We start from the raw sequence: 115,343 nt of genomic DNA on the forward strand, positions 1-115,343 counted from the left end.
CGATGAACCTGCTGCACCCGCCGCGATGGACTGAGACAGCTTCGAAAGGTCCAGCCCAACTTCCCGAGCTAATAGGTGCCCCTCAGCGCATGCCTCGGTGACCGCGGCGACCATCAGTTGGTTGACCAGCTTTGCCGCCTGTCCCGATCCGTTGCCGCCGTGATGGACAACAACGCGTCCGAGGTGCTCAAAGAGTGGGGTGGCGCGCTTGAAGCCGGATACGGAGCCGCCGACCATGATCGACAATGTTCCGGCTTCCGCCCCGTAGGGTCCACCACTCACGGGAGCGTCGAGCATTTCCACACCGCGTTCCGCCGCTGACGCCCCCAAACGTTCGGCAAGGCCGACAGAAGACGTGGTCATGTCGACGAAGAGCTGACCGCTATCCGCCGCCGCAAGCAAGCCCTGCTCAGAGAAATAGAGATCTTGAACGTCCTGAGGACCTCCGACGATCGTGACAATCACATCGCTATCGCGGACGAGCTCGGCAAGGGTCGACGCCACTTCGACCTCCGCTTCGAGCGTTGCAGGGTGCCCTGAACGGGTAAAGAGAGTAACCTCGTGCCCCGCGTTGACTACACGCTCGAGCATCGGATGGCCCATCAGGCCAACCCCGATCCATCCAATCCGCACGCCTGTCTCCTAACCTAGGTCCTAGGACAGAGCATACGGTAAAGTAGCTAGTAATAGGTAGTCGACCCAAGTACAGGAGCAGACATGACTCGAACGAAGACTGCATGGGGCGGCGTGTACCCGGCCGCGCTGACCCACTTCACCGCCACAGGGGAGCTGGACGAGGCAGCGACGATCGACCACATTCAGTGGCTCATCGCGCAAGGTGCTGACGGAGTCATCGTTGGCGGTACAAGCGGCGAGTTCATCGGCATGACGCTCGAAGAGCACGCCAGACTGATCGAGCTCGCTGTTGACGCAGGAGAGAATCGGGTTCCAGTCATCGTGGGATCGGGCCGCTACACCACTGCCGAGTCGATTTTCCTCACCGAACACGCGCAGCTCGCCGGCGCCTCAGGGGGCCTTGTCGTACAGCCCTACTTCCAGCGCCCAAACAGACGCGAGATCCTCACCCACTATCGATCTGTCGGTGCAGTAGGGCTGCCACTGATGGTTTATAACATTCCGGCCAATTCCGCTGCGGAACCGGTAAGCGTCGAGGACCTCGCACAACTTCACGCGGACGGAGTTGTGCATGCCGTGAAAAGCACCCTGCCGACAGTCAATCAGGTCCATGAGCTGCGTTCTGCTACCGACGACTCGTTCCGTATCTTCTATGGAGGGATCTCCAGCCCACTCGAAGCGCTCGCAGGCGGAGCACACGCTTGGGTGAGCGGCCTGTTGAACATCGCCGTACCCCAAGCGCTAGACCTGAAGCGCGCGATACAGGCATCCGACCTTGAATCGGCCCGCATCGCGTGGGAGCCTTTGGCTCAACTCGCACGACTCGTCAACATTTTCCGAGGCCAGGCTGGGGACCTGGCTGTCTACCGGGGCCTGCTTTCAATCTTCGGGCGGCCACCCGGCCACTCCCGCGCACCATTGTTAAGCCTCACCCCAGAACAACTTCGGACTCTCGAAAACGAGTTCGCCGCCACCCAAGACCGAACGATTCCGGTTTCGCCGGACCGATAGGAGAATTCCTGACGTGTCTATCCACTCATTGAAGATCGTCGATGTGCGACGGACCATGATCCATCTCCCGTTCCGGGAGCGCGTAAAGCCCTGGAACGAACTACTCATCTCCAGCTGGGGATTCATCGAGGTCCTCGAACTAGTCACCAATGCCGAAGGCGTCACGGGAGTCGGAGAGACGCTCGTGGACTACACCTGGCAGCGCGTAACAGAAGAGAAAATCCAGTCCATAATTGGGACCAACCCGGCCGAACACATCTTCGACGACTCCCTCGGTGCTGGTTTGCAGATCGCTGTGCTCGATGCAGTCGGTCAAGCTCTCGGCGTTCCCGCTCACCGCCTTCTCGGCCTGCCGTCCGTTCGAGAATGGTGCCCAATCTCCTGGTGGAACACAAAGATGCCTGCTGAACTGCTCGCGGTGGAAGCTCAGCAAGCCATCGCCGAAGGGTATCTGGCGACGAAGTTCAAGGCCCGGCCATGGTTCGACGTACGCGAACAGGTACGTGCAATCGCAGACGTCACGCCCGACGATTATCTGATCGACATCGACTGGAACGGGATGCTTCGAAGCCCAGGCGAAGCCATCCCTGTACTGACAGAGCTTGACGATCTCCCGAAGATCGGTCTCTACGAAAGCCCGATCCGTCAGGACGACGTCATCGGGCATAGAGAGGTTCGTGGTCGCGTCCGCCGGCCCATCGCCGAGCATTACCGCAAGGATCTGTTTCCGATGTGGATGCGTGACGACGCGCTCGACGCGTTCGTCGCGGTATGCACCCCGGGCATGAGCGGGATCCTTGCACAAGGGATAACTGCCGCCGCCTTCAACAAGACCTTTTGGCTGCAGGTGGTAGGAACTGGGATCACAACGGCCTTCACTACCCATCTAGGCGCCGTCCTCACCCACGCCTCCTGGCCTATGGTCACGGGAATGAACACGTTCATCGATGACCTGATTATCGATCCCCTCCGCATCAGCCACGGTCATGTCAAAGTGCCGACGGCTCCGGGCTTGGGAATCACTCTCGACCGCGAGGCCGTCGAGACCTATCGAGTGCCTGACACCTATCGCGTGGAGACGCCCCGCAGTCTTCTCACCTTCCACATGGGCAGCTCAGGAAGCAGGACCTACGCCAGCATGCCTCAGATGTGGGAGGACAGCCGAAGAGATCGAAACACGCCGGTGCAACCGATTGGCGCGTCGCTGGATGTGCGTCGAGACGATGGTTCAGCCGAGTTCAATTCTGTCTGGCAGCGTGCACGAACGGCGCCAATTGTTGGATTTGACTGACTCCCGCGCTCGAAGACGGTGGCTGCCTCGGTGAACATCATCTTCGAGCGCGTCCCGTTGCATGCGCTTTCACAGGCAGAGAACGCGCGGATCTCGCAACCAAGGCTCGCTGTCGTCTCCGCCTCAAGCGCGTCTGGCTATGTCAACTTGAAGTGGCCCAGGGGTGACGGTCTGATCTGGCCCAAGGCGGAGTCTGGTCGGGCGCGGCTCGAGGTCAGATGAGCGGGCGGAGCACGCTGGTGATCTGCTCGGTGGTGGGTGTGCCTTTGAGTCCGTGCGGGGTGGCGTAGACGCGGCAGGCGAGGTCAGTAGTGCGACCGTCGGAGGGGAAGATGTCGACCCCGTTGAGGGTGATCGTCGGGGAGCCGGCGAACGGGGTTTCGGCTGCTTCGTCCGGAGTGCGTAGCAGTCGCGTGGTGACGGGGATGTCGGCCCGCCCGAGCGCGTCCAATGCTTCTCGTGTGTGGGCTTCCGCGGTCTCCCAGCTGGGGCATTCCTCGATGTGCAGGATCTCGATGGTCATCTCCATATTCTCCTCTCGCGCCGACGCTGGAGCGCTGGTGGTGGGGCTGGTCGATCGATCACCTGTCGGTGCTCGGAGATGCGGTGGCGCGGGTGTGGGCGAGCCGGTAGCTGGTGGTGCCGGTCTCGATGATGGTGCCGTTGAACGTGATCCGGTCGATGATCGCGGCGCAGAGGCGCGGGTCGGTGAACGTGTCCGTCCAGCCAGAGAAGGACTGGTTCGACGCGATCGCGACGGAGTTCTTCTCCTCCCGCTCGGTGAGGACCTGGAAGAGGAGTTCGGCTCCGCGGCGGTCGAGTTCCATGTAGCCGAGTTCGTCGATGCAGAGCAGGTCGACGCGGCCGTAGCGGGCGATGGTGCGGGCAAGTTGTTTCTCGTCGGCGGCTTCGACGAGCTCGTTGACGAGTTTCGTCGCGAGGGTGTATTTCACCCGGTAGCCTTTCTCAGCGGCGGCGGTGCCGAGCCCGATGAGGAGGTGGCTCTTCCCGGTGCCGGAGTCCCCGATGAGGCAGAGCGGGTCACCGCGGCGGACCCAGTCGCCGGTCGCGAGGGTGTGGATCGTGGCGGCGTTGATGTTCGGGTTCGCGTCGTAGTCGAAGTCTCCGAGCCATTTCTGTCTGGGGAACCCGGCGGATGTGACGCGGCGAACGGTGGAGCGGCGGTCCCGGTCATCGCATTCCGCAAGCAGCAGTTCGGCGAGGAATCCTTGGTAGGAGAGCTGCTCGTGCTCGGCGACGCGGATAGCTTCATCCATCACGGCCCGGATCGTCGGCAGGCGGAGCCGCCGGCAGGCTTGGTCGACGGCGGCCGCGGCGGCTTCCTCGGTCATTCCGCGCTGGCGGCGCAGGGTCGTGGTCACGGCGGTTCGGGTGCTCATGTGTTCGTGGTTCCTTCTCTTTCATCGGTGGCCTGGACGCGGCGTCGCAGCAGCTCGTCGTATTGCGTAACGGTCGGCAACGGACGCCGATCCGGCGGGAGGTCCGCGATTACCGCGGCCGGGTCACGGAGCCGGCGTTGGGTGAGGCTGACAACGCGTTGCTCGACGTCGTTGTCGTGAGCAACAGGATGTCGGTGCAACGTGGCCCCGCCCGCGTGCAGGCGGGCCTCGACCGCGACAACGTCCGCGGTGACCGCGCCAACCGAGAGCGCGGCCCTGATCCCCGCGATCACATCCGCAGCGCGCATGCTCCGGTGCAGGAGCAACACCTCGATCAGCTCCCTCGTGCCCGCGGCGTCGCCGTTGACTTTCCGCGTCTCCTGCCAGAACGCCTCGTGCGCTGCGGTGAAGACCCCGGCCTGCCGGGCGGCGGCCAGAGCGGTGGATCCGGGCAGTGCGCCGGGCTTGTGGCGCAGGACCTCGAGATAGTGATCCAACTGGATCGATTCCCCGCCGCGGGCGACGACCCGCTCATGCCGGGCCGCCTCCTCACGGCCCTCGAAGATGACGACCTCCGACGCGCGCAGCGAGACTCTCACCTGGCGTCCGATCAGCCGGGCTGGGACGGAGTACTTCGCCATCCGAACAGTGACCAGGCTCGACCGGTCGACCCGCGGGTGCAGCACCAGTCCGGGATCGAACCGTTCGACCGGCAACGGTCGCAGCAGGGGCCTCTCGGCGGCGAAATCGTCGCCGACGGTCGTGCGTCGCTGGTTGATGCGACGATCCTCGTCGCGGGCATCCCAGCGGCGGATCATGTCGTTCAGCTCGGCGAGCGTGTCGACCTCGGGCATCGGGGACAGCCAGGTGCGGCGGAACCGGCCGACCTCACCCTCGACACCGCCCTTCTCGTGCGCACCATCGATGCCGGGCTGGCAGTAGAACGCGTCGAACCCGTAGTGCGAGCGGAACAGCACCCACCGGTCGTTCTCCACCCGCGCCCGGTCACGACCGTGCAGGACGGCGGTGACCGCCGAGGTCAAGTTGTCGTATTTGATGTGCAGGGCCGGGACGCCGCCGATCTCATCGAACGCGTCGATATGCCCCTCCAGGAACGCTTCCTGCGACTGCGTCGAATAGACCCGGTGGATTGCCTTCCCGGAATGAGAGAGACGGAACGTGAACATGTGGCACTTCGTCTTCACCCCGGCCAGGATCACCCAGACCTCGCCGAAATCGACCTCGGCCTCCGCCCCGGGCGCGTGCAGCTGCGGGACGAACACCTCCGGAACCCGGCCCGCCTCGACCAGGATCTCCCGCCGACGTTTCGCAACATAGTCACGGACCGCGGCATACGAGACATCCGCGTCGTGCTCGTCGAGCAGGCGGGCGTGCATCCTGGTCGCCGTCATCCGCTGCTTCTTCGGCGCGGTCAGGTTCTCCCGCAACCACCCATCCAGCAGCGGCTTGAACAACTCGAGCTTCGGCGCCCGCCGCTCCGGGACCTTCCGCTCCGGTGGAACCGGTGACGCCAACGCCTGACGGATCGTTCGACGATGTACCCGGAACCGTTTCGCCAACGCGTTTACCGACAGGCCCTCGACCCGCGCCGCGCGCCGGATCTCCGCAAACAACTCCACCCTGGACCCCAACTGGCCCTCCTCACTCGCAATGACTACGACTGAGGACCACGCTGACGGGGGTGGGCCAAATCAAACCGACATGAACACCCCGGCGCGTCGCAACATGGGCCAGATCAGACCGTCACCCCTGGGCCAAATCAGAGTGACAGAGTCACGCGTCTCCAGCGCCGGCTTTGTCACCTGCCCAGCGGGCCGACCGGCCCGACGAGGCTGGCGCCCTATGCGAGCATCTGCTCGGCCCGCTGTTTCATCGAGATGATCACACTGGTCGCACGATCGATCTCTCGACGGCCTGGCCCATTGTCCGTCCTTCCCGTCAGACCAGTCACAGATGCACCATTCTTTCGAAAGTCCCCCATCTCGCTGAGCCGGCTTTTCCTCAGCGCACAGATAGTCGAGCGGCGGCTGCTGGCATTGTTGCTAGCGGGGGCCGGTATCGGAGTCTTTTCAAGGCCCACTCCGCTTCGAACCAAGCCCCTATCGTGACGACCGAATCATCGAATCTAACGTTCGGCGAGTGATTGTCTGGTTCTTGACCCTCATGGTCGTCGCTTACTCCGGCGCCAAGGAAGGCGAAGACCCCGGGAAACTCATCCAGGATCCACGAAAAGTCGTCGGATGCGGGGCTCGGGAGTGGCAGGAGGGCGACGCGATCCTCGCCGCAAGCGTCGGCCACGATGCGCATCGCGAAAGCTGTCTCCTCATCATCACTGATGACAGGCAGAGTGACGTCCTCGAGATCGACGTCAACTTCGACGCCGTGGGCCCGTGCGACACCGTCCGCGACCCGGTCTATGAGTCTCCGCATCCTCTCTTGCAGTGAGCGATCCACGGAACGGGCTGTGCCGCGGATCGTCGCGGTCGTTGGGATGACATTGCCGACGTCCCCGGCAGCAAGATGCCCGATCGTCACGACTGCTTGATCGTGCATCCCGAACGTTCGGGTGGACGCCGTGTAGGGCGATGTCACGAACGAAGCAGCCGCGGGGATGGGATCAACCGCCTTTTGCGGTGATGATCCGTAACGACCGGCTCCCCTGAATGTGACATCGAACGCCGTAGGTGCGGAGATAACGAGAGCCGGTCGAAATGAAAAGGTCCCGGAAACGAAATCGGCAGCGAAAACGTGAATCCCCAACGCCGCGCAGATTGGAACCCCCGCGGCATCAAGGAGGCCTTCGCTAAGCATGACCTTCGCGCCACCCCAGTTCTCCTCGCCGGGTTGGAATGCGAATACTACATCGCCCTCGAGTTCAGCGACTCGCGCCGAGAGTAGGCGCGCCGCTCCGATCAGCATAGCCATATGCAAGTCATGGCCGCACGCATTCATGGCAGGACTCGTCGAAGCCTACCGCCATCCCGTCGTCTCCGTGATCGGAAGTGCATCCATATCTGCACGCAACAGAACGGCTATTCGTGCCTCATCGTTATGTTGCTTCCTCCCGCGACGTACGGCCGTGACGGAGCTGGAGCCTTGCCCGTCTGGATATCCAGACCGACCCTCGAGGTCTTCTAGGATTGCTGCTTGCGTCGCAGGTAGATCCAGGCCAAACTCGGGAATCTGATGCAAACGCCGACGCAATCGCCTGAGGTCACGTGTAAACACGCGCGTCCTTTTCCAGTCAGTTGGATCTTCGTCTGAAGACCAAAGGCCAGTCTTCGATCTCGCTGCGCGCGTTGCACGTCACCATAATCGGCCCGGTGAGGCGGTCCGCGCGCACCCGCGGCCTCTGGCTGCGGTAATCCGTCTCACCTCCGTGCGAGCGGCACCCACCCGAGGTGGTCGCGCGCCGGAGTAAGGTCGAGCGCTTGATGATCGAAATCGCCCGCGATCACATAAGTCGCCGCTCCGCTATGCGGTTGGCGGAGCGCCGCAGCTTCGAACGCACGCGCTACATCAGAGCCAGCCGTTACGACATGCGAGTGAACCGAATCACGGGCTGCCATCCATTCATCGTCCGCCATGGGACCGACTAGGCGGAGAATGTTGACGGTTAGCCCGGTCCTGACTGCAACCGCCTCAGCAGCCAATTCCCCCAGTCGTTTTGTGAGACCATACACATCTGAGGCGGCGGGCGGAAGCGAAAGCTGTCGAGGGTCCAGGTAGTCATCGAAGACTGACATGGAGCTCGCTAGCACAGCCTTTGAACATCCCACTTCAGCAGCTGCGTTGAGGGATGTGTGGACGCCTTTCACGTTGACATCGAACTGGGAGGCCGCCCACGTCGCGGTCGTATTCCAGCCGGCTTTTGCTCCCATTGCCATATACATCACCACGTCGCAGCCGTCCGCAGCGGCACGCACCGCGTCGAAGTCGGTAACGTCACCGCGACAAAACTCGAGACTGGCGGTGTCGGGGGGCTCTCGGAGATCGAAGACTCTGAGATCGAAACGCCCCGCCAGTCGTGGAAGTATGAGGCGTCCTACGTCACCGCTTCCCCCAATAGCAAGGATCCTCATTAGGGCTCCTCCTTCACTTTGAAAGCGCTCAGCTGAGCAATTCCCCGTCGCGCGGTCCACCGAACCCCTCGGTAGACCGCACGACGCGGCTGCTGAGTTCGTCAGTTCTCGACGCTCACGCCCTTGAGCGTGTACACGGAGCCGTAGTACCAGGGCTCCAGATTCTTGACGGTCGGCTTGACCAGGAGGTTGTAACCGCCCCACAGCACAGGGATCGTGTTGTAGGTCGCGTTCCGAGCCTTCTGAGCTTCAGCGAGCAGCTTGAGCTGGGCTTCTGGGTCGGTTTCCGACAGTGCAGCGTCGGTCAGCGTGATGACCTCTGCATTTTCAGGCAGACGCCCGGAATTGACGATCGCGTCGAGCGCAGCGGCGTCCGCACCGCCTTCCTTCGCCGCGAGATACTCCCTCGCGGCGTCAACCTGGAGCATATTGATCCCGTCGAGTGCCGGCGCCGAGACACGTGCAATCAGTGCGTTCGAGAGGAGGGTGGGGGGGTTGAAAGCGCCGGTCTGGACATAGAAACCCACATAATCCGCTCCATGCAATTCTGCCCGCTTCGTTCCATAGACGCCCACCTCTTGGACGTCGATGACAACGTCTAGTCCAAGATTGTCACGCCACATCTGCGCGACCGCCTCAACCCAAGGGCTTCGCTGATAGTCGAGCAGGGTGATAGTCGGCATACCCTCTCCGCCCTCGTACCCCGCCTCGGCCAACAGCTCTTTCGCACTGTCAACGTCGGACGGAATGGGCGCGAAATCGCTGCTCTGTTTGACAGCGGCGGGTACGAGTGAGGTACCAGCGACCGCTGGCTGGGCGACCGCAGCCACGGCTTCGCGATCAATCGCTTCCGCTAGCGCCTGGCGCACCCTAACGTCTTCGAGAACCGTATTCTCACTCGTCATGGCCACAAGCTGACGGACTTGGTTCGTGGGTGAGCTCACGAGCTCTGACCCCACATCTGACGATGTCACAGCATCAAGGTCGTCCTCAATTCGTCCGGTGATGTCGAGCTCCCCCTGCTGGTATGCCAGGAGGTCAGCTGTCGTCCCGCCATCGTTAAAGGTGACATCGACCTCGCTGATTGGGTATTCGCCAGTGTCCCAATACTCATCGTTACGCACCATGGTCGCACCCTGGTTTACGGTGAAGCTGGACAACGTGTAAGCACCATTGCTTACCCAGTTCTCGGGCTTCGCCCAGTCATTGCCGAACTCTTCAACAGTTCCGGGATGCAGCGGGAGCGCCCAGTACTGCGCGAGCTGAATGAGGAGGTCGGCGTTCGGCTTGTCCAAAGTGATTTCGAACGTGCCCTCGTCAACCGCCTTGGCCCCGACTGTTGAGAAGTCGTCGGTGGCGCCGCTGAGGTACGACGCGGCGCCTGAGATGCCGATGGCCGAGTTATAGGACGGAGCGCCTTCGCCTGCAACTCCTGGAGTGAGGATGCGCTTGAAGTTCCACTCGAAGTCTGCAGCCGTTACGGGGTCACCGTTTGACCACTTCGCCCCCTCGCGGAGATGAAATGTGTAGATCAGGCCGTCGTCGGAGACCTCCCAAGACTCAGCTGCGCCAGCCGCGACCTGAAGCGGATTTTCTTTATCAACGACGACCAGCCCCTCCCAAAGCCCGATCATCATGATCTGTCCGAACGACGAGTTTCCGGCGATCGCTGGATCCAGCGTTGAAACGGGAAGCATCGAAATTCGGATGGAATCGCTGGTGGTGGTTGAATCGTCCGAACTGCCGCCAAAGCTACAACCCGCCAAGGCGCCAATCAGAACTCCCGCGGCTACAACGATTGAAGCTCGTCGCCAGCCCTTTCTGTTCTTGTGATTCACTGCTGATCCTTCCTATTGATGCGCACCCAGTGTCCAGGGGCGACTTCTTCAAGTTGTCCGGAGTCTGTCTCCAAATCAACGGGGTTCTGCGAGGGAAGCGCGTCGGAGCGAAGCGGTAGGACTGCCGCGATGAGCGCTTCTGTGTAGGAGTGAAGAGGATTTCGAAACAGCTCATCGCTCGCAGCCGACTCGAGGATCTGCCCTCTCCGCATCACTGCGATGCGATCACTCATTCGTTGTGCAACCGCGAGGTTGTGTGTAATAAAGAGCATCGACAAATTGAGTCTCGTCTTGAGCTCTTCGAGCAAGTCGAGGACCTGAGCCTGGATCGACACATCCAGGGCTGAAGTGGGCTCGTCACAGATGAGTAGAGCTGGTTCGAGTGCGAGCGCACGTGCGATGGCGATTCTCTGTTGCTGCCCACCCGAGAACTGACGCGGATAGTCACTTGCGCGGCTGGCCGGCAATCCGACCAACTCCAGAAGCTCGAGAGCGCGCAGGTACCGTCCCTGCTTGGAGCCCACACGATGAACACGCATCGGTTCCGCAATGTTGTCAGCCGCGCTGCGATGTGGAAGCAACGACCCGAATGGGTTCTGGAAGACCATCTGTGTCCTGCGCCGGAACCGTCGGGTGTCCGCTCTCGACAGCTTCGCGATGTCGAGTCCATCGACGGTGATGGCCCCCTCGTCGAGGGGAATGAGCCCCATGACCATCCGCGCGAGCGTCGACTTCCCACTGCCGGACTCTCCGACTACAGCGACAGTCTCACCACGCGCAATAGAAAGGTCTACAGACGCTACTGCCTGTATTACGTTCCTACCCCTGCCCTGGAATGTCTTACTCACACCGCCAACGCGCACGATGTCACTTTCGCCGCGCTCGTGCGTAGATCGAGCCGATTCCTGAGCGTTCGTGGTGGTTGTGATCTCCGGCGATGCGTCCAGAAGCGCCCTGGAGTAGTCAGCTCTCGGATTGGTGACGAACCTGAGTACCGGCGCGGCTTCCACGACCCTGCCGTGTCGCATCACGACAACGTCATCACAGAAATAGCGTGCTACCCCGAGATCGTGGGTCACCATCACGATGCCAAGACCGTCGTTTCGAAGTTGCTTGAGCACATCAAGGACTTGTCGCTGCACTGTTACATCGAGGGCCGTCGTGGGCTCGTCAGCGATGAGAACTGTCGGATTCGTGACGATGGCCATCGCAATGGTCGCCCGCTGCCTCATCCCGCCTGACAGTTGGAAGGGGTACATATTGATTCGACGATCAGGCTCCGGAATCCCAACACGTCGAAGGGCCTCAATCGCACGGGCTGTCGCCTCACGAGGACTACAGATCTTGTGCCACGCCAGATGTTCTGTCAGCTGCACTTTCAAAGTGCGGGTCGGGTTCAATGCCGTCAGTGCGTTCTGGAACACCATGCCTACCTCGTTGCCCCGTACGCGACGACGTTCGGTTGGGCTGAGAGATAGGAGCTCTCTACCGGCGAGCCGCGCCGAACCCTCGACACGCGCGTTTCCGGGGAGAAGTCCGAGGATCGATCTCATGGACACGGTCTTGCCGGAACCAGATTCACCGACCAGAGCGACGGCCTTCCCTGGCTCAAGAGTCATCGAGAGTGAATGAACTGCCGTCGTCGTTTCGCCCTCATTCGTGAACCGCACCGAAAGGTCCTCTATTGCGAGCAACGGCGCCTTCTCAGTGGGTAGATCAACCCCCCGTTCCGAGTTTCGCGTACGTGTGCGTGACGTTTCCATTACTGCCCACCCTCCTCATTCGAATCGAACGCGTCCCTGAGCCCGTCGCCAACCCAGGTGAAGGCCAGGGTTGTTAATGCGAGGAGGAATACCGGAGCCGCGATCAGGTAAGGACTTGAGAGAACGTAGGTGTAGCCGTCGAGAATCATCCCACCCCAAGACGGCGTAGGCGGCGCGACGCCCAAACCAAGGAGTGCCAGACCGGACTCCGCGATAATCGCACCTGGGATCCCAAAACTCGTTGCCACAAGCAACGGGCCCACCGCGAGCGGCAGGATGTGGCGCGTGACGATGGCAGGACCGGGCGTGCCGATCGCTTTCGCAGACTCAACGAACTCGAAGTTCTTTATCCTTAGCACCTGGGCACGAACCAGCCTGGCTTGAGTCACCCATGATGCGATGCCGATTGCAATGATGATCGACAGTGGCGACCGACCGAGGACGACCACCAACAGGACAGCAAACAAATAAGTAGGAAAAGCGAACATAATGTCGATGAACGCTCCGAGTATCTGGTCGACGCGGCCACCGCGATATCCAGCCCAGAGACCGATTATGAGCGCTACGATAAGCGCGACCGCCTCGGCGCCAAACCCGATCATTAGAGCCGTCCGGAGGCTGTATAGCAGTCGGGAAAGAACGTCTCTTCCCAGTTCATCCGTCCCAAGAAGATGGCCGGGCGATAGCGGTGGCTGAAGACGCGCGAGCAAGTCCTGTTCGGTATATGAATACGGCGCGAGGAGGGGCGCGAAGAACGCGACTAGGACCAGAATGGCGATGAATACGAGCCCGCCCATCGCGAGCGGTTGCCTCCTGAATCGGAGCCATCCACGGCTGAACTCGCCCCGAGGACGCGATGCGACTTTTGTCCCTGGCCGGATAAGGGTGCCGGTCACGATTCTGCGCCTCTCTTTGAAATTCCATTCGAAGTCACGTCAATCCCCGGTGACCGTCCAGGCGACGGCGAGGGGGCATCAATGCTGCGGCGACCGATGGCACGCTTGCGCGCTGCTACTTCCGCATGCCGGATGCGTGGATCGAGCAACCCATACGCCAGGTCAACGAGGAGGTTAACGATCATGAGGATGGCCGCGAATACAAGAGTTGTGGCCATGAGAAGGGGCATGTCGCGAGTCCGAGCAGCCAAGGTAAACAGCCGCCCGATACCTGGAATGCCCAGGAGCACTTCGACAAAGACAGTACCGACCGTCAGCCCTGCGAAGATCGGACCTACCGCAGTCACAAGAGGAATGAGGGAGTTGCGAAGCACGTGTCGCACCACAACCGTTGCTGGTTTTCCGCCCTTCGCCAATGCGGCCGTGACATACTCCTCGCGCAGGGACTCCAGCATCGAAGATCGTACATATCTGGCGAGGATCGCGGTGGGATACGCAGCTAGCGCGATAACCGGGATCACGAGATTAGCGGGGCTTTCCCACCCTCGAAGGGGTAGCACTTTCAGCCAAACTGAGAAGACGAGAACCAGGAGTAGCGCAAGGAGGTACCCCGGTAGAGCCTGAAGAAGCGTCACGACGAACATTGTGCCGGTGTCGACAATCTTTCCTTTGCGCAGGGCGGCAACGACGCCGATGGGGACCGCGAGGAGAAGTGTCAGAACTATCGCGAGCGTAGCTAGGGTGAGCGAAACCGGGAGGGCATCCGCGATCAAGCTCTCCACCGAGTTCTGCGGGTACTTATATGAAGGCCCCATATCCCATGTCACGAACCCCCTCATGAAGGTGAGGTATTGCAACCAAGCCGGAACTTCGTTCGCCCGGTTCGCGGATGCCTCCGCATCGACCGAATCCGAGCCGAGCGAAGTCGAGCCGAGCTGAGATAGCTGAGCGAACGACCCTGGCACGAGTTGGAGCAGTCCGAAGGTGATCAGAGATACTGCGGCAAGCGACCCGATCAGGCGGGCAGCCCGTGCAAGGGCGTAGCGGATCAATGTTCGCTCCTCTCGACTATGGGTGATTTAGTCACATCTGCCTTCCTGCCAGGCCACCGTCTGGCAGTTTCGCCTCTTGTAGACCGCGCTGCGTATCCTCTTGCGGATCAGGGATGCATCGTCGCACCTCCCTGACTGTCTAGGTGCTGTTCTTTGGCGGCCCGCGGGTATCGGACGCTTTCCCACATCACCAAGCTAGGAGCACATAGGTCCTAGGTCAAGTGTGTCGGGTTACGACGGTGTTACGATTGCCTACGCAGGCTAGAGTCCGATGCTCGCCGGGAAGGCAAGGGTGAGCAGAACCGGGGACGGTCGTTCGCACGAATGACCCAGGGCTTGCGGCTGTGACGTGTTGCTGCTGTCGCGCGGCCTTTGGGCAACAAGGCCGGGGTGCGCAGCTCCTCGGCCACGAGGAACGTGGCGTCCGCGCCGGCACTTCCGGGCTGACTACGGCAGCATCAGTCGACCCCAGCAGGGCAGGGACCCACGACAGGCCGGTCTCACATCGAGCGGACATAGTCAGCGGGGGATCTCGCCGGCAAGGCTAGCTCGCGGTCCGCTCGCCTTATCGAGGACGTTGCGTTGTTCGAGGCCCGAGATGCGGCGAGATCGTCGTTCTACGCACTGTCGCCCTCAGCTGCGCAGATCGCGCCGACGTCGCCCGGGCCAGACACGAGCGCGTGGGCGATCAGCGTGAATCGCCGAGGTGAGTGTCGCCCCGCCCCCCCCCCCCCCCCCCCCCCCCCGAGTTTTGTCCGAACCGGCGTCCCGGGCAGTGTGCTGGACCAATGCGCGGACCGAAGCCTTGCGCGCCTTGGCGTTGGCGCTAGAGCCGTCGGCTTCGCACCGGCTGCCAGTGCCTTGCGAGGGCATCAGTCAGCTCGGCGCGAAGTGCGTCGACGTCGGCGGCCACGGTGTCACGCATCGCTCGGAGACAAGAAGAACGCTGGCAGTGTCAGATGGGATCGCGGAGAGGGGCGCTTCGTCAACTCACGCGTTGCCCGCCTCATCGCTGAAGATCACCTCGCCCGGTTGATCGGAGGATTGGGTGGCTCTGCCGAAGCTGGGGCAGTCCTCAGTGCCGGTTGCGTGCGTCACAGTGAGGTCATCGGTTACGTGGCGAGGACGAATACCGCGATGGGGATCGAATAGGCCACCGATGTCGCGTCGCCGAAGTCACCTAGAGGATGAATCGAGGGCAGTTCGCCGCTTTTCTTGAGGCATCGGGGCATCGCTTCCGACGCGCACCGGTATTGGGTGGATGGGTGCGGCGGCGACACCGTCGATTCGCAGGGTCGCGACGGCGCGCTGGGGGATCTTGGTGCGCAGGGTCGGACCGTGGGTGAAGCGCATCGACGGTCATCGGGATTCGAGGGCGAGTCGGCCGGCGACAAGCACATACGCGGCCGCGAAGGAGCGCCCAGCCACGCCATCACCTTGGGCCGCGTGATGACCTGACTTCGCATGGTCGCGGCGAAGACCCCGTAGAGGGCGAACACTACGAACTTCAGCACCATGAATCGGCCTGACCTTCGTTCCGTTCTTCAAGCAAGGATGGAACATCATGAACAGGAGGTACTCGCCGGAGATGCGTGAGCGCGCGCTGCGGATGCTCACTGAGATGCGACCGTCGCACCCGACGATGATGAGCGCGGTCCGTCACGTGGCCGGGCTGCTCGGGATGAGCCCGGAAATGCTGCGGCTCCGGCAGCGCCGCCATGAGGTCGACGCGGGCGTGAAGCCGGATGTGACCACCGATGCGGCGGCGGAGATCAAGCGGCTGCAGAACGAGAACGCCGAGCTTCGCAAGGCGAACGAGATCCTGAAGGCTGCGAGCGTGTTTTTCGCGAAGGAGCTCGACCGCCCCTGACCGAGATGATCCGGTTCATCAACGAGCACAGGGATCGTTTCGGGGTCGAGCTCATCTGCCGTGTCCTGAGACCGGCAGTTCCAGGGTTCCTCACCGGGCGCGGGTACCGCGCGGCGTCCAGCCGTGTGCCATCGGCACGGCAGTTGAGAGACGAGCTGCTCGTCCCGGAGATCGCGAGATTGCACGCGGAGAACTACGGCGTCTCCGGGCGACGGAAGATGCACGCGCTGATGTGGCGGCAGGGCTGGGGCGTCGGCCGCGACCAGACCGAACGCCTGATGCGACTGGTAGGGGTGCGTGGCGCGAGGAAGTCGAAGCGGGTGTTCACAACGAAGACTGATCGGGCGCAGGCGTGCCGCAGGATCTCGTGAACCGCAGATTCGCCGCTGACGGTCCGCGCCGGCTCTGGGTCTGCGAGGTGACCTACGTCGCGACCTGGTCCGGGTTCGCCTACGTCGCGTTCGTCACAGACGTCTACTCCCGACGCATCGTCGGCTGGAACGTCGCGGGAACCCTGAAGGCCGAGATCCCGCCGATGCCGGCGCTCGACATGGCCGCGTGGGACGCGGGTGGCGACCTCACCGGTCTGACCCATCACTCGGACCACGGGTCGAGCTACATGGCGATGGTCTACACCGACCGGATAACAGAACTCGGGGCGGTTCCGTCCAGCGGAACCGTCGGCGATTCCTTCGACAACGCGATGGCCGAGGCGATCAACAACCTCTACAAGACCGAGCTGATCCGCCAACGCGGACCCTGGCGGACGGTCGAGCAGGTCGAGCTCGCGACTCTCGAGTGGGTGTGGTGGTGGAACAACTCCCGCCTCCATGGCGAGCTCGACATGCGCACCCCCGCCGAGGTCGAAGACGCGTACTACGCTGACCGTGAATCAGCCAATCCGGCACCCGCCAGACAAGGCTCCCGATAGGAACGAAAGTCAGGCCGATTCAGTCGGAGCAATCGGACACGCCTGGCGTCTGTCAGACATCGACTAGCGCAAGAGCAGTCGGACGATCCGCTCGAATCGCAGCAACGGGGCTATCAAGGAGACCCTGATCGGCATCCATGGCAAAGACGTTAACGAGGTTCGACTCGCGGCACGCAACGTACAGAAAAGCCCCGTCGGATGCTAGCGAAGCCGGCCAGGCACCACCGCACGGGATCTCGCGTACGGGCCCCAAACGTTCTAGATCAGCGTCGAACACCGTGATGGTGTTTCTGCCGCGATTCGCCGCGTAGAGATATCGACCGTTCTGGGAGTGAATGAGATCCCCGGGATAGTTCACAGATCGAGACGTAGCATCGCTTGCGGGCCACGTGTGTGTCCATTCCGCGAAGGAACTTCCTGAGCTTCCGGTAGTGTCGGAGTGTCTGATGTGCAGCCGACTGACGGTGGCGGACTTCTCTTCCGTGCACCACAGGTGACCGAACCGGTCTAGCGAGAGCGAGCGGGGGCCGCGGGGTTGGATCGCGGGATCCGCAGCTTTCGTTATCGCACCTAGCGTGCCGTCTGGCTTGAGCTTGATCCGGAGGATTGCGTCGTGTCCGAGATCTGCGACCAGCAAGGCGCCTCCATCGCCCCCCTCAAGTGCGATGTGGTGGGGTTTGGAGAGACTCCCATGCACCCGTCCGGGAAACCGCTGAACTTGAAGTCGTCGGGTGATGTGGCCGCCAGGGTCCAGACGAAATACGGATATGGAGCCTCCTGCATAGTTCGCACTGTAGAGCGTGTTGCGGGTGACGTCGACAGCAAGGTGACACGGGGCCTCTCCCCCGGTGGAGAATACCTGCTCGGAGTCGCCGCTGTGACCGATGACTCTGACCGCACCCCGCGCCTCCGCGAGGTATACAACGGCTCGGGTGGGATGGGCAAGCGCGTACAGAGGCGAATGGGCCCCGGACCAAGATCGAACGCTCGTTACAGTCCCCGCGCGGGTCACGGTGCACGATATATCCGGAAAACCGTACTCACTCGCTGAGGCAACATATAGTCGGTTCATCAGACCTAGGACCGATGCTTGAGGTAGATTGGAAACGTGGTCGTAAATGATGGCTTGACGACGGGACACCTATGAATGCTCTTCGAACGCCTTCGCCATCGAAGGCGCGCGGCGACAAGATTTTGCTTGGCGCCCGAGTTGCGGATGAGATTCGAGGCATGATCCGCTCCGACGGACTCGAGGATGGTGCGGTTCTTCCCTCTGAGACCACTCTGGCGGATAAGTTCCAAGTCAGCCAGCGCGTCGTTCGTGACGCGCTTCGTGCCCTGAGCCAGCAAGGCATCGTGCGTACGCAGCAGGGTAAGCCTGCGATGGTCATCGGGCGACGACCGCTTGCCATCCAGAACTACTTCAAGCTTGCACTCGAGGACGGCTTGGGCTCGTTCGATGAGCTGATCGAGTTGAGACAGGCTCTTGAAGTGCGCGCGACCGGCCGCGCCGCAGCGGCGGCCTCGGCTGAAGAGATCGAGGCCCTTCGCGCGATGCTGACTGCGTCCGAAGAAGCCACGATCTTGGAGAGGCGTGTCGACGCAGACCTGGCGCTGCATTCGGCGATCATCACGCTCGGACGGAATCGCTTTTTCGCTGCGATCTTCGATTCGGTGGCGACATTTCTGGCAGAGGAGCGACGGCGCGGCCAAGAGATGACCGAAGGCACGGGAGGAGACCACGCACGGAGTCACCGGGAGCATCGGGAGATCGTCGACGCGATCGAGAACGGCGATCCCGAGCGAGCGGAACGAGCCATGCGCTCGCATCTGGATCGAGTGCAGCGGGAGTTTGAACGCAACTCGCGGTCGACGTCCGCGGGGGCGTAACGAAGGAATCATCCCTCTTGTACCAGAGCCTGGAGAACGTGCATCGCGGGCAGAATATCTTTGATGGAACTTCGCGGTTGCCGCCCTTCAGAAATTGCGCGCAAGAACTCGGCGTCCTGGGCCCGGATGGCTTGCTTCTTGAGGTCATCCAGCCTCGACGCCGGTGATCCTTCAACGTCTCTCTGTACGCCGGGTGAAATGTGTCTCGAAAACGAATCTCGCTCTGACGCCGACGTACTTCGCAGTTGACCGTTAGAAAAGACGTAGGTCCGCTCGTCACCTATGATGAGCGCGTCCTCGACGTCCCTGGAAGAGTTGTACGAGAGCGAGAGCGAGACGAGCCCGCCATCCTCCACGCCGAGGACCGCTCCCAGATCGAGCGGCTGGCCCGCTATGCTCCGTTGAGATCCGACCGATCCGTGGACTGTGATCTTTGTGAGATCAGCCCGCTCCCCTTGCAACAGCCACAGCGCGAAATCCACCTGGTGTGCACCGTGGTGCCAAACGATGCTGTCGACCCACGCGCGAGGCTGACCGCTCCATCCTGCGTTCGTGCGGCGCATCGTTGTTCGCCGGAGGATCACATGCCGTGGCGTGAAGCGAGACTTCGCGATGTCGTCTCGTAGGCGTTGCATCGGTTCGAGAAACCTGAGTGTATGCGCCACCATCACGGTCACGCCTGAGCGTTCCGCTTCGTCTTTAACAGCCACAGCCTCGTTGAGCGACACTCCTGCGGGTATCTCACAAAGCACGGGGACCCCAGCCCGGACAGACGCGATTGTCTGGCCAGCATGCTCCCCGTTCGGAGTAGCGATGACGACTGCGTCGACGCGTTCGAGGAGAGATTCCGCACCTTCGAAGGCGAGCTCAATGTCGTGCTCCAGCGCGAACGCTTTCGACTCTCGTTCGCTCAGAGCCGAGACCGCGACGACGTTCCCTCCGGCGGCACGAATTGCCCGAACATGCACCCTTGCAATGTCGCCGGCTCCGATGATCCCTACTCGGATGGACATATATATCTCCTTCAAGCAGGACGGTCGGGAGCTGCAGGTCGGCCGCGCGAGGGTTCGCGCAGCCAATGGCGCAAGCCACCCCATCCTACGCCCCAAGCATAGGACCTAGGCCCTATGCTTAGACTATACCGCTGTCTGAGAGAAAGTGGATCAATGAGCAACGACGTAAAGATCGGCCTCGTCGGGTTTGGCATGCGCGCCCGCAGCTTAACGAAGGTCGCACATCGTCCGGGATTGGGAGCGGTTGTCTCGGACGTCTTCGACATCGATCAGGACGCAGCGCGAAACGCTGGCCAAGAGCTTGGCTTCCCAGTCACCGCCCATGCGACCCTTGAAGCACTGTTGGCCGCAGACATAGATGCAGTCCTCATCGTGACTCCAGATCACTTGCACGTGGAGCATTCGATCGCCGCGTTGCGGGCCGGCCTCGCCGTGTACCTCGAGAAGCCCATGGCGATCTCGGCGGAACAGTGCGACCAGATCTTGGACGAGGCCCGCCGCAGCCGCGGGCGTCTCTACCTCGGGCACAACATGCGGCACATGCCTTTTGTGCGAGCAATGAAGGAGATCATTGACAGCGGAGCGATCGGAGAGCCCAAGGTTGCATGGTGTCGGCATTTCGTCGGGCACGGAGGCGACTACTACTTCCGCGACTGGCATGCCGATAGACGATTCTCGTCCGGCCTACTCTTCCAAAAGGGAGCTCATGATATCGATATCCTGCACTGGCTCATGGGCAGCTACAGCTCACGGGTGGCGGCGATGGGGCAACTCATGGTCTACGGCGATAACCCTCGCCGCTCTGTCGAGGATGTCGAGACTCCGTGGCGACTGGACGACAATCCGCTCTCGGCCTGGCCTCCAGCCGCGCTGCGCGAGCTAAACCCCGTAGTCGACGTCGAGGACTCCTCCATGGTCATCATGACTCTGGACAACGGCACAATGGCGTCGTATCAGCAATGCCATTTCTCACCAGACTACTGGCGGAGTTACACCATCATCGGCACCGAGGGCCGTATCGAGAACATTGGTGATGTCGAAGAAGGCACCGTCATCAACGTCTGGAACAAGCGCCACTACGGGTATGAGCCAGCGGACCTTGTCGTCCCCGTGCACCCCGAGCCCGGTGGTCATGGCGGAGCCGATGCGCGGATCATGGACGAGTTCCTTGGGTTCGCTCGATCGGGCGGACCAGTCGAAACGTCCCCGATCGCAGCACGATATGCGGTGGCTGCGGCGGAGGCTGCCACGCAGTCACTCCGATCAGGAGGGGAGCCACGGCAGGTACCGCCAGCGCGCCAAGAAGACGTCAGCTACTTCGCCGACTAGGACGTGTCTGACAATGCCTTGGTCCAGGCGATGATGGCGTTGAGGACGACGGCGGCGCGGTAGTTCACCGCGTGCTTTTCGTACCGCGTGGCGAGGCCGCGCCACTGCTTGATTCGGCAGTATCCGCGCTCGATCACGTTCCGGTTGCGGTTGCGGTAGTCGGCGGCGTCGAGTCCGACCGGCCTGCCGACGCGTGATCCGCGGCGCTTGCGGCGGCCCTTCTGGTCGTCGGGCTCGGGGATCACGGCTTTGATCCCGCGGGCGCGCAGGTGTCCGCGGATCGCGCGGGACGAGTACGCCTTGTCGCCTCGGATCGCATCGGGGCGAGTCCGAGGCCTGCCGGTGTGACGGCCGACCCGCCGTTGTGCCATCAGCGGCAGGAACATCGGTGAGTCACCTGCCTGCCCCGGGCCGATGAGCGTGACCAGCGGGAGCCCGTTGCCGTCAACGAGTTGGTGAATCTTCGTCGACAACCCGCCACGGGAGCGACCGATACCGTGGTCAGGCGGCTCGACGCGCGGATTCGTGTAGTTCGATCCAGCCCCCTGTGAGGCGGGTCGTGTTCGTCGCGTGCTGATGCGCGCGGGCAATCGTGGAGTCCACCGACAGCGACCAGTCGACCATCCCCGCCGCGTCCGCGGCAGCAGTGACCTTGCCGAGCACCCAATCCCAGGTTCCGTCAGACGCCATCCGGTGATGCCAGGTCCACACCGTCTGCCACGGCCCGGACACCTCGGGCAGATGCCGCCATGCGATCCCGGCCCGGGTATCGGTACACCTTGCCCTCGACCATGGTCCGGGCATCAGAGAAGCGCCGGCCCGGCCGACCCGTCGGACGCGGCAACATCCCCTCGATCAACGACCACCAAGCATCCGAGAGCATCTGAAACCGTGACACCCGTCGAGACTCTCACCCCACGCCATCAACCGTTGTCAGACACGGCCAAGCTCCCGAGCGGAGCGCTGTGAACCGCGGAGGTAAGTGGCGCGTTTCTCGCGTCGGATGATGTCCGAAGCCGGTGCCTCGTGTGGGCTGGCCCGGCGAGCAAACCAACCCGGGGTCGGCCTTGGTTCAAGGATCGTTGGTTTCGTTCCGCTTACCAGTGCCTCGCGAGGGCATCCGTCAGCTCGGCGCGGAGGGCGTCAACGTCGGCGGCCGCGGTGTCGTGCATCGCCTCCGAGACGATCAGGACGCTCGCCGTCTCGGAGCGGATCGCGGAGAGGGCGCTTTGCCGGTTCACCCAGCGCCGAGCGTGAGCGTTGCCCGCGTCGTCGCGGAAGATCACCTCGTCCGGTTCGGGTGTTTCGGTGGCTCCACCGAAGCTGAGGTAGTTCTCGGTGCCGGTTGCGTGCGTCACGGTGAGGTCGCCGGTTACGTGGTCGAGGTCGAAGACCGCGATGGGGATCGCATAGGCCACGGATACCGCGTTGCAGAGGTCGACCAGAGGATGGATCGAGGGCAGTTCGCCGTCTTTCTTGAAGCGTCGCAGCAGCGCTTCCGACGCGCACCGGTACTGGGTGGGTTTCAGCCCCATCTGACTGTATGCACGGCGCCAGGCAGCGATCTCGGGTAGCTCGCTCTCGGATCGGTCGACCAGTCGTGCGGATGCGCGTTCGAGGAAGGGGGCGGCCGTGGCGGTGACGTCAGGTGCGGCGGTGACACGGTCGAGTCGCAGGGTCGCGACGGCAAGCTGAGGGAATTCGGCACGGAGGGCCGGATCGTGGGTGAAGTGCATTGACGCTTATCGGGTTTGGAGGGCGAGTCGGCCGGCGAGGAGCACGTACGTGGCGGCGAAGGTGCGGCGCAGCCACGCCATGACCTTGGGGCGGGTGATGACCTGGTTGCGCATCGTCGCGGCGAAGATCCCATAGAGGGCGAACACGACAAACGTCAGCGCCATGAAGACGAGGCTCAGCCAGACCATTTGCCAGGTGCCGTTGGCCTCGCCCGCGGGAACGAATTGAGGGAGGAACGCGAAGAAGAAAATCGTCAGCTTCGGGTTGAGCAGGTTGATGAGGATCGCGGCGCGGATGACGCGCCAGAAGGAGACGGGCGCGGTGTTCGCGTCGACGTCGATCATCGACTTGTCGCGAAGGGTCTGCCATGCGAGGTAAAGCAGATAGGCGACGCCGAGCCACTTGATCGTCTGGAACGCGATGGCGGAGGCGTTGAGGATCGCGGCGAGTCCTGTGATCGCGGCGACCATGTGCGGGATGACACCGAGGGTGCATCCGAAGGCGGCGATGATGCCAGCTTTAGTGCCGCGGGACAGGCCCGCAGCGATCGAGTAGACGGCGCCAGTGCCGGGGGTGGCGACCACCACGAGAGTGGTCAGCAGGAATGCAATGCTCATCGTCGCTCCTTCGAGAGTCGTTGCTTCCGCACAGTACCGTGTTTGCGACGCACCCCGTAACCCGCGCGAGGGCCGGCGACATCGTTCTGCGGCCTCGGCCGCGCCTCTCGCGATCGGTCGTCCATGGAACACCGCAGCGCGTGAATCGCGAAACGGCGTGTCTGTGTTTCACAGGCCGTGTCCGAGACCTATGTACCGCGCGCCTCACCGCGGCACGCGCCCGTGGCCGCAAGGGGGGGCGGGCGGTTCAAGATGACGCCGACGAAGGCGAAGCAGGCACGCGCGATGTATGAGCAGAAGAGCTACACCGTGCAGCAGATTGCGGAGACGTTTGGTGTTTCCCGCGGCACCATCTACCGCCACCTCACCGAGGACACCGGGCCCGCGTGAGGCGGTGACATGCGATGGCGCAGTGGACGGTCGACGCGAAACTCGCTCTCCTACGCCAACACGACGGAGTCCCCTGGACCCGTCTCGCCGCCACAGCCGGTGTCCCGGCGCGGACCCTGAGCCGGTGGGCGCAGCAGTACCGGATCCGCCCCACCAGCGCTGGACTCGAGCGGCTTCCGCGCGCCGACAAGGGGCGACAGCGCACGTCGCAGGAAATCGTCGAGGCGATCCAAGCGTTGGCGTTACGACACCCGGAACCGACCGCTGCCTTCATCCACCGCCGTGTGAGTGGGCTCGCTCAGGATCGAGGGGTCCCCGCGCCGAGCTATTCCACGGTCCGAGCGGTGATCGCCAGGATCGACCCGGGACTGCGGACCCTGGCGCAGCACGGCGAAGCCGCCTGCCGAGATCGGTTCGAGCTGGTCTACCGCCGCACCGCATCTCGACCGTATGCACAGTGGCAGGCGGACCACACGCTCCTGGACCTCGCGATCCTCGATAGAAAGGGGGAACCGGTTCGGCCGTGGCTGACGACCGTGCTCGATGACTTCTCTCGCGCCGTCGCCGGCTACTCGCTCTTCCTTGGCGCACCGACCGCGGAGCGCACCGCTCTGGCCCTGCATCAGGCCATCAACCGTAAGACCAACCCGGCGTGGCCCGTGATGGGCCTCCCTGATGTGCTCTACAGCGATCACGGCTCCGACTTCACCTCGGCTCGGCTCGAGCGGGTGTGCCTGGACATGCACGTCCGTCTGATCCACTCCCCTGTCGGTGTTCCGGAGGGTCGCGGGAAGATCGAACGGTTCTACGGCACGATCACCACCGAACTTCTCCCGCACCTACCCGGACACATCCCTCATGGCACCAATGGCACGCCGACATCTCCTCCGGTGCTGACGATGGAGCAGCTCGACGCGATCCTCGAGCGGTTCATCGTCGAGGAGTACAACGCGCGGCCGCACTCCGAGACCCGCGAAGCTCCGGCGACCCGGTGGGCCGCGTCCGGGTTCATCCCGCGCACCCCGGCCAGCTCCGACGAGCTCGACCTGCTGCTACTCACCGCCGCCACGACGCGAAAGGTGCAACGCGACGGGATCCAGTTCGCCTCCACCCGCTATGTGTCACCCGTCCTCGCCGCGTACGTCGGTGAACAGGTCACCGTGCGCTTCAACCCGCGCGACGTGGGCGAGATTCGCGTCTACTTCAACGACGCGTTCCTCTGTCGAGCGATCGCCCCGGAACTCGCCGCCGACGAGATCTCCCTCGAACAGCTCCAGACCGCCCGGGCGCAGCGCCGCCACACGCTAAAGCAGCAACTCCGCCAGCGTCGCAGCCTCGCCGACGCACTCCCCGACGACACCCGCTACCTCCCGCCCACCGAGACCACTGACCCGGAGCCGGCGCCGGCGTCGGCGTCGGCGTCGGCGTCGGCGTCGGCGCCACCCGAACTCACTCCACCAAGACACGGACTCCGGCTCTATGCGACCGATTAATCCCAAGCACACCCTCATCTCCCAGAAGGGCGATGACGGACGCCGCTTCCTCACCGGCGAGTTCGGGGAGATCAACGACAGCGCCCCGCCCCGCCCCGAGCTGCCGCTCTTCCACAGCACCCGAGAACACCGCCGCTTCACGGAGTTCGCGGACACCGTCCGCGCCCATCGCTGCATCGGCCTCTGCTGGGGACCACCCGGCGTCGGCAAGACCCTCTCCGCACGCCACTACGCCGGCGCCGACGACTGGGAACAATGGCAAGCGTTCGTCACAGACGACCTCGGGCCCCATACCCCCACGCGTGCTCGAAGCGCGCACCGCGATCTTCACCCCCACCGGCGCCGCGACGGTTCGACAGATCGACGTAGGCCTACCGCGAGCCTGCCAAGCGATCTCCTACGCACTCGACTACGCCGAACACGGACTCGTCGACCCCTACGTCAACGTCGAATCCCGATCCTCCGGCCGCACCGAACTGCTCATCATCGACGAAGCAGACCGCCTCAAAACCACAGGCCTCGAACAAGTGCGCGACTACTTTGACCGCCACCACATCGGCGTCATCCTCATCGGCATGCCCGGCATCGAGAAACGCCTAGCCCGCTACCCCCAGCTCTACAGCCGCATCGACTTCGCCCACGAATACCGACCCCTCACCCCCGACGAACTCACCGCCGTCCTCACCAACCGCCTCCCCGCGGCCGCCGACGCAGCGGACGGTGGCATCGCCCACGCCACCGCGATCGCCACGATCGTCCGCATCACCGCCGGCAACTTCCGGCTCGTGGACCGCCTCACCACCCAGATCGAACGCATCCAATGCCTCAACAACATCCCCACACTCACCCCCGAGGTGGTCGACGCCGCCAGAGAAGCGCTACTGATCGGCCACTAACCGCCGCGAACTCACGGACAGATACCGATGGGGCTCACAAGCTTCACCGAGGCAGCCTGCAACTGTCGGAGATCTCGAGTCAGCACTCTGTAACGTTGACAGCAAGACCGCCGAGCGAAGTCTCTTTATACTTCGTCTTCATGTCGGCGCCGGTCTGTCTCATCGTTTCAATCGCCTGATCCAGCGTCACCAGGTGGCTGCCATCTCCGTTGAGAGCCATCCGCGCAGAGTTGATTGCCTTCACGCTCGCGAGGGCATTCCGCTCGATGCATGGAATCTGCACAAGACCAGCCACCGGATCACAGGTCAAGCCCAGGTTGTGCTCCAGCGCTATCTCCGCAGCATTCTCGACCTGCTCAGGTGTTCCCCCTAGCACTTCGGCCAGACCCGCAGCAGCCATGGAGCATGCCGAGCCAATTTCGCCCTGACAGCCCACCTCCGCACCCGATATCGATGCGTTCCGCCTGAAGAGCGTTCCTACGGCAGCTGCTGCAAGAAGGAATCGCGAGATCCCCTTCTCGCTGGCGCCAGGCACGAAATTGCGGTAGTACGAGAGCACGGCAGGCACCACACCGGCGGCCCCGTTCGTTGGCGCCGTAACGACGCGCCCACCGGCCGCGTTTTCCTCGTTCACGGCTAGCGCGTAGAGGTTCACCCAATCCATCGCGTGCAGAGGATCACCACTCGCGTCTTTCGACTTGAGAATACGATACATCCGCGGGGCCCTCCTACGAACGCGCAGTCCGCCCGGCAGCGTCCTCTGTGTACTGCTTACGCCGTTACGAATACACTCCGACATTACATGCCATACTCGCTCGAGATGTTCGTCGAGGGCCGCTTCGGCAGCTTGAGAGAGCTCATTCGCACGCACTACCTGTGCGACCGACAGCCCGCTTTCTGCGCACCTCATGAGCAGCTCGGCCGCGCTGTTGAAGGGATACGGCATGTCGGCCGCATCGGTCGATTCCGGAGAACTGCGTGAAGATTCATCGACTACAAATCCGCCCCCAACAGAGAAATAGGTCCTCTGACCGAGAGTCTGGCCATGCGCGTTCTCGGCGGTGAATACCAGAGTATTCGGGTGCTTGAGATGGCTTCTTCCAGTGCGAAAGAGAATATCCCGGGATGGCTCAAACTCGATCCTTCGTTCTCCCTGCAATCCAAGGAGCCCCGAGGTTTTCACCTCGTCGAGACGAATCGCCGCGCGCGCCGGGTCGATTGTCTCTGGATCCTCACCGAGGAGGCCGAGCACCACGGCCCCGTCGGTGCCATGACCAGCTCCGGTAGCAGCGAGTGATCCAAAAAGCTCGACTCGAATCGAGGCGACGGCATCACCGAACTGACCCGCCAGAAGCCGAAACATCATCGCAGCTCGCATCGGCCCTACGGTGTGGGACGATGAGGGCCCGATGCCGATGGTGAAGAGTTCGCGCGCACTCGTGAATGACATCTTTCAGCTCTCCCCTGAGTGGAACACTTGAGCAGCATCGCGGTGCGGCACACCCCCGCTGAGCAGCTGGAGGATATGGTCGCCCTCGTGAGCGATCGCCTGTCGCGCGGGTGCGATGTACTTGCGCGGATCTGTGACAGCCGGCAGTGATACCAGACTCTGGCGAACGCTCGAAGTGAAAAGACCGTTCAGATGCGTTGACACGTTGACCTTTGCGATTCCTGCCCTCACTGCCAGCATTAGCAGTTCCTCACTCACCCCGGACGAACCGTGAAGGACGAGAGGCGCGTCAACCGCGGCGGCGAGTCGACGGATAAGGATGAGATTCACTGTTCCGGTCCGCTGTTGCATCGCGTGTGACGTGCCTACCGCGACGCCAATGCATCGACGTTGATCTCGGATACGAACGAGGCCGCCTGAGAGGGATCAGTCCGAGCTCCCGGCGCATGGACTCCGTCCTTGACGCCGATCTCTCCTGGTTCGGCTTCCAGTGATGTCCCGGCGCTGTGGCCCACCTCCGCAGCGAGACGAACGGCGCGAGTCCACGTCGCGGGTTGGGTGTTTATCTCGGCTGCAACATGCGTGGACATCGACTCTTCTCCCGATTCGGATACTGGCCAGCGTGGGGACACACCAGGTAACAAGCCGCCCCGCTCGACCTTTGCCCGCCGCGTTGCCATACCGTAGACTGAGCTTAGGCCCTAGGACCCAGGTTTCAAAATTCAAACAGTTGAGCGCTATCTGACCTAACAGGGCGAGGAGCTGTCTATCCGAAGATGCTGCGCGAAAAGCGTCAACGGCCGGGTTGCGATATACATCGCCATCAGGCAATCCGCGCCCACCTTTCATGGCTGATGCGCAGTCGGAAGCAAAGTAGAGGCCTCTCATTCCGGTGACCGTTCGAGATCTATTCGCAGTCGCGCAAACGTCCCATCTCCCCGCGGCGAGGTTGACGATTGCGTTCGTACTCGACGGATGGGGTCAGTTTGAGAGCAGCGAGGTAGCGTTTCAGCTGCGACCAGGAAATGTGGTGTTGCTCCCCAAAGGAAGATCTTGCACATGTCAACCTCGCGGCTTCCTGAGGTCGATCTCATTTGAGCTGGATGACGAGCTTGCAGCGAGCTGGTCGCGCTGGTTGCCTGAAAGCAACGTCATTGGCGGGCGTCTTCGAGGTGCAATCTCGCACCGTGGTTCGCTTGGCCTTCTGGATATCGGGATGGAAGGGATGCGGCATATCGGGCCGCGGCTCGCCTTCATGGCTCAACGCAAGCGGCAGGCCGGAGATGCGCTCGCCGTGATAGCCGACGCTGCAGATGTGACCCATACTGTCGGGATGATGTGTGGTATTCGGCACACCGCTGCAACCGTCATAGGCGGAGCACGCGCACGTCTCCCCCGAAGAGAGGTCGCCACCGCCGTACGGCTGATGCGTGAGGACCTCACACGCAGGTGGACCGCCGGCGAGCTCGCCTCCGCCGTCGCCATCTCGCAGTCTCAGTTGGGCCGACTGTTCCAGGCCGAGTTGGGATTAAGCCCAATGAGCTATCTGTGGCGCATGCGGGTGGACAGAATGGCTGAGCTCTTGGCGACGAAGGCCATGAGCGTTGCGTCCGCAGCCGCGGAGGCGGGGTGGTGTCACCCATCCACGGCGAGTCGCGCCTTCCGTCGTCGGTTCGGGGTAACGCCCCTGCAATTTGCAGCGCGTGTCAGGACTGTCGGGGTCGCCCGACAGCTGGCGGGGGACACCGCTGCGTTTGTCGCTGTTGACCGTGATCTCTGCGAACCGCGGTGACACCGGCCGTGTCACGACCTCACCACTCTTGGCCACGCGCACCTCGCGTGGAATCCCTCGCTGCTCCCCGGTCACCGGATCGCGGCAGTCCACCCAACCCTGATAGGTCTCGCCGTCCGGTGCCGCCTCCGCGCGCACCGCACCGGTCGAGTCCAGCGCGGTCCACTGAGCGACCGCCTCCCCGTTCTCCAGGTAGTGCTCGTCAGCGTGGGAGTGATCCGATTCGAGGTGAGCGCGCGGTGCGCGTCGAATAGCGCGTTCGCGCGATACGCCTCCACGACCTCCCTCGGGGCGATGGAGTGAGCGAGCCAGCGGTAGTAGGGCTTGCGGGCGAGATTGAGGACCCGACACGTTACCACGACGGAAGTCCCGTCAGCGGCGAGCTCTTTCACGAGCGGGGAGCTCATTCTCCCGGCAGATGCGCCTGCGCGAAATACGCCGCCGCGCGGCGCAGCACCTCGTTCTCCTGCTCCAGCAGCCGGTTCCGCTTGCGCAGCTCACGCACGTCGGCCGACTCGGCGACCGTCACGCCGGGGCGGGCATCGTCTTCAACATGAACCTGGCGCAGCCAGTTTTGCAGACACGTCTCGCTGATACCGAAGTCGGGCAACAGCCACGACATCATCACGGAACTCGAGGGGATGGGGCTCGAGCACAATGACATCTTTTCAGCGGCACCCCACGGCACCACAGATCAGATGTCACCTACTCGAGCAGCAGACCCCCTACACCGCGCCAACGGACGCAGGGTCCCGACACGACACATTCACGGCCCTGCGCGTGCCTGAGATGTCAACTCAGGGTTTACTCGCGGCCTTCTCTCGTCGATTGCCGATCGTGTGGAGCACTTGGAGTGGCCCGGGCGTCCGCTGGATCGACGGCGGAAGGCGTGCTCGGGAAGCGTCGGCATGGGTGCTCGGCGAGCGTCCCGGGGCGTACCTGGCTGGCACGGGTTTCGTCGGGCAACGGCGGCGAACATGCTCTGAGAGCAGGTACTCTATGTCGCACGAGGTTCCGCATGCTTACGGGGCCGGTGATCTTCCTGTCGAGATCGACCGGGACGGAGCGGTCATCCTGGGTGGGGACTCTGTCGCGGTCCTTCCCCGACTTGCCGCTGGAGTGGCGGATGCGCTGGTGACCGATCCGCCCTATGGTCTGGAGTTCAACGGGCACGCGTGGGACGGCGCCGCGGGGTTCGCGGAGTCCTTGCCGGACCTGGACGTCACGGCGATGACACCCCCGGAGGTGTTCGAGGCGTGGTGCGCGGCGTGGGCGCGCGGCGCATTGCATGCGTTGAAGCCGGGCGCGCATCTGGCGGCGTTCGGCGGCACCCGCACGTGGCATCGGATGGTGCGCGGGATCGAGGACGCGGGGTTCGAGGTGCGCGATCAGATTGCGTGGCTGTATTCCTCTGGGATGCCCAAGAGCATGGATCTCGCGTATGCACTGGACAAGCGCAACGGGGTGCTGCGCCCGGACCGGGTGGTGCAGGAGTCGGAGCGGGAGGGGGTGCTCGGGGCGACACGTCGTGTCGTGCAGCAGGGCGCACCGGTCAGCGAGGACGCCAAGCAGTGGACGGGCTGGGGCACGGGGCTGCGTCCGTCGTTCGAACCGGTCATCATCGCGCGCAAGCCGATCGCGGGGACCGTGGTCGATAGCGTGCTGACGCATGGCACTGGGGCGTTGCACATCGACGCGTCACGGTTCGGTGAGGGCCGGTGGCCGGCCAATGTGGCGTTGGATGGCGCGCAGGCCGAGACGCTGGATCTGCTGACCGGCTCTTGGCGAGGAACGCCGGCCTCGAGCCGGTTCCCGATCTTCCGGTACGAGCACAAGGCGCCGGGATCGGAGCGGCCCCGCGCGTTCGGTGTCTCGCACTCGACAGTCAAGCCGCGGTCGTTGATGCGGTGGCTGGTGCGCCTGCTCACCCCGCACGGCGGGCTCGTGTTGGAGCCGTTCGCCGGCTCGGGCGCGACGGTGGAGGCGGCGCTGGAGGAAGGGATGCGGGTGGTCGCGATCGAGAAGGACCCCAGCTTCGTCCCGCTGATCGCCTCACGCATCGATCGCGTCGCGATGCGGCACAACGCGTCCTGACCCGCCTGTCGACCGGGTGGCGGCCGGGGTGGTTGAGAAGACCACGGAAGGAAGCGACCATCGAACGCTCGTAAGCGGCGCCTACCTCTGTGATGCGCGCGAGGCGTGCGCACCGGAGAGGTAGGAGGGACCATCATGGCGGAGCTTCCCGACGACGGTGACCGCGGCGAGCTGTGGCGTGTGCGGGTACCGGTCGTGTTCGACATCGCCGCACGCTCGTGGGCGCACGCTCGCGGGATCGTCGATCAGGCGCTCACCTCGCGGTCTATCGGAGCGCTGGCCGCGCCCGAGGGACGCGAAGGCATCCGCGGCTGGTCGCATCAGGAGGACTCCTACCCGGGGTTGAACACGTCGGCGTCCACGCAGCAGACGTTCCTCGCAGACCTGACCACGATTGAGGTGCTCCGCACTCTCGTGGAAACCGAGGCGCAGGTGCCGGGAACGCTGCGCGTGCTGACCGATGCGGAGCTGCAGCAGCTGCGCATCACTCTGGCGGCGGCGGACCGGTACGTGGAGATCCCGAACCCGGAGTACCCCGAGTCCGATCCGCTGTTCGCCGGCCACGCCAGCGAGGCGGCACCCGAGCTGCCCGACGGATTGTACGAGGGCAAGGACTTCAGCGGGCGGCCGGTCCGCCTCGCCGTGGGTCCGTCCCGCCTGAGCCCGCTCGGGCGCACAGCCGCAGCCCTGCCGGTGGGCAACGTGGACTCCCGTGCCTTGGCCCAGATCACCGAGGCGCTGCAAGGCTACGACCGCACCCAGCACCCGTCCGCCGCACTGGAGCAGATCTCCCACCTGGTGCGGGCCGCAGGTCACGACGGCCTGGACTCCCGGGAGCTGCTCGCCAACCGGGCGGCGAGGACGCGGCCGCAGGTCGTCACGGTCGGGGTGATCACTTGGTCCGACGACCCCGACGTCGAGCCCTCGATCCTCATCGGCTCCCGCGGCACCGATCTCGCCCGCCGCGTCGCGACCCAGCTGTACGAGGAGCTCGCAGAGTCCGAGGCCTTCGCCGGCGGCCGCGAGTTCATCGACAAGCACACACCGATCCAGCAGTGGAACACCCCCGAGGATGTCGATCAGTGGCTCGAGGCTCTCGCAGAGGAGACCCCGATGCCGCGGGCGACCATCACCCAGCTGCCCGTCGCCGATCTGACCGGTCCCGGTGGGCAGTACGAGCGGGACCTGTCCTACGCGCTCGCCCGCCGTGCCTCGCAGCTCGCCACGGGAGACGCAGCGTCGTCCCGATCGGACACCGGGTCGGCACACGAGCTGTGACCTACCTGACCCTCAGCACCCACGGCAGGACGAGGAGCACACCATGACCGACGCAGAGCAGAAGTTCACCATCCCGGTCGTCTTCGAGGTCGCCGGGACGACGCGGGAGCAGGCGGCACAGGTGCTGCACGCGCTGCTGTCCCGAGCGGACCGCTTGTTGACCGACGCTGCACCCCTGCGCGAGCTCGGCGACGTCTTCTACCCGCTGGAGGATCGATGGTTCCCCGAGGCCGGGCTGAAGCACATCGACGGGAACAGTCACGCCGACCTGCGGCTGCGAGAACCGCACGCGTTCGCCGACACCTATGCGGAGACTCCGGTGTTCGACATGCTCGCCGAGATCTTCCCCGAGGAGCCGGACCCGGATGCGTTCCGTGATGAGCACGGTGTGGTAGATGAGAACGCGTATGGTGCGGCGTTCGACGAGTTCACCGAGCAGGCACTGGATATCGCCATGTACCTGCGGCGTCCCACCTACCTCCTCGAACGTGTCGAGGAGATCCAGCGGCTACGCGAAGGCATCGCGGCACTGCTCGAGGAGCAGCCGTTGCCGGCGGAGCCGCGCCGCCAGGACTACCTGGTCACGATCGCACCCGGCTACGAGGGTGAGATCGAAGGAGCCCGTTACGCCTGGGACCACGCGCAGTGGCAGGCAGACTTCAACCGGATCGCAGGGGCCCGCGAGCAGCGGCTGCGCCACCTCCTCGACACCGACACCGTGACCGCGACTTCGTCACCGCGCGAGCACCGCGCGGTGACGTCTCGGCAGGGTGAGGGAGCCGAGCCAGAGACGTACGAAACAGCGCGGTCTGCTCGATTGACCTCACCGGCCGTAGACGCCTCACCCGCGCAAACCCAGCCACCCGAAACGAAGGAGCTGTGGACCTACCGCGTTCCGGTTGAGTTCGAGGTCTCCTCGCACACCGCAGACGAGGCGCGCACGTTGGTCGACGACGGCCTGACCGGCGACGCTCCCCCAGGAACACCCGCGGCCGTCCAGCGGCGGCAACGTGTCCTGGCGGATGGCGACGTGCACGGAGTGCTCGGCTGGCGCCACCTCGGAAACCACGACACACCCCCGGCGCCCTCCTCACGCCTCGAGCGGGGAGCACTGCTGTCAGACCTGCTGCGCGATCGCAGTCACCGGCTCACCGGGCACGAGGCCACCGGAGACCCGGAGGCAGACGGCCGCGGACTACACCCGGATCTGCCCGGCCGGTGACCGGCTACGTGTCCGGCCACTCGACGTCGCGTCCGGACGGGAGAAGTTCGGCAACCTCAAGCTGGAGTGCCTGCGCCAGGCGCACGAGCATCTTCAGCGAGGGGTTGGCCGGTGACCCCGGCTTCCAGAACCCGCGCTCGAGCTGCTGGTAGTGCGTGCGCGTGAGACCGGCCCGGTGGGCAAGGTTCTCCTGCGTGATATCCAGCGCGATCCGGCGACGTTGCAGTTCGATTCCGAGGTCCTTGGCGTACTCCTCCCAAGACGAAGGCGCGGGAGAGGAAGGCATCCCCTCTACGCTGACGAGATCCACCTCTATCGTCAGCCAGAAATATCCGGCATAATCTATCTGGCTTGAGGTCTCGAGCCTCCCGCCTGCGCTCAGCACCATCGGCAGCGCTGCGATCGCCCGCTCCCCCGGCGCATCGGACGCGAGTGGTGCTCGACTCGCGCATCTTCGTTGCTCAAACGCGCATGTTGCATCGAATCGCTGGACGGAACTTGACCCGTCGCGTTCGGATCGGTAGACGCCGCACCTGCGTACTCGAAGCAACCAAGGCCCTGCGTCGAGGCCAGGTTAGCGGCTCCGGTTACCGACTGATGACGCGCACCTGACTCTTGCAGTTCGGCGCTCGTCGCCTGAGCTGCGGGAGGAGGCGAACATGATCGAGACGCTGCACGAGACCCTGAGCGCCGTGCGTGCGCACGACGGCACCATGCGGGAAGCCGCCCTGATATATGCGGCCGCCGGCCTGGACGTGTTCCCCTGCGTCCCGGGCGGCAAGCAGCCGCTGACCACGCGCGGATACCGAGACGCGACCACCGGTGCACGCCGCATCCGTGGATGGTGGGCATGGAAGCCGCAGGCGAACATCGGCATCGCCACGGGACACGGGCTGGACGTGCTCGACATCGACGTGCATGCCGGCGGCGACGGCTACCGCACTCTCGAACGCCTCCACCGGACGGGCATGGTCCCCGGAGCGCTCGCCGCGGTGCGCACACCGTCCGGCGGCACGCATCTGTACTTCCCTTCCGATCCTGACCGGCCGCAACAGACGTGGTCACGCGGCACACGGCACGTCGACTTCCGCGGCACCGGCGGCTACGTCCTCGCCCCACCCTCGACGGTGATCGACCAGGGACAACGAACGGGATACACGATCCTCACGCTCAACGCGGAACCGCGCCCGGTCGACGGCGACCGGATCCGCGAGCTGCTCACCCCCATCCGCCCCCGCGTCACCACACCACGAAGCGACGCAACGTCACGGGGCGGCGAAGAACTGACCCGCTGGCTCTTCGGCGCGGTCAACGGCAACCGGAACGCCAGCCTGTTCTGGGCATCATGCCGCCTGGCCGAGCAGGGCTACGACGAGCAGGGCATCCACGATCTGCTCGACCGGCCCGCGCTCGCCGTCGGTCTCGGTACCCGGGAGATCGAGGCGACCATCCGATCCGCCTGGCGCACCATCCAGCTCACACCCGCTGCCGATGACGGGGGCCGGTCGCCCAGTGCGATCCGGGGAGCCGTGCGGCGATGAGCACGCCCGCCCCGCCCCGCACCGCCCCGCCGGCGGATGCAGGCGTGGCCGGGCCCGGAAGCGGTGTGCCGCGCCTGGTGATCGCCAGCAGCGTCACCGGCACCCTGGTGCTCGCGCTGGGCGCGTTCTGGCTGTCCTTCACCACGCTGCAGGACCTGGCGATCATGGCCGGTATTCCCGCCGGGCAGGCGTGGGTGTGGCCGCTGATCGTGGACGGCGTGATCCTCGAGGCCACCATCTCCGTCGTCGCGCTGCGCAACCAAGCACCGGCCGCGCGCCGCTACGCCTGGCTGCTGCTGGCCTCCGGCGCCGGCGCGTCCGTCGCGGCGAACATCACCCACGCGATCGTCGCCGCCGACGCCCGCGTGCCCGCGGTGGTCGCGGCACTGGTCGCCTCGGTGCCACCGCTGGTGCTGTTGGCGATGACACACCTCACCGTCGAGCTCACCCGCAACGCCGCCCCCACCCGCAGCGACGCGACACCGCCGGCTCGTGAGGACGAGCGCGCCAAGCCGCGCGCCGAACGGACGCGCCCAGTGTCCGCGGGGCGGGATCGAGCACGCGGCGATCGGGAGACACGAGAACAGGCAGCGCGGCTCGCAGCCGACGGGATCTCGCAACGGCAGATCGCAGCGCAGCTGGGCAAGCACCCGACCACGATCGGCCGGTGGCTGGCCGTACCTGACGAGGACACGGAAGGAGACCCGTCATGACCGACCCCACACCCTCTGATCCCGCAGGCAGCGGGAACCCGCCCGACGCGGAGCGCCCAGGTGCGGAGCGTGCCGACACCAAGCGCCCCGATACGGAGCGCGCTGATACGGAGGGCGCGCACGTGATCGCCCGCCACGGCGACCCGAGCGTGGGCCGCACGCCCGCACCGGCCGGACACCCGGACACCCATGTGGAGTGGGTGCGTCCCACTGACATGGCCGCCCGCGCCGGCGCGCGTGTCATGGAGAAGACCGCGGACGTGAACCAGGACGTCCACGAGCTCGTCCGCCAGGCCTCTCGCGACGGCGCCGCCCGTATCCGCCGTGCGCTGTCGCACCGCGAGGCGGATCTGGTCCCTGATGTACCGACCAGCCCCGCGCAGCCCGTGCTGGGCAGGCAGGGGGTGAGCCGGTGACCTCTGCCTGCCCGGGCAGCCACCCGACGCCCGGCCCCGCATCCACCACCTGACCGACCACCCGCTGCCGCGACTCGCGGCGGCCCCGTGCACCGCGACAGGACCGTGTGCGTCGCGGCGCGGCTCAGTGACGCCTGAAACGAGCGCCCCGCCTGGAGGCACACGCCACCGGTGAGGGCGCGGCGGGTGTCTCGCGGATGCGGGTTCATACCTCGCTTACACCCAGATCCGCCCAGGGAGTCGCTATGCACGATCCATCCGTCCCGGACCAGACGAGTCCGGACTTCACTACCCCGGAGGGCCTGCGCCAGGTCCTCATCGACCTGAACACGCACAACGCATGGGCGACCAGCTCGGTGGCCGCCGAGCTCATGGTCTACGCCACCGCGAAGTACACCCCGGTCGCCCGCGCCTGGCACCGCGACCCGGCCGACGCCGCCTACGAGGCCTTCATCGCCATGCGCCAGTCCACGACGGTGAAGGCCGACGACCCATGGGCGGTGGTGACCCGCGCGGTCGCGCTCGGCATCGCCGCCGAGGCGCACGCCGATCGGGACATGACCAGCCAGGACAAGGCCCGCCGCCCCTCCAAGCGCCCGAACGAAGAGCCGGTACGTGCGGGGCACTACGAGGAGTTCTTCTACGACGTCCACCCTCACGCCACCGGGCTCGTCGGCGGCGCCGGCCGTGACGATGACGGCTCCGCGGACCCGGTGATCCGCACCGTGTGCGTGTTCCTCGTCGTCGCCGGCTGGCCCGCCCGACAGGTCGAGCAGGCCGTGGACTACATCGCCCACCGCGTCGCGTCCCTGTCCTCGGGCGGGTCCGCGGTGGAGATCGTCTCGAAGGACCTCAGCATCGCGGTGCGGTTCGGGTACCGGCGGGAGGAGTGGGCAGAGCTCGTGCGCCTCCTCGTCGGGATCCCTGCCGGGCGCCGCCGGGCCGGGCGGTACGGGCTGCTGGCGCGCGTGCTGCTCGGAGACGACGTCGCGGACCTGCTCTCCGATACGGCGCTGGTCGACGTGGTGCGCCGGATGGCGCCCGTACCTGGCGTGCGGGAAGGACGGTGAGCCGAGGTGGCGCGCGGGCATCTGGTGCTGGAGCAGGCGATCGACCAGATCCGTCGCGGCTCGCAGTACCGGCGCGACCCGGACGAGGACCTCGACGAGCTGTGCGGGTCGCTGGAGCGGGTCGGGATCCTCAACCCGCCGGCGATCACCGAGGACGCGGTGCTGATCACCGGGAACCGGCGCCTGGCCGCGATGGAACGCCTGGGCTGGCGGGTCACCCCGGTGTGGGTGGTCCCGGACGTGTCCGACAAGCTCTCCTACGTCCTCGCGATCCGCGACGAGCAGACCCTGCAGAAGGCCCTCAAACCGCTGGAGCAGGCGGAGCTGTACGAGGAGCTCAAGGCCCTCTACGCGGAGGACGCGCAGCGCCGCGACGCCGCCACCCGGTTCGGGTCCCCGGACCGTGACGCCCGCGTCGCCGAAGCGCGGGACGGGGGTGCCGAATCGGCACCCCCGTCCGGCGGCGGCAAAGCCAGGACGCAAGCGGCCCGCGCGGTCACCGGGCGGGACTCGCGGACCATGCTCGAGCAGATCAACGAACTGCGCCGCATCGCCGCCGACGACACCGAGGACCCGTACGTGCGGCAGGAAGCGGCAGAGGCGCTCATCGAGCTGAACACCGACGGGAAGGTCAACGGCCGCTACCTCGCCGTCAAGACCGCGCAGAACCTCGCCGGCATCCGCCGTGCCGCTGACGACCCCGACGCGCCCGAGACGGTGCGTACGTCGGCGCGGCGGGAGCTGCAGACCCTGGAGAAGCTGGAGCGACCTGCCGAGGTTGCCAAAGAGTCCGGGCTGGCTCTGGCCCGCCTCACCCAGTTGCGCGAGAGCGCCGCTGGCGTGGAGCGGGTGGGGTGGAAGGATGCCGATCCGCTGCTGCGGGAGAAGCACCAGATCCGCAAGCTCGTCGATCTGCTGCGCCGCGAGCACGGCTGGTGGGACCGGTTCGACCCGACCGACTTCGGCCGCCACGCCGACCAGGACCAATGGGAGCTCGTCGACACCTACATCACGGCGGCGGCGACATTCCTGGACGCAGCGCGCACGGCGCGGGAGGAGACAGCCGATGCCGACGTTTGAGGACCCAGCAAAGGACGCCGACGAGCTCGGCGAGGCCGCTCGCGGGCTGGCCTACGCCACCCGCCGCATCTCCGTCCCGGACGACACCTACCGGGTGCTGGGCTCGATGCACTCCGCGCTCACGAGCGTGCAGCAGTCCCTTCGGCAGCTGGCGGACTGGCACGAACGGCACAGCCCGTTCGCGGCGACCGATGATGGAGACCGAGCCGCGGGCCAGGAGCAGGCGGCCAAGGCGTCGGGCTGGCTGACGATCGCCGCCGCATCGCTGGACCAGGTCGTCCAGCTCGTCATGACCGCGCACAGCGAGAACGGCCGGATCGCCTGGCACCCCGAGCCCAGCCCGCTCGATCAGGCCCTTCAGGAGCGTTCCGCAGCCCTCGACGCGGACGCCCCGGCAACCGAGCAGGCGCGTGAGGACATGGGGCGCCGGTTGGAGTGACCTGCGTGGGTGCGCACCTGTGAGGTGCCAGACGACTCGGACAGGAGGCACCTCGTCATGACCGACCCCGCCCGCAACGGCCCCGACCGAACCCGCCGGCTTCGGCTGATCATCTCCCTCGCTGCCGCCGGCATCATCCTGGCCGTACTGACCGGCGTCGGGATCTACGGCCTGGTCGCAGGCCCGCCCAGCCCGCGCCCGGGACCGGCCGACCCGACGGGATCGTCGACGCCGGACACCATCGCGCCGACGTCTCTGACACCCGGCGCTACGGAGCTGGAGCCGCTGCCGGAGACGAGGAGCCCGGAACGGTTCGCCGAGGCCGTGACGGAGGCGCTGTTCGTGTGGGACACGTTCACCACCTTCGGCCCCGACGATCACCGGGCGGTGCTGCTGGACGCTGCGGACCCGTCCGGCGCGGAGACGCCGGGACTGATCAGCGACCTGTCCCGCTACCTGCCGTCGGATGCGACGTGGCGGGACCTGCAGGAGTACCGCACGGCGCAGTGGATCGACATTGACCGGCTCTACGTCCCCGACCAGTGGTACGAAGCGGTCGCCGCCGCCGACGGACAGCTCGCCGACGGCCTGGTCGCCTACACGGTCGAGGGCACCCGGCACCGCATCGGCGTCTGGTTCGACGAGCAGGTCACCTCGGAGCATCCGGTGGCGTTCACGATGTTCCTGTCCTGCCCGCCGGCCACCGACCGGTGCGTCCTACTGCGCCTGTCGCAGCTGGACAACCCGCTGCGCTGAAGCAGGGGGCGGCGTGATGAAGAAGGCCCTGGTCGCCCTCGTGGCGTGGGTGATGCTGGCACCGATGCTGGCCCTGGTCGGGGTCGCGGTGCTGGTCAACCCGGCGGTGACAAACCAGGCGATGTGCATCGCCAGCGGCGTCGTGCTCGGACCCGTCCCCGACGAGCTGGAGGTCTCCACAGCGGACGGGGCGACGTTCACCCTGAACCGTCAGCAGCTCACCCACGCGGCCACGATCATCGAGACCGGCGCCCGCACGCCCGGGGTCGGACGCGACGGGATCCTCATCGCGCTGATGGCCGCCCTCACCGAGTCCACGCTGCGGCAGCTCGCCAACACCGGCGCGTACCCCGAGTCGGGCGAGTACCCCAATGACGGCAACGGGTCAGACCATGACTCGCTCGGGCTTTTCCAGATGCGCCCCGCATCCGGGTGGGGCACGGTCGCCGAACTGATGGACACCGGCTACCAGGCGCGCGCGTTCTACGGCGGACCGGATGGCCCGAACTATCCGTCGCCGCGGGGGCTGCTGGATATCCCCGGGTGGCAGCAGATGGACAAGGGCGAAGCGGCGCAGGCGGTGGAGGTCTCGGCCTACCCGGACCGGTACCGCAACTACGAGCCCACTGCTCGGACGATCCTGCAAGCCCTCACGACCGGCGGGAGCAGCGGAGCCGGGTCGGGGGTCCCCGGTGACGCGGACATCCCGGAGACCACCGCATTGGTGTTCCCGCTGCCCAACGGCACCTACACGCACACCTCGGACTTCGGGTGGCGCAGCGACCCGTTCACCGGCGAGCGGAGCTTCCACGCCGGCACCGACTGGGCCGCCGCCGACGGCACCCCGATCTTCGCCCTCGCCGACGGGGTGGTCACCTATGCCGGGATGGTCGGCGGCACGTCCGGGCAGATCACCATCGAGCACACCATCGACGGTGAACGCATCGCCACCGTCTACATCCACATGTGGGCGCACGGCATCCACGTCCAAGCCGGCGACCGGGTCATCGCCGGACAGCACATCGGCGACGTCGGCTCCAGCGGCCGGTCCACCGGCCCGCACCTGCACTTCCAGCTGCACCCCGGCGGCGCCGGCGCCTCCCCAGTCGATGCGATCCCATGGCTGGCCGACCACGGTGTCGAAGGGCTCGACGCGCCAACCAGCGGTGGGCCGGGCTGCGCCTTCTAAGACCGCACCACCCGGCCCGGGTGCGCACCTGTGCGGTGACCAGCGTGCTGTGACGGAGAGGAACCGCTGTGGACGTGTACCCGGACTTCGACGCCGTCGGCGGCCGCTCGACCCTGATCGGCATCGTCGGCGCCCTGCTGACGATCACCCTCATCGTCGCGGTGCTGATGCTGATCATCTGCGCCATCGTGTGGGCCGTGTCGTCCTCCACCGGCAACATCACCGCCGCCACCCGCGGCCGGGTCGGCGTGTTCGTCTCCATCGGCGCCGCCGCGCTCGCCGGTGCCGGAGTGGCGTGGCTGAACTTCCTGCTGCGCGTGGGCACCACCCTCTGAAGACGCCATGACCGACACGCAGCCCACCAGTCACCAGCTCGTCCAGCTCCTCGAAGAGGAGCACCGCCCCGGCGGGGCGTGGATGTACCACGCCGACCCGGACTGGTCACCCAGCGCGGCGATCGAGTTCCCCGAACGCATCCTGCTGCGCATCACCACAGCAGCAGGCGACGCCGGATACGTGTGGGGCGTCGAGGAGTGGGACGGACGGGATGAGACCTACCGGCCCGTCCCGGGCGGCGCCGGGTCCGCGGCCACGCCGGAGGAGATGATCGGGATCGCTGCGACGTTCATCGACGAGGAGAACATCGGCGAACCTCTCCCGCTCACCACGTACCCACTAGCCGACGAGCTGGCCGAACGCATCACCGGCGGCTACCCGCACGCGCACTGGCGCTCCTACGTCAACAACGACTACGGCAACGTGCTCGAGTACCCCGAACGGCAACGGCTGACGTTCTGGGACGACGCGAACTTCATGGGCTCCATCGACGGGTACACCTGGGTGATGGAGGTCTGGTCGACCCGTCATCAGAACTGGGTCGAGGTCGAACCGTTCAGCGACGTCCTCTCCATCACCGAGCTGCGTGCGGTCATCAGCACCTTCCACGACGAGAACGAACGCGACCTCGCCGACGAACGAGCCGTGCTCCGGGGCGGCGGCGAACCGACGGCACGGGCACTGGCCCGTGATGCCGTGCACGCCTCACACAGGGCGACCCGGCTCACCGAACAGCTCGCCGCACGCGCCGCAGAGCTCGACCCAGACCCTGCCGGCGCGAGCGGCCTGCGGAGAGGCGTCTCGCGCACCTCGCCCGCCGCCCGGCGGCTGGGTCTGTAACCGGAACGCGGGGTCCGCACCTGTCGCGATGAGCCCCGCACCGGGCAGGGCTCACACATTCGTGAAGGAGCCCCACATGACCCTCATCCTCGACGCCCTCGCCCAGACGGCGACCGTGCTGCCGGCGCAGATCGACATCAACCCCAACGATTCCGGCCTTCCGGGCATCGCAGCTCTCCGCACCATCGTCGGCGCCGTGATGACCGTCGGACTCATCCTGTCCGTGCTCGCCCTGATCATCTCGGCCGTGGTCTGGGGCTTCGGCGCCAACAGCTCCAACCCCCACCTCGCCTCCCGCGGGAAGCTCGGCGTGCTGATCTCCTGCGGCGCCGCGATCATCACCGGCGCTGCTGTCACGCTGATCAACTTCTTCTGGAACGTCGGCCAGACCGTCTCCTGACCCGCCCCCTTCGACTCATGAGAGGAGGGGAACGGTATGGACGGGATCTGTGACGTCCCCATCATCAGCAACGTCTGCGACGTCGCCGGCGAGACCGCCGCGACGCTGATCAGCGCCCCGTTCGACTGGCTCGCCCAGGCCGTCGGGCAGGCCGCGTCCTGGATGTTCCAGGGCGTGTGGTGGCTGTTCGACACCACCACCCTGGTCGACCTGACCGCACCCGGCTACATCACCGTCTACAACGTGATGTTCGGGATCGCGATCTTCATCATGCTGATCTTCTTCTGCCTGCAGCTGATCACCGGCCTCATCCGCCGCGACCCGTCCGCGTTGTCCCGCGCCGCCCTCGGGCTCGCACGCAGCGTGCTCGGCTCGTTCCTGGTGCTCACTCTCACCACCACGCTGCTGGAAGTCGTCGATCAGCTCACCATCGGGGTCATCCAGGCCACCGGCACGACCTTGGAGGAGATGGGCGCCAAGATCGGGCTCCTCGTCGCCGGGCTCACCGCGATCAACCTGACCGCCCCCGGGGCCGGGGCGATCATCACGATCTTCCTGTCGTTCCTCGCGCTCACCGCCGCGGCAATCGTGTGGTTCAGCCTGCTGATCCGCAAAGCACTCATCCTCGTCGGTGTCGCGCTCGCCCCAATCGCCCTGTCAGGCGGGTCCTGGGATGCCACCCGGGGGTGGTTCGGGAAGTGGGCAAGCTTCGTGCTCGCGCTGATCTTCTCCAAGCTGGTCATCGCGGTGGTGTTCCTCGTCGCGATCAACCAGACCAACGCGCCGATCGACTTCGACCTCGCCTCGATCGCCGACCCGGTCGCAGGGATCGTGCTCATGTTCGTCGCCGCGTTCGCCCCGTACATGGTGTACAAGTTCATCTCGTTCGTCGGCTTCGACATGTACCACGTGATGTCCGCCGAACAAGAGGCGAAGCAGTCGATGAATCGGCCGCTGCCGATGTCTGGCAAGCCCGACGGACCCGCCCCCAAGCAGGTCCTCGACGGCGCCGGCGACGACGGACCCGGCGGCGCCGGGGGTGGTGGCGGGCCCGGCGGACCACCGCCACCGCCGCCCGGAGGCGGCCAGGCGGCCCCCGCCGGGCAGAGCACGGGGGCTGGTGCGGGTGCCGCGTCCGCCGCGGGTGGAGGCGGTGCCGGTGCGGGAGCAGGCGGAAGTGCGGCGGCGGGCGGTGGTGCAGCTGCCGGTGGCGGCGGTGCCGCAGCGGGTGCCGGCGCGGGCGCCGCGGCCGGGCCGATCGGGATCGCCGCGGTGGCTGGCGCGAAGATCGCCAAGGGCGCCGCGGAAGCCGGGCCCAAGCTCGGCGGTGCGATCGGTCGCAGCGCCGAAGGACACGCCTCCGCGGCGCAGGAGGGCCAGAGCCCGCCTCCCGCCGGTGCCCAGCAGCAGCCTCCGGCGAACGCCGCGTCCCAGCCGCCCGCGCAGCGACGGTCCCAGCCGAGTTCCCCCTCCCAGCCGACCACGTCGGCGCCGCCGCCGCAGGCCCCGGCGGAGCCACGCACCTCACCACCACCAGCGGCGCCGCCCCCGACGGATCCGGGCAAGCGGTAACGCCCATCGGGCACGTCGAGAGGAGGTGAACTCGCCCCGCTCCGGAAGCGGCGGCGCACCCGGCTGGGTCAGCTGTAGCGACCTGACCCAGCCGCGGAGCGTCGCCGCTTCCGCGCGTCCGGGCGGTGCCCGGCGCGTACCTGGCAGACGACCACACCGTATGCGTCGTCCGAAGGAGCGTCATGGCCACCACCGACTACGAGCTGAGCCCGGTGAAGTTCTCCCGGCTCACCACCCGCGGCATCATCCTGGGCCTGTCGCTGCCGCAGGTGATCGCCCTCGCCACGGGCGCGGTCATCTTCATCGCCGCCCTCTACGCCGGCGGCCCCGCAGCCCTCTACACCGCCCCAGCGTGGCTGACGTTCGCGGCGCTCGCGGTCGTCGGAGTCGGCGGGCGCAAGCTCATCGAGTGGGTGCCGATCACCGGGCACTGGGTCTGGCGGAAGGCCGCCCGGCAGACCGCGTACCGGCGCCGGATCGTCAAGCTCCGCCCCGCCGGCACCCTCGCCCTGCCCGGCGACGCGGCCGCGCTGCGACAGTACGAGGACCCCGAGTCCGGGGCGGTGATGGTGCACGACCCGCACGCGCAGACCCTGACCGCGATCCTGGAGGTGACCCACTCCGCGTTCGTGCTGATGGACCCCGGTGAGCAGGAGCGGCGCGTGCACGGCTGGGGCCGGGTGCTGTCCACCGTGTGCCGCTCCGGACGCATCGCCCGCGTGCAGGTCCTCGAGCGCACGCTCCCGGATTCCGGCTCCGGTCTGTCGCAGTGGTGGACCGAGCACGGCAGAGACGACGGGTCGTGGGTCGCGAAGACCTACGCCGAGCTGATCGAACGGGCCGGGCCCGCCGGGGAACGCCACATCACCACCCTGTCCCTCGCATTGGACATGCGCGCCGCCTCCCGGCAGATCCGCTCCGCCGGTGGCGGGATCAAGGGCGCCGCCGAAGTGCTGCGGCAGGAGATGCACACCCTCACCACCGCTCTGCGCGCCGCGGACCTGAAGCCCTCCGACTGGTACACCCCTGGGGATCTCGCGGTGATGCTCCGCACCGCCTACGACCCGCAGATCGCCGCCACCCTCGACCGGGCCGGTGACATCGGCCGCGAGCTCGCCACCGCCGGCCCCGTCGCGGTCGAGGAGACCTGGAACCGGCTCCGGTCAGACTCCGCCCACCACGCGGTTCTGTGGGTGTCGCAGTGGCCCCGCTCGCAGGTCTACCCGGGATTCCTCGCCCCGATCCTGCTCTCCAGCGGCATCCGCCGGGCCGTGACGCTGCTGTATGACCCGGTGCGCTCGGACCAGGCCGCCCGCGACATCCGCAAGAAGAAGACCGAGTACATCAGCGACCAGAGTCAGCGGCAGCGGATCGGGCAGATCGAGGACGCCTCCCAGTCCGCCGAGTACGCCGACGTGCTCCAGCAGGAGGCGGACCTCAGCGCCGGGCATGGCGTGCTGCGCTACACCGGTCTGATCGCCATCTCCGCCCCGAGCATCGACGATCTCGACGCCGCGGTCGCCGCAATCGAGCAGGCCGCGATCCAGGCCTCCTGCGAGACCCGGCTGCTGGTCGGGCAGCAGGCGCAGGCGTTCGTCGCCGCAGCTCTGCCGCTGGGCCGCGGCCTGTGACCCGCACCTGACCACCGGAAATCACAGGCGAAGGGAACGGGGTGCGCGATGGGCGCGGACGACACACGCAGGAAGCTGTACTCGACCGTCCTGGTCGAAACCGGTAAGGGCGACCGGAAGGCCAGACGGCAGCGGCAGCGCGCCGCACGTCAGGTCCTCGCGCAGGACCAGGCCACCACACGCGCCGAAGCCAAGGCGCGATACGAGGCGGAACGGGCCGAAGCCCGCGCGACCACATACCTGCCGCGTGGCGGTGAGCCGGGGCCGGCGGCGCTGCGATCCCCGCGACGGTTCCGGGTCCCGGCCCACCAGGACACGTCCGCGGCGTTGCAGGGCGCGTACCCGTTCCTCGCCGAGGGCGGCCTCGGCTCGAACGGAGTGTTCGTCGGCCAGGACCTCTACAGCTCCGGATCGTTCGTCTACGACCCGTGGGTGCTCTACCAGCGGGGCATCATCACCGCCCCCAACCTGGTGCTGGCCGGGATCGTCGGCAGCGGCAAGTCCAGCCTGGCGAAGTCGCTCTACACCCGGTCGATCGCCTTCGGTCGCCGCGTGTACGTACCCGGCGACCCGAAGGGCGAGCACACCCCGGTCGCGCAGGCCGTCGGTGGGAAGGCGATCATCCTCGGCCACGGGCTCGGCGCCCGCCTGAACCCGCTCGATGAGGGCTACCGCCCGGCCGGGGTCGCCGACGACGAGTGGGCCACCACCGTCGCCGCCCGCCGGCGGGATCTGATCGGCGCACTCGCGGAGACCGTGCTGGAGCGGTCGTTGACTCCGTTGGAGCACACCGCGATCGACGTCGCCCTGCGTGCTACGGTCTCACAGAGCTCGGTGCCGATCCTGCCGATGGTGGTCGACCGCATCCTCGCCCCCGACCGCGCCGAGGACACCGACGGACGGCTGGCCGAGGACGGGCGACTGGTCGGGCACGCGCTGCGGCGCCTGGTCGCCGGGGACCTGCAGGGCCTGTTCGACGGTCCATCTACGGTCCGGTTCGACCCGACGCTGCCGATGCTCTCCCTGGACCTGTCCCGCGTCGTGGAGAACAGCACTCTGATCTCGGTGCTGATGACGTGCTCGTCGGCGTGGATGGAGTCTGCGCTGCTGGACCCGAACGGTGGGCAACGGTGGGTCGTGTACGACGAAGCGTGGCGGCTCATGTCGCACCCGTCCCTGCTGCGCCGCATGGACGCCCACTGGCGCCTCGCGCGCCACTACGGCCTCGCGAACCTGCTCATCTTCCACAAGCTCAGCGACCTCGAGAACGTCGGCGACCAGGGGTCGGCGATGCGCGCGCTGGCGTCCTCGCTGCTCGCGAACGCGGAGACCAGGATCATCTACCGGCAAGAATCCGACCAGCTCGGCGCCACCGCTCAGGCGCTCGGGCTGACCGGCACGGAGCGGAAACTGCTGCCCGCCCTGGGCACCGGACAAGGCCTCTGGCGCATCAAAGAATCCTCCTACGTCGTGCAACATCAGTTGCATCCTGCTGAGTTGCAGGCCTTCGACACTCGGTCTCGGATGCTCAATCCCACCGCCGGGCGAGCCCCCGGTGACGGCGCGGGAGAGTCTCTGTGATCGGCCGCGGGCGACGTGCCGAGCGGTCCGGGTCGGTGCCGCCGGTGCTGCCTCAGATTATCGCCGAGGTCGTCTCCGCGGAGCACGTCGTGCTCACCGTGAACGGCAAACGGCTGCCCGCGACCCCGACCCGCCGCGACGAGCTCGGGCCGGCGATCGCCGAGCTCATCGCCCGTTTCGCCAGCCCGACCCGGGTCGAGGTCCGCGAGCTCGACGGCAGCGTCTACGCCGACATCCTCACCCCGAGTCCCACGAACTCGGCAGCGCCTGATGAGCCTCTGACGCAGGCACGGCCGGAGCTGGTGGAGTTCACAGCGGACGGGTTCGTGCCCGGTGAGGACGTCGCGATCGCGCTCGTGCTGCGCCATACCTCCGCCGCAGGCAACGGCACCGCCCGGGCGCTGCTGGACCGTGCCGAACACGCGACCGTAACCGGGGAGCTGATCCTGCTGGGCCGGATCTCCGGGACCACCACGGTGCGCCGCATCGACTGAACTCCGCACCTGCCTCCTGACCTCGCCGACACGCGGCGAGGCCAGGAAGGACCCACCCATGCCCTCCGCCCACCCCAGGCCCGCGAACGACGCCTTCCTCAACATCGCACTCGGCGGCCTGGTCGCCGTCGTCGCCGTCGGCGGCGTGCTCGGTCTGGCCGGCAGTATCGCCGCGTTCCTCACCGGCCATCCGCAACCCACCGCCGGAATCGCCGACGGTCTCGGCGTCCTCGCGACGCCCGCCGACCCCGGCACCGCCTTGGGAACTGCGGGGTTGAACCCGTTCGCATACTGGACGGTCGTGGTCCTGCTGCTGGGAATCCTCGCGACCGCGGGCGTGTTCGTGTGGCGGACGATCAGCCGCGCACGCGCCGCGACGAACCCGCACCACCTTGCCGGCACAGCCAGCGGCGCCGAGGTCGCCCGCGTCGCGTCCCCGAAAGCGCTCGTCAAGCAGGCCGGCACGCTCCGCCCGTCCCTGACCGGCAAGCCCGAGCCGGGCGATGTCGGCTACCTGCTCGGGACGAGCAAGGGCGGTCAGGTGTGGGCGACCGTCGAGGACAGCATCCTCCTGATCGGACCGCCCCGCTCCGGCAAGGGCCTGCACGTCGTCATCAACAGCGTGCTCGACGCGCCCGGCGCCGTGATCACCACCTCCACCCGCCCCGACAACCTCACCGCAACCCTCCGCGCCCGCGAACGCAAGGGCCCCGTCGCGGTGTTCGACCCGCAGCAGCTCGCTCCCGGCTTGTCCGCCGGGATGCGATGGTCGCCGGTGCGTGGCTGCCAGGACCCGCTCACGGCGATGATCCGCGCCAAGGGGCTCGCGACGGCCACGGGGTTCGGTGGGGTGCAGGACGCCGGGTTCTGGGAAGGCAAGACCACCTCCGCCATCCAGGCGCTGCTCCACGCCGCCGCGCTCGACGGCCGCGACGCGAGAACCCTCTACCAGTGGGCGCTGAACCCGACCCTCGCCGGTGATGCCGTCCGCATCCTGTCCACCCATCCCGGTGCGGCCGACGGATGGGCCGACTCCCTCGACGCGATGGTGCAAGCCGACCCCCGCACCCGCGACTCGATCTGGCAAGGCGTGTCCCTCGCCCTGGCCGCGCTCGCGGACCCGCGCGTACTCGACGCCGTCTCCCCAGCGGTCGGTGAGGAGTTCGACCCGGAGTCGTTCCTGCGCGACGGCGGCACGCTGTACCTGCTCGCCACGGGTGCGGGAGCCGGGGCGTCGGCTGCGCTCGTGGCGGCGTTCATCGAAGACCTCGTCGAGGCAGCGCGGAAGATCGCGGCACGGTCACCCGGCGCGCGGATGGACCCGCCGTTGCTGCTCGCCTTGGACGAGATCGGGAACCTCTCCCCGTTGCCGTCGCTTCCCACGCTGATGGCCGAAGGCGGCGGCACCGGCATCACCACCTTGCCCGTTCTCCAATCGCTCGCTCAGGCGCGGGAGAAGTGGGGCGAGAACAACGCCAACGCGATCTGGGACGCCTCCATCGTGAAAGTCATCCTCGGCGGCGCATCCAACAGCCGCGACCTGCAAGACCTGTCCACGCTCATCGGCGACCGCGACGAGACCACCGACAGCGTCACCACCGACGCCTACGGCTCCCACTCCACCCAACGCTCCATTCGGCGGGTCCCGATCCTCCCGCCCGACGTGCTGCGCACCCTGCCGTTCGGCACCGGCGTCGTCATGCTCCGCACCGCCCGCCCGATCATCACCACCCTGCGCCCCTGGCCGAAGCGCGCCGACGCCCCCCAACTGCGCGAGGACCGCGCCCACGTCGAACGCCTCCTGCGACCGGGCGAGTGACCTGCAGGTCGCCGGCCATACCTGACCTGTGACCCCGCACCAGCGGGCGAACCGATCAAGACCCTGAAGGAGGGTTCATGGCCATTCCCACCCGCGAGGCCCTGTCGGGGTTCATCGCCACCGACCCGCAGCTGACCGAGACCAGCAACGGCGGGCACCGCTTCTACGCCCGCGTCGGCATCGAGCAGTTCCAGCGCAACGACGACGGCTCGTTCACGCAGCTGGAGAGCGAGTTCACCAACCTCGTCATGTTCGACAAGGCCGCCGAGCGCGCACACGAGAAGTTCCAGAAGGGCGACAACTTCATCGCCGAGGGCCGCAGCAACGTCCACGAGTACCAGGGCGAGCAGCGCGAGCAGTTCATCGCCTCCCGCATCGGCCACGACAACAACCGCACCACCTACACCGTCGACCGGTCCCGCCAGGAGCGCGCCGGCGCGGACCGCGAGGCGCCGGAGCGGGCGGCCGGAGAACGAGACCCGGCCGCGGTCGCGCTCGCACGGCGCGAGCAGGCCCTCCAGCCCGAGACGACCGCCACCAGCGGCACCGTCCAGGCCGACCGCGCAGCGGTCGCCCGATGAGCCGGGTGCCGCCGGCGGCCCCGCAGCCACCCGCCGGCGGCACCCTTCCCGTTTCCGCCCTGTGGACGTGAAGGATCGACATGCCCGACGTGACTGACCCGGAGGCTCAGCTCCCAGACGACCCCGGCGACGAGGTGCGCCGGATCGTCGAGCAGCAGTACGCCCAGCACATCAACGACGTTCTCGGCGAGGTGCCTCGGCCGATCAACTGGCGCACTCTGCCACCCGAAGACCTCGAGCATGAGCTGCTTGAGCTCAACGCGTGGGTCGACTGGCTCCGGCATGAGTACGGACTGCCCGCGCAGATCATCCCGCCCATGTGGCACCGCCACCCCGAACTGCTCTGGGAGCTGTCCGCGCTCCGCCAGCACTGGCTGTTCAGCTACGACCCCCAAGCCAAGGGGAATCAGGCGCTCGCCTGGCACCACGACTTCGCCGTCGCCCGCGAACGGCTCCGCGACTGGGTCACCATCGCCGGCACCCGCCTGGACCGCGACCGGCTCACCCGCATCACCCCCTGGCCCGGTGGTGAAGCCGAGGGCTGGGCGGAACCCGACACCACCGAGCGGCCCGTGACCGGGCGCACCGAGAACTTCCTCGCCTTCGTGGAGGAGCAGATCCGCACCCGGCAGCAGGAGCAGGACGCGACGATCCGCGAGATCGTGAACACGGACTGGAGCGACCGGCCATGAGCGAGACGATCACCGAGTCGAACCTGGTGTCACCGCTGCTGGACAGCCGGGAGGTCGCCGCCTACCTGAAGGTCTCGGAGGCGACGTTGTCGCGGTGGCGTACTGACAAGAAGGGGCCGCCGTTCCTGCGGATGAGCGGGATCACCCGGTACCGGGTCGACGCGGTCGAGGCGTGGCTGGCGTCGCTCTCCGCCGATGAGCACAGCTGAAAGCGCCCCGGCCGTCCCTCCCTTCGGGGTGAAGGTCACCACCGACCTCGAATACCGTCCCTCCGGCATCCGGGCACGAGCGCGCTGGATCGACCCGCAGAGCAGACGGCGCATTGTGCGGGCACTCGTCGTACCCGACGAAGAGGCCGCGGAGGCGTTCTTCACCGATCTGCTGAAGTCTTCCGAGATCGGCATTGACCGGCGCATCACCTTCGCGGACTACCTGGCGATCATTGGAGACCGGTGGACGCGAGGCCTGGACCCGACCTCGACCGCCGACGGCTACAAGGTCGGCCTGCGTCTGCGCGTGCTCCCCGCGCTCGGGCACCTGCCGCTCTCGCAGATCACTGCCGGGATGATCGACCGCACCATCGATGACTGGGAGAAGGTGCACTCCGCCTCGACGATCAAGAACAGCATCGCGCCGCTCGTGCGCGTGCTCGACGAGGCCGTCCGCGACGACGTCCTCGCCAGCAACCCGGCCCGCAACAGGTCCCGGCGCAGCCTCGGCAAGTCCGCCCTCATCATCCCCGTCGAACAGACCTCGCCGCGCGCTCACGCCCTGCCGGATCTGGCCACACTGAACCGGCTCGCCGACGCGTGCGGGCAGGTGCACCAGAGCTACTCGGACTTCGTCATGCTCAGCGCGCTCCTCGCCTCCCGAGGTTCCGAGATCGCAGGGCTCCGCGTGGGCGACGTCAACAGGGAGACGAGCATCGTGACCATCGAACGGCAGACCTACCCCGGGTCCGGCGGCCTGGTCACCAAGCAGACCAAAGGACGAGCGGCGCGCCCGGTCCCGATCCTGAACGCGCTCAAGCCGGTCTTGGAGCGTCTGACGGCGGATCGCGAGCCCGATGAGCGGCTGCTGCGCGGTCCCCGAGGTGGCGTCCTGACCACAGCGAGCGTGCGGGATGCGACCAAGTGGGACGACCTCGTCACCGAGCTCGGACTGCCTTCGCTCACCCGACACGGGCTCCGACACACCGGCGCGACCTGGATGGCCGACGCGGGCATCCCGCTGCACGTGCTGCAACGCATCCTCGGGCACAAGTCCATCGAGACCACCCGCGGCTACCTGCACCCCGACACCCGCCACCTCGCCTCCGCCGCCGAGCAGGCCAACGCCTTCCTCGACGCCCAAGAACAGCGGCAGGCGCCCTCCCGGACCTCCGGCGGGACGCGGCCCTCACCGCACCGCTGATCTCTGTCACGAGCGTCGAACGGGGCGCCGGTGTCCCGGCTGTGTCCCGGCGCTTGGCAACCACCCACTCCTCGACATCGTGACGCAACGGGACCCAGTCCACGAAGGTCCCCATAAACCCTCGGACGCGAACGACGAAGCCCAGGTGAGAAACACGCTCTCACCTGGGCTTTTCTGTCGGGATGACAGGATTTGAACCTGCGACCCCCTGACCCCCAGTCAGGTGCGCTACCAAGCTGCGCCACATCCCGTTGTTCACTTTTCAGGCTGAAACAGCCGCTCCCGCACTTGACCCCCAGTCAAGTGCGCTACCAAGCTGCGCCACAGCCCGTTGTTCAGTTTTCTCGCCTCCGCTGAGGCAACTCCACCATCCTACCCGCTCGGGACGGCAGTCGCGAACCGACGCGGTCGCGCGTGTCGGAGGGTCGGCGTAGGGTGCGGAACATGGCGAACATCACCATCGAACCGGCGAGTGCGGAGCGATTCACAGACGTCCAGCATGCCATCACGGGAGGCGGCGATGGACCCAGCTGCCAGTGTCAGTGGTGGACGATGCCGAACGCGGAGTTCCGCGGCACCACACGCGCAGACAAGGAGGTCCGGTTTGAAGAGGAGCTCGGCTCGCCCATCTCCCCCGGCCTCATCGCGTACGTGGACAACGTGCCCGTAGGGTGGGTGCGCGTGGGACCGCGGACCCTGCAAGCGCGCATCGCGCGGACCCGAATGATCACATCTGGCAGCCCCGAGCCGCTGGGCGAGCCGACCGTGTGGGCCGTCACCTGCTTCGTGATCCGGCGCGATCACCGCGGAATCGGACTCGCTCATCTGCTGCTGGACGCCGCGATCGAGTATGCGCAAGACCACGGTGCGCGCGTGATCGAGGGGTATCCGGTAGACACCGCGGAGGTGAGGCGATCCGCCAACGAGCTCTTCCATGGCACACTCGCGATGTTCGAAGAGAGTGGATTCTCGGTCACCAGTCGGCCCTCCAACGGACGCGCGGTGATGACCCTGTCGCTCCCGAGAGCCGCCGGATGACGACCCTACGATGAAGGGACATCCACAAGAGGAGGTCACCGTGGACAGCCGCTCCCCCGACGCCCAGCAGACTGACGAGCAGCAGGATCAGCACCGCGCCGAGGACGACTCAGCCCTGGAAGTGACCGACACTGCTGTGGACCAAGATCAGGCCAGCGCCGGAGACGGGGAAGCATCAGCGGATGACGCGAGCGATGCCGCAGAAAGTCGGCCGCAGAACGGCAGCCCGATCGAAACCACAAACGAGGGCGCCCCCGCGAAGGGCTCAAGACCGACACGCACCCGCGCGGCCACCCGCCGCGTCCCCCGCTGGGCGTTCCTCCCGTTCATCGCCCTCTCCGCCGTCCATGTCATCGCCCTCGCCTTCCACAACGACGCAGTCGCGGCGCCGACCAAGCTCGGTCTCATGCCGCTGCTCGCGTTCGCCGTACTCGTCGGCGCGCGAGGGCTCCGCGCCACAGCCCCGATCGCACTGCTGCTCGCCGCGATCCTCCTCTCGTGGCTCGGCGACGGGGCAGGGGTCTTCGTCCCGTTCCTGCCCACGCTGCCGATGATGCTGGCGTTCTTCGGCATCGCGCACCTCGCCTACATCGCCCTGTTCTGGCGCCACCTCCGCATCCGAAAGTTCCCGCTCGCAGCCGCGCTCCTCATCGTGTGGTGGGCGGCGATGGTCATCGTGATCGCTCCAGCCGCGAAGGAACTCGCGGTCGCGGTCGCGGCCTACGGCGTCGTGTTGGGACTCACCGCCGCGTTCGCCACTCGATGCTCGCCGATGGTGCTCGTGGGCGCGCTGTTCTTCCTCGCGTCCGACACGATCCTCGCGTTCATGCTGTTCCTCCCCGACCTCACTCCCCCGATCACCGACGCCGCAGTCATGTTCACCTACACGCTCGGACAGGGACTCATCGCCGCCGGAGCACTCGCGGCCTTCCGACGCCGACAGAGTGCGGTCACCGCATGAGCGACAGCGCGCGCATCGACAGCTGGCTGTGGGCCGTCCGCGTCTACAAGACCCGATCCGCCGCCACCGCAGGATGCCGAGCGGGTCATGTCCGACTCAACGGCGAACGCGCGAAAGCGGCCCAGCCGGTTCGCATCGGCGATGAAGTTCGCATCCGCATCGAGGGATTCGACCGCATCCTCGTGGTCCGAGAGCTCCTCACGAAGCGCGTCGGCGCGCCGATCGCGGCACTCGCCGTCGAAGACCGCACACCGCCCCGGCCTAGCGCCAGTGAACTCGGGGTCTTCGCGAAACGCGACCGCGGCGCGGGACGACCCACGAAACGAGAACGACGCGACATCGATCGGCTGCGTGGACGGGACATGGACGGCTTCGACGACGACTAGGGTGATGCTCGCGACGCGATCGACTGTCGACGAGGCTCCACGGATCAGTGAGTTCCCCGCCCAACACAATACGATGCCCACGCGACACACAGCGAGGCCCGCGCACAGAACACTGCGAGGCCGGCGCGACACACTGCGATCCCCGCGCGACACACTGCGATCCCCGCGCGACACACTGCGATCCCCGCGCGACACACTGCGATGCCGACGCGACACACTGTGAGGCCCACGCGACGCTCTGGTCCGCCGCGGTTGGTGGGCTACCGGAGCCTTCCGCCGTCGGACGGACCACACGTCAAGGAGCATTTACGGCCGCTTGTGATGATGGTGCGGTCTCGGCGGAGCAGTTCGGTTGGACCAAGACCTCCTGATCGGTGAGGGTCCTGTCCTCCAAGAGCTCCTTGCCGGGCCGGGCTTGCCGTCCGAACCGCGTCGGACCGAACCCTGATCGCGTTCGTTGCCTCCGCACCGGTCCTACCGGGGACTGTCGTCTCGAAACGAGGACATTTCGTCGAAACGAGGACGGATCACGCTATGTCGTCATCGCTTGGCGCAATCATCCTTGTTTCGGAGCAGCGCGCACGCTCCGAACCTGGGTCCCTCGTCGAGGCGGATTCAGACAGCCACAGCGGCAGGCGCGTTACTCCCCCAGCAACTCCGTGATCCAGTGCGCACCGCGTGGCGTTGCGCCCAGCGCGGACACCCGATCCTGCAGCTCGCGATCGCTCGTCACAACCGTCACGCGCGGAGCCAGATCCTCCTCGTGTCCGGCGAGGGCAACAGCGGCGACAATCGCCTCATCACCGAGACCGTCGGCACGCATCACGGTGATGCCGTCGACGTCCTCCGCGGCGCGCGCCTCACCCTCGAGCACGGCCACGATCCACGGGAACCACCGAACATTCGGCTCGCCGAAGCGGTCTCCTGCGATGCCATCGGCAGCGAGTCGCGCGAGCCGTTCCAACACGCGTGTCGACGCTCCGGCACGATCCTTCCACCAGCCGTTCGGCACCGAGCCGACGACGTTCGCGACGTCAACCACGATCACCGGCCGCAGATCCAGCAGTCGACGAAGCTCCGGCCACGCCGCTCCGAAGCCCGGGTGGAGCGGAAGATCCTCGACCTCATCCAGCGGCACCCAGCGCAACTCGAGACTTTCCGGATCGGCGATCTCGGGGACGAACGGCTCCTCCACCGTGGCGACGAGCGTCGTATACTGCCAGATCTCCAGGTCAAGCACGCGGGTCAAAAGCGGACGAACGGCACCCGGTGGCACCGCGGCTTCCTCCTGCGACTCCCGCAGCGCACCGGTGACCGCGTCTTCACCCTGATGCAGCGCACCGCCCGGGATTCCCCAGGTACCGCCGAAATGGCTCCACTCGACGCGTTTCTGAAGCAGCACACCGCGCACCTCATCGACGGCCAACAGGCCAGCAGCGCCGAAAGCACCCCAGTACTTCGTGCCGTCCTCGGCGATCACCCACGCATCGCCCGGGTCACGCGGCCCCTGCGGTCGACGCGGTTCACCGGGGGTAGGGGGCACGATCGTCACCCCTCCAGACTCCCACACCTCACGCGTGGTCGGACCGCGGACGGTGCCAGCGTTGCGCCCGATGACGCGTACGCGGGCGGAATCCGGCGGGCCGGTGCGTGCGCCCGCGTGGTGCCGCGCGGGTTCAACCGACCGGAGGCGGCGCGATCCCGGGACAAGTCACCAAGGCGCTTCGTCTCGCTCCGCTCGCTCAGAAACTGGAGACGGACACGGACGACAGACTGACGCGGCTGGGCTTCGCATCCGCTCGTCATATGACCCGATGCACCTCACGTAGCTACTCCGCTCACTCAGCACTCGGAGGCGGCGCAATCCCAGACAACTCACCAAGGCGCTTCCGCTCGCTCAGCAACCGAAGTCGCGAACCCCCACACAAACGCCGAACCGCCCCGGATTTCCCGGGGCGGTTCAGTGACACTTCAGCGCTGGCGGCGTTCGCGCACGCGCATGTTGATGACGATGGGCGAACCCTCGAAGCCGTACAGCTCGCGGAGGCGGCGCTGGATGTAGCGGCGGTAGCCGGGGTCCAGGAAGCCCGTCGTGAAGAGCACAAATGTCGGCGGACGCGTGGCCACCTGCGTGCCGAAGAGGATGCGCGGCTGCTTGCCACCGCGCAGCGGGTGCGGGTGCTCGGCCACGAGCTCCGACAGGAACGCGTTGAACTTGCCGGTCGGGATACGCGTGTCCCACGAGTCCAGCGCCAGCTCGAGAGCGGGCACCAGCTTCTCCAGGTGACGACCGGTGCGCGCCGAGATGTTCACGCGCGGTGCCCACGCGACGTGTGCCAGGTCCTGCTCGATCTCACGCTCCAGGTAGCGGCGACGCTCGTCATCCAGCAGATCCCACTTGTTGTAGGCAAGCACGAGGGCACGACCCGACTCCAGTACGAGGTCGATAATGCGGACGTCCTGCTCGCTGATCGGCTCGGAGACGTCGAGCACGACGACCGCGACCTCCGCCTTCTCCAGCGCGGCAGACGTGCGAAGTGAGGCATAGAAGTCGGCACCCTGCGACAGGTGCACGCGACGGCGGATACCGGCGGTGTCGACGAAGCGCCACAGCTTCCCGCCGAGCTCGACGATCTCATCCACCGGGTCACGCGTGGTGCCGGCGAGGTCGTTCACGACCACCCGCTCCTCGCCGGCCGCCTTGTTCAGCAGCGACGACTTGCCCACGTTCGGACGGCCGAGGATCGCGACACGACGCGGTCCGCCGATCTCCTGCTTGGCGACCGCCGACACCTCGGGCAGCTTCTCCATGACCTGGTCGAGCAGGTCGGCGACACCACGGCCGTGGATCGCGGACACCGGGTGCGGCTCGCCGAGACCCAGGTTCCACAGCACCGCGGCTTCGGGCTCCTGACGTGCATCGTCGATCTTGTTCGCGACGAGGAACACCGGCTTGCCGGACTTACGCAGCAGCTTCACGACGTGCTCGTCGGTGGACGTGGCGCCCACCATCGCGTCGACGACGAACAGCACGAGGTCGGCAAGGTCGATAGCGATCTCCGCCTGCGCAGCCACGGAGGCGTCGATGCCGCGGGCATCGGGCTCCCAGCCACCGGTGTCCACCAGCGAGAAGCGACGACCCAGCCATTCGGCCTTGTATGTGACGCGGTCGCGTGTGACACCCGGGGTGTCCTCCACGACGGCCTCGCGACGACCGAGGATGCGGTTCACGAGCGCGGACTTGCCGACGTTCGGACGACCCACGATGGCGACCACCGGCAGCGCCGGCGAGTACTCCATCCCGTGCTCGTCGACGAAGACGGTCTGCAGCAGCGCTGCATCCTCGTCGTCGAGGTCGTACTCCTCGAGGCTGGAGCGCAGGGTCGCGGCGCGCGCCTCGATGAGCTCCTCGTCCATGCTCGCGAGCTTCTCCTCGAGCTGGTCGGGGCCGCCTTCATATTCTTCAGTCGACATATGTCTCTCCGCTCCTGCGGTCCACCACGGAAAGCACCGCGGCGATGGTCTGTTCGAAGTCGAGGTCGCTGGAATCGACCACCTCGACACCGGGAGCCGCCTCGAAGAAGTCCACGACGGCGGCATCCGACGCGTCCCGCTTGTGCAGGGCGGCGGCCACCGAAGCAGCATCCTCGCCCACCAGCTCCTTGCTCCGGCGCGCGGCGCGCACCTCGGGCGACGCCGTGAGGAGAATCCTCACCGGCGCATCGGGCGCGACCACCGTGGTGATGTCGCGCCCCTCGATCGTCACGGCCTCCCGGCCGGACGATGCCACGATGTCGTGGAACATCGCGTTCAGATAGTTGCGGACCTCGGGAATCCGAGCCACGCCGCTCACCGCGGCGGATACGCGCGGCTCCCGAATCGCCGCCGTGACGTCGGTGCCTTCCACGGACACTCGGCGCTCGTCGGGGTCGAGGCCGATCACCGGGGCGAATCCCTCGGCCGCAGCGCGCACAGCAGGGGCGTCAGCGGTGTCGCCACCGCGCTCCAGGACGAGCCAGGCCAGTGCGCGGTACGCGGCACCGGTGTCGAGGTAGCCGTAACCGCGGCGACGCGCGATCTCCTTCGAGACGCTCGACTTCCCGGATCCGGCGGGTCCGTCGATCGCGATGATGAACGGCCCAGAGGTCGATGCAGTGGTATCAGTCACGGGTGGTTCCGATCCTCTCGGTGCGCCGAGCGTCCACGATCCACCGAGGCAAAGTCGCCGCCGCGCTCGTGTGCGAGCCGAACACGAAACTCACGTCAGTCATTCATGCTCGCAATCCGCCAGCCGCGCTCCTCGAGCCCGGCGGTCGCCCGCAGCACGATGGACGGGTCCACACTGATCTCCGCGAGGCCGAACTGCGCACCCGGCGAGTGCTCCAGCCGCAGATCTTCGACGTTGATGTCGAGCTCGCCAAGGTCGCCGAACAGGCGTCCCAGTTGGCCCGCGGTGTCATCGACCATGACCACGAGCTTCTCGAACTGGCGGAACTGTCCGTGCTTGCCGGGGAGTCGCTCGACGCCCTCGTTGCCGCGACGGATGGTCTCGGCGATCTCGCGACGAGCGCCCGGGACATCGGGCGCGCGCAGGGCGTCGGCCACCGCGGTGAGGTCGCCCGCGAGCTGGTCGAGGACGTCGACAACCTCACCGGCGTTGGCACTCAGGATCTGCACCCACAGCTCCGGCGCGGAGGCGGCGATACGCGTGGTGTCACGCACTCCCTGGCCCGCCAGCTGGAGCAGCCCTTCATCGACCGTGCGAAAACGACCGGCGAGCAGCGAGGCGACCAGCTGCGGCACGTGGGACGTCAGCGCGATGGCGCGGTCGTGTTCCTCGGGCGTCATCTCGAGCGGCATCGCCCCGAGCTCCAGCGCCAGGGACTCGACGAGCACCAGGTCATCACGAGAGGTTTCGCCGTCACGGCAGACCACCCACGGACGCCCCGTGAAGATGTCGGCGCGAGCAGAGATCGCTCCCCCGCGCTCTCGCCCCGCAAGCGGGTGGGATCCGATGTATCGCGACAGGTCCACACCGCGAGCGCGCAGCTCGAGATACGGCTGCAGCTTCACGCTGGCGACATCGGTGACCACGGCCTGCGGGTATGCCGAAAGTTCCGCCTGGATCACGTCGGCAACAACGTCCGGCGGTACGGCGACCACGACGAGGACGGGCTTATCTTCCGCAGCGGCGGCGCGTCCGGCGCCATAGTCCACGGCGAGACGCAGCTGTGCCGGCGACGTATCGGTCAGCGCGACGTCGACGCCCTTGAGACGCAAGGCATGACCGATGCTCGCACCGAGCAGGCCCGCACCGACGATGCGGACGGTGCCCGACAGGCGCGATGCGACGCGGGTCGCGGGATCGGTCACGATAACTCCAGTTCAGCGGCGGGGACGGCGCGAGGCACACCGACGAACCAGTCTACCGGGCGCCGACCTCACCGCCTGAGAACTTCCGCCCCCGGTCCTCTGCCGCGAATCCATGAACATGCGCCGAATCCATGAGCGAATCGGCGAATGCGTCATGGATCCACCGCATGCTCATGCGTTCGCTGTACCTCGGTGGCCGCGCCACCGACGTATGCAACGAAGCGGCGGTTCAGTTCTTCGCGTCGCGGGCGATCGTGAGGAGCGCGCCGCGCTCGGCGGCGGTGAGCTCACGCGCTTTGCCGATGGGGAGCGGGCCGAGGTGCAGCGGGCCGAACTGGCGGCGCACGAGCTCGGTGACCGGATGACCCACCGCCGCCATCATCCGACGCACGATGCGGTTCTTGCCCGAGTGCAGGGTCAGCTCCACGAGGCTCGAACCACGGGACGAGTCCAGCAGCCGAGCCTTGTCGGCCTGGATGAACCCGTCCTCCAGCTCGATCCCCTTCGTCAGCTGCGCGATCGTGCGGGGAAGCACCTCACCACGAACCTTCGCGATGTAGACCTTGGTGACGCCGAAGGACGGGTGCGCAAGCACGTGCGCGAGATCGCCGTCGTTGGTGAGCACCAACAGCCCGCTCGTCTCCGCATCCAGCCGACCGACGTTGTAGAGGCGCTCGTCCCAGTCCGCCGTGAAGGCACGAAGATCCGTGCGCCCCTGCTCATCCTTCATCGAACTGACCACGCCGGTCGGCTTGTTCAGCATGACGTAGCGCTTCGTGGTGTCGAGTTGGATGGCGGTCCCATCGACATCGATGAGGTCGTTCTCGATGTCGACGCGCGATCCGAGCTCGGTGACGACCTCGCCGTTCACGCGGATGCGGCCAGCGACGATCATGTCCTCGACCACGCGCCGCGACGCCACCCCGGCGTGCGCCAGTGCCTTCTGCAGCCGCATCCGGTTGTCGTCAGTCGTGTCGTCGGTCGTGTTCATTCGTCAGTCTTCTCATTCACGTCAGCACGCGATCCCCGCGCGAGGACCGCCTCTCCATTCTCGGCCTACGCGATCACGCCGTCGAATCCGTCGGCGCCGTCATCGAGCAGCGGCGAAATCGGCGGAAGCTCGTCGAGGGAGTTGATCCCGAGATACCCGAGCAGCGCGTCGGTCGTGCCGTAGTTGATCGCCCCGGTCTCGGAGTCGGTGAAGAGCTCGGTGATCAGTCCGCGCGCCACCAGCGTGCGCACCACCCCATCGACGTTGACGGCACGGATCGACGCCACCTGGCTGCGCGTCACCGGCTGCTTGTACGCGATGACGGCGAGGGTCTCCAGCGCGGCCTGCGACAGTCGCGACGGCGCCTGGGCGTTCACGTAGTCGGAGACCATGTCGTCATGCTCGGCCCGCACGTAGAAGCGCCACCCGCCGCCCACCTCGCGCAGCTCGAATCCGCGACGTGTCCCGCCGTTCTCACCGTCATAATCGGCGACCAGCGCGCGGACCACACGACGAACGGCCGCGGTGGGCGCCTGCACAGCAGCGGCAAGGCTCACGATCGACTGCGGCTCCTCCACGATCAGCAGAATCGCCTCGACTCGCTGCGCGATCTCGGCATCGGTCAGCGGGCGATCCTCGGGCTCTGTCACGGCCGACGACGGGTCCGTCCCGCGACACTTATCAGACGCAGCACCCGCAGCCGCGGAACTATCGACAGGATGTTCGTCGGCCTCGACGGCAGCCAGCGTTTCGTTCGCGATGTCATCGGTCATAGTCGGCTCCCAGCGCAGCGAGGGTCTCATCGGACCAGGTCTCGGCGACCCACCGCAGGGTGAGTTCGCCGAGCGGTTCGAGCTGTTCGAAGGTGATGGCGGCGTGCCGGTACAGCTCGAGAATCGAGATGAATCGCGCAACCACGACCCCCGGACCATCGGCATCCGCGACCAGCTCGCGGAAGGACATCTGCTCCCGACTGCGCAGCTGCATCACGACGATCGCGGCCTGCTCGCGGATCGAGATGAGCGGCGCGTGCAGGTGGTCGAGCCCGACCGTGGGGATCGTCCGCGGCGCGAACGCGATCAGCGCGGTCGCGACGAAGTCGTCCAGCGTCGCGGTCCAGATCAGCTCGGGAACACGGGCGCGATACTTCTCATCCAGACGGACGGCACGCGTGTGGCGACGGGCCTCGCGATCCAGATGCGCCGCGAACCACTGCGAAGCCTCTTTGAACGCGCGGTACTGGAGGAGTCGCGCGAACAGCAGATCCCGCGCCTCCAGCAGGGCCACGGACTCGGCATCCACCAGCTCGCCCTGCGGCAGCAGGCCCGCGACCTTCATGTCCAGCAGCGTCGCCGCGACAACGAGGAACTCGCTCGCCTGATCCAGCTCGGACGGATCGTCGAGATCGCGGAGATAGGCGATGAACTCGTCCGTCACGGTGCTGAGCGACACCTCAGTGATGTCGACCTCGTGCGCCGAGATGAGGTTCAGCAGGAGGTCGAACGGACCGTCGAAGTTCGACAGCGAGACGCGGAATCCCGTCGGCGCCGCGGCGGCGGGCGCGCCAGAAGCGGAATCGTCGACCCCTGATCCTGCGCCCGCCGCATCCGCGGTCACACCAGAGACGACAGCCTCCGCACCGGCCTGTGCAGCTCGAACGGCCGCAGCCACCTCATCGGAGGTGGCGAGCTCACCCGACTCAGGCGACGGCGCCACGCTCGACCAGCTCACGCGCCAGTCGGAGATAGGCCTGGGCCGCGGGGTGCTCCGGTGCGAACTCGGTGATGGGCATACCCGCCACCGACGCGTCGGGGAACTTCACGGTGCGACCGATGACCGTCTCCAGCACGTCGTCTCCGAACGCCTCGACCACGCGCTCCAGCACCTCGCGCGAGTGCAGCGTGCGCGGGTCGTACATGGTCGCCAGCACACCGTCGAGCTTGATGTCGGGGTTGAGCCGGTCGCGCACCTTGTCGATGGTCTCGATGAGCAGGGCCACACCGCGCAGGGCGAAGAACTCGCACTCCAGCGGAATGAGGACGCCGTGGCTGGCCGTCAGCGCGTTCACGGTGAGCAGACCCAGCGACGGTTGGCAGTCCACCAGGATCACGTCGTACTCACGCGACACCTGGCGCAGCACGCGCGACAGGATGGTCTCGCGCGCCACCTCGTTTACCAGGTGAACCTCGGCTGCGGACAGGTCGATGTTCGCCGGCATGAGATCGAGGTTCTCGACCTGCGTGGGCGTGATCACATCGTGTGCGTCGCGCTTCGGGTCCAGCAGCAGGTCGTAGATCGTCGGGATGTCGTGCGTCGGGACGCCGAGACCCGCCGACAGCGCGCCCTGCGGATCGAAGTCCACGACCAGCACCTTGCGGCCGTATCCGGCGAGCGCGGCGGCCAGGCTGATCGTCGTGGTCGTCTTGCCGACGCCACCCTTCTGGTTGCACAGCGCGATGATGCGCGCCGGACCGTGCTGGTCGAGCTTGGGAGGAGTCGGGAAGCCGTGATAGGGACGCCCCGTGGGCCCCATCGGCACATCGCCGTTCTGCTGGCTCTTGCCCGTCATCGCCTTGTTCGCCACCGAATCTCCCGTGCTCGCGCGTGAATCGCGCTCAGAAAAGTCTAGCGGCGCTGCCCCCGCGCTCTTCGCCCCGCGCCGAGCGGCGAGACATCCGGGTGATGACGTGTGCGCCGGCCCGAAAGACCGGCGCACAGCATCAGGATCCGCGCAGTGCCGCGACCGGTTCGATGCGCGCGGCACGACCTGCGGGATACGCTCCGGCCAGCCAGCCCACCACGGCGCCCAGAAGCGCGCCGCCGATCGCGACCCATGGCTGCACCACCGGGGTCCAGCCCTGCGTGAGCGAGACGATGACGATGGCGAAGACTCCGACGCTCGCGCCGATCAATCCGCCGAGCAGACCGATGATCACGGACTCCACCATGAACTGGGTCGCGATCTGCCGCCTCGTCGCCCCCACGGCGCGGCGCAGGCCGATCTCGCCGACCCGCTCCATCACGTTCAGCAGCGTCACGTTGGCGATACCCAGCGCACCCGCCAGCAGCACGATGCCGCCGAGGATCAGGAACACGAAGTTCACGTCCGCCTGCACGTTGCTCGCCAGCGACGATCGCGACGGCGGTGCTGCGGCCTCCAGCGTCTCGGGCGCGTTCGGCGCCAGCACCAGGGGAGCCTGCTTCGCCACCTGCTCACCGGCACCCACATCGATCTGGATCTGCAGCTCGCTCGGCGCTCCCAGTCGGAAGTCGGCCGACGCCGACTGCGACGGGATGATCACCGCGTCACGAAGGTCGGAGCGACGCTGGAAATCGTCGACGATGCCGATCACGGCATACGGGATTCCGGAGATGAAGATGGCCGGCTGGCGGTCGATACGCAGCACGCCGAGGCTCTCCGCGGCACCAGCGCCGAGCACCGCGACGCGATCTGCGCGCTGATCGTGACCGGCATCGAACATCCGACCGCTGGTGATCTTGGCGTGCAACGTGGTCAGCACGTCTCCGGATGCCGCCACCAGGCTCGGCGGCGCCTTCTGCGGAGCCGACGGATCCACGATCGGCACCGCGGTGATCGGCTCCGAGCCCAGATTCACGTCACTCAGTAGTGCCGCGCCCTCCACCCCGACCAGCGTCATCACGCGCTCCGGAGCATCCCACGGGATGCGCCCGGCGGCAGCGGTGCTGTCCCCACCAGTGCGCGTCTTCGCGGGCGTCACCTGCACGGTGGTCTGCGCCACGGCGTCGAACTGGCTCGCGATCTGGCCGGCGGTCGTCTCGGCGAACCCGATCGTGGCAACCAGCGCACCGATGCCGAGCACCGTTCCCAGCGTCGTCATGATCAGTCGTCCTGGACGGGCACCGATGTCGGCTGTCGCCTCGGCAACAAGATCCTGGATCGTGAAGCGGTCCGCGTGCGGCACCGGTCGAAGGAGTGCCGCGACACCGCTCTGCGTTCCTTCAGCCGCCTCCTCGGGCACGTTCTTCGAACGACGACGGAAGGGGTTGCGCCATTTCCGCCGAGGCGTGCCGTCTTCCCGACTCTTGCGCGCCATCAGGCCACCTCGGTGAGTCGGCCGTCGGCGATGCGGACGCGGCGATGGGCACGGCGGGCGACGTTGTCATCGTGGGTGATGAGCACCAGGGTGAGGCCATCGGCGTTCAGCTCCTCGAACAGGCCCATCACCTCCCCTGTCGTCGTCTGATCCAGGTTTCCGGTCGGCTCATCGGCCAGCAGCATCCGCGGGTTCCCGGCGACAGCGCGAGCCACGGCGACACGCTGGCGCTCGCCACCCGATAGCGACGGAGGCAGGAAGTCGAGCCGATGGCCGAGCCCCACGCGCTCCAGCGCTTCACGAGCACGCTGCTCGCGCTCGACCCGCGGAATGCCGTTGTACTGCATCGGCATCAGCACGTTGTCGAGCACCGATCGCCGCGGCATGAGGTGGAACGCCTGGAACACGAAGCCGATGAGACGCGCGCGCACGGCGGCTCGCTCGTCCTCATCCAGCGTCGACGTGCTGGTCCCGGCGAGGAGGTACTCCCCTACGGTCGGGCGGTCCAGCAGCCCCAGCAGGTTGAGCATGGTGGACTTACCCGAGCCCGACGGGCCGATGATCGAGACGTACTCGCCCTCACCGACGGTGAAGTTCACGCCCTTCAGGGCCTGCACTTCCGGCGGACCGGGAAAGGAACGGGTGAGATCACGCAGTTGGATGAGCGGTTCGGTCACGAGACTCCCGCCGCCACGGGCGCGCTGTTGACGGTCGTCATTCGCCGATCACCACCAGGTCGCCCTCTTCGAGCTTGCCCTCGGTGGGTGTGACCTCCACGAACCCGCCGGCGGACAGCCCGAGCTTCACCTCGACGAGGTGCGTCTTGGCGGAGGTTCCCTCCCGCGGATCGCCATCGACGACCTCCACGCGAGACTCGCCGCCGGCACCGGCGGTGAGCGCCGCCAGCGGAACCGACAGCACCTCGCCCTCGGTCGCGCCGACCGGGATCGTCACGCGGACGTTCGTCCCCTGGACGCTCGCCAGCTGCTCCGGCGTCAGTCCCTCGGGGTCCAGCTGGATGCTCCAGCGCTGCGCATCCGCCTTGCCCTGATCGATCGCGCTGATCTTGGCGTTGATCTGGGTACCGTCCGGCAGCGCGAAGGTCCCGGCGGTTCCGACGGTGAGGAGCTTGGCATCGGCCACGGCGGCGGAGCCGTTCAGGCGCACCGTGGCTCCCGACACGCTGAGCGCCGCGCCCTCCAGCTTGCTGCCGCGCTTCACCTTCACGTCATCGACGCGGCGCGGCAGATCCGTGAGGAAGAGCACCTCGCTCGACGGCAGCGACGCCTGCACGCCCTGACGGGCGATCTCGAGGTCCGCGTACGCGCGGTTGAGCTGCTCCTGTGCCGCGTTCACGGCCCCCTGCTGAGCGTCGGTGTTGGCACCCGCCCACATCTCGTCACGCTCTGCGATCGCAATGTCGAGGAGGAACTGCGCGTTAGCGACATCGCCCTTGGCGTTACGTGCCTCCGCAAGCGCCACCTCGGCATCATGGACCTTCTGATTGGCTTGGAGGATCTGCACCTGGGTCGGACCCTCCCCTGCCTTGTTGAGTTCGGCCTGAGCCTGTGCGAGACCCTGCTCCGCGGCGGTCACGCCCTCCTGCGCCGACTTGTACGCGGCGTTCGCAGCTTCGTCGCCCGTGGGCGCGGTGTATCCCGCGGCGGTGTAGAGCGCGGCGACACCATCGGCGGTCTGCTGGGTGAATGTGCCGTCCGCGGGGTCGCCGCCGTCGATGCCCACCGCCTGCAGTGCCTGCTTCAGCTGGACCACGTCCGGCCCGTTCACGCCGATGCGCAGCGTGCGGTACGAGGGCAGGTCTCCGGGCAGAACGATGACGGGCCGACCGGCCACCTCCATCGCGACCGACAGCTTGTCCAGGGTGTCGCCCACCGCGGGAACGCGGCCGGTGACGATCGCGGCACCGCTCACGTCGGACGCGTCGATGCTCACATCGACCGCGTCCGCATAGGCGACGTCGGCACGGATCGTGACGTCGTTGCTCAGCTCGCCGAACTCCACGGGAGCCGTCACGAGACCGGGGGCATCCGGCTCCTTGTCGGCCGCAGCCTCAGCCGGAGAGATGATGAAGCGCTGCACGGCGAGGCCCGCGACGAGCGACAGGATCGCGATCACGACCGTGATCCACAGCATGCGGTTGCCGCGGAAAACCCGCTTCCAGCCCTTCACCCGAGAGGTGTCGGGCTTCTCCGCCGTCTCCTCTTCGGTCAGCGGCGCGCCGAGGATCGTCTCGAAGCCGTCGGAGGTCGCCGTGTCGCCGGAGCTCGCATCCGATACCGCCGTGCGTGCGGCGACATCGGGATCAGCAGCAGACCCCGCGACGTACCCGAAGGTCTCCGTCTCCGCGGCATCCGACGAGCTCGTCGGCTCATCGACAGCAGAGGTCACCGCGTCGTCGGGCGTGACGCCTGAATCCGGCGTGGTATCCGGCTGGTCAGCGCTCCCCTCGTTTCCCTCGTTCTTGCCCCGTCCGCGTCGTCCGATCACTTGGCCTTCTCCGCGGCCTGCTCCATAGCCGTCTTGTACGCCTCGAGTTCGGTCTTGTGCTCGTCGACGAACTTCTGCTCCGCGGCGAACATCGCGTCCTGCTGCTTCTTCGTGTAGTCGGTCTTCTCGCGGCACTCGAGGTCCGCGAGCGCAGTTTCGATCTCCTCTTCGGCGGCCTGCTTCCACTCCTCGGACGTAGTGGGATCCACGTAGTCGTCCGGACTCGGCGTCTCCGTGGTGGACGTGGACATCGACGCGCTGGCGTCTTCGTAGAACTTGTTGCTGCGGTCGTAGAAGCTCTGGATGGCCGCCTGCTGGCGATCGAACTGGCTGTAGCCGGCCTCGGCGATGCAGTCAGCCCATGCCTTGTCGGCTTCGGTGGGCTTGACGCCCTCGCCGTAGAACTGGTCGTAGAACTTGTTGACCGCGTCCATCAGCGGCTTGAACTCGTCGGTCTGACCGATGTTCTGCTCTCCCCAGACCTCCTCCTGCGCCTTGCCCTGACAGCTGGCGGAGTTGTCCCACTGGAACTCGGGATCGTTCATCTCCTCCTCGGTCGGCTGGGGGCCGTAGAGGACCTCGTAGTACGAGGTTCGCTCGCTCTCGGTGAGCGATTCGACGTACTCCTGGTTCGGATCGACCCAGGTGTTCTCGTCGGTGGGCTCCTCGGGCTGGGACGGGTACGGGTTGTTGAACACGCCGTACCCGTACTGCGCCACCCACTCCTTCTTGTCCGGCTCCCACTCCACGTCTTCGCCGGCCACCGCCATGCCGCTCTGCGCGGAATAGTCGACAGGCTGATACTCGAAGCCCTCCTTCGCCATGCACTCGGCGACGAGCTCTTCCACCTTCTTCTGCTTCTTGTCGGACTCGGCCTGCTGCTCCTCCGGCGAGGCATCGAAGTCGTACCCGGCGTTCATGTACTGCGCCAGGGGCGAGTTCTTCCAGGCATCCTCCGGGGAGAGCGCCTCGCCAGAGCCTCCGCTGGTGCAACCGGTGATCCCGGCGAGCAAGGCACCCGCCGCCGTCACAACCAACAGCGTCTTCGCTACGTTCATGTTCTTCTCCCCTTTTCGGGCCCGTGGCCGCCTGGTCCGCACAGGCTATCCAAAGCCGTGCGGGCGCGGCATCCATCGCGGGATGGATGTGCAGATGCTGTACAGGTATGTCCGCTCGGAGGGATAAAGTCTCAAACTCGCGCTGAAGACATCCGTCCGGCCGCTTCCAGCCTAGGAAAAGCACGAAGAAGGGCGAGTCAGGGACTCCCCTGACTCGCCCCTGATTCTGGGTGAGCTGGACTCGGTATCAGCGCATGCGCGCCCGCGCGGCGGCGACCAGCGCGGCGAACAGCTCGCGGTCGGGGCCCTCTTCGGGATGCCACTGGACGCCGACCACGAAGCGATCGCCGGGTCGTTCCATCGCGTGCGGAATGCCGTCTGCGCCGCTCGCGGTGATGACGAAGCCCGGGTGCTCGCCGACGCCCTGATGGTGATGGCATTCCACCTCCGCACGCTCGCCGAGGATCTGCCCGATCCGCGTGCCGTCCGCAAGCTTCACCGCGACGTGGCCGTAGACGCCGTCGCCACCCGAGTGCACCTCGTCGCCGCCCGCGTCGGGAAGGTGCTGGATCAGCGTCCCCCCGGCCGCCACCGCCATCAGCTGCATGCCGCGACAGATCCCGAGAACCGGCAACTCGTCGGCATCGGCCGCGGCGAGATACGCCAGCTCGGACGCATCCCGATCGTCGTACCAGACGGTGACCGTCGGATCCGGCTCCTGCCCGTATCGGTAGGGCGACACATCCGCGCCGCCCGCGATGATGATCGCATCGAGCCGGTCCGCCACTGCAGCCGCCTTCTCCGCGTCGGCCACCGGCGGCAGCAGCACGGGAGCGCCGCCGGCCTCCTCCACGGCACGCGCATAGGAGGCCGGGAGGAGGTCGGCGTTCACACCGGGCCAGGTTCCCCACGTCGCGCTCTGGCGGTACGTGGTGATGCCGATCACCGGAACGCGCTCACTCAAAGTCGCTCTCCAGCGGGGTCACGTACGCGTGCGACAGGCCGCCGTCCACGAGAAACTCGGTGGCGGTGATGAAGCTGGACTCGTCGCTGCCGAGGAAGGCCACCGCGTTCGCGATCTCCTCCGGCTCCGCGAAGCGTCCCATCGGAATGTGGATGAGGCGCCGCGCGGCGCGCTCGGGATCCTTCGCGAAGAGCTCCTGCAGCAGCGGCGTGTTCACCGGACCCGGGCACAGCGCATTGACACGGATGCCCTTGCCCGCGAACTGCACACCGAGCTCGCGGGTCATCGCCAGCACGCCGCCCTTGGACGCGGTGTAGGAGATCTGCGAGGTGGCCGCACCCATCAGCGCCACGAACGACGCCGTGTTGATGATGGATCCGCCGCCCTGCTCCAGCATGTACGGGATCACCGCCTTGCAGCAGAGGTAGACGCTGGTGAGGTTGACGTTCTGCACGAGGTCCCAGGCCTCGATCCCGGTCTTCAGGATCGAGTCGTCGGAGGCGGGTGAGATGCCGGCGTTGTTGAACGCCACATCGATGCGTCCGTACTTCTCCTTGGCGAGCGCGAACATCGCCTCCACCTGTTCGGCGTTGGTCACGTCGACCGCGGCGAACGCGCCGCCGAGTTCCTCCGCGATCGCGATGCCGTTGCTGGTGGGCAGGTCTCCGATGACCACGGTCGCCCCTTCAGCGGCGAACTTCCGTGCCGTGGCGAGGCCGATTCCGCTGGCACCGCCGGTGATGACGGCGACCTTCCCGTCGAGCTTTCCCATGTGTGTTGCCTTTCGTGTTGCGAGAGTGTGAATCGTCAGGATTCGGTGGAGATGAAGACGTTCTTCACCTCGCTGAACGAGTTGGGCGCGTCGGGTCCGAGCTCACGCCCGAGTCCCGACTGCTTGAATCCGCCGAACGGCGTCCAGTACCGCACCGACGAGTGCGAGTTGATCGAGAGGTTTCCAGAGTCCACCGCGCGCGCCATGCGCAGCCCGCGGCCGAGATCGCGGGTGAAGATCGACCCGCTGAGGCCGTACTCGGTGTCGTTCGCCTTGGCGATCGCGTCGGCCTCATCGCGGAACGGCATGACGGCCACGACGGGTCCGAAGATCTCCTGCGTCCACACCGGATCCGTCAGCGTCCGCGGCAGCACCACGCTGGGCGCCACCCAGAAGCCGTCGCCGCCGGTGCCGGCCTGCCCGGAGAAGGCGACATCGGCGTCGGCCAGATAGGCCTCGACGCTCGCCTTCTGGTGCGCCGAGATGAGCGGCCCCATCTGCGCGGCATCGTCACTCGGATCCGTCACCCGGAAGTCGGCCACGGCCGGACGCAGCAGCTCCAGGAACCGCTCGTACACGCTCTCCTGCACGAGGATCCGCGAACGAGCACAGCAGTCCTGCCCGGCATTGTCGAACGCGCTGCCCGGTGCGGTGGCGGCCGCGAGCTCCAGATCGGCGTCCTCGAAGACGATGTTCGCGCTCTTGCCGCCGAGCTCCAGCGTGACGCGCTTCACCTGGTCGGCACAGCCGCGCATGATGCCCTTTCCGACGTCCGTGGATCCGGTGAAGCAGACCTTGCGCACCAGCGGATTCGTCACGAACCGCTCGCCCACCACGCGTCCCTTTCCGGGGATCACCGTGAAGACGCCCTCGGGGAGGCCGGCATCGCGCGCCAGCTCGCCGATGCGCATCGCCGTCAACGGGGTAAGTTCCGCCGGCTTCAGCACCACGGTGTTGCCGGCCGCGAGCGCGGGCGCGAAGCCCCACCCGGCGATCGGCATCGGGAAGTTCCAGGGGACGATCACGCCCACCACACCGAGCGGTTCGTGGAAGGTGACATCGACGCCACCCGGCACCGGGATCTGGAGGCCGAAGTGACGCTCGGGGGCTGCGGAGTAATACGTCAGGACGTTGCGGACGTTCTCCGCCTCCCAGACGGCGTTGCCGATGGTGTGGCCCGAGTTCGCGACTTCGAGCGCCGCGAGTTCGTCGACGTGCGCGTCGATCGCTGCCGCGAACTCACGCAGCAGGCGCGCTCTCTCGCCCGGGGCGACCGCACGCCAGGCCGGGAATGCGGCGTGCGCGCGTTCGATGGCCGCGTCGGTCTCCGCGAGGTCGGCCAGGCCGACCGCGCCGATCGACTGCCCCGTCGCGGGATTGATCACGACGGACTCGCCGCCGCCGTGGAAGGGGGATGCGGGGATGCGCATGAATCAGAGCCTTTCGAAGCCGCGGCGGAGTTCCCAGTCGGTGACCGCCGCATCGAAGGCGGCGATCTCCACGTCAGCGTAATTCGTGTAGTGACGGACGACCTCCTCGCCGAACGCGTCGACGGCGAGCGCGGAACCAGCCCACTCCTGTCGCGCTTCGGCCAGCGTCTTCGGCACGACCGGCGCGTCGGATGAGTAGGCGTTGCCGACCAGTTCCGGTTCGAGTTCCAGCTCGTGCTCGATGCCGTGCAGGCCGCCCGCCAGCATCGCGGCGAGCGCGAGGTAGGGGTTCACGTCTCCACCCGGGAGCCGGTTCTCCATCCGTGCACTCGCCCCTTCGCCGACCAACCGAACCGCACACGTGCGATTGTCCATGCCCCAGGCGATGGCCGTCGGCGCGAAGGATCCGAGAGCGAAGCGCTTGTAGGAGTTGATGTTCGGCGCGTACAGCAGCGTGAACTCCCGCATGGTGGCAAGGACTCCCGCGATGAAGTGGTCGTACACCTTCGTACGCGTGTGGTTCTCAGCGTCCCAGAACACCAGGGCGCCATCGTCCTTCCCACGCAGCGACATGTGGATGTGGCAGGAGTTGCCCTCGCGCTGGTTGGGCTTCGCCATGAAGGTGATGGACCCGCCCGCAGAACGCACGACGTCCTTCGCGATGGTCTTGTAGACGGAGTGGTTGTCAGCGGTGGTCATGACCTCGGCGTACTTGAAGGCGATCTCGTGCTGACCGAGGTTGCACTCCCCCTTCGCCGATTCCACCGTCATGCCCGCGGCATAGCTGACCCGACGGATCTCGCGCAACAGTGGCTCCACGAGCAGCGACCCCAGCACCGAGTAGTCCACGTTGTACTGGTTCATCGGCACGAGATCGCGGTAGCCGTTGTTCCAGCCCTGTTCGAACGATGTCTGGAACATCACGAACTCCAGCTCCGTGCCCGCGAATGCGGTGAAACCCAGCTCGGCCGCGCGCTCGATCTGGCGGCGCAGGATCTGACGCGGCGACACCTCGACGGGGGTGCCGTCAGCGAGGGTGAGATCGCACTGGATCATCGCCGTGCCCGCGCGGTTGGGCAGCAGCCGGATCGTATCGAGGTCCAGCACGAACATCATGTCGCCGTACCCCTTCTCCCAGCTGGTCAGCTCGTACCCGTCGACGGTGTTCATCTCCACGTCCACGGTGAGCAGGTAGTTGCAGCCCTCCGTTCCATGCCCGAGCACGCTGTCGATGAAGAACTCGCCGTGGATGAACTTGCCCTGCAGGCGGCCCTGCATGTCGGTGAAGGCGAGCAGGACCGTGTCGATATCGCCGGCGGTGATGGCGGATCGGAGCTGCTCGGCAGTGAGCATTCGGTCGTTGCGGGTTGCGGTTGTCATGAAGAAGACCTCGGATCTTGAGTGATGTGAGGGGTGTTCAGGGGACGAGGGATCAGGTGACGAGACCGCGCAGCAGCGCGGCGGTCGCGTCGCAGTGCTCGCGCATCACGGCACTGGCCGCATCGGGATCGCGGTCCAGGATCGCCTGAACCACACCGCGATGCTGCTCGTCGGAGTGGTGGATGTTCGGCTGCAGGAACGGAATCCGCGCGAGCAGCCGGTGCACGCGGATCAGGGTCTCGCCGCAGGAGGCGGCGAGGGTGGGAGAGCCGGAGGCCGCGGCGATCGCGAGGTGCAGCCGGGCATCCGCCTGTCGGTAGTCGGCGGGTTCGTGCGTCTGCTCCACGTCGGCGAGGCTCCGCAGCAACAGCTCCCGTTCCGGCGCCGACAGATCCCTGGAGGCTGCCGCGGCGGCCGCACCGGGCTCGACGACGCCACGCAGCACGGTCACGTCGGTGAGTTCGGCTTCCAGCTGCGCACGGCTGAGTGCGTCCGGTGCCGCCGGGTCGGGGCGGCTCTCCACGACCGTTCCTCCGCCGCGTCCACGGCTGGTGGTGACGAGTCCCGCGGCCCGCAGCGCACTGATCGCTTCGCGCAGCGTGGCGCGAGACACATCGAGCCGCGCGGCCAGGTCACGCTCGGACGGCAGCCGATCACCGGGACGGAGGATCCCCAGCTGGATCGCGGATCCGAGCTGTTCGACGCACGATTCGAAGGTCATCTGCGAGCGCACCGGGCGCAGCACGAGATCGATGAGCGGCGAGGGATCCTCCGTTCTGGTGTTCACGCTCTCACTCCTCCAGCAGCAGGCCGGCGTCCTTGGTCAGGTGCGGGGCCTCGTCGTGGGACATGAAAGTGCGCTTGCCGTAAGCGAACCAGAGGACGATCGCGAGGATCGCCACCACCGCCACCGCGACCGGCGCGTAGTTGAACGTGTCGATCGTGATTTCGGCCACCGGAGGCAGCACGAACAGGATCACGATGAAGACGACCCACACCACCGCGATCCATCCGATCACGGCGCTCCACCGGCCGAGGTTCCACGGCCCGGGCTTCCACGCGGAGTCCAGGCGGCGCAGCAGCACCGGCGTGACGTACGCGATGTAGAGACCGATCACCGCGACCGATGTCACGGCGGCGTAGGCCGTGTAGTTGAACAGCGCGGGAATCGTGAGGATCACCGACAGCACGACGCACAGCCAGATGGAGTTCGTCGGGGTTCCGGTGCGCTTGTTGACCTGCGCCCAGATGCGCGAGCCCGGGATCGCGTTGTCGCGCGAGAACGCGTAGCTCATGCGCGAGTTCGCCGTCACCGATGCCATGCCGCAGAAGAACTGGGCGCCGCACACGATGAACAGCAGGAACTTCGCGACATCCGGGTTCTCGAGGGCGTCGATGAAGATCTGCGCGGGGCCGGAGCCGAGCGCGGTGCCGACGATCCCCGCGAGGCCCTCTTCGCTGCCGTCCGGGATCGCCGCGACGATCGTGTACAGCAGGATCCAGCCGCCGATGATCGAGATCAGCACGCTCATCACGATGCCGCGGGGAGCGGCGATGGAGGCGTTCTTGGTCTCCTCGGCCACGTGCGCCGAGGCGTCGTATCCGGTGTAGGTGTACTGGGCCATCAGCAGGCCCATGAGGAAGACGTACGGCCCGAAGGTCCAGCCGGTCTCGTTGTGCCAGGTGGTGAACGTCCACGCCACGTCCTGGTGCTGGGCCGGCATGATCCAGAGCACGGCGACGATGATCACGACGCCCACGATGTGCCACCAGGCCGACACTGTCGAGAGCAGGCTGACGAGATTCACCCCGAAGGTGTTCAGCAGGCCGTGGATCACGATGAGCACGACGAAGAGTCCGAACGTGTTGAGGGTGGTCACCTCGACCCCCCACATGAGGTTCGCGAACGCCATCATGGTGGCTGCCGCGCCATAGTCGATGGCCGCGGTCACGGCCACTTCGCCGAGGAAGTTGAACCAGCCGACGAACCAGGCCCACTGGCGCTTGTTCTTCTTCGCGAGACGTCCGGCCCAGAAGTAGAGGCCACCGGCGGTCGGGTACTTGGAACAGACCTCTGCCATCGCGAGGGCGACGCACAGCACGAAGATGCCGACCAGCGGCCATCCGATCGTGATGGCCGTGGGTCCACCCGACTTCAGTGCGATGTTGAACGAGGTGATGCACCCCGCGAGGATCGAGATGATCGAGAACGACACCGCGAAATTGGAGAAGCCGGACATTCCCCGGTGGAGCTCTTGTTTGTAGCCGAGTTCGGCGAGAGCCGCCGCGTCATCGTCGACGTGAGTCACCGGAGTTCTTGACGATTCTTCGCTCATTGCACTTCCCATCGGATTCACAGAAAGAAACAGTTGAGCGATTGTCGTGCCCGCGAGCGCTGAATGTCAATGGCCTGACTTCAGACCGATAGAACTTTTCACACGCCCGAAACGTCGCGGGAGGAGGATCGCACCTCAGAACCGCTACGGAGCCACGTCGTCAGCTCAGCGGGCGCGCGGATGGGCGAGCGTGTACACGTCGCGGAGGGCATCGACCGACACGTGCGTGTAGATCTGGGTCGTCGTGACCGATGCGTGACCCAGCAGCTCCTGCACGACGCGGACGTCGGCGCCGCCCTGCAGCAGATGAGTGGCGAAGGAGTGGCGCAGCGTGTGGGGTGAGACGTGGGCGCTCAGCTGCGCGCGTTCGGCGGCGGACTGGATCACCAGCCACGCACTCTGCCGCGACAGCGGCGCCCCCCGGGCGCCGAGGAACAGCTTCGGCGTGGCCGTCCCTCGCGCGGCCAGCGCCGGACGCACGCGGGTGAGGTACGCGTCGACGGCCGCGCGCGCGTACGATCCCACCGGCACGATGCGCTCCTTCGACCCCTTGCCGCGGAGCCGGATCACATCGCCGTGTGCGAGATCGTCGACGTCGAGTCCGATCGCCTCCGATACACGCGCACCGGTGGCGTACATGAGTTCCAACAGGGCACGATCGCGGAGGCCAATCGGATCATCCGACGGCGGGGCGTTCAGCAGCGACTCGACCTGGGCGATCGTGAGGGCTTTCGGGAGTCGTCGCGGGGGCTTGGGCGGGCGGAGCCGACCGGTGGGGTCATCGGTGTCGATTCCTTCGCGCACCAGGAAACGATGCAACCCGCGCACCGAGGACTGCATGCGGGCCAGGCTCGTGGCCGCGGGCGGTGGATCCAGACTGGCGCGCTGCGCGGCGAACTCCGCGACGATCACCGGTGTGATGCTCGCGGTATCGTCCACTCCGGCGTCGGTGAGCCACTGGGCATAGGCGGTGAGGTCACGTCGGTACGCGGCCACCGTGTGCTCGGCAAGTCCCCGTTCGATCGTGACGTGGCGCAGGTACTGGTCGACCGCGCGCTCGATGCGCATGGCTCAGGCGTCGCCGCGACGCAGGACCTCGGCGGCCGCGAGCGCGCCGAACGCGAGGATCCCGTTCTGGAATCGTCCGGCCAGCACGCCGTCCACCACGTCGCTCAGCGCCACCCACTCGCGACGCATATCGGCCTCCTCGCCCTCGCGGACGAAATCGGTACGCACGCTGGAGAGACCGCGCGCCAGGTAGATGTGGATGATCTCGTCGTTGCCGCCCGGGGTGGTGTGGATCGATCCGAGCAGCTGCCACCGATCGGCCTGCAGGTCGGCCTCTTCGGCGAGCTCGCGTGCGGCAGCGACCTGGGTGTCCTCCCCCGGAACGTCGAGGAGCCCGGCCGGGATCTCCCAGTCGCGCGAGCGGATCGGGTGGCGGTACTGCTGGATGAGGATCATTCGATCCGCGTCATCGAGCGCCACCACGGCGGCCGCTCCCGGGTGGTGCACGAAGTCGCGGGTCAGCGTCTCATCGCCGTACGCGAAGGTCTCCGTCACCACGTCCCAGACCCGCCCGTGGAAGGCGGTGCGCCGCTCGATCCCGTCGCCCAGGGCAACGGGCTCGTCGCGCAGCAGGTGGGTGGCCGATCCGCCGGTCGGCGCGTCGATGTGCGTCATGGGTTCCCTTTCGAGCGGTAACGGACTGCGGCCGGGCCGTGGGGCCCGGCCGCAGTCATGCGGTGATCGCCGTCACTCGCCATTCTCGACGGCGAACAGCTCCGAGCTGTGGTGACGCTCCAGCGCTGCGCCGATCAGGCCGCGGAACAGCGGGTGGGCGTCCGTGGGGCGCGAGCGCAGTTCCGGGTGCGCCTGGGTGGCGATGTAGTACGGGTGCACCTCGCGGGGAAGCTCGACGAACTCCACCAGGTCGAGTTCCGGGTTGAGTCCGGAGAACACGAGCCCCGCCTCGGACAGCTGGTCGCGGTAGGAGTTGTTGACCTCGTAGCGGTGACGGTGACGCTCCTGCGCCGTGGTGCTGCCGTAGACCTCTGCCGCGATGGATCCCTCCGCGAGGGCGGCGGGGTACAGGCCCAGACGCATCGTTCCGCCGAGGTCGCCGGCCGCGATGATGTCGACCTGCTCTTCCATCGTGGCGATCACCGGTGCCGCGGTGTCGGGGTCGAACTCTGTGGAGGAGGCACCCTCGATGCCCGCCTGGTTACGGGCGTACTCGATCACCATGCACTGCAGGCCCAGGCAGATGCCGAGCGTGGGGATGCCCTGCTCGCGTGTGAACCGGAGCGCACCGAGCTTGCCCTCGATGCCGCGGATGCCGAACCCACCGGGCACGACCACACCGTCGAGGTGCGCGAGCGCTTTCGCCGCGCCCTCGGGCGTGGTGCAGGTGTCCGAGGCGATCCACTCGATCTTGACGTGGGTCTCCTGCGCGAACCCACCGGCGCGGAGCGCTTCGGTCACGGACAGGTATGCGTCGGGCAGATCGATGTACTTGCCCACCAGGCCGATCGTGACCTCGTGCTTGGGGTTGTGCACCGCGCCGAGCACCTTGTTCCAGCGAGTCCAGTCCACATCGGTGGCACGATCCTGCAAACCGAAGGCATCGACGATGTACTGGTCGAGACCCTGCTCATTGAGCATGGTGGGGATGTCGTAGATGCTCGGCACGTCGGTGGCGTTCACCACCGCGTCCTCGTCGACGTCGCACATGAGCGCGATCTTGCGCTTGTTGGACTCCGTGACGGGCCGATCCGAGCGCAGCACCAGGGCGTCCGGCTGGATGCCGATGGAGCGGAGAGCGGCGACGGAGTGCTGCGTGGGCTTCGTCTTCTGCTCACCCGATGCGCCCATGAAGGGCACCAGCGACACATGCACGAAGAACACGTTCTTGCGGCCCAGTTCGTGACGGATCTGGCGGGCCGACTCGATGAACGGCTGCGACTCGATGTCGCCCACCGTGCCACCGATCTCGGTGATGATGACGTCGGGCTGCGGGTCGTTCGAGGCCTGCAGGCGCATGCGGCGCTTGATCTCGTCGGTGATGTGCGGGATGACCTGCACGGTGTCGCCGAGGTACTCGCCGCGACGCTCCTTGGCGATGACCTGCGAGTAGATCTGACCGGTGGTGACGTTGGCGGCCTGGCTCAGCTCGATGTCGAGGAAGCGTTCGTAGTGGCCGATGTCGAGGTCGGTCTCGGCGCCGTCATCCGTCACGAACACCTCGCCGTGCTGGAACGGGTTCATCGTTCCCGGGTCGACGTTCAGGTAGGGATCGAGCTTCTGCATCACGACGTGCAGTCCACGCGCCGTGAGGAGGTTGCCGAGGCTGGCGGCTGTAAGGCCCTTGCCGAGACTGGAGACGACGCCCCCGGTCACGAAGATGTGTTTGGTGACCTTCTCAGAGGAGGTCGCCGGGGAGGAAGAGTTCGCCGCGTTGTTATCCGTCACGGACTTCCACCCTATCAGCGGTTTCGACCTTTCGGCTGAGAATCCGATTCGCGGCTCAGCTTTCGGCGGCGAGCGCGGCGGTGAGTTCCGCGGCCGTGGGCGGGTTCGCGCCGGTGCGCGAAACCGTGACTGCAGCTGAGGCGAGGGCGCTGTCGAGGGCGCCGATCACCGCATTGCTCGTGATCGGCGCACCGGTCACGAGCGCGCGATCCGTGCCGTCCCGCAGGAGTCCGAAGAGCAATCCCGACATGAACGCATCGCCGGCGCCAATCGTGTCGGCAACCGTGGTCGCGCGCGCCGCACGGTGGTGCACGACCCCGTCCACGAGGGCGATGCATCCGTCAGCACCGCGAGTGATCACCACGAAGCGCACGCCCGCGGCGGCGAATTCGGCGAGCACGTCCTCGAGCGGAGTGTCGGGGCGCAGCCACTCCGCGTCCTCGTCGCTGAGCTTCACCACGTGGCAGGATGCGGCGAGGGCGAACGTCCGCTCTCGAGCACCCTCCCCCATCACCGCGGCTCGGATGTTCGGGTCGAAGCTCAGCATCGTGTCGCTGTCGGCCGCGACGTACGCCGCGCGCACCGCGGTGGCCTCGCCGTCGCGCAGCGCGCCGATCGATCCGGTGTGCACGAGCCGCAGCCCGTGCAGCGCGGGCACCGGGATGCGCCCGTCGAGGTCGAAGTCATAGGTGGCGCTCCCGGCGTCGTCGAGGGTCGCCCGTGCCGACCAGGTGCGTGAGTCGCCCACGGAATCCGGCCCGAGCGCGACGCCGGCCGCGACAAGGTGCGCGCGAATCAGGTCGCCATGCTCATCGGCGCCGATCACGGTGTGTAGGACGGTCGGCTCCCCCAGCCGAGCCAGTCCGACGGCCACGTTCATCGGCGAACCACCCGGGTGCGCGACGCCCGCGACGATGTCGACGAGCGCTTCGCCGATCACGGCGATCGCCGGCTGGGCGTCGGGGCCGGCGGTGACAGAGGTGTCCGAGGTCATGGCTGCTTCCTGTCAATGGGCGATCGACGAGCGGGCGATCGGTCGGTGGACGAATCGGCGCGCGCCTCCCGGGCAGGAGCGATCATGCGCCGATCACCGACGTTACCGCTGTGTCGCGTGCACGCGTGTCGACTCGCACCGGATCGATCGCCAGTCGGCGCAGCAGGACATCGCCGCCCTGCGCGGACACGACCAGCGCAGCTCCTCGTTCGGCGAGCAGATCCGTGATCACGCGGGTCCCGTCGTCCGCGAACAGCTCCACGGAATCGTGGTCGAGCCAGAGCTCCAGGCTCACGACACCGTCCGTCGCGAGGGCGACCGATTCGACACTCGCGAAACCGGCCGGCATCTCGGCGGCACCGGGACGACGGTCCAGGCGCACGGTCGTCGCGTCCACCTCGACCACGGCCGAGCCGCCGAGGTTCAGGTGCAGACTCGCGCCCGGCGCGATGTCGGCCACCACTTCCACCCGGCAGCGCACCGGTAGCTCGGTCCGCAGCGGCTCGTCAGCGGCAACCGTCGTGTCGACGAACGTCTCCCCGGCATTCACGGCAGGCGCGACGACCCGCTGCCGCAGCAGCACACGGCCGCCCAGACGCACCAGCGAGAGCCGACGCGCGAGTGTCATGGCCCCGCGTCGCGGCGCATCGTCGTCCACGGGCAGCGCGCCGGCGTAGTCCCAGTTGCTCATCCAGGCGATGAGGGTCCGTTCGTCGTCAGGCAGCCCGGCGAACGTCACGCCCGCGTAGCAGTCCCGGCCGTGATCCAGCCAGTCGAGTTCGGCGAGCTCGGTCCGAGAAGCCATCGCGCCCGCCTCGCGCCGCGGGGGTGCCTCGTCGGCGACGAAGCGCACGCCGTCGAATCGTCCGATGACGTACTGCGTCCCCGACCCGCCGGCGATCCCGCCGGGATTGATGCTGATCAACAGCACCCACCGCACATCGTCGGGATCCCCGTCGATGGCCAGCGGGAACAGGTCGGGGCACTCCCAGACGCCTTCCGTGGCACCGCGCGGGCCGTAGTCAGACAGGTAGGCCCACGTGATCAGATCGTCCGACCGGTACAGCACCACTCGGCGTTCGACGGCCTCGACGGCCACCATCACCCAGTACTCACCCTCGATTCCCGCGTAGCGGAACACCTTCGGGTCCCGGAAGTGCGCGGACTTCCGATCCAGCACCGGATTTCCCGGATACGGCGTCCACGTGAGCCCGCCGTCGAGGCTGGAGGCGATGCCCTGCGTCTGCCGCTCCCCCGCTAGCGTGTAGATCGCGACCAGCGGGGCCACGCCGTCCGATCCCAGCCCGCTGGTGTTCTGCGCGTCGAATACGGCCGACCCGGAGAAGATCTCATCCGTCGGCGTGTATCCGATCGCCACCGGATGCTCCTGCCAGGTCACGAGATCCGTGCTGGATGCGTGCCCCCAGCTCATGAAGCCGTGCGTCGGCCCGTGTGGGTTGTACTGATAGAAGAGGTGATACCGATCGCGGTGCCGGATCAGCCCATTGGGGTCGTTCATCCAGTTGCGGGCCGGGCGGAAGTGCATCGAGCAGGTTTCGGGGGTCATCGTCTCTCGTAACGGGGGAACATCGTCTCGGTCAGCGGAGGTCACTTGCCGGCACCGGCGGTGAGACCCTCGCGCAGCGGCTTCTGGCCGAAGACGAACACGATCAGGGCCGGGATCATCGAGATCACCACACCGGCGAGAACCGTGGACACGCTTCCGGTGCCGAGGTTGCCCTGCAGGGTGACAAGACCCAGCGGCAGGGTGAAGTTCTGCTCGCTGATGGTCATGATCAGGGGTCGGAAGAACTCGTTCCAGTGGTAGTTGAAGGCGAGGATGCCGACGATCGCGAGTCCCGGCGTGGACAGCGGGAGATAGATCCGGAAGAACGTCCGCCAGGGGCCGGCGCCATCCAGTTCCGCGGCCTCCCCCAGCTCGTCCGGCAGTCCCAGGAAGTACTGACGCATCAGGAACGTTCCGAACGCGGTGGGCAGCGCCGGGATGATGAGCGCCAGCAGCGTGTCCGCGAGACCCATCCCGCGTACCAGCATGAAGACCGGGACGATGATCACCTGGAGCGGCACCATCATCGTCGCGAGGATCATGCCGAACAGCACCTTCTTGCCGCGGAACTCGTAGCGGGCGAAGACGTAGCCGGCCATCGCCGCGCTGATCATCTGCCCCGCGGCGATCAGTCCGGTGACCAGCGCGCTGTTCCAGACGTAGAGCCAGACCGGGATCTTGGTGAAGACGTCGCCGAAGGCGGCGAGTCCGAAGGACGTGGTGTGCGTGACGGCGTCGGTCGGCGTGAGAGCCGTGATCAGCGTCCAGACGACGGGAGCGAGGGTCAGAGCCGCCGCCACGATCAGGACGACGAAGGTGCCGACGCGGCCGAGGGCGGGGAGGATCGCCCGGGAGCGGAGTGCGGGAGTGGACATGGTCGACCTCATCCGTAGAAGACGAAACGCTTGCTGAGCTGGAACTGGATGCCCGTGACGAGCATGATCAGCAGCGTCAGAGCGATGCCGATCGCGGATGCCCCGCCGAAATCGAGTTGTCGGAAGGCGGACTCGTAGATCACCATGACCGCGGTGCGCGTCTCATCGCCGGGGCCGCCGCGCACCAGCACGTATGGCTGATCGAAGATCTGCAGAGCGTTGATGATCGCCATCACCGTGGCCACCAGCATCGTGGGACTGATCAGCGGGAGCGTGATGTGGCGGAACTGCGACCAGCCGCGTGCGCCGTCGATCGAGGAGGCCTCGTACACCTCGCGCGGGACGGCGGCGAGCCCGCCGAGGAACAGCAGGAACGTGAACCCGAAGTTCTGCCACACGTACACGAGCAGCACCACGGTCTTGGCGCCGAGACCCGTGGTCAGCCATCCCACCTTGCCGACGCCGAACAGTCCGAGCACCTGGTTGACGAGGCCGAACTCCTGGTTGAACAGGTACGACATCACCAGCGAGACGGACGCGGCCGAGAGGATCAGCGGGAAGAACAGCGTCGAGCGGAAGAACGTGCTGAGCCATCGGGGCATGCGGGCCTGCACCAGCACGGCGAGCAGCAGCGCCACGGCGAGCTGCAGCGCCACCGCCACGACGACGAATCCGATCGTGTTGAGGAACGACACGCGAATGGTCGGGTTCGTCGCCGCGTTCACGAAGTTGTCGATGCCGACGAACTCGGGCGCGGTGATGATGTCCCAACGGAAGAACGCGAGCACGACGGAGGCGAGGATCGGCAGGAAGCTGAACAGCCCGAGCCCGATCACTGTGGGAGCCAGGAACACGGCGATCAGCGATCGCGTTCCCCGCCGCTGCGTGCCCGCGGGGCGCACGGAGCCGGCGGCGATGGTGGAGGTCGCGGTGGAGACAGTGGTGGACATCAGCGTCCCTTCAGGGCGAGTTCGAGGTCACGTTGCATGGTCGAGAGCCCGCGACGCACACCGGAGGTGCCGTTCGTGATGGTCGCGACGACGTTCTTGATGAGGGCCTGCTCGACGGCGGCCTGCTGCGGCGGTGCCGGGATCGGACCGGTCGTCGGGAAGTGGTCGAGCGTGTCGTAGAACACCTTCCAGTGCGCGGGGCCGGTGCCGGCACCGTAGAGCGCGTCGTTCAGCGACCGGCGCGTCAGGGACGAATCGGGCTGCGGATGCGCGATGGTCATCCCCTCCACCGAGACGCAGTACTTGAGCCACTCCCAGGCCTCGTCCTTGCGGCGCGAGGTCTCCATGATCGCGTAACCCGCGGCGCCGAACTGGTGTCGCTGGCCGCGCATGCGGGGGAAGAAGGACACGTCGTAGTCGTCGTTGGCGAAGCCCGCTTCCTTGAGGCCCTTGACCCAGAAGCCGCCGGCGGGAGTCATGCCGACCGCGCCGGTGGAGAACAGCGAGACCAGTTCGTTGCCACCGCCCTGGGCGGGGTTCGCCGCGAGCCCTTCCGACACCATCCGCTGCAGCACCTCGAAGCTCTCGACAGTGCGGTCGTTCAGCGCGTCGGCGTTCTCCCACAGGTAGCCGCCGCCACGCGGCGCTTCGCTCGGGTAGAACTGTTTCCAGAACCACTCCCCGCCCGGCGCCTTCTCCTCGGTGACGATGCTCGTCTCGTTGATGTAGAGCCACGGCACCACACCGCCCCAGAGGCGGTTGTTCCAGAAGTACGGCAGGAAGGATCCCTGACCCGATTCACGCATCGCGCGCGCCACGGTGAAGAAATCGTCCACGCTCCAGTCGTCCGCCGGACGCTCGAGACCGGCGCGCTGCAACGCCTTCGTGCTGTAGTACACGTTCGCGGCGTTGAAGTTGTCGGGCAGCTGGAAGAGGCTGCCACGGTACAGGAACGCCTCGATGAGCGACGGGTGAACGTCGTCGAAGTACTCCTGCATCTCGCTCGCGTCGCGACGCACGTAGTCATCGAGCGGGTGCGCCATACGCGAGGCGAACAGCTGCGCGCCCTCCGTGGCCACGGTCACCACATCGGGTGACGTGCCGGCCGCGACCATCGTGAGGATCTTGGCGAAATAATCGCCCCAGTCGGTCCCCTGGATCGCGACGATGCGGACCGGGATGTCGGGGTGCTTGCGCTGGAAGCCTTCGACGAGGCTCTGGCGAGCGGCCGCGTCCTGGGCGGTGCCGAGCAGCGCCACCGTGAGCGCGTCGTCGCCGCGCCCCGGGATGTCCAGGCCCGTCAGGCGCGGCCAGGAGATCGCCGTGCCCACCAGTCCCAGCCCCAGAACGCCGAGCATCGCCCTGCGTGAGATGTCAACCACGTCGTCGTGTCTCCTCGTGCTGAAGTGAGTGATCGCCCAAAACCGGCGATGCTGAATTGATTCAGCACGCGATGCTAACAACATCTCGCTCCGCGACGCAACTGAATTGCTGAATTAATTCAGCATCGTGTCGCCCGATCGATCCGGCGGGTGTCGCTATCGTGGGAGGAAGACCGTGTCGCACGAGCCGAGGGGAGCGCCATGACCGAGCAGCCTCCCGCTCGCCGCCCCACGCTCGCCGATGTCGCAGCGCGTTCCGGCATGTCGAAGGCGGCCGTGAGCATGATCCTCAACGACCGGCCCGGCACACGGCTCTCGGCCGAGGCTGCCGAAAAGGTGCGCGCTGCCGCCGCCGAACTCGGCTATCGTCCCAATCCCGCCGCGCAGAGCCTGCGGCTGGGCAAGACTCGCACTCTCGGGTTCATCTCCGATCAGGTCACCATCACCCGATACGCATCGGGAATGATCCGCGGCGTGCTGGCCGCGGCGAAGGAGCGCGATCAGACGGTGCTCATCGCGGAGACCGGGGGGACGGAGGATCTCGCCCAGGTCATCCAGCAGATGACCGATCGCCGGGTGGACGGCCTGCTCATCGGACTCATGGCGGCACGGCAGATCGATGTTCCGAAGGTGCCGCACGACGTTCCGGTTGTGGTGGTCAACGGCAGGTCAAGCACCGATCACCCGAACATCCTGCCCGACGAACGGGCGGCCGGTGTGCAGGTGGCGGAGCACGTGATCACTCGAGGCCACCGGAGGATCGGTGTCATCGGCCCGCTCCCCCACATCGCCGGCGACCTCCGCCTGTCCGCCACCATCGGCGAGCGCTTCGAGGGGCTGGACAGTGTCTTGGACTCGTCCGCCGCACAGATCGTGCGCATCGACGTCGACGGATGGCGACCGGACGTCGGCTACGACAAGACGCACGAACTCCTCGTCGCCCATCCGGACATCACCGCGATCATCGCCGGAAACGACAACGTCGCCTTCGGCGTCTATCAGGCGATGAGCGAGCGCGGGCTCCTGGTCGGCGCCGACATCTCGGTGATCTCGTTCGACGACGAAGAGCTGGCTGAGTTTCAGCGTCCGGGCTTGACGACCGCGCGTCTGCCGTATGAGGAGATGGCGCGACGGGGCGTGGAGATGCTGCTAGGAGAGCGGGAGCTCTCGCACGAGCGCATCGCGATGCCGCTCATCGTTCGAGACTCGGTGCGTGCCCCGCGAGGCTGACCTCCCGGGGCACGCTCGAGTCAGCGTCGGACGATGCGTCCGGCCAACCAGTTGCCGAACAGCTGGCCGACCTGGACGATCACGACGATGATCGCGACGGTGACCCACGTAGCCGCAGGGTCGAACTGCTGGTAGCCGTAGATGATGGCAAAGTTGCCGAGACCGCCACCGCCGATGTAGCCGGCCATCGCCGACATGTCGACCACGGCGACGAACATGAACACGTACCCGAGCACCAGCTGCGCGAGCGCCTCGGGGATCACCACGCCGAACAGCACGGCCAGGCGCCGCGCGCCGGACGCCCGTGCGGCCTCGACGATGCCGGGGTCGACACTCACGAGGTTCTGCTCCACCACACGTGCGATCACGACCGTGGCCATGATCGTCATCGGCACGATCGCCGCCGTGGTGCCGAGGGTCGTGCCGGCCACGACCTTGGTGAGCGGGCCGACGGCGGTGAGGAAGATGATGAACGGGATCGGCCGGATGATGTTCACGAGCACGTTCAGCACCCCGAACACGGCAGCGTTCTCGAACAGATTGCCGCGGCGCGTGGCGTACAGGGCGGCGCCCAGCACCAGGCCGGCCACGCCGCCGATGAGCAGGGTGACGGCCGTCATCCAGACGGTCTCGACCACCGATTGACCGAGCACGGGACCGATGACGTCCCAATCGGCTGCGGGAGCGATCATGAGGCGGCCTCCTCTGCGGTGCCGGCGTCCGCCCAGGCGTCGTACTGCTGATCGGGGCGCACCACCCGGGTGTGCGCGGCGAGATCCGCCGCCACCGCGGTGACGACCTCCTCGGTCGCGTTCACGCGGTAGGTGAGCGTTCCCAGCTGACGGCCGCGAACATCCGTCACGCCGCCGAACACGACCACGCCGCGCACGCCGTGCTGGGTGAAGACCGTCTCCACGTCCTCGCTGGTGAACTCGTTGACGTCCACGCTCAGCAGCGCGCCACCTCCACGGCTCAGCGCTTCGAGAACGTCGCCCCGCGGGACGCCCTGGGTGGCATCCGAAACGAAGCGGGAGGTGAGGGACGCCGTCGGATGCGCGAACACCCGGTAGGTGTCGCCCTCGTCGACGATGCGGCCCTGCTCCATCACGATGACCTCGTCGCAGAGCTCGTGCACCACGCTGATCTGGTGGGTGATCACGACGATCGTGATGCCCAGTTCGCGATTGGCACGCGCCAGGAGGTCCAGGATGTCGCGGGTGGTCTGCGGATCGAGCGCACTGGTGGCCTCGTCGGCGAGCAGGATGTCGGGGTTCGTGGCAAGTGCGCGGGCGATCCCCACGCGCTGCTTCTGTCCACCCGAGAGTCGGCGCGGGAACTGATCCGCCTTGTCGGCGAGGCCGACGAAGTCCAGGAGTTCATCGACCCGTGCGGCGATCTTCTCTTTCGACCAGCCGGCCACCTTCAGCGGGTACGCGATGTTGCCGCGCACGGTGCGTGAGGAGAACAGGTTGAACTGCTGGAACACCATGCCGATCCGGCCGCGCAGGGCGCGCAGCGCCGCCTCGTCCGCTGCGCCCACGTCGACGCCCAGGGTCGACACGGTTCCGGATGTGGGCTTCTCCAGCCCGTTGATCATGCGCACCAGCGTGGACTTTCCCGCGCCGGAGTATCCGATCACGCCCACGATGCGTCCCGTGGGCACCCGCAGAGACACCCCGTCCACGGCGATGATCGCGCCGCGGCTGCGTCGCGCCGGGAACTCCTTGCCGACATTCTCGAAAACGACCGCGAAGTCCGCGGTGGAGGAATCCTCCACCGCGGACGCGGTCTTGCTGCGAGCCACCGGCCGCCTTACTTCGCCGCGGAGATGTCCGACTCGAGTCCGGTCAGCACCTCCGTGAGCTTCGCCTGGGTCCAGTCGGCCTTGAAGACGAGGTTGCCGTCGTTGAGCTTCGACACGGCCTCCTCCACCTCAGGGCTGTGGTACGCCTCGATCAGCTTGGCCCAGCGCGGGTCGTCAGCCAGCTCGGCGCGGGTGACGAACGCGTTGATGTAGGGCGCGAGCTGCGGGTCGTTGATGTCTTCCTTGAAGATGATGTCGCTGTCGGTGAGGCCACCGCGCTGCGCCTGCACGTTGTTCACGACGGCGGCGACGGCGCTGCCGTCTTTGAGGGCCGTGACCGTCTGGTTCGCGTCCACCGGGGTCACCTTCACCTTGGAGTCGGTGATGTCCGCCGGCGTCGACAGCGCGTTGCCGCCGTCCTTGAGCGTCAGCAGGCCAGCGGTCTGCAGGTTGAGGAGAGCGCGGGCGAGGTTGGTCGGGTTGTTCGGAACGGCGACGACGGCGTCAGCCGGCAGCTTCTCGACGGCGTCGTACTCCGTGGAGTACAGACCCAGCGGGTACACGGCCGTGGCACCGACGGGCACCAGGTCGGCGTCGTTGTCGACGTTGAATTGGGCGAGGAAGATCAGGTGCTGGAACAGGTTGATGTCGAGCGAGCCGTCCTTGACGCCCTGGTTGAGCTGCACGCCATCGGTGATCGTCTTCACCTCGAGGTCGATGCCCTCGTCGGCCAGCTTGTCCTTCAGGATCTGCCAGTGCGGCTCGTTGCCGTCGTCAGCGCCCAGCACGATGGTGTCCTGCTTGGCCGCGGTGGTGGAGCCATCGGTCGTGGCACCGGCATCGCTCGAGCAGCCGACGAGTCCGCTCACCATGAGAGCGGCCGTCGCGAGTCCGAGGATGGAGGTGACTCGTTTGGCGAGGGAGATCTTGGTCATGGGTCCATGAAACAGGCCCCGCCTCGCGCCGTCACATGCGCCCGCAACACCTCGCCACGGAAGTTCTCATGACGTCACGCAACTACACGAAACGTCACGGAATTTTGACACCCCCGCGCGCGGGGCGAGCGAAGCCCCCGGTTGGGAGCGCCCTTCGTCTCGCTGAGCGACCAGAGAACGAGACGAAGTGAGGCGGGACTTCTCGTCGTCAGCCGCGCGGCTCCGCGAGCGACAGCAGCTCTCGCGCGTGTGTCAGCGCCGCGTCCGAGTCGGCAAGCCCCGACAGCAGTCGTGCCATCTCCGCCTCCCGCTCTTCGCCGGTGAGCTGTCGCACGCTGGACGCAGTGACCGAGCCATCGTTGCTCTTGACCACGCTGAGGTGGTTATTCGCGAACGCCGCCACCTGTGCGAGGTGGGTGACCGCGATCACCTGGCTGGTGCGCGCCAAGGTCGCCAGCCGGCGCCCGACCTCGATGGCCGCCGCTCCGCCGATGCCGGCGTCCACCTCATCGAACACGAATGTCGGCACCGGATCGGTCCCCGCGATGACGACCTCGATCGCCAGCATCACCCGGCTGAGTTCACCTCCGGACGCACCCTTCGCGACTGATCGCGGCGAGGCTCCGGGGTGCGGGGCGAGCAGGAGCGCCACGTCATCCCGACCGAAGTGCGACGGATTGCCGATGCCCACCTCAACGGTCAGCGTGGCATCCGGCATGGCGAGAGCGTGAAGCTCCTCCGTGACGGCTGATCCCAGCCGTACCGCGGCCTCCGTGCGGCGCGCCGTGAGCTCGGCAGCAGCCGCATCCAGTTCCGCGCGCAGCTCCTCGATGCGAGCACCGAGCCGATCGACGCGGTCGCCGTCATCATCGAGCTCCATGAGCCGCGCGGAGCCGGTCTCCAGCAGCGCCAGGGCGTCACCCAGCGACCCATGCTGACGTACGAGTCCTGCGAGCAAGGCGCGGCGTTCCTCGACCGCCGCGAGTTCATGAGGGCCGGACTCGTCGAGATCGGCGAGGTAGCCGGACAGCTGGGCGGCGATATCGACGGCCCGATAGCCGATCTCGGCGAGCTGTTCGGTCAGCGCGGTAAGCACCGGATCGGTCGCCCGCTCCAAGGCACGGCGCGCGTCAGCGATGAGCCCGGAGACGTCCGGCGCGTCTTCTTCGCTGGAGAGCGCCTCGCGAGCCGAACTCGCGGCGACGCGGAGCTCTTCGGCGTTGCTCAGCCGCTCCGACTTCGCCGCGAGTTCGGTATCCTCGCCGGGTTCGGGGGCGATGCTCTCGATCGCAGCGATCGCCTCCCGCAACTGGGCGGCTTCGGCCTGACGTTCGTCACGTCGCGTGGTCAGCTCCGTGAGTTCGGCGTCGGCCGCGAGGAACTCCTCGTAGACGCGTCGGTAGGCGGCAAGCGCCTTCGCCACCGGTTCCCCGGCGAACCGATCCAGCGCGTCTCGCTGCGCAGCCGCGGATCGCAGCCGCAGCTGTTCGGACTGACCGTGCACCACCACCAGCTCGTCGGCGAGGTCCGCCAGGACGCCTGCTGGGGCGCTGCGACCGCCGACGCTCGCACGGCTGCGCCCTTCGGCGGTCAGCGTGCGGGAGACGTAGAGCTCGGCGTTTCCATCGCCGATCGCCTCGACCTCTCCCCCGGCCTCGGCCACGCGGTCCGCGACAGCGCCCGACTCCGGCACCACCCACACTCCGGCGACGACCGCGGAGTCGGCTCCCGCGCGCACTGCACCGGAATCAGCGCGGGCTCCGAGCAGCAGCCCGAGTCCGGTGACCACCATCGTCTTTCCGGCGCCGGTCTCACCGGTGATCGCCGTGAAGCCGGGACCGATCGGCAGGGTCGCCTCGGAGATGACTCCGAGGTCGCGCATGCGCATCTCCTCGATCATGCGGATCCTCCCTGGATGGGCAGCACATCGGTCGTCGGGTCCGGCCCCCGCCAGCCGTCAACGGGCAGCCGGAACTTGCGTACGAGTCGGTCGGTGAACTTGGCCTCGTGCAGTCGCGCGAGACGAACGGGAACGGCCGAGCGGCGCACGACGACGCGGGCACCGGGCGGAAGCTCGTGAGAGCGCCGTCCGTCGGCCCAGAGCACGCCGCTGCCGTTCGTGCGACTCATCACCTCGATGGCGACCGAGGACGACGGATCCACCACGATCGGACGAGCAAACAGCGCGTGCGCCGACAGGGGAACCACGCTGATCGCCTGGACGGTGGGCCAGATCACCGGGCCGCCGGCAGAGAAGTTATAGGCGGTCGAGCCGGTCGGGGTCGATACGACCATGCCATCGCATCCGAAGCTGGTGAGCGGACGTCCGTCCACCTCCAGGACCACCTCGAGCATGCGTTCGCGGCTGCCCTTCTCAATCGACGCGTCGTTCAGAGCAAACGTCGAGTAAACGACGTCGCCCTGCGCGTTCTTCACGCGGATGTCCACCGCCATGCGCTCTTCGACGGTGTAGTCCCGCGCGATCACGCGACGCACGGCCTCATCCATGTCGTCTCGCTCGCTCTCCGCGAGGAAGCCGACATGCCCCATGTTGATTCCCAGCACGGGAGCAGCGCTCCCCCGCACCAGCTCCGCGGCACGCAGAATCGTGCCGTCGCCGCCGAGGACGATGGCCAGTTCCAGATCGGCGGTGCTGAGCTCCTCACCGAGCATGCGGACCCGATCAAGCACGCTCGGATCGGGCATCGCGTCGGCCAGGTCGTTGCGATCGTCCGGAGACATCACCGGAATCGCGCCGGCCGCCGTGAGCGAATCGATCACGCGCATCGCCGCGGCAACCGTGTCATCGCGTCGTGCGTGCGCGACGACGAGGATGAATCGTTCGTCGGTCATGCTCCGGTCACCTCCAGGACTCGATCACGGAAATCTGTGGGGTTGGCACCCTCGTGTCGCAGATGTACCAGGAACTCCGCGTTGCCATGCGTGCCGAGGATGGGGCTGGGGAGAATCCCGAGGGTACCGAGGCCGGAATCCCAGGCGCTCCAGAGCACCGAGGAGATGGCGTCAGCCCGCAGCCCCGGGTTCGTGACGAGACCGCCCTTCACCGCGGTGCGGCCTACTTCGAACTGCGGCTTGACCAGCAGCACGATGTCCGCGTCCCGCGCCGCGACGGCCGCGACGGCGGGAATCACGTGCTCGAGGGAGATGAAGGAGAGGTCGCCTGTCACGACCTGGGGAGGAAGCGTGACGCCGGTGGCACCGGCCAGATTCTCCGCGGTCATGTGGCGGACGTTGAATCCCTCGACGCTGCGAACCCCGGCGTCGGAGGCGATCTCGGCAGCCAGCTGGTCGTGGCCGACGTCGACGGCCAGCACCGGCTCCGCACCGCGTTCGCGCAGCACCTGGGTGAAGCCTCCGGTGGAGGCGCCCATATCGAGCGCGACGCGGCCTCGTGGATCGATCCCGAAACCGTCGAGGGCGGCGATCAGCTTGTGCGCGGCGCGACTGACGTAGTGGTCGGCACCGGCTACCTCGAGTACCGCCTCGTCGGACACAGCCGCCGAGGCCTTCACGACGGGGGTTCCGTCGACGGTGACCAGACCGTCGGCGATGAGACGCGCCGCATGAGACCGCGAACGAGCAAGCCCGCGGGTCGTGAGCGCAGCATCCAGACGTGTCATCAGTCCGACTCTGCCCGCGGAACGCTGGAATCCAAGCGCCGTGTCAGCTCGTCGTGCAACCCGGCATACGCCTCCGCTCGTGCAGCCAACGGCTGCGCTTCGATGACGCGCAGACGGCTCACGAGGCCCGGATCAGAGGTGAAGTCGGTCACGACTCCACAATACGCGCCGCCCCCGACACGGTCACGGAGATCCGCGGCCAGCCGACGATGCGCGACCCACAGCGTGTGCCCGCCAGCCCCTTGCACGCCGTGCCGTGACCGCACGACCAAGGGAAGCACGGCCACAGGCACTCGACAGACGAAACGCCATGCGGACTCTGGCCGCGTATCTTCGAGCTCTGCGTCCAGAGACGAGCGGCGCAGGAACAACGACACGAACACCGCCAAGGCACCCCGCCGCCGGTGAGTTAGGACCGCCGGCTCACGAAGGGGTCGGCGTACAGCTGCTCAGGAACGCGGAACCCGAAGATCGCGCGTCCGCTGCGCCAGATCGCCTGAGCGCCCGCGCGCAACAGGTTCAGCTGGTCGCCTGCCCGCTCGATGACGATATCCGGTCCGTCGATTCGCACCGTCGCGTCGGCCACGGTGACCCGCTCACCGTCGACCACGGTCTTCGGGTACGGCTCGAACAGCCCCCGCAGATCGGCCACGATGAAGTCCGGACGCGAGTCCGGCGGCGCCGCCAGCACATGCTTCGGTCGATCGATCCCGGTCAGCACGTGCAGCGAGGCGATTCCAGATCGATTGGCGCCGAGAATGTCGGTGTCGAGTCGGTCGCCGAGGAAGAGCGCCTTCTTCGCGGAGAATCGCGCGATGGCCTCCTCGAAGATCGGCGTCTCCGGCTTCCCAGCAACCGTCGACAGACGCCCGACAGCCGTGTGCACCGCGGACACCAGAGTGCCGTTTCCCGGCGCGATTCCGCGCTCCTTCGGAATGGTCCAGTCCGTGTTCGTGGCGATCCACGGAATCCCGCCCTCGTCCTCGGGTGTCTGCAGAGCGTACGCAGCTTCCGCAAGCTGGTTCCAGTCCACCTCCGGAGCGAATCCCTGGACCACCGCGGCGGGACTGTCGTCAGCGCTGCGCGTCACGACGAAGCCCGCCTTGTGCAGCTCGTCGACCAGCCCGTCGCCGCCAACGACGAGGATGGTCGCCCCCGGCGCGACTCGCGTTGCGAGCAAGCGCATGGCGGCCTGTGGACTCGTGACGATCTCGTCCGGTTTGGTCGGCAGACCGAGTTCGCTCAGATGCTCCGCAACGGCTCGGTCCGTCCGCGATGCATTGTTGGTGATGTAGCCGACGCGGGCGGACTCCCGAGCGCGATTGATGCTCTCGACCGCGAACGGAATAGCACCAGCCCCGGCATAGACGACCCCGTCGAGGTCGGCGAGGATCGTGTCGACACCGTCCAGCGGCGTTGGTGCCGACGCAGCAGACGAACCAGAGCGACGAGAGAACAGACCCACAGTCACTCTCCCGCGTCGGTGGCGTCGTCCGTGGTCCTCGCCGCGCGCTTGCGTGCGGGCTTGTCCTCAACGACCTTGATGCGAGCCTTCGGCGCCACTGCATCCGGAGCCTGCTCCTCGCTCTTGCGTGCCTTCTTGGGCTTCTCGACGGGCTCAGCCGTGCCAGACTCCGCAGCCTTCTTGGCCTTCTTGGCCTTCTTGGCCTTCTTCTCGGCCTGAGCCTGGTCTGCGTCGTCGCCGTTCGGAGCCTTGCTCTTCTTGTCCGACTTGGCCTTCTTGTCCGCCTTGGGCTTCTTCGCTTTCTCAGCTACAGACGGAGCGTCAGCCTTGACTTCGGCCGCCGCGCCGGGCTTCTCCGATTCCGTGTCGTTCTCACCGAGCAGATCGGCGACTTCGTCTTCGACCGAATAGTCGTGTGCGCTCGGCATCGCGTCGATGTCGCTCTCCGGGGACGTGTCCGCGTCATCAGCCACATCCGCATCCACCGCCGTGATGGCGTCTGCCTCATCGGCGCCGGCGTCACCGGTGCCACGAGTGGTGTCGCTTGCCGTGTCCCTCTCGTCGGCTGCTGCAACATCATCGCCGATCGCATCGACGTCCTCGGCCTCATCCGACGCGAGAGCCGAATCGACATCGTCGGCACGGTCCGTCGAGTCAGCACCCGGGCGAGACCCGGCGCCTTCGTCTTCGTCTTCGTCCTCGAAAGCGTCCTCATCGAACGTGTCCTCGACGACAAGGAACTCGTCGCTCATCCCGCCGGCGAGCGCCTCTTCAGCCACAGCTGCGCGGTGATGCCACTGCGCCGCCTCGTCTTCCAGGCCGAGCTCCTCCAGGACAACAGCACGGGCCTCGAACAGGGCCGGGCTCCACTCGAACGCGCGGTCCGGGTCCAGTTCAGGGATATCGAGCTCGCCGAGCGCCGCAGCGGTCTGACCGAGATCGAGCCGAGCACCGGACATCGCGATGGCCAGCTGCACCCGAACCTCGGTCGGCAGCGACGCGCGATCAACCGCCCGCCCCTCCTCCAGTCCCTTCTCCGGGCGACCGAGACCACGCTCGCTGTCAACGATCAGCGCAATCTGGTCTTCCTTGCCCGAGATGCGGCGGTATGTGCGCAGCTCGCGCAACGCGAGAGCAAAGTCACCCATGCCGTACGCGGTGATGGCGAGGGTCTCTCGAACAAGCGCGATACGACCAGCTCGACGCGATGCCGCGAGGGCATGCTCGTGAGCGAGTGCCGGATCCTCCTCGATCAGCCGCGCCGCCATCACCAGGTGACGCGCGACACCTTCCGCATTCTCCTTGCTCAGTGTCTTGAGCTCGTTGCGCGCGGCCGCCGGCAGATCCCGCGCGTCGACCGACTCGGGAATCTCCGGATCGCGCGGTCGGTCCGCCCGGTCATCCTGCGTCGGGCGGCTCGGGCGCCGCTCGTCTTCGTTGCGGTGGTAGGAGCGGCGCTCCCCGTCGCGCTGCGGACGGTCGTAAGAGCGACGCTCACCGTCACGCTGCGGACGATCGTAAGAGCGGCGCTCGCCATCACGGCTGGGACGGTCATAGGAGCGACGTTCACCATCACGCTGCGGACGGTCGAACGAGCGGCGCTCCCCGTCACGCTGCGGACGATCATAGGAGCGACGCTCACCATCACGGTTAGGCCGGTCATAGGAGCGACGCTCACCGTCGCGGTTGGGACGATCGAACGAACGACGCTCACCATCACGCTGCGGACGGTCGTAGGAGCGACGCTCACCATCACGCTGCGGACGGTCATAGGAGCGGCGCTCACCGTCGCGGTTGGGACGATCGAACGAACGACGCTCACCATCACGCTGCGGACGGTCGTAGGAGCGACGCTCACCATCACGCCGCGGACGGTCATAGGAGCGGCGCTCGCCGTCACGGTTGGGGCGATCGAACGAACGGCGCTCGCCGTCACGGTTGGGACGATCGTAGGAGCGGCGCTCGCCGTCGCGGTTGGGACGATCGAACGAACGACGCTCACCATCACGCTGCGGACGGTCGTACGAGCGGCGCTCGCCGTCACGGTTAGGACGATCGAAGGAGCGACGCTCGCCGTCACGGTTGGGACGATCGTAGGAGCGGCGCTCGCCATCGCGGTTGGGACGATCGAACGAACGACGCTCACCATCGCGGTTAGGACGATCGAACGAACGACGCTCACCATCACGCTGCGGACGGTCGTACGAGCGACGCTCACCATCACGCTGCGGACGGTCAAAGGAGCGACTCTCCCCGTGACCATCACGGCGCGGGGGTCGGGAGTCGGAGCGAGGACGCTGGTCGCGCCTGTCGTCGTTTCGGCCGTTGTTGTCTGCCATCGTCGCTCCTCTGTTGACCTTCCTCGGGTACATTCTCCCCCGAAACCACGAAAGGCCCACCCAGCGTTGGGTGGGCCTTTCGATCGAAAGAAGTCCGGCGGTGTCCTACTCTCCCACAGGGTCCCCCCTGCAGTACCATCGGCGCTGAGAGGCTTAGCTTCTGGGTTCGGAATGTGACCAGGCGTTTCCCTCTCGCTATGGCCGCCGAAACACTATTGATGTTTCAATCAGCACAACGAGTGATCGTTGTGTGTTCTCGACCGTACATCGAGAACCACTCAGTGGACGCAAGCAAGTTCATGCCACCCACCCACGGATGGGGGGTGTTTATCAAGTCATCGGCTTATTAGTACCAGTCAGCTACACGCATTACTGCGCTTCCACATCTGGCCTATCAACCCAGTAGTCTGGCTGGGAGCCTCTCACCCGAAGGTATGGAAATCTCATCTTGAGGCCGGCTTCCCGCTTAGATGCTTTCAGCGGTTATCCATCCCGAACGTAGCTAACCAGCGGTGCTCTTGGCAGAACAACTGGCACACCAGAGGTTCGTCCAACCCGGTCCTCTCGTACTAGGGTCAGATCCTCTCAAATTTCCTACGCGCGCAGCGGATAGGGACCGAACTGTCTCACGACGTTCTAAACCCAGCTCGCGTACCGCTTTAATGGGCGAACAGCCCAACCCTTGGGACCTACTCCAGCCCCAGGATGCGACGAGCCGACATCGAGGTGCCAAACCATGCCGTCGATATGGACTCTTGGGCAAGATCAGCCTGTTATCCCCGAGGTACCTTTTATCCGTTGAGCGACAGCGCTTCCACAAGCCACTGCCGGATCACTAGTCCCGACTTTCGTCCCTGCTCGACTTGTCAGTCTCACAGTCAAGCTCCCTTGTGCACTTACACTCGACACCTGATTGCCAACCAGGTTGAGGGAACCTTTGGGCGCCTCCGTTACTTTTTGGGAGGCAACCGCCCCAGTTAAACTACCCACCAGGCACTGTCCCTGAACCGGATTACGGTCCGAAGTTAGATATCCAGAGTGACCAGAGTGGTATTTCAACAACGACTCCACACCCACTAGCGTGAATGCTTCACAGTCTCCCACCTATCCTACACAAGCCACACCAAACACCAATACCAAGCTGTAGTAAAGGTCACGGGGTCTTTCCGTCCTGCTGCGCGTAACGAGCATCTTTACTCGTATTGCAATTTCGCCGAGTTCGCGGTTGAGACAGTTGGGAAGTCGTTACGCCATTCGTGCAGGTCGGAACTTACCCGACAAGGAATTTCGCTACCTTAGGATGGTTATAGTTACCACCGCCGTTTACTGGGGCTTAAATTCTCAGCTTCGCCTTACGGCTAACCGGTCCTCTTAACCTTCCAGCACCGGGCAGGCGTCAGTCCGTATACATCGTCTTGCGACTTAGCACGGACCTGTGTTTTTAGTAAACAGTCGCTACCCACTAGTCTCTGCGGCCACCAAACGCTTTCGGAGCAAGTCCTAATACGCCGATGGCCCCCCTTCTCCCGAAGTTACGGGGGCATTTTGCCGAGTTCCTTAACCACGATTCTCTCGATCTCCTTGGTATTCTCTACCTGACCACCTGAGTCGGTTTGGGGTACGGGCAGCTAGAACCTCGCGTCGATGCTTTTCTCGGCAGCATAGGATCACCCACTTGATACGCATCGTGTCTCAGCCTGTATAAGTGACGGATTTGCCTATCACTCAGCCTACGCACTTGCACAGCGACAACCATCGCGCTGCTGGGCTACCTTCCTGCGTCACACCTGTTAATACGCTAACCGCACCAGAACGGGGTCGTACGCTAGGCCTCCAGCCATCACCCGAAGGATCCGGTCAAGAGGATTCAGATACTTAGCACTACTGGATTAGCTTGGGCGGTTCTTCGCCGGTACGGGAATATCAACCCGTTGTCCATCGACTACGCCTGTCGGCCTCGCCTTAGGTCCCGACTTACCCAGGGAAGATTAGCTTGACCCTGGAACCCTTGGTCTTTCGGAGGACGTGTTTCTCACACGTCATTCGCTACTCATGCCTGCATTCTCACTCGTGTAGCGTCCACGGCTGGATCACTCCGCCGCTTCACTCGCCACACGACGCTCTCCTACCCATCAACACGGCTGGACCACGAAGGCCTACCAAAAATGTCAATGCCACAACTTCGGTGGCGTGCTTGAGCCCCGTTACATTGTCGGCGCGGAATCACTTGACCAGTGAGCTATTACGCACTCTTTCAAGGGTGGCTGCTTCTAAGCCAACCTCCTGGTTGTCACAGCAACTCCACATCCTTTTCCACTTAGCACGCGCTTAGGGACCTTAGATGGTGGTCTGGGTTGTTTCCCTCTCGACTATGAAGCTTATCCCCCACAGTCTCACTGCTGCGCTCTCACTTACCGGCATTCGGAGTTTGGCTGACGTCAGTAACCTTGTAGGGCCCATCGGCCATCCAGTAGCTCTACCTCCGGCAAGAAACACGCAACGCTGCACCTAAATGCATTTCGGAGAGAACCAGCTATCACGAAGTTTGATTGGCCTTTCACCCCTATCCACAGCTCATCCCCTCAGTTTTCAACCTAAGTGGGTTCGGTCCTCCACGACGTCTTACCGTCGCTTCAACCTGGCCATGGATAGATCACTTCGCTTCGGGTCTAGGACACGCGACTCAATCGCCCTATTCAGACTCGCTTTCGCTACGGCTACCCCACACGGGTTAACCTCGCCACGTATCACTAACTCGCAGGCTCATTCTTCAAAAGGCACGCTGTCACACCTACCAGGGGTGCTCCAACGGTTTGTAAGCAAACGGTTTCAGGTACTATTTCACTCCCCTCCCGGGGTACTTTTCACCTTTCCCTCACGGTACTTGTCCGCTATCGGTCATCTGGGAGTATTTAGGCTTATCAGGTGGTCCTGACAGATTCACACGGGATTTCTCGGGCCCCGTGCTACTTGGGATACTCTCCACGCCAATACACGCATTTCGACTACGGGGTTGGCACCCTCTATGACTGGCCTTTCAAAACCATTCGTCTATACGCTACTGTCACGTCGAAGTCTCGGCAGAAACTTCCGGTGAGTCCCACAACCCCCAACGTGCAACACCTGCCGGCTATCACACACGCAAGGTTTAGCCTGATCCGGTTTCGCTCGCCACTACTAACGGAATCGCGGTTGCTTTCTCTTCCTGTGGGTACTGAGATGTTTCACTTCCCCACGTTCCCTCTACCCGCCCTATATATTCAGGCGGGAGTCACTAGGTCGGCACGCCGCCCAGCGGGGTTTCCCCATTCGGACACCCTCGGATCAAAACTTGCTTATCAGTTCCCCGAGGCTTATCGCAGATTGCTACGTCCTTCTTCGGCTCCAGATGCCAAGGCATCCACCGTTTGCTCTTAAAGACTTGAATACATGAGTTAAGAAATGATCAGATCCAAAAAATCTGACACTTTCAAAAACAATCCACACAAGCCCGAAGGCCCATACAGATCATCTTTAAGATGCTCGCGTCCACTGTGTAGTTCTCAAAGTACGGGCGGTACTCCCACCTCCCCCGACACACGGTCAGAATCAGCAGAAGCCCAGAGGTACAGACCCAATCCCAAAGGATCGCATCCGGTCCCTCAGGACCCAACAGCGTGCAGGCACCCAACCCTCAAGCGTCCCGTTCCAACAGCAAGCTGCGTACTAGAAACCACTCTCGGCCTGAATGCCATGTCAAATGTTCCACCCATGAGCTCCGGTCAGACACATTCGGTCTGAATCCGGCTCTGTCGGTCCCGAAGAACCGCAGTGCTCCTTAGAAAGGAGGTGATCCAGCCGCACCTTCCGGTACGGCTACCTTGTTACGACTTAGTCCTAATTACCGATCCCACCTTCGACGGCTCCCTCCACAAGGGTTAGGCCACCGGCTTCAGGTGTTACCGACTTTCATGACTTGACGGGCGGTGTGTACAAGACCCGGGAACGTATTCACCGCAGCGTTGCTGATCTGCGATTACTAGCGACTCCGACTTCATGAGGTCGAGTTGCAGACCTCAATCCGAACTGGGACCGGCTTTTTGGGATTCGCTCCACCTCACGGTATTGCAGCCCTTTGTACCGGCCATTGTAGCATGCGTGAAGCCCAAGACATAAGGGGCATGATGATTTGACGTCATCCCCACCTTCCTCCGAGTTGACCCCGGCGGTATCCCATGAGTTCCCACCATAACGTGCTGGCAACATAGAACGAGGGTTGCGCTCGTTGCGGGACTTAACCCAACATCTCACGACACGAGCTGACGACAACCATGCACCACCTGTATACGAGTGTCCAAAGAGTCCTCTGTTTCCAGAGTGTTCTCGTATATGTCAAGCCTTGGTAAGGTTCTTCGCGTTGCATCGAATTAATCCGCATGCTCCGCCGCTTGTGCGGGTCCCCGTCAATTCCTTTGAGTTTTAGCCTTGCGGCCGTACTCCCCAGGCGGGGAACTTAATGCGTTAGCTGCGTCACGGAATCCGTGGAATGGACCCCACAACTAGTTCCCAACGTTTACGGGGTGGACTACCAGGGTATCTAAGCCTGTTTGCTCCCCACCCTTTCGCTCCTCAGCGTCAGTTACGGCCCAGAGATCTGCCTTCGCCATCGGTGTTCCTCCTGATATCTGCGCATTCCACCGCTACACCAGGAATTCCAATCTCCCCTACCGCACTCTAGTCTGCCCGTACCCACTGCAGGCCCGAGGTTGAGCCTCGGGATTTCACAGCAGACGCGACAAACCGCCTACGAGCTCTTTACGCCCAATAATTCCGGATAACGCTTGCGCCCTACGTATTACCGCGGCTGCTGGCACGTAGTTAGCCGGCGCTTTTTCTGCAGGTACCGTCACTCTCGCTTCTTCCCTGCTAAAAGAGGTTTACAACCCGAAGGCCGTCATCCCTCACGCGGCGTTGCTGCATCAGGCTTTCGCCCATTGTGCAATATTCCCCACTGCTGCCTCCCGTAGGAGTCTGGGCCGTGTCTCAGTCCCAGTGTGGCCGGTCACCCTCTCAGGCCGGCTACCCGTCGACGCCTTGGTGAGCCATTACCTCACCAACAAGCTGATAGGCCGCGAGCCCATCCCAGACCAAAAAATCTTTCCAGACAATGACGATGCCGTCTTGTCTCGTATCCGGTATTAGACGCCGTTTCCAGCGCTTATCCCAGAGTCCGGGGCAGGTTGCTCACGTGTTACTCACCCGTTCGCCACTGATCCACAGAGCAAGCTCTGCTTCACCGTTCGACTTGCATGTGTTAAGCACGCCGCCAGCGTTCATCCTGAGCCAGGATCAAACTCTCCGTGAAAAAACAGCTGCAACACCCCAACCGGAATAGGCCAAAGCATTGCGAGTTTGAAACTGACCAAAAAAGGATGTCAAAACTGACAACCATAAATTGATCCAAAGGAATCTCACCCGGCCGAACAAAAAGCTCGACCGACGAGGTTATTTGGCATTTGACAAGTGCACGCTGTTGAGTTCTCAAGGATCGGATACTCCCACACACCACCCTTCCGGGCTTCGCTGCGGGGCAACTTCTCTTGTACATCCTGGAGTGCCGAACCTGACGATCTCCGAAGAGCTGCAGGTTGACTATCCGTCGGATCCTGTTATTTCATCTAGGCTTCGAGAGCCAGGCCCGAACGACTGTTCGTTCCTTCTTGATGATGTGTTCTCCGCTTGAGGGGAGCCAGACCCGGAGGCCCTCCGCTCTACCCTGTGGGGCGAACAAGAACTAATTTACGCCGATCCGGCCGACCTGTCGAATCTCGCTCGCATCCCGGGCGTGTCGCGAGCGGCCCGGAGCTACCGTACACGCATGACGCCGCTCCGAACCCGCCTTCGTTCCATTCCTTCGTTCCCCTCTGAGCTGCCGACGTTCCCTGTCGAGGACGCGCCAGGGGAGCCGCTCCCCCTGCTGCTCGAGTGGCTCAACGGCGCAATCGACGCTGGTGTCCTCCTCCCCCACGCCGTGACCCTCAGCACCGTGGCCGTCGACGGCACGGCGAATGCGCGGACGCTCATCGTGAAGGACCTCACGTCTGACGGCGTCGTGTTCGCCACTCGCACTGATGGCGTCAAGGCCGCCGAGCTGGAGCGTGTGCCACAGGCGGCGATCACGTTCTATTCGCGTGAGCTGGGGCGTCAGGTACGCCTGCGAGGTCCCGTCCGTCGCGAATCGGACGATACAGCGCACGCCGACGAGAACACCCGGCCTCCGCACTCCCGGGCAGCCGGGCGCATCGGGCGGCAGAGTTCACCGATGTCATCGCGCTCGGACTACGTCCGGCTGTTCCGAGCGGAGGTGGAGCGGGTCGAAGCCGGCGATCAGACATCGTCCGGTCTGTGGGCCGTGTACACCGTCCTGCCAGAGAACGTCGAGTTCTGGGCATCCACTCCGCAGGAAGGTCAGATCCGCCTTGCCTACACACTCACGGACGGGAGCTGGACCCGTTCACTGCTGTGGCCGTGACCTCACCGCGAGCACGATGCACAGCCCGAGGGAGGCGAGTCCCCAGGCACCCACCGCTGGGAGCATGCCGTAGGCGATATGCCCGGCGGTGAAGCTCTCGCCTTCCGGTGCACCGTCGACGATGACGACAGCGGCCGAGATCACCTGCACGAGCGGCAGCGATAACCACCAGAGCACGCGGACAGATCGGCTCGTGCGCCGATGGACCGCGTGGATCAGCTGCAGTCGCCACCACACTGCTGCCCAGCACGCGAGGATCACGACGCCGACGAGACCCGAGCCGTACTGCAGCCACTTGTAGGCGGGCAGCGGCCCCCAGAGAGAATCAAGCTCGGCCAGTACCGTGCCGCCGCGTCCCTCATGCGTGAATGAGTCCCACAGAATGTGGGTGACCACCCCCACGGCGAGGGAGAGCGCCAGAAGGATCACGGCCGTCACGGGGCCGCGGCTACTGGTCCAGAGCTCTCGGAACGCCTCGCGCGGCGGCGCGCTCCAGCGGATCGGCAGGCGCTCGGCGACCCACCTCGGCGCGAGTTCGATCGCCGCAACACGCAGCACACACTGCCAGAGCAGCAGCGCGATCAGCGCCGCCACAGCCGTCATCGGCAGCCATGCGTAGTCGTGAGTCCGAGAGTAGGTGAAGCCGATGAGGCCGAGCGGGCGCAGGAACATCGGCAGGTCCGGGATCATCGAGCCGATGGCGATCGCGGCCGGCACCAGCGGTGTCCGGATGAACGGCAGCGCCACGACGGCATGGCTCACGGTGAACGGCACGGACTCCCCCTTCGTGGCTTCCGGCGGCGCACCACCGGAAGCGTCACGAGTCTACGGACGACGAAGGAAGGGGCTCGGATCCACCCTGTGGTTCCGAGCCCCTTCACGGGATCGTGTCAGGAGACGAACAGACCGGCGAGTGTCTTCTTTCCGCGGCGCAGCACGGACACTCCGCCGGGCAGGGCACCGGTGACCGCGGCGTTCTCGTCGTCGATCTTCACGCCGTCGAGAGAGACACCGCCCTGAGCGATCGCACGCCGAGCCTCGCTCGCGCTGCTGCACAACCCGGTGTCGACCAGCGCCTGCACCACCGTGGTTCCGGTGGCGACGTTCGCGTGAGGCAGCTCCTCCAGCGCCGTGCGAAGGGTATCCGCGTCAAGAGCGGCGAGGTCACCCTTGCCGAACAGCGCCTCCGAGGCCGCGATCACAGCGTCGGTCGCCTCCGGGCCGTGGACGATCGTGGTCACCTCGAGCGCGAGTCGCTTCTGAGCCTCCCGACGGAACGGTTCGTCCGCCACCAGGCGCGCGTACTCCTCGATCTGCTCACGCGTGAGGAATGTGAAGACCTTGAGACGATCGATCACGTCCGCGTCGTCGGTGTTCAACCAGAACTGGTACATCCGGTACGGGCTGCACATCGAGGCATCCAGCCAGATGGCGTTGCCCTCGGACTTGCCGAACTTGGTGCCGTCGCTGTTGGTGATCAGTGGAGTGCCGATCGCATGAGCGCTGACGCCTTCGACCTTGCGGATGAGGTCCGTGCCGCTGGTGAGGTTGCCCCACTGGTCAGAACCGCCGGTCTGCAGCACGCACCCGTACTGGCGGTGCAGCTCGAGGAAGTCCATGCCCTGCAGGATCTGGTAGCTGAACTCCGTGTAACTGATGCCCTCTTCGGAGTTGAGGCGCGTGGCCACGGCGTCCTTCTTCAGCATCGTGCCGACGCGGAAGTTCTTGCCGATCTCACGCAGGAAGTCGATGGCGCTGAGCGGGGCCGTCCAGTCCAGGTTGTTCACGATCCGGGCGGCGTTGTCGCCCTCGAAGCTCAGGTACCGCTCCACCTGGGAGCGCAGACGATCCACCCAGGCCGCCACCGTCTCCGGGGTGTTGAGCGTGCGCTCGGCGGTGGGGCGCGGGTCGCCGATGAGGCCGGTGGAGCCTCCGACCAAACCCAGCGGGCGGTGGCCGGCCAGCTGGATGCGGCGCAGCGTGAGCAGCTGAACGAGATTGCCCAGGTGCAGCGAAGGTGCCGTGGGGTCGAAGCCGCAGTAATAGACGATCGGGTCCCCGCCGAGCAGCTCGCGAAGAGCTTCCTGATCGGTGGACACGTGCACGAGACCGCGCCAGACCAGCTCATCCCACACGTTCTCGAACGCGGGATCTGCTGCGGGCGGCGTCGCGATATCAACTGCGGTTGCCATACCTTCCAGCTTAGGTCGTGCGCGTACCCCGACGTGACCGATGCGCCTCGATAGGGTGTACGGGTGAGCGCGAAGCCGGACCTCGACACGGTGCGCCTCCTCCGTCGGGCCCGAGATCTCATCGACCGCCGATATGCGGAGGGTCTGACGATCCCGGATGTCGCGGCCCACGTGCACCTCTCCCCGGCACACTTCACCCGCTCCTTCCGTGCGCTATACGGCGAGAGTCCTCACCAGTACCTCCTCACCCGCCGGCTGGAGCGGGCCGCGTGGTTGCTTCGCCAGGGCACGAGCGTGACGGACGCCTGCACGGCCGTCGGGCTCAGTTCGCTCGGCTCCTTCAGCGCTCGCTTCCGCGAGGTGTACGGCGAGACCCCCTCCGCCTATGCGCGGCGCGAGCACACCGATATCGAGCAGATCCCACCGTTCGTGGCGGCGCGATTCACCCGTCGTCGCCGCTACGACGAGTGACGCACAACACGAGCAGATTCGAAGAAGCACGGCGCGGCCCCGCGTTCGTAGGCTGGCCGCATGACGATCAACCTGCAGTTCACCACTGTCCTGTCCGATGACATTCCCGCCTCGACCGCGTTCTACCGTGACGCCCTCGGCTTCTCCGTCCTCACGGAGGTCAACTACGGCGAGTTCAGCTGGGTCACCCTCGGCTCCGAAGCCGGAGCGCCCGGTCAGATCGTGCTGACCAGCCCGCGCGTGGGCGTCTCGGCGGAGGATGGTGAGACCCTCTCGCGGCTCCTCGCCGCGGGTTCTCTGCCCCAGCTCGTGCTCGCAACGGATGACCTCGATGCGGCCTACCAGCGTGCGGTCGACGCGGGCGCTGAGATCGTGCAGGACGTGCTCGAGCAGGACTACGGCGTGCGTGATTTCGCACTCCGCGACCCCGCCGGCACGGCGGTCCGTGTGCAGCAGCCAAAGGCCTGAAATATTTCACGAGGAATTTGTTGCGGCCCGATCCGCGAGGCGTAACATTTCGTCATATCGCGGATGCCAGCCGACGAACGTGCATCCGCACGAGCGAGAGGAGTCGGCTATGGACCAGATGACGGACATGATGAAGATGATGCCTGCGTCGATGATGCAGGACAGCATGATGCAGAACATGGACATGATGGCCATGCAGGAGTGTATGGAGGCGTGCAACGCCTGTATGCAGGCCTGCACGATGTGCTCCGACGCGATGTCGGGCATGGACGGCATGGGCATGTGCGCGTCGATGTGCGCGATGTGCGCAGACGTCTGCAACACCATGATGAAGATGATGATGCGCCCGATGAGCATGTCGGCCGACACGATGATGCCGATGCTGCAGGCCTGCATCGCGATGTGCCGCGCCACCATGGACGAGTGCGCCAAGCACGCCGACATGAGCGAGACGTGCCGCATGTGCATGATGGCGGCCGAGACCTGCATGAAGGCCTGCGAGAAGATGATGGCCTCGATGGGTGCGTGAGCTCTCACCAACCGAGAAGGGTCCGTGCCAGCTGGCACGGACCCTTCTTCGTGTGTGCGGTGTCAGACCGCGATGTTCAGGTGGAGCGAGCCGGCCGCGAGAACCTCATAGCGCTCGTGGAGAGCGACGGGCTCACCGAGCGCCAGCACCTCGGAGAGGTCGGCGTGGTTCCAGACGCGAACCAGGTCGCCATCGGCAACCAGTCGCAGATCGATCCAGCCGTCCGCGTCGACCGACTCGACGACGGCGTCGCGCCAGCCGGAGCGGGTGGCGAGGGCAAGACGCAGGCGGATGCCGGTGAGGCCGTGACCGGAACGGTCGTGCACGCACATCGCGCCGTGCTCGCAAGCGGTCTGGATGGACTGCTCGAGGCGCGTGGTGGTGGACATCGTTCCGGTTCCCTTCTCCGGGTTTGCTGATCGGTTGGTCCACGATATGTCGGCCCCGACCGCACCGTCACGCACGGCGTCACATAGCGACACGCAGAGCGTCACGATCGGACATGATGGCGTCATGGAAACTGTCGCCTGGGACTCCGGCTCATGGACCACCGCCCCCGTTTCGTCGTCGATCGCCGAGAGCACGCTGATCGTCGAAGCCGCCGAGGGAAGTGATGCCTGGCTGCGCACCGCCTACGGGTTCGTGCACGACGACGAACATGCTCTGCTCGCACCGCTGGCCGTGGGCGAGTCGATGGAGGTCGGCTTCCGCGGCGAGTTCACCGGGGAGTTCGACCAGGCGGGGCTCTTCGTCCGTGCAGATGCCGAGACGTGGGTGAAGGCCGGCGTCGAGTTCGCGGACGGTCACCTCGGACTGGGTGCTGTCGTCACGAACGGCGCCTCGGATTGGTCGGTGGGCCGTGCCGACGAGTGGGCGGGTCACGAGCTGGTGCTCCGTGTCAGCCGTTGGAAGGATGCGCTCATCATCCGTGCCCGCGCGAACGACGACACCGAATGGCGTCTCGTGCGATTGGCCCCCTTCCCCGGCGACGTCGAGGTGACGGCCGGTCCGTTCCTGGCCGCACCGACGCGCCCCGGCCTGGTCGTGACGTTCACCTCGTGGACCCGCGGTCCGGCTGACCTCGAGATCCACTGACCCCGGGGCACTGTCCGGTCACGCTCGTCGCCGTCTTCCGACGGCACAGCCGCCAACGCCCGAGAAAACGCAGAACGCCGGAGAATGTCCCCCGCGGGGCGCTCTCCGGCGTTCTGCATGACGGGATCAGGACCAGACGGCGACCAGTTCCCTCGCTTCGGCGGCAAGCTGCGCGCGCTGTTCGGCGACGCGCACCGGGGCGGTTCCGCCGATGCCATCACGGCTGGCGACAGAGCCCTCGATCGAGAGCACGCTGCGAACCTCCGGGGTGAGGTGCTCGGAGACGGACGCGAGCAGGGCGTCGTCCGCATCCTCCAGTCCGATCCCGCGCTCCTCGCAGGCGCGGACCAGAGCGCCGGACACCTCATGTGCGACGCGGAACGGAACGCGCTGCTTGACCAGCCACTCGGCCACATCGGTCGCGAGCGAGAAGCCCTGCGGAGCAAGCTCGGCCATCCGGTCGGTGTGGAAGGTCATCGTGGCGACCATGCCCGTGAACGCGGGAAGAACGACCTCAAGGGTGGCGACCGAGTCGAAGACGGGCTCCTTGTCCTCCTGCAGATCGCGGTTGTAGGCGAGCGGAAGCGCCTTGAGGGTCGCCAGCAGGCCGCTCAGGTTGCCGATGAGGCGACCCGACTTGCCTCGAGCGAGCTCGGCGATGTCGGGGTTCTTCTTCTGCGGCATGATGCTGGAGCCGGTCGAGAACGCGTCGTCGAGGGTGACGAAGCCGAACTCGCGCGTGTTCCAGAGGATGATCTCCTCCGAGAGGCGCGACAGATTCACGCCCACCATCGCCGTGATGAAGGCGAACTCGGCCACGACATCGCGGGCGGCGGTGCCGTCCATCGAGTTCGGCGCCGGGCTCTGAAGACCGAGCTCGCGGGCGACGAGCGCGGGGTCGAGGCCGAGAGTCGAACCCGCCAGCGCTCCCCCGCCGTACGGGGACACGACAGCGCGACGACGCCAGTCACGCAGACGCTCGAGGTCACGCACCAGCGGCCAGGCCTGGGCCTGCAGGTGGTGGGCGAGCAGAACCGGCTGCGCGTGCTGCAGATGCGTGCGGCCGGGCATGATCGCGCCTCCGGCGGCCTCCGCCTGGGTGAGCAGCGCGTCGATCAGTCCCCCGAGTTCGCGGGCGATGATCGCCGCATGATCGAGCAGGAACATCCGCACGAGGGTCGCGATCTGATCGTTGCGGCTTCGTCCGGCCCGGATGCGACCGCCGAGCTCCGCACCGGCGCGCTCGATCAGTCCGCGCTCGAGTGCACCGTGCACGTCCTCGTCGGTGTCAGCGGCAGCGAACGCGCCGGAGGCGACATCGGCGGCCAGCAGATCGAGCGCTGCGTGCATGTCTCGCAGCTCGTCATCCGTGAGGTAGCCGGCCGCGTTCAGTGCGGTGGCGTGAGCCTTCGAGCCGCGAATGTCGTACGGAGCCAGTACCCAGTCGAAGTGCGTCGAGCGGCTGAGCGCGGCGAGAGCCGGGGACGGCCCGCCGGCGAACCGGGCGCCCCAAAGCGAACCCTCGTTCGTGCCGTGCTGCCCGCTCATGCGTTCGCCTTCTCGAGGAGCCAGACCAGCAGCGCCTTCTGGGCGTGCAGGCGGTTCTCCGCCTCATCCCAGATCACGGACTGCTCGCCATCGATGACGTCGGCGTCCACTTCGTAGCCGCGGTCGGCGGGAAGGCAGTGCATGAAGATCGCATCAGGTGCTGCCTGAGCCATCACGGCGGACGTCACCTTGTAGGCGCCCAGCGCGTCCAGGCGCGCCTGCTTCTCCTCTTCCTTGCCCATCGAGACCCAGGTGTCGGTGACCACGATGTCCGCGCCGGCCGCGGCCTGGGCGATATCGGTGGTGACTGTGACGGATCCGCCGGTCTGCTCGGCGATCGCGGTCGCGTCGGCGACCACGTCCGCGCGCGGCTCGTACCCGGCGGGCGAGGCAATCCGGACGTGCATGCCGGCCGTCGCGCCGGCGAGAAGGTAGGAGTGGCCCATGTTGCTCGCGCCATCGCCGAAGAACGACAGCGTAAGACCGGCAAGCTCCCCCTTGTGCTCACGAATGGTGAGCAGGTCGGCCAGCAGCTGGCACGGGTGGAAGTCATCGGACAGCGCGTTGACCACGGGAACCGTGGTGCCGCGGGCCATCTCCTCGAGCCCCGCCTGACCGTACGTGCGCCAGACGATGGCGGCGACCTGGCGTTCCAGCACGCGAGCGGTGTCGGAGGGGGTCTCCTTGCCGCCGAGCTGGCTGGATGCCGTGGTGATGATCAGCGGCGATCCGCCGAGATCGGCGATGCCCACGGCGAACGAGACCCGCGTGCGGGTGGACGACTTGTCGAAGATCACCGCGACCGTCTGCGGACCGGCCAGGGGCTTCGCCTGCCAACGGTCCGTCTTCAGCTGCGTGGCGAGCGTCAGGATCTCCGCCTGCTCGGCGGGGGTGATGTCGTCGTCACGGAGGAAGTGACGGATCATGCGTTGTTCTCCTCGGATGCGGTGCCGTTCACGTCCGCGAGCGCGGCGGCGAACAGACGGGTGAATTCTTCGACCTCGGCGTCGCCGATCGTGTAGGCCGGGGCGATGCGGATGATGTCGTCGGTCGGCGCGTTGACGATGAGTCCGCGACGGTGCGCTGCCTCACGGACGGCACCCGCGTGCGGGCCGTCCAGGTGGATCCCGATGAGCAGGCCCTTTCCGCTGGTTCCGGTGACGAGCGGCAGGTCGGTGACGGCGGCACGCAGCTGCTCGCCGCGCGTGACGACATTGGCCAGCAGGTCGTTGTTCTCGACCTCGGCGACGACAGCAAGGCCGACCGCGGTGGCGAGCGGGTTGCCGCCGAAGGTCGAGTTATGCGTGCCGGGGTAGAACAGCTCGCTGGCTTCGCCGAAGGTCACCAGCGCGCCCAGCGGGAAGCCGCCGGCAATGCCCTTGGCCAGCGTCATCGCGTCGGGCACGATGCCCTCACGCTGGAACGCGAACCAGTCGCCCGTCCGGCCCATGCCGGTCTGCACCTCGTCGACGATGAGCAGGGCGTTGTTCTCGGTGGCAAGCTCGCGCGCGCGACGGAGGAACCCCGCGGGGTGTTCGACCACGCCGGCCTCCCCCTGAATCGGCTCGATGAAGATCGCGGCGACATCGGACCAGTCCAGCTCGTCCAGCGCTTCGAGCGTGTTATCGATGTAGGTCACGTCGGGCAGCAGCGGTCGGAAGGCGTCCTGGTACAGCGGCTTCGGGGTCAGCGACAGCGCACCCATCGACCGACCGTGGAAGGCGTGGTTGAGGCTGACCAGCCCCTTCTTGCCCACCTTGTTGCCGTGCAGGCGCGCCAGCTTCACCGCGGTCTCGTTGGCCTCGGTGCCGGAGTTGGCGAAGAACACCCGTCCTGCTTCCCCGGTGCCGGCGAGGCGCTTGAGCGTTGCGGCCAGCTCGAGCTGCTGCGGGGTGGCGAAGTAGTTCGACACGTGCGAGAGCACGGCCGCCTGTTGGGACACCGCATTGACGAAGGTCGGGTGCGCGTGTCCGAGACTGTTCACGGCGATGCCGCCCAAGAAGTCGAGGTAGCGGTTGCCGTCGGCGTCCCACACCGCAGATCCCTCGCCGCGGACCAGCAGCGCCAGGCGTCCGCCCAGCCCCATCAGATCCCGCGTCGCGTCGTCCTGCCATGCGCTCATTGCGCCACCACTTCCGTTCCGATTCCCTGACTGGTGAAGAGTTCGACGAGCACCGAGTGCGGCACGCGTCCATCGATGATCGCGGCACTGCTCACGCCGCCGGAGACGGCGTCGAGGCAGGCCTGCATCTTCGGGATCATGCCGCTCTCCAGCTTCGGCATGAGATCGCGCAGCTCGGCCGCATTCAGATGCGAGACCAGCGAGTCGCGGTTCGGCCAGTCGGCGTAGAGGCCGGCGACATCCGTGAGGATGACCAGCTTCTTCGCCCCCAGCGCAGTGGCGAGCGCCGCGGCGGCCGCGTCGGCGTTCACGTTCAGGGACTGGCCCGGGTGATCCAGGTCCGGGGCGATGGAGGAGACCACCGGGATGCGTCCCGCGGCCAGGTGATCGAGCACGGGGGTCGGATCGACCGTGACGACATCGCCGACACGGCCCAGGGACTCCTCGACGCCGTCGATCACGACTCCGCGACGTCGGCCTCCGAAGAGCCCGGCATCCTCCCCCGACAGCCCCGTGGCGATCGGCCCGTGCGAGTTGATCTTGGCGACCAACTGCGGATTGATCTGACCGGTCAGCACCATGCGCACGACGCTGATCGCCTCCGTGGAGGTGACCCGGTAGCCGCCGCGGAACTCGCTCGGGATAGCGAGACGGTCGAGCATGTTGGAGATCTGCGGCCCGCCCCCGTGGACCACGACGGGCTGGATGCCGACGTAGCGGAGGTACGCCATGTCGGCGGCGAACGCGTCCTGCAGTTCCTCCGACACCATGGCGTTTCCGCCGTACTTGATCACGATGATCGCGTCGCGGAACTTCTGCAGCCACGGCAGGGACTCGATCAGCATGGCCGCGCGCTCGGACGCGGCGATCGGATCGGTGTGCTGGAGATTGTCTTCGGTCATGAGGCGTAGGCGCTGTTCTCGTGCACGTAGTCGTGGGTCAGATCGTTCGTGAGGATCGTCGCGGTGGCGTCGCCGGTGAGCAGATCGATGATCAGCTCGGTGGCGCGCGGCGTCAGGTCGACATCCTCGCGCGGTGCGTCGGGTCCGCCCTCATGGCAGACGCGTACGCCGTTCATCCACACATCGACGTTGTACGGGTCGAAGTCCGCCTGCGTGGTGCCGATGGCCGCGAGCACACGACCCCAGTTCGGGTCGTTGCCGAAGATGGCCGCCTTGAACAGGTTGTTGCGGGCGACCGAGCGGCCCACCTCAACAGCGTCGTCCTCGTTCGCCGCGCCCCGCACGACGATCGTGATGTCGTGGCTCGCACCCTCCGCGTCACCCTGCAGCTGGCGCGACAGGTCAGCGCTCACCTCGGTGAGCGCGGCGGTGAAGTCCGCGAGGTCGGGGGTGATGCCGGAGGCGCCGGAGACCAGCAGGGTGACCTGGTCGTTGGTGGACATGCAGCCGTCCGAGTCCAGGCGATCGAAGCTGACGTGGGTCGCGGCGCGCAGCGCGGTATCGGCCTGCTCCGCGGTGAGCACCGCGTCGGTGGTGATGACGACGAGCATGGTCGCCAGGCCCGGGGCCAGCATGCCCGCGCCCTTCGCCATCGCGCCGATGGTCCAGCCGTCGCGCGAGACCACCGAGCGCTTCGGACGGGTGTCCGTGGTCATGATCGCGAGCGAGGCGTTCTCGCCGCCGTCGGCTGAGAGCTCCGCGACGCCCTGGGTGACTCCGTCGAGCACCTTGCCTCGGAAGATCTCGTCGCCCGTGCCGATGAGGCCCGTGGAGCACACCAGCACATCTGCCGCGCTCACACCGAGTAGCTCAGCGGCGCGCTCGGCGGTCTGGTGTGTGGTCTGGAAGCCGAACGATCCGGTGAAGCAGTTCGCCCCGCCGGAGTTGAGGACGATGGCCTCGACCACGCCGTCCTGGATGACCTGCTTCGACCAGATGATCGGGTTCGCCTGGGCGCGGTTGGAGGTGAAGACGGCTGCGCCCACCTTCAACGGACCGCGGTTGACGACGACCGCGACATCGCGGTTGCCCGTCGACTTGAGGCCGACCGCGACACCCGCGGCTTCGAATCCCTGTGCGGCCGTGACGCTCACGGTGCGACTCCGTTCACGGTGAGGGCCCGGTCCTCGGGGAGGCCGAGCGCGATGTTCATGGACTGAATGGCGGCACCGGCGGTGCCCTTGGCGAGATTGTCGACGGCGGTGACCACGATCACGCGGCCGGCACGACGGTCGATGGAGAGGCCGATCAGCGCGGTGTTGGCGCCCGTGACGTCCGCGGTACGTGGCATCTGCCCTTCGGGCAGCAGCTGAACGAAGGTCTCTGCACCGTACGCCTGCTCCCACGCGTCACGGATCTGGGCGTCGGAGACCCCGTCGGCGATGCGGGCGGTGGTAGTCGCCAGGATTCCCCGCGACATGGGCACGAGCACCGGGGTGAAGCTGATGCGCACGTCCCCGGTGGCACCGGCCCACCGCAGGCCCTGACGGATCTCCGGAATGTGGCGATGCGTGCCGCCCACCGCGTAGGGATTGGCGGAGCCGAGGATCTCGCTGGCGAGCAGGTTCGCCTTCAAGCTCTTGCCTGCACCGGACGGACCGACCGCGAGCACGGAGACGATGTCGTCCGCTTCGATCACACCCGCCGCGATTCCCGGGGCGAGGCTGAGCTCCACCGTGGACGCGTTGCAGCCGGGAGCAGCGATCCGCGTGGCTCCGACGAGGCGCTCCCGCTGCTTACGGGCACCCCCATCGATCAGCAGCTCCGGTACCCCGTAGGTCCACGGCTCGTGGAAGTGACCGCCGTAGAAGTCATCCCAGTCGGCCTGATCGGTGAGGCGGTGATCCGCTCCCGCGTCGATCACCAGCGGGACGCCCGCCAGCTGGTCGGTGTACTGACCGGACTGGCCGTGCGGGAGCGCCAGGAACACGATGTCGTGTCCGGCGAGGATCTCCGGCGTGGTGTCCTGCAGCGTGAGGTGAGCCAGCGAACGCAGGTGCGGCTGGTGGAGGGCGAGAGGTTGACCGGCGTTGGAGTGGGCCGTCACCGTGCGGATCTCAATGTCCGGATGGTTCGCGAGCAGGCGCAGAATCTCGCCGCCCGCGTAGCCGGATGCGCCGGAGACGGCGACCGAATACGTCATGTTTCTACCTTAAAGTCAGCGGAACGGGGCCAGAGAGGCGACACCGACGTTCCGCCGCATGCAGACGCGACGAAAGCGGGGTCGCCTAGATTCGGCGTCCCGCCTGACGTCGCCGCGCCACGACGCTCGTGACGAGCGTGATGCGGGTGAGCGACTGCGACATAGGGGCAATGCTAGCGTGCCCCACCACGTCGCCCGAAATCGGGGTCACTTCGTGACCACCCGGTTCCTGAGCGAGACCGTGGATGCGGCCGTGGTCGCGTCCGAAATCCGCCAGCGGGACGTCGGAGGTCGTGGTGGAATGAGGGCGACGAAAGGACTCCGCCGATGAGCCACACTTCCCTTGCCGACCTCCATGTTCCGGGCACTCCCCTGGTGCTCGCCAACGCCTGGGATGCGGTGACCGCCGCTATCGCCGAACACGAGGGCGCGCAGGCGGTGGCCACCACGAGCGGCGGCGTCGCCTGGAGTCTCGGGTACGCGGACGGGAATGCCGTGCCGATCGAGGAGATCATCGCGGCGACGCGTCGCATCGCGCGGGTGCTCACGGTGCCGCTCACCGTGGACGCCGAGGCAGGCTTCACGGAGGATTCTGCGGCCGCCGCCGCCAACGTTCGGCGCCTTCACGAGGCCGGCGCTGCGGGGGTGAACCTGGAGGATTCGTGGGCCGGTGGTCTGCGTGCCGCGGGCGACCAGGCGGATCGGCTTCGCGCGGTCCTCGACGCCTCGCCCGAGCTCTTCGTGAACGCTCGCACCGACGCCTTCCTGCTCGGGTCCCCCACGGCTCTCGCCGACGCGATCGAGCGCGGTGCGGCGTACGC

General features: G+C 66.3%; 104 protein-coding genes, 1 tRNA gene, 3 rRNA genes and 3 pseudogenes (2 of these 111 running past the window's edge). 42 read left to right on the plus strand and 69 right to left on the minus strand.

Annotated features, from left to right (window positions below; translation table 11 throughout):
• Positions 1–633: the 5' portion of an NAD(P)-dependent oxidoreductase gene (locus tag ABTV68_RS13685; RefSeq protein WP_433674262.1), read on the minus strand. The gene continues 237 nt to the left of window position 1, outside the view; only the first 633 of its 870 coding nucleotides appear in the window; the start codon lies at positions 631–633; its stop codon lies off the left edge, out of view.
• Positions 634–717: 84 nt separating this feature from the next.
• Between ABTV68_RS13685 and ABTV68_RS13690 the strand changes: the two genes are divergently transcribed.
• Both ABTV68_RS13690 and ABTV68_RS13695 read left to right on the plus strand, forming a co-directional pair.
• The gene (locus ABTV68_RS13690; RefSeq protein ID WP_433674263.1) at positions 718–1,647 is read left to right on the plus strand and encodes a dihydrodipicolinate synthase family protein; all 930 of its coding nucleotides are present in this window, start codon (positions 718–720) and stop codon (positions 1,645–1,647) included.
• A 13-nt stretch (positions 1,648–1,660) separates the two neighbouring features.
• Positions 1,661–2,938, plus strand: coding sequence for a mandelate racemase/muconate lactonizing enzyme family protein (locus ABTV68_RS13695; protein WP_433674264.1), 1,278 nt, complete (start codon positions 1,661–1,663; stop codon positions 2,936–2,938).
• Between the two features lie 214 nt (positions 2,939–3,152).
• On the opposite strand, the gene ABTV68_RS13700 is transcribed toward ABTV68_RS13695, so the two are convergent.
• The 9 genes from ABTV68_RS13700 to ABTV68_RS13740 form a co-directional block, all read right to left on the minus strand.
• Positions 3,153–3,461, minus strand: coding sequence for a hypothetical protein (locus ABTV68_RS13700; protein ID WP_153244082.1), 309 nt, complete (start codon positions 3,459–3,461; stop codon positions 3,153–3,155).
• Between the two features lie 58 nt (positions 3,462–3,519).
• Entirely contained in the window at positions 3,520–4,338 is an 819-nt protein-coding gene (gene istB, locus ABTV68_RS13705) for an IS21-like element helper ATPase IstB (RefSeq protein WP_433674265.1), read from the minus strand.
• Entirely contained in the window at positions 4,335–5,990 is a 1,656-nt protein-coding gene (gene istA / locus ABTV68_RS13710; protein WP_153244084.1) for an IS21 family transposase, read from the minus strand. The genes istB and istA overlap by 4 nt, the downstream gene beginning before the upstream one ends.
• Before the next feature lie 370 nt (positions 5,991–6,360).
• Positions 6,361–7,278, minus strand: coding sequence for a M20 metallopeptidase family protein (locus ABTV68_RS13715; protein ID WP_433674266.1), 918 nt, complete (start codon positions 7,276–7,278; stop codon positions 6,361–6,363).
• 452 nt (positions 7,279–7,730) lie between these two features.
• Positions 7,731–8,441 (minus strand): NAD-dependent epimerase/dehydratase family protein, encoded by a 711-nt coding sequence (locus ABTV68_RS13720; protein ID WP_433674267.1) that lies wholly within the window; start codon positions 8,439–8,441, stop codon positions 7,731–7,733.
• Positions 8,442–8,542: 101 nt separating this feature from the next.
• Complete coding sequence (locus tag ABTV68_RS13725; RefSeq protein ID WP_433674268.1) at positions 8,543–10,279, minus strand: peptide ABC transporter substrate-binding protein; 1,737 nt, start codon at positions 10,277–10,279, stop codon at positions 8,543–8,545.
• On the minus strand, positions 10,276–11,973 hold the full coding sequence (locus tag ABTV68_RS13730) for a dipeptide ABC transporter ATP-binding protein (protein ID WP_433674269.1): 1,698 nt from the start codon (positions 11,971–11,973) through the stop codon (positions 10,276–10,278). The genes ABTV68_RS13725 and ABTV68_RS13730 overlap by 4 nt, the downstream gene beginning before the upstream one ends.
• A gap of 68 nt (positions 11,974–12,041) precedes the next feature.
• Positions 12,042–12,938 carry an ABC transporter permease gene (locus tag ABTV68_RS13735; protein ID WP_433674270.1) on the minus strand — a complete coding sequence of 299 codons (897 nt, stop codon included), beginning with the start codon at positions 12,936–12,938 and terminating at the stop codon, positions 12,042–12,044.
• A complete protein-coding gene (locus ABTV68_RS13740) occupies positions 12,935–13,990 on the minus strand; it encodes an ABC transporter permease (RefSeq protein WP_433674271.1) in 1,056 nt (351 codons plus the stop codon). Before ABTV68_RS13740 ends, ABTV68_RS13735 begins: the two co-directional genes overlap by 4 nt.
• Positions 13,991–15,554: 1,564 nt before the next feature.
• Here ABTV68_RS13740 and ABTV68_RS13745 point away from each other — a divergent pair.
• Positions 15,555–16,791 (plus strand): annotated as a pseudogene (locus tag ABTV68_RS13745) (IS3 family transposase).
• Positions 16,792–16,843: 52 nt separating this feature from the next.
• On the opposite strand, the gene ABTV68_RS13750 reads toward ABTV68_RS13745, so the two are convergent.
• A complete protein-coding gene (locus tag ABTV68_RS13750) occupies positions 16,844–17,863 on the minus strand; it encodes a lactonase family protein (protein WP_433677615.1) in 1,020 nt (339 codons plus the stop codon).
• 158 nt (positions 17,864–18,021) lie between these two features.
• Between ABTV68_RS13750 and ABTV68_RS13755 the strand changes: the two genes are divergently transcribed.
• Complete coding sequence (locus ABTV68_RS13755; RefSeq protein WP_433674272.1) at positions 18,022–18,681, plus strand: FadR/GntR family transcriptional regulator; 660 nt, start codon at positions 18,022–18,024, stop codon at positions 18,679–18,681.
• A gap of 8 nt (positions 18,682–18,689) precedes the next feature.
• Here ABTV68_RS13755 and ABTV68_RS13760 read toward each other — a convergent pair whose 3' ends face one another.
• Positions 18,690–19,694, minus strand: coding sequence for a Gfo/Idh/MocA family protein (locus ABTV68_RS13760; RefSeq protein WP_433674273.1), 1,005 nt, complete (start codon positions 19,692–19,694; stop codon positions 18,690–18,692).
• Between the two features lie 153 nt (positions 19,695–19,847).
• Between ABTV68_RS13760 and ABTV68_RS13765 the strand changes: the two genes are divergently transcribed.
• Entirely contained in the window at positions 19,848–21,023 is a 1,176-nt protein-coding gene (locus tag ABTV68_RS13765; protein WP_433674274.1) for a Gfo/Idh/MocA family protein, read from the plus strand.
• Here ABTV68_RS13765 and ABTV68_RS13770 read toward each other — a convergent pair.
• The 3 genes and pseudogenes from ABTV68_RS13770 to ABTV68_RS13780 all read right to left on the minus strand — a co-directional run bounded on the left by ABTV68_RS13770 (position 21,020) and on the right by ABTV68_RS13780 (position 23,377).
• Positions 21,020–21,921 (minus strand): annotated as a pseudogene (locus ABTV68_RS13770) (IS5 family transposase). The gene ABTV68_RS13765 and the pseudogene ABTV68_RS13770 overlap by 4 nt on opposite strands.
• A gap of 199 nt (positions 21,922–22,120) precedes the next feature.
• A complete protein-coding gene (locus tag ABTV68_RS13775; RefSeq protein WP_433674275.1) occupies positions 22,121–22,759 on the minus strand; it encodes a B3/B4 domain-containing protein in 639 nt (212 codons plus the stop codon).
• A 6-nt stretch (positions 22,760–22,765) separates the two neighbouring features.
• Positions 22,766–23,377 carry a LysE family translocator gene (locus tag ABTV68_RS13780; RefSeq protein WP_433674276.1) on the minus strand — a complete coding sequence of 204 codons (612 nt, stop codon included), beginning with the start codon at positions 23,375–23,377 and terminating at the stop codon, positions 22,766–22,768.
• Positions 23,378–23,629: 252 nt separating this feature from the next.
• Here ABTV68_RS13780 and ABTV68_RS13785 point away from each other — a divergent pair, with 252 nt between their 5' ends.
• Entirely contained in the window at positions 23,630–23,767 is a 138-nt protein-coding gene (locus ABTV68_RS13785) for a helix-turn-helix domain-containing protein (RefSeq protein WP_433674277.1), read from the plus strand.
• A 14-nt stretch (positions 23,768–23,781) separates the two neighbouring features.
• The gene (locus ABTV68_RS13790) at positions 23,782–25,260 is read left to right on the plus strand and encodes a Mu transposase C-terminal domain-containing protein (RefSeq protein WP_433674278.1); all 1,479 of its coding nucleotides are present in this window, start codon (positions 23,782–23,784) and stop codon (positions 25,258–25,260) included.
• Here ABTV68_RS13790 and ABTV68_RS13795 read toward each other — a convergent pair.
• Entirely contained in the window at positions 25,217–25,552 is a 336-nt protein-coding gene (locus ABTV68_RS13795) for a hypothetical protein (RefSeq protein WP_433674279.1), read from the minus strand. The two genes, ABTV68_RS13790 and ABTV68_RS13795, sit on opposite strands and share 44 nt — an antisense overlap.
• 10 nt (positions 25,553–25,562) lie before the next feature.
• Here ABTV68_RS13795 and ABTV68_RS13800 point away from each other — a divergent pair, with 10 nt between their 5' ends.
• On the plus strand, positions 25,563–26,156 hold the full coding sequence (locus tag ABTV68_RS13800) for an AAA family ATPase (protein WP_433674281.1): 594 nt from the start codon (positions 25,563–25,565) through the stop codon (positions 26,154–26,156).
• A gap of 79 nt (positions 26,157–26,235) precedes the next feature.
• Here ABTV68_RS13800 and ABTV68_RS13805 read toward each other — a convergent pair whose 3' ends face one another.
• From ABTV68_RS13805 to ABTV68_RS13815, 3 genes and pseudogenes are all read right to left on the minus strand, one after another.
• Positions 26,236–27,606 (minus strand): L-serine ammonia-lyase, encoded by a 1,371-nt coding sequence (locus ABTV68_RS13805; RefSeq protein ID WP_433674282.1) that lies wholly within the window; start codon positions 27,604–27,606, stop codon positions 26,236–26,238.
• A 3-nt stretch (positions 27,607–27,609) separates the two neighbouring features.
• Positions 27,610–28,286, minus strand: a pseudogene (locus ABTV68_RS13810) (class II fructose-bisphosphate aldolase).
• A 410-nt stretch (positions 28,287–28,696) separates the two neighbouring features.
• Positions 28,697–28,930, minus strand: coding sequence for a hypothetical protein (locus ABTV68_RS13815; protein WP_433677674.1), 234 nt, complete (start codon positions 28,928–28,930; stop codon positions 28,697–28,699).
• A 102-nt stretch (positions 28,931–29,032) separates the two neighbouring features.
• Between ABTV68_RS13815 and ABTV68_RS13820 the strand changes: the two genes are divergently transcribed.
• Positions 29,033–29,398 carry a helix-turn-helix transcriptional regulator gene (locus tag ABTV68_RS13820; RefSeq protein ID WP_433677616.1) on the plus strand — a complete coding sequence of 122 codons (366 nt, stop codon included), beginning with the start codon at positions 29,033–29,035 and terminating at the stop codon, positions 29,396–29,398.
• A 403-nt stretch (positions 29,399–29,801) separates the two neighbouring features.
• On the opposite strand, the gene ABTV68_RS13825 is transcribed toward ABTV68_RS13820, so the two are convergent.
• A complete protein-coding gene (locus tag ABTV68_RS13825; protein WP_433674283.1) occupies positions 29,802–30,023 on the minus strand; it encodes a transposase in 222 nt (73 codons plus the stop codon).
• A gap of 374 nt (positions 30,024–30,397) precedes the next feature.
• On the opposite strand from ABTV68_RS13825, the gene ABTV68_RS13830 reads away from it, so the two are divergent.
• The 3 genes from ABTV68_RS13830 (at position 30,398) to ABTV68_RS13840 (ending at position 33,992) form a co-directional block, all read left to right on the plus strand.
• Positions 30,398–31,492 carry a DNA-methyltransferase gene (locus ABTV68_RS13830; protein ID WP_433674284.1) on the plus strand — a complete coding sequence of 365 codons (1,095 nt, stop codon included), beginning with the start codon at positions 30,398–30,400 and terminating at the stop codon, positions 31,490–31,492.
• Positions 31,493–31,627: 135 nt separating this feature from the next.
• Positions 31,628–32,770, plus strand: a complete 1,143-nt coding sequence (locus ABTV68_RS13835) for a hypothetical protein (protein WP_433674285.1) — start codon at positions 31,628–31,630, stop codon at positions 32,768–32,770.
• A gap of 43 nt (positions 32,771–32,813) precedes the next feature.
• Positions 32,814–33,992, plus strand: a complete 1,179-nt coding sequence (locus ABTV68_RS13840) for a hypothetical protein (RefSeq protein WP_433674286.1) — start codon at positions 32,814–32,816, stop codon at positions 33,990–33,992.
• Between the two features lie 4 nt (positions 33,993–33,996).
• On the opposite strand, the gene ABTV68_RS13845 is transcribed toward ABTV68_RS13840, so the two are convergent.
• Positions 33,997–34,278 carry a helix-turn-helix domain-containing protein gene (locus tag ABTV68_RS13845; RefSeq protein WP_433674287.1) on the minus strand — a complete coding sequence of 94 codons (282 nt, stop codon included), beginning with the start codon at positions 34,276–34,278 and terminating at the stop codon, positions 33,997–33,999.
• Between the two features lie 373 nt (positions 34,279–34,651).
• Between ABTV68_RS13845 and ABTV68_RS13850 the strand changes: the two genes are divergently transcribed.
• The 20 genes from ABTV68_RS13850 to ABTV68_RS13945 all read left to right on the plus strand — a co-directional run bounded on the left by ABTV68_RS13850 (position 34,652) and on the right by ABTV68_RS13945 (position 52,555).
• On the plus strand, positions 34,652–35,533 hold the full coding sequence (locus tag ABTV68_RS13850) for a bifunctional DNA primase/polymerase (protein WP_433674288.1): 882 nt from the start codon (positions 34,652–34,654) through the stop codon (positions 35,531–35,533).
• Positions 35,530–36,246 carry a DUF2637 domain-containing protein gene (locus tag ABTV68_RS13855; protein ID WP_433674289.1) on the plus strand — a complete coding sequence of 239 codons (717 nt, stop codon included), beginning with the start codon at positions 35,530–35,532 and terminating at the stop codon, positions 36,244–36,246. The genes ABTV68_RS13850 and ABTV68_RS13855 overlap by 4 nt, the downstream gene beginning before the upstream one ends.
• Positions 36,243–36,662 carry a hypothetical protein gene (locus tag ABTV68_RS13860; RefSeq protein WP_433674290.1) on the plus strand — a complete coding sequence of 140 codons (420 nt, stop codon included), beginning with the start codon at positions 36,243–36,245 and terminating at the stop codon, positions 36,660–36,662. The genes ABTV68_RS13855 and ABTV68_RS13860 overlap by 4 nt, the downstream gene beginning before the upstream one ends.
• A 245-nt stretch (positions 36,663–36,907) precedes the next feature.
• Positions 36,908–37,732 carry a hypothetical protein gene (locus ABTV68_RS13865; RefSeq protein WP_433674291.1) on the plus strand — a complete coding sequence of 275 codons (825 nt, stop codon included), beginning with the start codon at positions 36,908–36,910 and terminating at the stop codon, positions 37,730–37,732.
• A gap of 6 nt (positions 37,733–37,738) precedes the next feature.
• On the plus strand, positions 37,739–38,812 hold the full coding sequence (locus tag ABTV68_RS13870) for a ParB N-terminal domain-containing protein (protein WP_433674292.1): 1,074 nt from the start codon (positions 37,739–37,741) through the stop codon (positions 38,810–38,812).
• Complete coding sequence (locus ABTV68_RS13875) at positions 38,799–39,251, plus strand: hypothetical protein (RefSeq protein ID WP_433674293.1); 453 nt, start codon at positions 38,799–38,801, stop codon at positions 39,249–39,251. Before ABTV68_RS13870 ends, ABTV68_RS13875 begins: the two co-directional genes overlap by 14 nt.
• A gap of 57 nt (positions 39,252–39,308) precedes the next feature.
• Positions 39,309–40,007: a hypothetical protein gene (locus ABTV68_RS13880; protein ID WP_433674294.1), complete on the plus strand. Its 699-nt coding sequence runs from the start codon at positions 39,309–39,311 to the stop codon at positions 40,005–40,007.
• Between the two features lie 16 nt (positions 40,008–40,023).
• Positions 40,024–41,196 (plus strand): M23 family metallopeptidase, encoded by a 1,173-nt coding sequence (locus tag ABTV68_RS13885; RefSeq protein WP_433674295.1) that lies wholly within the window; start codon positions 40,024–40,026, stop codon positions 41,194–41,196.
• Positions 41,197–41,264: 68 nt separating this feature from the next.
• Positions 41,265–41,531 carry a DUF6112 family protein gene (locus tag ABTV68_RS13890; protein ID WP_159499431.1) on the plus strand — a complete coding sequence of 89 codons (267 nt, stop codon included), beginning with the start codon at positions 41,265–41,267 and terminating at the stop codon, positions 41,529–41,531.
• Between the two features lie 7 nt (positions 41,532–41,538).
• Positions 41,539–42,372, plus strand: a complete 834-nt coding sequence (locus ABTV68_RS13895) for a hypothetical protein (protein ID WP_433674296.1) — start codon at positions 41,539–41,541, stop codon at positions 42,370–42,372.
• Between the two features lie 76 nt (positions 42,373–42,448).
• Positions 42,449–42,772 carry a DUF6112 family protein gene (locus ABTV68_RS13900; protein WP_214390145.1) on the plus strand — a complete coding sequence of 108 codons (324 nt, stop codon included), beginning with the start codon at positions 42,449–42,451 and terminating at the stop codon, positions 42,770–42,772.
• A gap of 36 nt (positions 42,773–42,808) precedes the next feature.
• Positions 42,809–44,344 carry a conjugal transfer protein TrbL gene (locus ABTV68_RS13905; protein WP_433674297.1) on the plus strand — a complete coding sequence of 512 codons (1,536 nt, stop codon included), beginning with the start codon at positions 42,809–42,811 and terminating at the stop codon, positions 44,342–44,344.
• 182 nt (positions 44,345–44,526) lie between these two features.
• Positions 44,527–45,975, plus strand: coding sequence for an SCO6880 family protein (locus tag ABTV68_RS13910; protein WP_433674298.1), 1,449 nt, complete (start codon positions 44,527–44,529; stop codon positions 45,973–45,975).
• A gap of 48 nt (positions 45,976–46,023) precedes the next feature.
• Positions 46,024–47,556, plus strand: coding sequence for an ATP-binding protein (locus ABTV68_RS13915; RefSeq protein WP_433674299.1), 1,533 nt, complete (start codon positions 46,024–46,026; stop codon positions 47,554–47,556).
• A 44-nt stretch (positions 47,557–47,600) separates the two neighbouring features.
• The gene (locus tag ABTV68_RS13920; protein WP_433674300.1) at positions 47,601–48,050 is read left to right on the plus strand and encodes a hypothetical protein; all 450 of its coding nucleotides are present in this window, start codon (positions 47,601–47,603) and stop codon (positions 48,048–48,050) included.
• 58 nt (positions 48,051–48,108) lie between these two features.
• A complete protein-coding gene (locus ABTV68_RS13925) occupies positions 48,109–49,869 on the plus strand; it encodes a TraM recognition domain-containing protein (protein WP_433674301.1) in 1,761 nt (586 codons plus the stop codon).
• Between the two features lie 77 nt (positions 49,870–49,946).
• Complete coding sequence (locus ABTV68_RS13930; RefSeq protein WP_433674302.1) at positions 49,947–50,450, plus strand: single-stranded DNA-binding protein; 504 nt, start codon at positions 49,947–49,949, stop codon at positions 50,448–50,450.
• 80 nt (positions 50,451–50,530) lie between these two features.
• Complete coding sequence (locus tag ABTV68_RS13935; RefSeq protein WP_433674303.1) at positions 50,531–51,142, plus strand: hypothetical protein; 612 nt, start codon at positions 50,531–50,533, stop codon at positions 51,140–51,142.
• Positions 51,139–51,351 (plus strand): helix-turn-helix transcriptional regulator, encoded by a 213-nt coding sequence (locus ABTV68_RS13940; RefSeq protein ID WP_433674304.1) that lies wholly within the window; start codon positions 51,139–51,141, stop codon positions 51,349–51,351. Before ABTV68_RS13935 ends, ABTV68_RS13940 begins: the two co-directional genes overlap by 4 nt.
• The gene (locus ABTV68_RS13945) at positions 51,338–52,555 is read left to right on the plus strand and encodes a tyrosine-type recombinase/integrase (RefSeq protein WP_433674305.1); all 1,218 of its coding nucleotides are present in this window, start codon (positions 51,338–51,340) and stop codon (positions 52,553–52,555) included. Before ABTV68_RS13940 ends, ABTV68_RS13945 begins: the two co-directional genes overlap by 14 nt.
• Before the next feature lie 177 nt (positions 52,556–52,732).
• On the opposite strand, the gene ABTV68_RS13950 is transcribed toward ABTV68_RS13945, so the two are convergent.
• Positions 52,733–52,806, minus strand: a tRNA-Pro gene (locus tag ABTV68_RS13950).
• A 193-nt stretch (positions 52,807–52,999) separates the two neighbouring features.
• Here ABTV68_RS13950 and ABTV68_RS13955 point away from each other — a divergent pair.
• From ABTV68_RS13955 to ABTV68_RS13965, 3 genes are read left to right on the plus strand one after another with little or no spacing between them, the layout of a single operon-like run.
• Positions 53,000–53,593, plus strand: a complete 594-nt coding sequence (locus ABTV68_RS13955) for a GNAT family N-acetyltransferase (protein ID WP_433674306.1) — start codon at positions 53,000–53,002, stop codon at positions 53,591–53,593.
• Positions 53,594–53,633: 40 nt separating this feature from the next.
• A complete protein-coding gene (locus ABTV68_RS13960) occupies positions 53,634–54,554 on the plus strand; it encodes a lysoplasmalogenase family protein (RefSeq protein WP_433674307.1) in 921 nt (306 codons plus the stop codon).
• Positions 54,551–54,940 (plus strand): RNA-binding S4 domain-containing protein, encoded by a 390-nt coding sequence (locus tag ABTV68_RS13965; RefSeq protein ID WP_433674308.1) that lies wholly within the window; start codon positions 54,551–54,553, stop codon positions 54,938–54,940. The genes ABTV68_RS13960 and ABTV68_RS13965 overlap by 4 nt, the downstream gene beginning before the upstream one ends.
• Positions 54,941–55,580: 640 nt before the next feature.
• On the opposite strand, the gene ABTV68_RS13970 is transcribed toward ABTV68_RS13965, so the two are convergent.
• The 26 genes from ABTV68_RS13970 to ABTV68_RS14095 all read right to left on the minus strand — a co-directional run bounded on the left by ABTV68_RS13970 (position 55,581) and on the right by ABTV68_RS14095 (position 85,067).
• Positions 55,581–56,492, minus strand: coding sequence for an NUDIX domain-containing protein (locus ABTV68_RS13970; protein ID WP_433674309.1), 912 nt, complete (start codon positions 56,490–56,492; stop codon positions 55,581–55,583).
• 419 nt (positions 56,493–56,911) lie between these two features.
• Positions 56,912–58,414, minus strand: a complete 1,503-nt coding sequence (gene der / locus ABTV68_RS13975) for a ribosome biogenesis GTPase Der (protein ID WP_433674311.1) — start codon at positions 58,412–58,414, stop codon at positions 56,912–56,914.
• The gene (gene cmk, locus ABTV68_RS13980; protein WP_433674312.1) at positions 58,404–59,108 is read right to left on the minus strand and encodes a (d)CMP kinase; all 705 of its coding nucleotides are present in this window, start codon (positions 59,106–59,108) and stop codon (positions 58,404–58,406) included. The genes der and cmk overlap by 11 nt, the downstream gene beginning before the upstream one ends.
• 95 nt (positions 59,109–59,203) lie before the next feature.
• Complete coding sequence (locus ABTV68_RS13985) at positions 59,204–60,313, minus strand: prephenate dehydrogenase (protein ID WP_433674313.1); 1,110 nt, start codon at positions 60,311–60,313, stop codon at positions 59,204–59,206.
• Positions 60,314–60,542: 229 nt separating this feature from the next.
• Positions 60,543–61,304, minus strand: a complete 762-nt coding sequence (locus tag ABTV68_RS13990; RefSeq protein WP_433674314.1) for a pseudouridine synthase — start codon at positions 61,302–61,304, stop codon at positions 60,543–60,545.
• Positions 61,305–61,369: 65 nt separating this feature from the next.
• Positions 61,370–62,077 (minus strand): SMC-Scp complex subunit ScpB, encoded by a 708-nt coding sequence (gene scpB / locus ABTV68_RS13995; RefSeq protein ID WP_433674315.1) that lies wholly within the window; start codon positions 62,075–62,077, stop codon positions 61,370–61,372.
• Entirely contained in the window at positions 62,067–62,828 is a 762-nt protein-coding gene (locus ABTV68_RS14000; protein ID WP_433677617.1) for a segregation and condensation protein A, read from the minus strand. The genes scpB and ABTV68_RS14000 overlap by 11 nt, the downstream gene beginning before the upstream one ends.
• A gap of 175 nt (positions 62,829–63,003) precedes the next feature.
• A complete protein-coding gene (locus tag ABTV68_RS14005) occupies positions 63,004–63,873 on the minus strand; it encodes a ParA family protein (RefSeq protein ID WP_433677618.1) in 870 nt (289 codons plus the stop codon).
• Positions 63,874–64,024: 151 nt separating this feature from the next.
• Positions 64,025–65,380: an ABC transporter permease gene (locus ABTV68_RS14010; RefSeq protein WP_433674316.1), complete on the minus strand. Its 1,356-nt coding sequence runs from the start codon at positions 65,378–65,380 to the stop codon at positions 64,025–64,027.
• Entirely contained in the window at positions 65,380–66,057 is a 678-nt protein-coding gene (locus ABTV68_RS14015; RefSeq protein WP_433674317.1) for an ABC transporter ATP-binding protein, read from the minus strand. Before ABTV68_RS14015 ends, ABTV68_RS14010 begins: the two co-directional genes overlap by 1 nt.
• A gap of 37 nt (positions 66,058–66,094) precedes the next feature.
• Positions 66,095–67,888 carry a hypothetical protein gene (locus tag ABTV68_RS14020; protein WP_433674318.1) on the minus strand — a complete coding sequence of 598 codons (1,794 nt, stop codon included), beginning with the start codon at positions 67,886–67,888 and terminating at the stop codon, positions 66,095–66,097.
• Positions 67,885–68,946 carry a hypothetical protein gene (locus ABTV68_RS14025; protein ID WP_433674319.1) on the minus strand — a complete coding sequence of 354 codons (1,062 nt, stop codon included), beginning with the start codon at positions 68,944–68,946 and terminating at the stop codon, positions 67,885–67,887. The genes ABTV68_RS14020 and ABTV68_RS14025 overlap by 4 nt, the downstream gene beginning before the upstream one ends.
• A gap of 247 nt (positions 68,947–69,193) precedes the next feature.
• Positions 69,194–69,910: a gamma-glutamyl-gamma-aminobutyrate hydrolase family protein gene (locus ABTV68_RS14030; RefSeq protein ID WP_433674320.1), complete on the minus strand. Its 717-nt coding sequence runs from the start codon at positions 69,908–69,910 to the stop codon at positions 69,194–69,196.
• Positions 69,903–70,682 (minus strand): 3-oxoacyl-ACP reductase, encoded by a 780-nt coding sequence (locus ABTV68_RS14035; protein ID WP_433674321.1) that lies wholly within the window; start codon positions 70,680–70,682, stop codon positions 69,903–69,905. Before ABTV68_RS14035 ends, ABTV68_RS14030 begins: the two co-directional genes overlap by 8 nt.
• A 35-nt stretch (positions 70,683–70,717) precedes the next feature.
• Positions 70,718–72,112, minus strand: a complete 1,395-nt coding sequence (locus ABTV68_RS14040; protein WP_433674322.1) for an aldehyde dehydrogenase family protein — start codon at positions 72,110–72,112, stop codon at positions 70,718–70,720.
• 3 nt (positions 72,113–72,115) lie between these two features.
• Entirely contained in the window at positions 72,116–73,492 is a 1,377-nt protein-coding gene (locus ABTV68_RS14045) for a glutamine synthetase family protein (protein WP_433674323.1), read from the minus strand.
• A gap of 52 nt (positions 73,493–73,544) precedes the next feature.
• Positions 73,545–74,279, minus strand: coding sequence for a FadR/GntR family transcriptional regulator (locus ABTV68_RS14050; RefSeq protein WP_433674324.1), 735 nt, complete (start codon positions 74,277–74,279; stop codon positions 73,545–73,547).
• A gap of 4 nt (positions 74,280–74,283) precedes the next feature.
• The gene (locus ABTV68_RS14055) at positions 74,284–75,828 is read right to left on the minus strand and encodes an amino acid permease (protein ID WP_433674325.1); all 1,545 of its coding nucleotides are present in this window, start codon (positions 75,826–75,828) and stop codon (positions 74,284–74,286) included.
• A 165-nt stretch (positions 75,829–75,993) separates the two neighbouring features.
• Complete coding sequence (gene xerD, locus ABTV68_RS14060) at positions 75,994–76,896, minus strand: site-specific tyrosine recombinase XerD (protein WP_433674326.1); 903 nt, start codon at positions 76,894–76,896, stop codon at positions 75,994–75,996.
• A 3-nt stretch (positions 76,897–76,899) separates the two neighbouring features.
• Positions 76,900–77,511 carry an NUDIX domain-containing protein gene (locus ABTV68_RS14065; protein ID WP_433674327.1) on the minus strand — a complete coding sequence of 204 codons (612 nt, stop codon included), beginning with the start codon at positions 77,509–77,511 and terminating at the stop codon, positions 76,900–76,902.
• 72 nt (positions 77,512–77,583) lie between these two features.
• Positions 77,584–79,299: a CTP synthase gene (locus tag ABTV68_RS14070; protein ID WP_433674328.1), complete on the minus strand. Its 1,716-nt coding sequence runs from the start codon at positions 79,297–79,299 to the stop codon at positions 77,584–77,586.
• Positions 79,300–79,354: 55 nt separating this feature from the next.
• Complete coding sequence (locus tag ABTV68_RS14075; protein ID WP_433674329.1) at positions 79,355–80,293, minus strand: PfkB family carbohydrate kinase; 939 nt, start codon at positions 80,291–80,293, stop codon at positions 79,355–79,357.
• 82 nt (positions 80,294–80,375) lie between these two features.
• The gene (locus ABTV68_RS14080; RefSeq protein ID WP_433674330.1) at positions 80,376–81,860 is read right to left on the minus strand and encodes a GH32 C-terminal domain-containing protein; all 1,485 of its coding nucleotides are present in this window, start codon (positions 81,858–81,860) and stop codon (positions 80,376–80,378) included.
• A 41-nt stretch (positions 81,861–81,901) separates the two neighbouring features.
• Positions 81,902–82,735 (minus strand): carbohydrate ABC transporter permease, encoded by an 834-nt coding sequence (locus ABTV68_RS14085; protein WP_433674331.1) that lies wholly within the window; start codon positions 82,733–82,735, stop codon positions 81,902–81,904.
• 8 nt (positions 82,736–82,743) lie between these two features.
• A complete protein-coding gene (locus ABTV68_RS14090) occupies positions 82,744–83,685 on the minus strand; it encodes a carbohydrate ABC transporter permease (protein ID WP_433674332.1) in 942 nt (313 codons plus the stop codon).
• Positions 83,685–85,067: an extracellular solute-binding protein gene (locus ABTV68_RS14095; protein WP_433674333.1), complete on the minus strand. Its 1,383-nt coding sequence runs from the start codon at positions 85,065–85,067 to the stop codon at positions 83,685–83,687. The genes ABTV68_RS14090 and ABTV68_RS14095 overlap by 1 nt, the downstream gene beginning before the upstream one ends.
• A 201-nt stretch (positions 85,068–85,268) precedes the next feature.
• On the opposite strand from ABTV68_RS14095, the gene ABTV68_RS14100 reads away from it, so the two are divergent.
• Positions 85,269–86,297: a LacI family DNA-binding transcriptional regulator gene (locus tag ABTV68_RS14100; protein ID WP_433674334.1), complete on the plus strand. Its 1,029-nt coding sequence runs from the start codon at positions 85,269–85,271 to the stop codon at positions 86,295–86,297.
• Positions 86,298–86,317: 20 nt separating this feature from the next.
• Here ABTV68_RS14100 and ABTV68_RS14105 read toward each other — a convergent pair whose 3' ends face one another.
• The 12 genes from ABTV68_RS14105 to ABTV68_RS14160 all read right to left on the minus strand — a co-directional run bounded on the left by ABTV68_RS14105 (position 86,318) and on the right by ABTV68_RS14160 (position 101,825).
• The gene (locus ABTV68_RS14105) at positions 86,318–86,989 is read right to left on the minus strand and encodes a methionine ABC transporter permease (protein ID WP_433674335.1); all 672 of its coding nucleotides are present in this window, start codon (positions 86,987–86,989) and stop codon (positions 86,318–86,320) included.
• Entirely contained in the window at positions 86,986–88,101 is a 1,116-nt protein-coding gene (locus ABTV68_RS14110; RefSeq protein ID WP_433674337.1) for a methionine ABC transporter ATP-binding protein, read from the minus strand. Before ABTV68_RS14110 ends, ABTV68_RS14105 begins: the two co-directional genes overlap by 4 nt.
• Before the next feature lie 8 nt (positions 88,102–88,109).
• Positions 88,110–89,036 carry a MetQ/NlpA family ABC transporter substrate-binding protein gene (locus tag ABTV68_RS14115; protein ID WP_433674338.1) on the minus strand — a complete coding sequence of 309 codons (927 nt, stop codon included), beginning with the start codon at positions 89,034–89,036 and terminating at the stop codon, positions 88,110–88,112.
• 208 nt (positions 89,037–89,244) lie between these two features.
• Positions 89,245–90,936: a DNA repair protein RecN gene (gene recN, locus ABTV68_RS14120; protein ID WP_433674339.1), complete on the minus strand. Its 1,692-nt coding sequence runs from the start codon at positions 90,934–90,936 to the stop codon at positions 89,245–89,247.
• A complete protein-coding gene (locus ABTV68_RS14125; RefSeq protein WP_404923080.1) occupies positions 90,933–91,889 on the minus strand; it encodes an NAD kinase in 957 nt (318 codons plus the stop codon). The genes recN and ABTV68_RS14125 overlap by 4 nt, the downstream gene beginning before the upstream one ends.
• Complete coding sequence (locus ABTV68_RS14130) at positions 91,886–92,677, minus strand: TlyA family RNA methyltransferase (protein WP_433674340.1); 792 nt, start codon at positions 92,675–92,677, stop codon at positions 91,886–91,888. Before ABTV68_RS14130 ends, ABTV68_RS14125 begins: the two co-directional genes overlap by 4 nt.
• Positions 92,677–92,829 carry a hypothetical protein gene (locus tag ABTV68_RS14135; RefSeq protein WP_433674341.1) on the minus strand — a complete coding sequence of 51 codons (153 nt, stop codon included), beginning with the start codon at positions 92,827–92,829 and terminating at the stop codon, positions 92,677–92,679. The genes ABTV68_RS14130 and ABTV68_RS14135 overlap by 1 nt, the downstream gene beginning before the upstream one ends.
• A gap of 257 nt (positions 92,830–93,086) precedes the next feature.
• A complete protein-coding gene (locus ABTV68_RS14140; protein ID WP_433674343.1) occupies positions 93,087–94,142 on the minus strand; it encodes an HAD-IIA family hydrolase in 1,056 nt (351 codons plus the stop codon).
• Between the two features lie 2 nt (positions 94,143–94,144).
• A complete protein-coding gene (locus ABTV68_RS14145) occupies positions 94,145–96,481 on the minus strand; it encodes a primosomal protein (protein WP_433674344.1) in 2,337 nt (778 codons plus the stop codon).
• Between the two features lie 92 nt (positions 96,482–96,573).
• A 5S ribosomal RNA gene (gene rrf / locus ABTV68_RS14150) occupies positions 96,574–96,690 on the minus strand.
• 117 nt (positions 96,691–96,807) lie between these two features.
• A 23S ribosomal RNA gene (locus ABTV68_RS14155) occupies positions 96,808–99,908 on the minus strand.
• Between the two features lie 394 nt (positions 99,909–100,302).
• Positions 100,303–101,825 (minus strand): 16S ribosomal RNA (locus ABTV68_RS14160).
• Together the 16S, 23S and 5S rRNA genes form the textbook arrangement of a ribosomal RNA operon.
• Positions 101,826–102,338: 513 nt before the next feature.
• Here ABTV68_RS14160 and ABTV68_RS14165 point away from each other — a divergent pair.
• A complete protein-coding gene (locus ABTV68_RS14165; protein ID WP_433674345.1) occupies positions 102,339–102,992 on the plus strand; it encodes a pyridoxine/pyridoxamine 5'-phosphate oxidase in 654 nt (217 codons plus the stop codon).
• On the opposite strand, the gene ABTV68_RS14170 is transcribed toward ABTV68_RS14165, so the two are convergent.
• On the minus strand, positions 102,975–103,766 hold the full coding sequence (locus tag ABTV68_RS14170) for a DUF4184 family protein (protein ID WP_433674346.1): 792 nt from the start codon (positions 103,764–103,766) through the stop codon (positions 102,975–102,977). The genes ABTV68_RS14165 and ABTV68_RS14170 overlap by 18 nt on opposite strands.
• A 116-nt stretch (positions 103,767–103,882) precedes the next feature.
• The gene (tyrS, locus tag ABTV68_RS14175; protein WP_433674347.1) at positions 103,883–105,184 is read right to left on the minus strand and encodes a tyrosine--tRNA ligase; all 1,302 of its coding nucleotides are present in this window, start codon (positions 105,182–105,184) and stop codon (positions 103,883–103,885) included.
• Between the two features lie 63 nt (positions 105,185–105,247).
• On the opposite strand from tyrS, the gene ABTV68_RS14180 reads away from it, so the two are divergent.
• The 3 genes from ABTV68_RS14180 (at position 105,248) to ABTV68_RS14190 (ending at position 106,652) form a co-directional block, all read left to right on the plus strand.
• The gene (locus ABTV68_RS14180; protein ID WP_433674348.1) at positions 105,248–105,655 is read left to right on the plus strand and encodes a helix-turn-helix transcriptional regulator; all 408 of its coding nucleotides are present in this window, start codon (positions 105,248–105,250) and stop codon (positions 105,653–105,655) included.
• Positions 105,656–105,715: 60 nt separating this feature from the next.
• On the plus strand, positions 105,716–106,123 hold the full coding sequence (locus ABTV68_RS14185; RefSeq protein WP_433674349.1) for a VOC family protein: 408 nt from the start codon (positions 105,716–105,718) through the stop codon (positions 106,121–106,123).
• A 109-nt stretch (positions 106,124–106,232) separates the two neighbouring features.
• A complete protein-coding gene (locus tag ABTV68_RS14190) occupies positions 106,233–106,652 on the plus strand; it encodes a hypothetical protein (RefSeq protein WP_433674350.1) in 420 nt (139 codons plus the stop codon).
• Positions 106,653–106,714: 62 nt separating this feature from the next.
• Here ABTV68_RS14190 and ABTV68_RS14195 read toward each other — a convergent pair whose 3' ends face one another.
• Entirely contained in the window at positions 106,715–107,041 is a 327-nt protein-coding gene (locus ABTV68_RS14195; RefSeq protein ID WP_433674351.1) for a hypothetical protein, read from the minus strand.
• Positions 107,042–107,165: 124 nt separating this feature from the next.
• Between ABTV68_RS14195 and ABTV68_RS14200 the strand changes: the two genes are divergently transcribed.
• Positions 107,166–107,747 (plus strand): DUF1349 domain-containing protein, encoded by a 582-nt coding sequence (locus tag ABTV68_RS14200; RefSeq protein ID WP_433674352.1) that lies wholly within the window; start codon positions 107,166–107,168, stop codon positions 107,745–107,747.
• A 126-nt stretch (positions 107,748–107,873) separates the two neighbouring features.
• On the opposite strand, the gene argH is transcribed toward ABTV68_RS14200, so the two are convergent.
• Genes argH through argC form a run of 6 tightly spaced genes read right to left on the minus strand, consistent with a single transcriptional unit; the run spans position 107,874 to position 114,522 of the window.
• Positions 107,874–109,295, minus strand: coding sequence for an argininosuccinate lyase (gene argH, locus ABTV68_RS14205; RefSeq protein WP_433674353.1), 1,422 nt, complete (start codon positions 109,293–109,295; stop codon positions 107,874–107,876).
• Positions 109,292–110,221, minus strand: a complete 930-nt coding sequence (gene argF, locus ABTV68_RS14210) for an ornithine carbamoyltransferase (RefSeq protein ID WP_433674354.1) — start codon at positions 110,219–110,221, stop codon at positions 109,292–109,294. The genes argH and argF overlap by 4 nt, the downstream gene beginning before the upstream one ends.
• Positions 110,218–111,417, minus strand: a complete 1,200-nt coding sequence (locus tag ABTV68_RS14215; protein WP_433674355.1) for an acetylornithine transaminase — start codon at positions 111,415–111,417, stop codon at positions 110,218–110,220. Before ABTV68_RS14215 ends, argF begins: the two co-directional genes overlap by 4 nt.
• On the minus strand, positions 111,414–112,319 hold the full coding sequence (gene argB / locus ABTV68_RS14220; RefSeq protein ID WP_433674356.1) for an acetylglutamate kinase: 906 nt from the start codon (positions 112,317–112,319) through the stop codon (positions 111,414–111,416). Before argB ends, ABTV68_RS14215 begins: the two co-directional genes overlap by 4 nt.
• Positions 112,316–113,473, minus strand: a complete 1,158-nt coding sequence (argJ, locus tag ABTV68_RS14225; protein WP_433674357.1) for a bifunctional glutamate N-acetyltransferase/amino-acid acetyltransferase ArgJ — start codon at positions 113,471–113,473, stop codon at positions 112,316–112,318. Before argJ ends, argB begins: the two co-directional genes overlap by 4 nt.
• Complete coding sequence (gene argC, locus ABTV68_RS14230; RefSeq protein WP_433674358.1) at positions 113,470–114,522, minus strand: N-acetyl-gamma-glutamyl-phosphate reductase; 1,053 nt, start codon at positions 114,520–114,522, stop codon at positions 113,470–113,472. Before argC ends, argJ begins: the two co-directional genes overlap by 4 nt.
• A gap of 327 nt (positions 114,523–114,849) precedes the next feature.
• Here argC and ABTV68_RS14235 point away from each other — a divergent pair, with 327 nt between their 5' ends.
• Positions 114,850–115,343: the 5' portion of an isocitrate lyase/PEP mutase family protein gene (locus ABTV68_RS14235; protein ID WP_433674359.1), read on the plus strand. 289 nt of this gene lie beyond the right edge of the window; only the first 494 of its 783 coding nucleotides appear in the window; it begins with the start codon at positions 114,850–114,852; its stop codon lies beyond the right edge, outside the window.

Origin of the sequence: Microbacterium gorillae (genome assembly GCF_050990725.1) — a bacterium.
GTDB classification, from domain to species: Bacteria; Actinomycetota; Actinomycetes; order Actinomycetales; family Microbacteriaceae; genus Microbacterium; species Microbacterium gorillae_A.

What these genes read in the sequence shown, in the direction of transcription:
- ABTV68_RS13900 (WP_214390145.1), top strand. Translation starts at nt 42,449, where the DNA reads ATGACCCTCATCCTCGACGCCCTCGCCCAGACGGCGACCGTGCTGCCG.
- ABTV68_RS14190 (WP_433674350.1), top strand. Translation starts at nt 106,233, where the DNA reads ATGGACCAGATGACGGACATGATGAAGATGATGCCTGCGTCGATGATG.
- ABTV68_RS14075 (WP_433674329.1), bottom strand. Translation starts at nt 80,293, where the DNA reads ATGACCTCGGACACCTCTGTCACCGCCGGCCCCGACGCCCAGCCGGCG.
- ABTV68_RS13915 (WP_433674299.1), top strand. Translation starts at nt 46,024, where the DNA reads ATGGGCGCGGACGACACACGCAGGAAGCTGTACTCGACCGTCCTGGTC.
- ABTV68_RS13850 (WP_433674288.1), top strand. Translation starts at nt 34,652, where the DNA reads ATGATCGAGACGCTGCACGAGACCCTGAGCGCCGTGCGTGCGCACGAC.
- ABTV68_RS14040 (WP_433674322.1), bottom strand. Translation starts at nt 72,112, where the DNA reads ATGCGCATCCCCGCATCCCCCTTCCACGGCGGCGGCGAGTCCGTCGTG.
- tyrS (WP_433674347.1), bottom strand. Translation starts at nt 105,184, where the DNA reads ATGGCAACCGCAGTTGATATCGCGACGCCGCCCGCAGCAGATCCCGCG.
- ABTV68_RS13750 (WP_433677615.1), bottom strand. Translation starts at nt 17,863, where the DNA reads ATGAACCGACTATATGTTGCCTCAGCGAGTGAGTACGGTTTTCCGGAT.
- ABTV68_RS14085 (WP_433674331.1), bottom strand. Translation starts at nt 82,735, where the DNA reads ATGTCCACTCCCGCACTCCGCTCCCGGGCGATCCTCCCCGCCCTCGGC.
- ABTV68_RS13835 (WP_433674285.1), top strand. Translation starts at nt 31,628, where the DNA reads ATGGCGGAGCTTCCCGACGACGGTGACCGCGGCGAGCTGTGGCGTGTG.
- ABTV68_RS13940 (WP_433674304.1), top strand. Translation starts at nt 51,139, where the DNA reads ATGAGCGAGACGATCACCGAGTCGAACCTGGTGTCACCGCTGCTGGAC.
- ABTV68_RS13760 (WP_433674273.1), bottom strand. Translation starts at nt 19,694, where the DNA reads ATGTCCATCCGAGTAGGGATCATCGGAGCCGGCGACATTGCAAGGGTG.
- ABTV68_RS14090 (WP_433674332.1), bottom strand. Translation starts at nt 83,685, where the DNA reads ATGTCCACCACTGTCTCCACCGCGACCTCCACCATCGCCGCCGGCTCC.
- ABTV68_RS13905 (WP_433674297.1), top strand. Translation starts at nt 42,809, where the DNA reads ATGGACGGGATCTGTGACGTCCCCATCATCAGCAACGTCTGCGACGTC.
- ABTV68_RS13875 (WP_433674293.1), top strand. Translation starts at nt 38,799, where the DNA reads ATGCCGACGTTTGAGGACCCAGCAAAGGACGCCGACGAGCTCGGCGAG.
- scpB (WP_433674315.1), bottom strand. Translation starts at nt 62,077, where the DNA reads ATGACCGATGACATCGCGAACGAAACGCTGGCTGCCGTCGAGGCCGAC.
- ABTV68_RS13895 (WP_433674296.1), top strand. Translation starts at nt 41,539, where the DNA reads ATGACCGACACGCAGCCCACCAGTCACCAGCTCGTCCAGCTCCTCGAA.
- ABTV68_RS13820 (WP_433677616.1), top strand. Translation starts at nt 29,033, where the DNA reads ATGCGTGAGGACCTCACACGCAGGTGGACCGCCGGCGAGCTCGCCTCC.
- ABTV68_RS13945 (WP_433674305.1), top strand. Translation starts at nt 51,338, where the DNA reads ATGAGCACAGCTGAAAGCGCCCCGGCCGTCCCTCCCTTCGGGGTGAAG.
- ABTV68_RS13885 (WP_433674295.1), top strand. Translation starts at nt 40,024, where the DNA reads ATGAAGAAGGCCCTGGTCGCCCTCGTGGCGTGGGTGATGCTGGCACCG.
- ABTV68_RS14035 (WP_433674321.1), bottom strand. Translation starts at nt 70,682, where the DNA reads ATGGGAAAGCTCGACGGGAAGGTCGCCGTCATCACCGGCGGTGCCAGC.
- ABTV68_RS14055 (WP_433674325.1), bottom strand. Translation starts at nt 75,828, where the DNA reads ATGAGCGAAGAATCGTCAAGAACTCCGGTGACTCACGTCGACGATGAC.
- argC (WP_433674358.1), bottom strand. Translation starts at nt 114,522, where the DNA reads ATGACGTATTCGGTCGCCGTCTCCGGCGCATCCGGCTACGCGGGCGGC.
- ABTV68_RS13785 (WP_433674277.1), top strand. Translation starts at nt 23,630, where the DNA reads ATGACGCCGACGAAGGCGAAGCAGGCACGCGCGATGTATGAGCAGAAG.
- ABTV68_RS13720 (WP_433674267.1), bottom strand. Translation starts at nt 8,441, where the DNA reads ATGAGGATCCTTGCTATTGGGGGAAGCGGTGACGTAGGACGCCTCATA.
- ABTV68_RS13840 (WP_433674286.1), top strand. Translation starts at nt 32,814, where the DNA reads ATGACCGACGCAGAGCAGAAGTTCACCATCCCGGTCGTCTTCGAGGTC.
- ABTV68_RS14130 (WP_433674340.1), bottom strand. Translation starts at nt 92,677, where the DNA reads ATGACACGTCTGGATGCTGCGCTCACGACCCGCGGGCTTGCTCGTTCG.
- der (WP_433674311.1), bottom strand. Translation starts at nt 58,414, where the DNA reads ATGTCGACTGAAGAATATGAAGGCGGCCCCGACCAGCTCGAGGAGAAG.
- ABTV68_RS13930 (WP_433674302.1), top strand. Translation starts at nt 49,947, where the DNA reads ATGGCCATTCCCACCCGCGAGGCCCTGTCGGGGTTCATCGCCACCGAC.
- ABTV68_RS14115 (WP_433674338.1), bottom strand. Translation starts at nt 89,036, where the DNA reads ATGACCAAGATCTCCCTCGCCAAACGAGTCACCTCCATCCTCGGACTC.
- recN (WP_433674339.1), bottom strand. Translation starts at nt 90,936, where the DNA reads ATGATCGAGGAGATGCGCATGCGCGACCTCGGAGTCATCTCCGAGGCG.
- ABTV68_RS13795 (WP_433674279.1), bottom strand. Translation starts at nt 25,552, where the DNA reads ATGGGGCCCGAGGTCGTCTGTGACGAACGCTTGCCATTGTTCCCAGTC.
- ABTV68_RS13990 (WP_433674314.1), bottom strand. Translation starts at nt 61,304, where the DNA reads ATGAACACGACCGACGACACGACTGACGACAACCGGATGCGGCTGCAG.
- ABTV68_RS13955 (WP_433674306.1), top strand. Translation starts at nt 53,000, where the DNA reads ATGGCGAACATCACCATCGAACCGGCGAGTGCGGAGCGATTCACAGAC.
- ABTV68_RS14105 (WP_433674335.1), bottom strand. Translation starts at nt 86,989, where the DNA reads ATGATCGCTCCCGCAGCCGATTGGGACGTCATCGGTCCCGTGCTCGGT.
- ABTV68_RS14025 (WP_433674319.1), bottom strand. Translation starts at nt 68,946, where the DNA reads ATGAACGTAGCGAAGACGCTGTTGGTTGTGACGGCGGCGGGTGCCTTG.
- argF (WP_433674354.1), bottom strand. Translation starts at nt 110,221, where the DNA reads ATGATCCGTCACTTCCTCCGTGACGACGACATCACCCCCGCCGAGCAG.
- ABTV68_RS13700 (WP_153244082.1), bottom strand. Translation starts at nt 3,461, where the DNA reads ATGACCATCGAGATCCTGCACATCGAGGAATGCCCCAGCTGGGAGACC.
- ABTV68_RS14195 (WP_433674351.1), bottom strand. Translation starts at nt 107,041, where the DNA reads ATGTCCACCACCACGCGCCTCGAGCAGTCCATCCAGACCGCTTGCGAG.
- ABTV68_RS14100 (WP_433674334.1), top strand. Translation starts at nt 85,269, where the DNA reads ATGACCGAGCAGCCTCCCGCTCGCCGCCCCACGCTCGCCGATGTCGCA.
- istB (WP_433674265.1), bottom strand. Translation starts at nt 4,338, where the DNA reads ATGAGCACCCGAACCGCCGTGACCACGACCCTGCGCCGCCAGCGCGGA.
- ABTV68_RS14215 (WP_433674355.1), bottom strand. Translation starts at nt 111,417, where the DNA reads ATGAGCGCATGGCAGGACGACGCGACGCGGGATCTGATGGGGCTGGGC.
- ABTV68_RS13830 (WP_433674284.1), top strand. Translation starts at nt 30,398, where the DNA reads ATGTCGCACGAGGTTCCGCATGCTTACGGGGCCGGTGATCTTCCTGTC.
- ABTV68_RS13860 (WP_433674290.1), top strand. Translation starts at nt 36,243, where the DNA reads ATGACCGACCCCACACCCTCTGATCCCGCAGGCAGCGGGAACCCGCCC.
- ABTV68_RS13805 (WP_433674282.1), bottom strand. Translation starts at nt 27,606, where the DNA reads ATGTCATTCACGAGTGCGCGCGAACTCTTCACCATCGGCATCGGGCCC.
- ABTV68_RS13690 (WP_433674263.1), top strand. Translation starts at nt 718, where the DNA reads ATGACTCGAACGAAGACTGCATGGGGCGGCGTGTACCCGGCCGCGCTG.
- argB (WP_433674356.1), bottom strand. Translation starts at nt 112,319, where the DNA reads ATGACCGAAGACAATCTCCAGCACACCGATCCGATCGCCGCGTCCGAG.
- argH (WP_433674353.1), bottom strand. Translation starts at nt 109,295, where the DNA reads ATGAGCGGGCAGCACGGCACGAACGAGGGTTCGCTTTGGGGCGCCCGG.
- ABTV68_RS14080 (WP_433674330.1), bottom strand. Translation starts at nt 81,860, where the DNA reads ATGACCCCCGAAACCTGCTCGATGCACTTCCGCCCGGCCCGCAACTGG.
- ABTV68_RS13815 (WP_433677674.1), bottom strand. Translation starts at nt 28,930, where the DNA reads ATGGGTCACATCTGCAGCGTCGGCTATCACGGCGAGCGCATCTCCGGC.
- xerD (WP_433674326.1), bottom strand. Translation starts at nt 76,896, where the DNA reads ATGCGCATCGAGCGCGCGGTCGACCAGTACCTGCGCCACGTCACGATC.
- ABTV68_RS14005 (WP_433677618.1), bottom strand. Translation starts at nt 63,873, where the DNA reads ATGACGGGCAAGAGCCAGCAGAACGGCGATGTGCCGATGGGGCCCACG.
- ABTV68_RS13965 (WP_433674308.1), top strand. Translation starts at nt 54,551, where the DNA reads ATGAGCGACAGCGCGCGCATCGACAGCTGGCTGTGGGCCGTCCGCGTC.
- ABTV68_RS14185 (WP_433674349.1), top strand. Translation starts at nt 105,716, where the DNA reads ATGACGATCAACCTGCAGTTCACCACTGTCCTGTCCGATGACATTCCC.
- ABTV68_RS14045 (WP_433674323.1), bottom strand. Translation starts at nt 73,492, where the DNA reads ATGACAACCGCAACCCGCAACGACCGAATGCTCACTGCCGAGCAGCTC.
- ABTV68_RS14145 (WP_433674344.1), bottom strand. Translation starts at nt 96,481, where the DNA reads ATGGCAGACAACAACGGCCGAAACGACGACAGGCGCGACCAGCGTCCT.
- ABTV68_RS13935 (WP_433674303.1), top strand. Translation starts at nt 50,531, where the DNA reads ATGCCCGACGTGACTGACCCGGAGGCTCAGCTCCCAGACGACCCCGGC.
- ABTV68_RS13865 (WP_433674291.1), top strand. Translation starts at nt 36,908, where the DNA reads ATGCACGATCCATCCGTCCCGGACCAGACGAGTCCGGACTTCACTACC.
- ABTV68_RS13755 (WP_433674272.1), top strand. Translation starts at nt 18,022, where the DNA reads ATGATCCGCTCCGACGGACTCGAGGATGGTGCGGTTCTTCCCTCTGAG.
- ABTV68_RS13845 (WP_433674287.1), bottom strand. Translation starts at nt 34,278, where the DNA reads ATGCCTTCCTCTCCCGCGCCTTCGTCTTGGGAGGAGTACGCCAAGGAC.
- ABTV68_RS13880 (WP_433674294.1), top strand. Translation starts at nt 39,309, where the DNA reads ATGACCGACCCCGCCCGCAACGGCCCCGACCGAACCCGCCGGCTTCGG.
- ABTV68_RS13790 (WP_433674278.1), top strand. Translation starts at nt 23,782, where the DNA reads ATGGCGCAGTGGACGGTCGACGCGAAACTCGCTCTCCTACGCCAACAC.
- ABTV68_RS14200 (WP_433674352.1), top strand. Translation starts at nt 107,166, where the DNA reads ATGGAAACTGTCGCCTGGGACTCCGGCTCATGGACCACCGCCCCCGTT.
- ABTV68_RS14125 (WP_404923080.1), bottom strand. Translation starts at nt 91,889, where the DNA reads ATGACCGACGAACGATTCATCCTCGTCGTCGCGCACGCACGACGCGAT.
- ABTV68_RS13765 (WP_433674274.1), top strand. Translation starts at nt 19,848, where the DNA reads ATGAGCAACGACGTAAAGATCGGCCTCGTCGGGTTTGGCATGCGCGCC.
- ABTV68_RS13775 (WP_433674275.1), bottom strand. Translation starts at nt 22,759, where the DNA reads ATGCACTTCACCCACGATCCGGCCCTCCGTGCCGAATTCCCTCAGCTT.
- ABTV68_RS13780 (WP_433674276.1), bottom strand. Translation starts at nt 23,377, where the DNA reads ATGAGCATTGCATTCCTGCTGACCACTCTCGTGGTGGTCGCCACCCCC.
- ABTV68_RS14010 (WP_433674316.1), bottom strand. Translation starts at nt 65,380, where the DNA reads ATGGCGCGCAAGAGTCGGGAAGACGGCACGCCTCGGCGGAAATGGCGC.
- ABTV68_RS13910 (WP_433674298.1), top strand. Translation starts at nt 44,527, where the DNA reads ATGGCCACCACCGACTACGAGCTGAGCCCGGTGAAGTTCTCCCGGCTC.
- ABTV68_RS14165 (WP_433674345.1), top strand. Translation starts at nt 102,339, where the DNA reads ATGACGCCGCTCCGAACCCGCCTTCGTTCCATTCCTTCGTTCCCCTCT.
- ABTV68_RS13855 (WP_433674289.1), top strand. Translation starts at nt 35,530, where the DNA reads ATGAGCACGCCCGCCCCGCCCCGCACCGCCCCGCCGGCGGATGCAGGC.
- ABTV68_RS14065 (WP_433674327.1), bottom strand. Translation starts at nt 77,511, where the DNA reads ATGACGCACATCGACGCGCCGACCGGCGGATCGGCCACCCACCTGCTG.
- ABTV68_RS13825 (WP_433674283.1), bottom strand. Translation starts at nt 30,023, where the DNA reads ATGATGTCGTGGCTGTTGCCCGACTTCGGTATCAGCGAGACGTGTCTG.
- ABTV68_RS13715 (WP_433674266.1), bottom strand. Translation starts at nt 7,278, where the DNA reads ATGCTGATCGGAGCGGCGCGCCTACTCTCGGCGCGAGTCGCTGAACTC.
- ABTV68_RS13925 (WP_433674301.1), top strand. Translation starts at nt 48,109, where the DNA reads ATGCCCTCCGCCCACCCCAGGCCCGCGAACGACGCCTTCCTCAACATC.